This is a genomic window from Bradyrhizobium sp. Ai1a-2, assembly GCF_000426245.1.
Lineage (GTDB): Bacteria > Pseudomonadota > Alphaproteobacteria > Rhizobiales > Xanthobacteraceae > Bradyrhizobium.
The window spans coordinates 1-115,343 of record NZ_AUEZ01000021.1; the positions used below are offsets into that span (position 1 = coordinate 1).

Sequence of the window (115,343 nt, forward strand, 5' to 3'; positions counted from 1 at the left end):
CCGAACCGCTGTTCCAGGACCGACCAGTCGATCGTCCGCGAAAGCTTCACCAGTGCATGATCCATGTCGAGGATCGCGTCCAGCCGGGAGCGCAGAAGATCGGCCTGTCCGCTGTCGCGTCGTTCCTTTGGCTTCATCGTCCCCTCCGGTCAGACCGAGGGAATCACGACGCGCGATTCGGCGGTATCCTCAAATGCAGATTTGCAAGCTTTTGCGGCGTCAAACCCCGAAAGCTTGCAATCTCAAACCCCCTCACGACCGAAAAATCGACTCCACATCAATGGCTTGGGCGATTCTTCACGGACGACGATTTATCAATCGCTCGAAGCATGCCTTCGGATCTCTGCGCACCACCGCAGCTGATTATTTCTGTGAGTCTCGTTCAATGTCATGAAAGATCGAGCCAGCAGCCAGCGTATTGACCGTCTCGATCGAAACGTCCATCAGCAAACGGCTGCGCTCAGGTGCGATGTGAATGGTGAGATGTTGTACCGGGCGGCGATGCGCATCGTACAGCAGCCGTGTAATTCTGACCAATGGTGACGCCAACTCTGCGTTGAGCTGCTTGGCGTAAAACGGACTTGCCGCAACCGCGGTAATCTCCTGCACGACACGTCCGAAGTGGATGCCTTGAGCAATCAGGATTTCGTATAGAGCCCGCTTTTGCAGTTCGCGTCGCGTGACGCCCCGCGCGAACGCTTCCGGAACCCATGCCTCAGTCACCATGACGGGTGTCCGTCCCCGCCGGCGCAGGCGGACCGCATGGACGGCCGGAACGCCGGCAACGAGGTCAAGCTGTCGTGCGATGTCGGCTGGCGGCTCAGCGGTCTCGACACTGAGGACTTCGGCCTCGGTCTCGCTGGCAGACTTACGCAGCGAGTCGAGCAGCCCCAGCGTGGCTGACGGGCGCGCTGGCGGCAACTCGTCGCTAACGAAGGTGCCGCGGCCGTGACGTTTGATCAGAAGGCCACTGCTCTCGAGATCGGCGACCGCGCGGCGGACGGTGATGCGAGAGACCCCGAATTCCGCACAGAGTGCTTCTTCGTTCGGAATTGATGTGCCTGGCTGATAGAGCCCCCGCAAAATTTGGTCCCGCATGATCACAAACAACTGACGATGCAACGATGTGCCCGGGGTCCGGGCGATTAGATTGTCCGTTTTGTCCTGCCGCATCATCCACGTGCCACTAGAGGGTTCGAAGTGATGCAACATAGCGCGATTGCGCTTGCATTTCTAACGTAATAACATTATGACGTCATTATATAAGCCAACTGCAAAATGGCGGCCGGGAAGGAGCGAACATGGAAGCGACAGCTATAGGGCTTCGATCTCTAGTGCGGCTGCCGCGCCATCCTTGCCTATTGACCGCTTCGATATTCGCCTTGTGCCGTCGCTACGGCACAGCAGCCCCCTCTCTTTCTGCGCGAGCCCGTCCTGTCGCGGGTCGGGCATCATCTCAAGCAGATTATTTCGTCGGCAGTGCGCGCGGGCAGTGCGTACGTTCGCGCCGATGGAAGGCGCATGACGATAGGGGGGTTGAATGACCAGTTTGCGGCAGCTTCTGAACACGGAGCAGCTTGTGGTGGCGCCGGGCGTTTATGACGGGCTGACTGTGCGGCTTGTCGAACAGGCAGGCTTCCAGGCGGCGTACATGACCGGCGCGGGGACGGCCGCCGCGCACGGCTTTCCGGACTACGGGATCGTGACCGCCACCGAGATGGTGGAGACGGCTGGAATCATCGCTTGCGCGACGAAGCTGCCGGTCATCGCCGACGCAGACACCGGTTACGGCAACGAACTCAACGTCACACGCACGGTGCGTGATTTCGAGATGCGTGGCGTTTCGGCGATCCACATCGAAGACCAGGTTGCGCCCAAGCGCTGCGGACATCTCGATGGCAAGCAGGTGATCTCGGCAGAAGAGTTTGTCTCCAAGATTGGAGCGGCCGTTCGCGCTCGCCGAAATCCCGACTTCATGATTATCGCCCGCACAGATTCTCGTGCCGTGGCCGACCTCGACGAGGCAATCAGTCGCGCCAATGCGGCACTCGCCGTCGGCGCTGACATGGCGTTCGTCGAGGCGGTGCGCAGCAAAGAAGAACTTGCAGCCGTCACTGCACGGGTGGATGGCCCATGTATTCTGAATGTCGTCCCAGGAGGCAAGACGCCGCCGGTGACCTTCGTGGAGGCGAAGGCCATGGGCTATCGCTTAGCCATCCTGCCCGGCGCACTCCTGCAGGCGATCGTGCCGGCGATCGATGCCGCCTTGCGGAGGCTCGTGCAGACTGGTCTGCCCGAGCCATTCGCGCCCACCATCGAAATCGCGCAAGCCTTCCGACGCTTCGGCGCCTCCGAATGGGACGCGCTCCGCTCGAGCTTTGCAGGGAAATCAGTATGACCCCGCCGCGGACTATCCTCGACAAGATCTGGGAGAGCCATGTCGTAAAGCATCTCGGCGATGGCTGGGCGATTCTGCACATTGATCGCCACGTCCTGCACGACCTCTCGGGTCCGCCGGCTCTCCTTGGGTTGATCCAGCGCAAGCTCCACACCCGCAACCCGGAGCTGACCTTCGCGACGCCAGACCACGCCGTTTCGTCAATGCCTGGCCGCACCGGCCAGACCTTTGCAGGCGGCGCGCGGCTGTGGATGGGGCTTAAGATGCTCACCGCCCAGCAAAAGATCCGCATGTTCGACATCGGCGAGCAGGGCCAGGGTATCGTCCACGTGATGGCGCCGGAGCTGGGCATTGCGCTGCCCGGCACGACGCTGATCTGCGGCGATAGCCACAGCTGCACCAATGGCGGCGTCGGCGCCATGGCGTTCGGCGTGGGCACATCGGAAAGCACGCATGCGCTCGCGACACAGACGCTGCGCCTGCGCAAGCCCAAGAGCATGCGCGTCAATGTAGAAGGCAAGCTGGCACGAGGCGTCGCCCCCAAAGATTTGGCACTGCACCTGATGCGTGTGCTCGGACCGACGGTCGGTGTGGAGCACTTCATCGAATTCGCCGGCTCGGCGATCCGCGATCTTCCGGTCGAGGGGCGGCTGACGTTGTGCAACCTCTCCGTCGAGATGGGCGGGCGCTCAGGCTTGGTTGCGCCCGACGACAAGACTTTTGCCTGGTTAGAAGGTCGCCGCTTCGCGCCGAAGGGTGCGGACTTCGAGCGCGCAGTCGCCTATTGGCGCACGCTCGTCACAGACAAAGACGCCATATTCGATAAGGAAGTCAGTGTCGATGCGGCTGATGTTGCGCCGGTCGTCACATGGGGCACTAGCCCAGACATGGGCATCCCGGTGGATGGCATGATCCCCGACCCGGAAAAAGCCCCCGAGCGAGAGACACGCCAGGCGATCACCGCCGCACTCCACTATATGGGGCTCGAAGCTGGCAAGCCTCTCATCGACACAAAAGTCGACTGGGTCTTCATCGGCTCCTGCTCGAATTCGCGTATCACCGACCTACGCGAGGCCGCCAGGATCGTTGAGGGCAAGCATGTTGCCGAGGGCGTGACCGCCTGGGTCGTCCCGGGTTCCGTCGCCGTCAAGCAGCAGGCTGAAGCCGAAGGGCTTGACCGCATCTTCATCGATGCCGGCTTCTTTTGGCGGGAGCCGGGTTGTTCCATGTGCGTGGCGGCGAATGGGGAGCAGGTCCCGCCGCTGGCGCGCGCCGTTTCAACCTCCAACCGCAACTTCGTCGGCCGCCAGGGGCCTCGCGCCCGCACCCATCTCGCCAGCCCCGCGAGCGCGGCCGCAGCAGCGATCGCCGGCAAGATCGTTGATGTGAGGAGCATCTGATGTTCGAACCGTTTACCGTCGTGCGCGGGCGTGCCTGTCCACTGCCGAATACCAATATCGACACAGACATCATTATCCGAATCGAGCGGCTGATCGGCGGCGACTTTGCCAAGCTCGGCCAGTACGCTTTCGAGGCACTCCGCTATCTGCCCAATGGCGCGGAGAATCCCGATTTTCCGCTCAACCAGGCGCGCTGGCGCGGTGCGCCGATTCTAATCGCCGGAGCAAATTTCGGCTGCGGTTCTTCGCGAGAGGGGGCCGTAAATGCGCTGATGGGCTTGGGCATCCGTTCTGTCATCGCCTCAAGTTTCGGGGACATCTTCTATTCCAACTGCTTCCAGAACGGTCTGCTTCCCATCCGCCTACCCGAGGAGGAAGTACAGACGCTGATGCAAGAAGCGCGCGAGGACGAGGGCATATTTGGAGTCTCGCTCATCGACAATGAGATCACCTCCGCGACGGGACGCAAGATTGGCTTGGCTATCGACGAGTTGCGCCGGACGGCGATGATCGATGGTCTGGATGACATCGATCTCACCATGCGGCACGAGTCCGAAATTGCCGCATGGCAGGAGGCCGACCGCGTAGCCCGCCCCTGGATCTGGGCCTTTGCAATGGAAGGAACTGCACTATGAGCTTCCATTACGCAGGCCCCGCCCAACCCCCAACTGATCCGAACGGTCCAACTGGCAAGTTGGCCGTGTGGCTTGCGGGGTTTCAGCTCGAACAGGCACCCTACGACGCCCGTGAACGTGCCAAGGATCTCATTCTCGATGGCTTGGGTTGCGCCATCGTCGGTGCGCGGTTGCCTTGGTCGCGCATCGCGGTCGAAGCTGTGTCAAGGTTCGAGGGCAGTGGCAATGCGCCTGTTATCGGCTGGGACCTTAGCCTCGCCCCTCCAGCGGCGGCGCTGTTGAACGGTACGCTGATCCAGGGATTTGAACTTGACGACTTTCACCCTCTGGCGCCGCTGCATAGCGCCTCGCTCGTGCTACCGGCTTTGCTCGCACTGCTCCCGTCGCTGGGAAGAGTAAGCGGCAAGGAGTTCCTCACGGCCGCCTTGGCCGGCTTCGAGGTCGGGCCGCGCGTTGGCATGGCTCTCCATGGATCCGAGATGCTGTCACGCGGTTGGCATTCCGGTCCAGTGTTCGGCACGCATGCTGCCGCTGCTGCTGCCGGTACCCTGCTTAAGCTTGACGCCGCTCGCTTCGAGGATGCGCTCGGGCTCGCCGGTACGCAGTCGGGGGGACTGATGGCGGCGCAGTATGAGGCGATGTGCAAGCGCATGCATCATGGGTTTGCGTCCCGCGCCGGGCTTACCGCGGCTTTGCTCGCGGCGTCGGGTTACACCGGAATCAAGCGCGTCTTCGAGCGCGACTATGGCGGCTTCCTCTCCGTCTTCGGCGAAGCTCATAATCCGGACGCCTCCCAAATCGCTCGTGGGCTCGGGAAGAATTGGGAAGTGCTGGTGATCGCGATCAAACCTTATGCAGCAATGGGGGCGCTGCATGGACCGCTCGACGCAATCTTCGAGATCGCCGCGCGGCGGCCACTGCATGCGGACGAGATCGAGCGAATCGAGGTCGGCATGTCGCACGTCGGGTACCATCATGGATGGTGGGAGCCGGAACGTCCTTTGACTCCGATCGGCGCGCAAATGCATGTCGGTTACGCGCTGGCAGCGGCGATCGCAGACGGTGCAGCCATGATCCGTCAATTCGCGCCCGGTCGCATCAACCAGGACGATGTGTGGAAATTGATCCCACGCATCCGCGCCTATCACGAACCGTCCTTCGACCGTGACAAGTTCAAACGTGCATCCACCCACTTGACCGTCACCTTCGTGGACGGCTCCCAGGAGCGCGCCGAGGTAGCCATTCCGAAGACCATCATGGCACCGCTAACGCGCCAAGGAGTCGTCGCCAAGTTCGATACATTGACCGATGGCATCCTGCCACGTGATCGGCGCGATCGCATTGTCGAGACGGTGCTCGCCATTGAAACCATGGACGACCTCTCGGAACTCGTGACGGCGCTGGCCGGCGACGTTGGGGACGCATTCGCCCTCTCGAATGGTCCGGCGTTCCCGCAATGACGCGCGGCTGTCTGCTGATCGGCCAAGATCCCGACGTGGCGGACCATCGTCTACGGGTGACTGACCGAGCCATTCGAGCAGTACCAGCTCGCGAGACCACCAAGCCTAAAGATACTCAACTCAAAGGAGTCTGATATGAATATCCACTCGATCGCGGAGAGGATGAACGACAAGGTCGCAAACGCCGGCTTCGATCGCTCCGTGAAATTCGATGCTGGAAGTGACGGCGTAATCGTCGTCCATGGTGCGGCCGTCTCGACAACAGACGCACCAACGGACTGCACGATAAAGCTGTCGCTCGACCACCTCGACCAGCTTGTGTCAGGCGAGCTCAATCCGACCATGGCCTACATGACCGGTAAGCTGACGATCGACGGCGACCTGTCGGTCGCCGTGGCACTCAGTCGAATTCTGTAGATGGAGGCAAGAAAAAGGGGGCTCACGGGTCGGATCGGAGGGAGATCATGACAGACACGGCAATTGCGACCCGCGAAACGAATGCGGAATTTGCCAGGCAGGCGACGGTCGTCTTAGTTTTACTTTATCTCGGCTATCTGCTCAGCTTCGCCGACCGGGTGATCTTCAGCATGGCGCTGAAGCCAATCAAGGCAAGCCTCGGCTTTACGGATACACAGCTTGGACTTCTATCCGGTCTGGCATTCGCCGCGAGCTACGCGCTGTTCGCGCCGCTCGGTGGCTGGCTAGTCGACCGAAATTCGCGCAGACGGGTCTTCGCTGGCGCAGTCGTCTTCTGGAGTTCCGCGACCTTCGCAACTGCCCTTGCCAGCAATTTTCTCACGATGGCCTTAGCGCGGTCGCTGGTCGGCGTTGGCGAATCCGTGCTTCATCCGCTCTCCCTCTCTCTTCTATCGGACACGGTGCCCGCAGAGCGACGCCCAAGAGCCTTCTCGATCTATCTGAGTTCTGGCGCGGCAGGCTCGCTCCTGGCGCTCGTCATTGGTGCGCTGCTGGTACGCTGGCTGCAAACATCTGGCGAACTCGTGCTGCCCGGCGTCGGCGCGATCGAACCTTGGCAGGGCCTCTTCTTCGGCGCCGCGCTGCCCGGCTTTATCCTTGCGGCGATCGTATTGTTGATCCTGAAAGAACCGGCTCGCGTCGCGGACAATCAGTCTCACGTGAACAAGCTCGGCCAAACCGGGCGCGCTTACTTGCGCCGCAATCCCGTTTTCTGTCTGGCCATCTTCGTCGGTATCTCAGTTCTCCAGATGGGCTCATATACCTTCTCCACTTGGAGCATCGTCTTTTTCGAGCGCGCTCACCATTGGACAGGCGTGCAGGCGGCTATATGGCTTGGCTGCACGAGTGGTGTTGTCACATTGATTGGCTGCTTGGTGGCAGGACGCCTCATCGAAGCCTTGCGTGCCCGGGGGCTTTCCGATGCACCGCTAATTGTCGGTCTCTCCGGTGGGCTGATGTTCGCGATATTTGGCATCATCGGCCTGCTGTCTTCCTCTCCATGGGTAGCGATCGCGGTATTCCCGTTCGCCGCCTTCTGGGGTTATGTGCCCTCGATCGCCGGTTTCGTTGCAATGGCCGAAGCGTTTCCTGCAAGCGTGAAGGCGCGCTTGGCAGGACTGCATACGCTTTGCAACGGCATTGTCTCCAATTCGGTTGGGCCGTTCCTCGTCGGTCTATTCAACGATCACCTGTTCCGCGACGAAGCTGGCGTTCGCTACTCGCTTGTTGTTACGATCTTCATCGCCTGCAGCATCGGCACCCTCCTGCTATGGCTCGGCCGCGCGCCATATTGGAGATTGCTTAGCGAGCGCCATTGACGCCGTGCTCCGCGCGTGAACGCCTGGCTTCCACTCTGGAATCGCTTCGGCGTCGCGTGACGCGTTTCGATGCAGTCTTACCCGCAGCAGCTAATTTCGAGGCGCCGGGAACCCGCTGATCCGGTCGTTATGATCAGCAACGACTTGCCGGACTGCTTCTGCTGCGGTGCGCGCCTTTTTGCGTCCGATCTTCCGGACGACCGTGTAAAACGCGGGCGTGAACAAGAGGCCGAAGGCGGTCACCCCCAGCATTCCCGCGAACACCGCAGTGCCGAGGGATTGACGCATTTCCGAACCTGCGCCGGTTGCGACCACGAGAGGTGCGACACCGAAGATGAACGCCAGCGACGTCATCAAGATCGGCCGCAGCCGCGTACGCGCGGCGGTGACGGCGGCCTCGCCGGGCGTGGCGCCGGCTTCCTCGGTCTGGCGTGCGAACTCCACGATCAGGATCGCGTTCTTGGCAGCGAGTCCGACCAGCACGACGAAGCCGATCTGCGCGAGAACGTCGATCGCCATGCCGCGCATCAACAGCCCCGTCACGGAGGCAAGCAGGCACATCGGAACGATCATCACCACCGCGAGCGGCAGGTTCCAGCTTTCGTACTGCGCGGCGAGCACCAGGAACACGAACAAGGCGGCGGCGCCGAACACCAGCAAAGATGAGGTCCCCGGCTGTTGCTGCTGGAACGCAAGCTCGGTCCATTCGAAGCCGATGCCTGGCGGCAGCACCTCATGCGCGAGCTCCTCCATGCGGTGCAGCGCCGTGCCGGTCGCAACACCGGGCGCCGCGACGCCCATCACTTCAGCGGCGGGGAAGAGATCATAACGCGGCACGCGATAGGGCGCGTTCTCGGATTTCAGCCGCGCCACAGTGCCCACCGGCACCATCTCGCCGGAGGTGTTGCGCGCCTTCAGCCGCGCGATGTCGTGCGGATCCTGGCGGAACGAGCCATCGGCCTGCGCGATGACCTGATAGGTGCGGCCGAGATAGTTGAAGTCGTTGACATACTGCGAGCCGAGATAGACCTGCAGGGTGTTGAAGACATCGGTGGGCGTCAGTCCGACCTTCTCGGCCTTCTCCCGATCGATGTCGGCGTAGACCGCCGGCGAGCGCGTCCCGAACAGCGTGAAGACGCCGGCAAAGCTCGGATCCTTGTTGGCGGCGGCCACCAGCGCCTGCGCGGCCTTCGACAGTGCCTCCGAACCGAGGCCCGCGCGATCCTGCAGCATCATCTTGAAACCGCCAGCATTGCCGATGCCCTGCACCGGCGGCGGCGGAATCGTCAGCACATAGGCCTCCTGGATCACCGAGAGGCGCTTGCGCAGTTCGGCGAGCACGCTCGGTGCGGTGAGGCCGGGTACGTCGTGGTTATAGAGCGATGGCAGGCCGGAAAAGATCGTGCCGGCGTTCGAGGCGATGGTGAAGGTGGTTGCATCCAGTCCCGCAAACGGCGCGACATGCTCGACACCGGGCGTGGACATGATGATGTCGATCGCCTTCTTGACGACCGCCTCCGTGCGCTCGAGCGAAGCGCCGGGCGGCAGCTGCACGACGGTGATGAGATAGCCCTGATCCTGCTCAGGGATGAAGCCGGTGGGCGCGCGGGCGAACTGGAAGCCGGCGACGCCGATCAGCGCGGCATAGACCACGAGCACGACGCCGGTGATCTGCACCAGCCGCCGCGTCAGCCGTCCATAGCTCGTCGACAGCCATTCGAAGCCGAAATTGAAACGCGCAAATCCGGCCTGCACCAGGCGGACGATCCATGGGCCGCGCGGCTTCTGGCCGTGCTCGTGGGCCTTGAACAGCACCGCGCACAGGGCAGGGCTCAGGGTCAGCGAGACGAAGCACGAGATCAGGGTCGAAACGGCGATGGTGACCGCGAACTGGCGAAAGAACTGCCCGGCAATGCCCGACAGGAAGGCCGAGGGCACGAACACGGCGCATAGCGTCAGCGCAATCGCGATCAGCGCGCCGCCGACCTCGTCCATGGTGACATGGGCGGCCTGGGCCGGGGTCATGCCGCGTTCGAGATTGCGCTCGACATTCTCCACCACGACGATGGCGTCATCGACGACAATGCCGACCGCCAGCACGAGGCCGAACAGCGACAGGTTGTTCAAGGATATTCCGAGCACGTAGAGGAAGACGAAGGTGCCGACCAGCGATACCGGGATTGCGATCACCGGAATGATCGCGGCGCGCCAGCTTTGCAGGAACAGGAACACGACGCCGACCACCAGGAGGATCGCGACGAAGATGGTCTTGATCACCTCGTCGACCGATTTGCCGACGAAGATGGTGGGATCGTAGATGACCTTGTACTGAAGGCCGGGCGGGAAGTCCTTGCCCAGCTTTTCCATCGCGTCGAGCACTTCATGCTCAACGGCGAGGGAATTCGCGCCCGGCTGGGCGAAGATCAGGAGCGGCAGACCCGGCTGCCGGTCCATGAAGGCGGTCGATCCGTAGTCGGAGGCGCCGATCTCGACGCGGCCCACATCGCGCAGCCGCGTCACGCGGCCCTCGTTGTCGGACTTGAGGACGATGGCGGCGAATTGTTCTGGTGTCGACAGGCGGCCAAGCGTCTGCACGTTGATCTGATAGGCCTGCTTCGAGGCGACCGGCGGCTGGTTCAGCACGCCCGCCGACACCTGGACATTCTGGGCGCGCAGCGCCGCAAGCACTTCGCTCGCGTTCAGATTGTGCGCGGCGACCTTGTCGGGATCGAGCCAGATACGCATGGCGTATTCGCGTCCGCCCTGCATCTGCACGTCGCCGACGCCCGGCAGCCGCGCCAGGACGTCCTTCACGTGCAACGTCGCGTAGTTCGAGGTGTAGAGCAGGTCGCGCGTGGAGTCGGGCGAATAAAGATGCACCGCGAGCAGGATGTTCGGTGTCGACTTGCGCACCTGCACGCCGAGTCGCTGGACGTCCTCCGGCAGCCGAGGAAGCGCATCCTGGACCCGGTTCTGCGTGAGCATCTGCGCGACGTTGAGGTCGGTCCCGATGCGAAATGTCACGGTGACGGTGAGCTTGCCGTCGCCGGTGGACTGGCTGCTCATGTAGATCATGTTCTCGACGCCGTTGATCTCCTGCTCGAGCGGCGTCGCTACCGTGCGCGATACCGTCTCGGCGGACGCACCGGGATAGGTGGTGGTGATCTGGACCGTCGGCGGCACGATCTCCGGATATTGCGAGATAGGCAGGATGGCGAGCGCGCCGAGCCCGATCAGCGTCAGGAAGACGGAGAGGACGGTCGCAAAAATCGGCCGGTCGATGAAGCTGTGGGTCACGGGGAAGCTCCTGTCTTCTCGGTCCTGGTTCTTAGCCTTGGCGTCAACTTTGGCCGTCAACCTTGGCGGTCAGCGGCGGCGTCGTAATGGATGACGCCGTCCTGCGGCGCGACCTTGGCGCCGGGAACGGCGCGCACCAGGCCGTCGATGACGACGCGGTCGCTTGCCTCGAGCCCCGACTGGATCACGCGCAATCCACCGCGAAGATCGCCGGTGGTCACGATCTTTGGCTTCACGGTCGCATCAGCGCCGACGGTCATCACCAGGCGCTGCGACTGGTCGAGCATGACGGCGGCGTCCGGCAGGAGATAAACCGGCGTCGGCGGGGCGATCGCAACCCGCAGCCGCGCGAACTGGCCTGGGGCCAGGAACAGATCCGGGTTCGGCACGGTGGCGCGCGCATGAATGGTGCCGCTGGAGCGATCGAGCGCATTGTCGATGAAGTCCAGCGTGCCCTCGCGGATGAAACTGTTCTCGTCGCTGAGGCTGATCGCGACCTTGTTGGCGAGCGGACCGCCGACGCGGGCGCGCTCGCGTGAGAACGTCAGGAAATCGGATTCGCTCATGTCGAAATCGAGATAGAGAGGATCGAGCGAGACCAGCGTCGTGAGCAGAGTGGTCGGACTTGTTGCCGCACGGCTGCCCGCGACCAGGCTCCCGATCGAAACCTGGCGCGCGCCGATGCGCCCGGTGAACGGCGCCCGTACGCGGCAGTATTCAAGGTCGAGTTCCGCGTCACGCACCCGCGCCCTGGCGTCTTCGACCGCGGCGCGCGACGCATCCTGGTCGTTGGTGCGCTGGTCGACCGTCTCCTGCGTTGCGAACTCGTTGCGCTTGAGCGATTGCGCCCGCGTAAGCTGGTTGTTGGCGAGCGCCACGCGGGCCGTTGCAGTCTCAAGCGCAGCTTTCGCCTGCGCCAACCTGATCTCGTAGGGCCGCGGGTCGATCACGAACAAAAGGTCGCCTTTGTGGACGATCTGGCCATCCTTGAAATGAATCTCAGTCAGGGTGCCGCCGACCTGGGCCCGCAATTCGACGCGGTCGATGGCGGAGAACTGTCCGAGGAAACCGACCCTGGTATCGACCTCGCGCTGCAAGGGCTGGCTCACCGTCACCTGCAGGGGTGGCGCTGACGCGGCCGCCTGGTCTCCGTTGCGAGGTGCAAAGCCGAGGTAGACGAGGACCGCGGCAAGCACCGCCACTGCAGCGATTGCGGCCGTTCTCCACGTCCGCCGGCGCGGCGCCGGCGGCCTCAGCGGTTCTCGTTCAATGTTCGAATGATCGCTGATCTGATCCATGAGGCTACCATCAGTCCTTGCCATGCCGGCAGTTCGGCCGAAGCCCTGCCGGCCTGCCGAACCACAACGGCCAGTCCAGGTTTCGGGGTATCGCAGGCAGTTGTTTCGGAAGCGGATAATTTGTGTTCGGGGTTGATATTTGGAGGGGGAACTCCAATATACTTTGTGCGATATAAACTCAGGGAGGCGCTGTTCAAGGATTTTTGGAGTGATGACACCAAAAATAAATCAGCGGAAGAAAATCGAGGCAAAGAACACCCAGGACGAGAGGCGTGGCCGGGGCCGGCCGGCCGTATTCGACCGCGCCACTGCGCTGCAGGAGGCGATGAAGCTGTTCTGGGAGCGCGGCTATGAGGGGACGTCGTTCAACGACCTGATCGCCGCGATGGGAATCAGCGCGTCGAGCTTCTACAACTCGTTCGGCAGCAAGGAAGAGCTCTATTGCGAAGCCACGCATTCCTTTCTGGAATGGTCGGGCCAGTGGTTCTTCGCCATTCTCAATGATCCTTCGATCGATACCAGGACAGCCTTTGCGCGCCTGTTCGAGGCGACCGCAGAGGAGTTCACCCGCGGCGATCACCCGCTCGGCTGCATGATCTCGCTTGCAGGCACGCATTGCCCACCGGGAATGAAGAACATTCGTGACATGATGGCCGAGCATCGCGCTTTTTCGGAGAGCGCCATGGCTGCGCGCATCCGGAAAGGCGTGATGGACGGCGACGTCGCCCCGGATGTCGATTGCGAAATGCTGGCCGCCTATTACAGCGCCGTGGCGCGGGGGCTTGCGGTGCAGGCGCGCGACGGCGCCGCCCGCGAGAAGTTGTCCGAAATCGGCCGGCTGGCCATGCGTGCCTGGCCGATGGCCAAGAGTGACGTTAGAGAGTGACTTTCAAGGCTAGGCCGCGGTTGCCGCGGATCGGTCGAGTGAAGCCTGATCCATCGCGCGGATTCGACACAAGCCTCTTTGTGCCGGAGGCGTCGAAAGCCTGTGATGTCCGGATTTGGGCCTTGAGTTCGATGACCGAAGACGAGCCGCCTCAGCCAGCCGCCGCCTCATTGCAAGATGGTTTAACAATCCGATTGTGTCAGCGATCTTCGGGGCTTATGCACTGAACGGGCCGACCGCGATCAATCTCGTATTCGGCCCGCCACGTCGCTACAGGGAACTTGGTCGTATCCTCTCGCATGGAATGCGCCCCGCACTTTGTCGATCAAAACAAGCCGTTCGCTTGGAAGGAAACTCGCCGTGACAGAATCGAAAGCCGTCATCATCGACCGGCATCCTGGCCGCTCCACCCAAACCATCGGGATTGCGCGAGAGCTTGGCACCGATCCGGATCTGATCCACGAGCCGTCGGTTGGCGTGGTCGGCACCAAAGGCGACAGCCAGTGCTATATGGGTGTGATGGCGAAGGTCGATGCCATCCACGGCAGTCTCAAGAGCCGCATTGGCAGCGGCGCGGGCCAGTTGAAGCTGCGCCTGGTCCAGCCGGAATACACGATCGCGACGTCGGACGGCATCCGCAACGGCACCCGCGAAATGCGCTATTCGCTGATCGGGCGGGAAGTCACTCACGATGCGCTCTGCGAGCATTTGAGCGCGACCGGTCTCCGCGGCACCATCGCCGTCGTAGCCTGTGACAAGCCGCCGGTCGGCACGCTGGCGGCCCTGCTCGAGCACAATCAGCCCGCGATCATCATGTCGGATGGGCCGATCCATCCCGGTACCGACCCGAACACCGGCGAGAAGCTCGACATCGTCAGCGCTTATCAGGTCGCCGGCAACCCGGACGCCGAGTTCCGCCATCACATCGCCTGTCATGCTTGTCCTGGATACGGTAGCTGCGGCGGGATGTTCACCTACAACACCATGCAGACATTCATTGGTGTCGTCGGCATGCAGCCGCTGCACATGGTGGCGCCACCGTCCGACGATCCCCGCCGCCTCAAGGAATTTCCGGACCAACTGGTCGACTACCTCGCGCAAATGATCGCGAAGGACCTGAAGCCGCGCGACATCGTGGTTCGCGATTCCATCCGAAACGCGGTCATTGTCGCAATGGCGGTCGGCGGTTCGACCAACGTCACCCTGCATGCGCCGGAGATCGCGCGCGCCGCAGGCTTTGCGGACTTCTGGAAAGAGGTGATGACACCGGCCGAGTTCAATCATCTGTCGCAGTATGTCGTTCCGGTCCTCACCGATGCCCGCCCGTATGGCAAGTATTCGATGGTCGACATCGACCAGGTTGGCGGCGTGCAGGTGATCGTGCGCGAACTGCTGGAGGCCGGGCTTCTCAATGGCGACGTGATGACCTGCACGGGCGAAACGCTGGCGCAGCAGGTCAAGCGCCTTGGCACCAAGGCCGTCGATGGCACGGTGATCTATCCCGTCGCCAAGCCTTATAAGCCGACCGGAGGCCTGCGGGTTCTCGGTGGCAATTTGTCGCCGGAATTCTCGGCGATCCTGAAGCTTGCCGGCGTCGAAGGCGGACTGGAAAACAATCTGTTTCGCGGCAAGGCGCGCGTGTTCGAAGGCGAGCAGGCTCTGCTTGACGCGCTCGACAAGACGCCCGAGCGATTCCAGAACAACGACATGATCATCGTGCGCTACGAGGGGCCGAGCGGCGCTCCGGGCATGCCGGAGATGCTTGACCCGACCTCGCGGATCACCACGCTGTGCCGCGAGCGGGGAATCGTGGTGGCGCTGATGACCGACGCGCGGTTCTCCGGCGGATCGGTTGGCCTTGTCATCGGCCATGTCGGCCCTGAAGCAGCCCTTGGCGGACCGATTGCCCTCGTTCAGGACGGTGACGAGATCGTCGCGGACTTGAACAAGAACGAGCTCAACTGCACGGAGCTGTCCGATCCTGCCGTTTTCAGGCAGCGCAAAGCTGCATGGGACAAGGTGGTCGCTGACAACGGCGGCATCCACCCAAATTGCGGCGACGCGGATACCCGCCTGTTGCACCGCGCGCGGCTCACGGCCGTTCCCGCCACCCGCGGCGGCGGCCTGCATCCGAATCGCGAGGTCTGGGTACGCCAGCCGCGCGACGCAAAGCCGTCGGGTTTCGTGCCGACAAACAAGCACCGGCCGGAGACGAAAAAGGCATTCTAGGAACTGCAGTTGGCGCCGATGATCGAAACGCCACCCGCGTTCAAATGTAGGGGGAGAGTTTGGGTTCTTACCCGCTGTCGCACGATGCCGTACTCGATATCGTCATCAAGGTAAGTGCCATCCGTCTTGCGGCGCGGCAGCCGTCGATGAACGTACAGGAGATATCAAATGCACACTGATCGCCGGACCATAATCCAGGCGGCGGCCGTACTTCCGCTGTCGGCGATTGGCGCCAGCACGGCCTTCGCGCAGGCGTCGACCACCACATCCGCAGCCGCACCGGCCAAGGACGTCACGCGTACACTCGCCCGTTATCTCGTCACCGCGAGTTATGACGATCTGCCGGCCAACGTACGCAAGGAAGGTACCAGAACGCTCTTGAACTGGGTCGGCGTCGCGATCGGCGGATCACGCCACGAGACGGTCGATATCGCAGTTAGTGCGCTATCGCCGTTTTCGGGCCCACAACAGGCTTCGCTGTTTGGGCGGCGCGAACGCTTCGACATCATGAACGCAGCCTTTATCAACGGCGTGTCGAGCCATATCTTCGATTACGACGATACCCATCTGAAGACGATCATCCATCCCGCCGGCCCCGTGGCATCGGCGATCCTCGCGTTTTCTGAGATGCAGCCGGTCTCGGGCAAGGAGTTTTTGAACGCCCTTGTGCTGGGCGTTGAGACCGAGTGCCGGATCGGAAACGCCGTCTATCCGAACCACTATGATGTCGGCTGGCACATTACGGGGACGGCCGGCGTGTTTGGTGCGGCGGCTGCAGTTGGCAAGTTGTTGAAGCTGAGCGAGCAGCAGATGACCTGGGCGCTCGGTCTTGCGGCCTCGCAACCAGTAGGTCTGCGGGAATCCTTCGGCTCGATGAATAAAAGCTTCAACCCGGGGAGGGCCGCCTCCAGCGGAATCTTCGCAGCGGTGCTGGCGTCGAAGAATTTCACCTCGTCCGAAGCGATGATCGAGGCCAAGCGCGGCTGGGCCAACACGATCAGCACCAAGCAAGACTACAATGAGATCCTGGGCGATCTCGGCAAGAGGTATGAGGCCGCGTTGAACACTTACAAGCCATTCGCTTGCGGGATAGTGATGCATCCGGCTATCGATGCCGCGATCCAGCTCCGCAACGAGAACAAGCTGACCGCCGACCAGGTCGAGCGTGTCGATCTGAAGGTTCATCCGCTCGTGCTGGAGCTGACGGGCAAGAAGACGCCGCAACAGGGGCTTGAAGGCAAGTTCAGCATCTATCATGCGGTCGCCGTGGCGATCGTCGAGGGCGCAGGCGGCGAGAAGCAGTTCAGCGATCGCGCTGTCACCGATCCGACCGTCGTCTCGTTGCGCAGCAAGGTGGTGCCAGTGGTCACGCCGGGGATTAAACCGGAGCAGGTCGACATGACGATCGTTCTCAAGGATGGGCGTCAGCTGCACCGCCACATCGAACATGCGATCGGCAGCCTCGAGGTGCCAATGACCGACAAGCAACTCGAGACCAAATTCTCTGATCTTGCGGACGGCATCATCCCTGCAGTCATGATCCGGCGCATCATGGACGCCTGCTGGAATGTCGAGAGCCTGCCAAGCGCAGCAGAAATCGCGAAAATGTCGGCCTCAGCCTGACGAGGTAGGATGTCCGATCGCGGCATAGGCCTGCCGCGATTGGTTCATCCGATAGGCTGGCCGCCGCGCAGCCAGCCCCAGCCTTTCCTTCTCCGAGGAGTACGCCAGCCGCGTCGTCTTCCGCCGCTGCGATGATGCGCGCGGCTTTGTGGATCAGCAAGTCCTGTGGTCGCGTGTCGCCGAGGAGGCTGGCCGCTGCAAAATTTTCTTGCATGGATCTATCTGTGGCTAAGCGGCGCCGCGAAAGAAGATCGAGGTTATGGCGTAACGCGACCTGAATACGCTTTTAGCGTGCGGTGTGAACTACCTCATAAAGGTCGTCTCGCTGCGGGCATAGCTTTAGCGCACCGTCCGGCTTCGAGCCGCGGATACGGTGGTTCGCGCAGAACGCGCTCGCTAGATTCTTGTACGCACGGAGGCACAGATGGCCAAGCATCCTCGCGCGGTTCCGTTGAAAACCAGGACATCCGGATCCACCAAGAAATCGACGGTCGTGGATCGCAAGGGCAAGCAAGAAGTCGCAGAATACAAGTCGGCTGCTGATGCGGGCGCCAGAACGCCGGAACGGAAAGGCGCCGAGCCCGAACGTGTGCGTAAGAGCGGAACCGCCAGGTCGCAGGACAAGGTTAGGCCGGACCGCCGGGCCGGCAAGCGCGAGGACAAGGCTCCAGCCTTCGCAAGGCCCGTGAGCAAGGCGCCATCACGTTCGTCGGAGGTGTTCAACCTCAACAAGATCGATCCTGCGATCAGAAAATCACCGACCAGGCTCAAGGACTGGCTCGATCTGCATATTCCGTGGCTTGTTGGTCCGCACATCTCGTCATTCGAGCCGGCGAACGGCCAGCGCGGCACGATCATGACGATCCGCGGCTCGAATTTCGCGCCCGCGCGCGCCGACAATCTGGTGACGATCGGCGGCACCAATGCGCCAGTGTTGGCGGCGAGCAATAACGAGCTCAAGGTCCTCGTGACAAAGGATGTCGATACCGGCCCGGTCGAGGTCAAGGTCGGGACGCACACCACGACTGGCGTCGGCAATTTCGAGATCATGGGCTATCCGGGCGGGAGTGACGAGGACGGCCCGCCGGTGTTCACCATGGGGGCGGGCGCGGGCGATGCCGGGGACGTCAACCCGATCGGCACGATCCGCGTGCTGGTGGTGGTGTGCCAGGCGGCCGACCTGGTGCCGGCGAACCTCGCGAATGTGCGCACCACACTGAACGACCGCTGGACCAATGCGCAGACGTTCTACAGCCAGGCAAGCTATACCCGCACCAACGTGCAGTTCGACATTGTCAATACCGCGGCAGCGCTCGACGGCAACTTCGCTGACTTCGTCGACCTCGCGGGCGCGCAGAACGTGATCTCCGGACAGAAGAACCGGATGGCGGCGATTGCGGCGCAGCATGCACAAGATGAGGGCTTCGACCTCAACACTTACCAGATGCTGTGCGTGGTGATCTTTACCAATAATGCTTTCATCCGCGCCTGGGGCGGAGTCGACACCCAGACTTTCTCCTACGACGACGGCAAGCCGGCGAGCGATCCCACTCACATCCACATCGACATCACGCTCGCTCAGAAGATCAACCTGCTCTGGATCAACGAGAACGCCAACTGGGGCCGGTTCGCACACGAATTCGGCCACAACATCGTCTCGGCGCCGACCGAGACGGGCGACGGTTCGGCCACCCTGGGCGAGGACGTCTACGGATCCGATTTGGTCGATTCCGGTGCGGCGACCGCGCAGGAGTTCGAGATGATGGGTGACCACGACAGCCATCCGATCTTCACCGGCTATCACCTGGAAAAGCTCGGCTATTACCAGGGGGTGAACATCAAGGAGCTGCAGTGGGACCGCAACCCGCACAGCGAGGACGTCGACCTAATCGCCCACGGGCTGGCGGAGGACAACAACGCCAACCGGTTCCACCTCCTCAAGATCAAGATTTCGAACGCGCTCACCTATTTCGTCGAGGTGCGCCAGCGGCCCGGGACCACGACGCAGATTTTCGACGACAGCATTCCAATCGGCGCGGCGCCCAATCAGGGCGGCGTGATCGTGACCCGGGTGATCGCCGACGAGATGCACAACAACCAGCAGACCCGGTTCATAACCCTGATGCATGACAACAGGGTGCAGATCGCGAACGAGATCATCGAGGATCCGGCGCGAGCCCTGCGCATAACGGTGCTCAACGACTCGGTGCAGGCGCGTCCGCTGGTGTGCCGTGTGCGCGTGGAATGGTCGCAGACGATCGCCGACGACCCCAACGGCTCGTTCGATCTCAATGTCGAGCCGTGGGACTCGAACTGGCAGTCGCCCGACATCTGGGTCGATCGCGATCCGTTCGGCTCCTTCGACAATGGCACGGACTCCCAGGGCCGTCCGCTCGGCAACGGCGACAAGCCATGGGTCAACCACATCAACCAGTTCACCGCACGCGTGCACGTCAGCGGCGCGATGGGGGCAAGCAACGTCAAGGTGACGTTCTACGCGATCACGCCGCCGGGCGTCGGTGACAACGGCAACTGGGCGCCGATCGCGGTGAAGACGATTGGCAACATTGCGCAGAATGGCGCCATCGACACGTTCTGCAACTGGGTGCCAGTGGTGGGCAAGCACACCTGCCTGAAGGTCTATGCTTCGCAGCAGTTCGGGGAGATTTCAGGTGGCAACAACGGCGCGCAGGAAAACGTATTCGAGTTCCAGGCGGCGGGCTCGAGTCCGGCGGACCCGCTGTTCATCAAGACGGCGGTCCGCAATCCGCTCGACGAACCGCGCGCCGTGCAGCTCTCGATGCGCGGTCTGCCGCTTGGCTGGGCAGCGCAGATTCCACACGCCTGGGTCTGGCTCGAGGGCAAGGCAGAGAAGGAGATCGACGTGATGGTGTGGCCGGTGGCCGACGTCAACGTTTACAAATTCGGCAAGAACAGGGAAGGGCGCTTCCCCGGCATGGCCCCCTTCCGCGTCGCCGGTTTCATCGAGCGCGGCTACAGCGTGGCGATGGATATTTCCAGCACAGTGCCAGGGTCGCGCTTTTATCCAATTGGCGGCACCTTCTACCGCGTAAACGTGCGCAAGAAGGCGACTATCCGCATGGAATTGGAGGGCAAGGGGCGCAAGGAGAACGTGACGGTGCACGGCGCGGTGTCGCCGGCGCGCGGTGACCAGCGCATCCTCGTCGATGTGCTGCTCCCGGACGGCAAGACGCACCGTAGCACCGAGACCAAGACCAAGCCAAACGGAGCCTTCGACGCCAAGGTGAGCTTACTGGACGAGAATAACAAGCTGCAGCAGGGCACTTACCGGGTGCAGAGCTTCATCTTCAACGCGGACGAACTCGCCGATGCGGAATCGAATGTACTGCAGGTGACAAGGTGACGGGCCGATTGCCTGATCACTTGTCGCGTCCAGGTTGACCGGGCCTCAGATAGGGAGAACAGTCCCGAGACGCCTGCGATGGGCGGCAGTGCCGAGAGAATTACCGCTATGCAGCAGAAGTCCGTCACGACTGATGTCCTTGAGATAGCCTATCGCGAATATGGCACGGCCGACGGCTGGCCCTGCATCATGGGCCACGGCTTTCCCTATGACGTACACGCCTACGCGGAGGCCGCGCCGCTCATTGCGCAGTCCGGTGCACGGGTGCTGGTGCCCTGGCTGCGCGGCTACGGGCCGACGCGATTTCTTTCCGACAAGACGCTGCGCTCTGGCCAGCAGGCGGCGCTCGGGGCCGATTTGCTTGCATTCATGGATGCGCTGAAAATCGAGCGCGCGGTGGTCGGCGGTTACGATTGGGGTGGGCGCGCAGCCTGTGTCGTCTCGGCGCTTTGTCCGGAACGCGTGGTGGGGCTCGTCTCCGGCAATTCCTACAACATTCAGGACATCGCTCGCAGCATGGAGCCGGCCTCGCCGCTGGAAGAGGCCGCGCTCTGGTATCAGTATTTCTTTCACAACGAGCGAGGCCGCCGCGCGCTCCAGCACGACCGGACTGGCTTCGCCCGGCAACTCTGGTCGATGTGGTCGCCCAAATGGGCTTTTGACGATGCGATCTTTGCACGGAGCGCGGCTGCCTTCGACAATCCGGATTTCGTCGACGTCGTGATCCACTCTTACCGGCACCGTTATGCGCTAGTCGCAGGCGACCCCGCCTATGCCGCGATCGAGCAGCGGCTTGCCGCCCAACCGCCGATCTCCGTGCCGACGATCGCGATTGACGGCGATTCCGACGGCGTCAACCGTGGCACCGCCCATCATGCGCGCAAGTTCGAGGGCTTTTTTGAGCGGCGCGTCTTCCGTGATGCCGGCCACAATTTGCCGCAGGAAAGCCCGGTCGAATGGGCGCGGGCTGTGCACGACGTTTGGAAGGCCGCAGCCGGTTAGGCGCCCTTCAGATATTCGGGATTGAACGTCAATGACTGCTAGGTGAAGCCTCAGAGTGAGCGGAGAAATTCCAGTAGATGCTCGAAATAGAAGGCCTGATCGTCCCACATGCAGAGGTGGCTGCCAGTCGGGCAAATGACCGCGCGCGCATTTGGCATCAATGCGGCCATCTTCTTCATGTCCTCCGGATCCATCTCATCCCACTGCGCACCGATCGTCAGCGTTTTGACCTTGATCCGATGCAACTCACCCCATCGATCCCAGTCCTTCTGATTGCCGGTGACAACGAACTCGTTGGGTCCGAACATCTGCGTGTAGATGGCCAGGTTAGCGTGCCTTAGCGAGCGCGTGAATGATTCGGGCCACGGAACCGTGCGGCAGAGCATCTTGCTGTAGAGCAAGGTCAGAATCCGCTGATATTCCGGATCGTCATAACGGCCAGCGGCTTCCAAGGCGAGCATCGTCGACAGATCGGCCGGCGTCAGAAGCTGTCGCCGCAATGCTGCTGTCCGCATCTCGAAGGCGCGCATGCTGGCCGCCATATTCGAGATCACCAGCCCGCGTAGATGTTGCTGGTGCGTCAGCGCGTAATCGATCGCCAACATCCCGCCCCAGGAGTGCCCGTATAGCACGAAATCATCGAGGCCCAGACCACGCCGGACTTCCTCTACCTCCTCGACATAGCGGCTAGTGTCCATAGCGATCGGTCATTCGGCTGATCCGAGTTGTTGCATCCGAGTTGATCGTAGTAGTGCATTTCGATGCCGGCCTGCGGCAGAAATGACTCCATCGACTCAAGGTATTCGTGACTAAAACCGGAGCCGCCATGCAGAAGAAGCACCTTAACGGCACCGCGTCCCATGCGTTTGGTCCAGACCTTGTACTTGCCATCGACAACAGGAACCATGCGGATGCCAGCGGTCCGAATGTTCGGGGGATTCAAGCCGTCCGGGCTGGTGATCTCAAAACTATCATCGGCATCGCGTGAGGTTGCCGGGTCGTCGTGGGGCGCTTCCGCCGCGACGACCATCAAATTGCTATCGGTTATGTTTACGATCGCGGAAGCGACGCCGGTCGTGAGAAGGTCGCGGCGATTCAATATTCTGCAGTCCTCATCCATGTGTAGTAACGCACAAACCGCCCTCGGTGACTGTGCTTCTTTTGCCGCTGGCAGTGCACGCTTCATAGATGTTCGGTGGAACCAGCAAAAGTAAATTTTGGGCGATCTGTGCAATCGCTTGTCGCGGTAACGCCAAGGCGATTTTGCAAGACGGCGACAAGTCTAAAGAAGCCGAACCGTCACTTTGGCCTTGCCGTTGTTGTTTGGATAGAAGCTGTCGTACACCCACGGCAGACCTATCACTGCATCGTTCACATACAGAAAGAGTTCACCGCCCCGGTCAGCCTTGAAGGTTGCCTTGTAAGCTTGAGGCGTCGTGTTGGGGACGGGAAGGGGATCGAGGAAGTATTCGTCCACGCCGGTCTCCCCGATGCGGGCGATCACGCGATACCAGGGCCGGAACATGATGCGGCGCAGGAAGATGCCGGAATAGAACTTCCATCGGTCGTGACGATCGACAGTCGACGTGCGATATCCGATCGGCGTGACTGGACGTCCGGCGTCCTCCCACGGTTCGGTCATGGTGATCAGAATTTCGTACTTGAATCCCGCGCGCACCGTCAGCCCCGTCGGCGCGCAAACCGTCGACGTCGCAAAATCCTTGGCCTCCTGAGCGATCCCCTTATCGACGGCGGCAAGATCGTTCTGAGGCGTGCCTGTGCAGAAGGCTCCCATCGAATCCGCTGCGTTGAACAGGAAATGGCTGGCCAACGTTGCGCCAAACCAAACCATGCCGACCGCCAGGACAAACGGCAGGACCTGTCTCTTCCCGACCTTGATAATGGTTTGATACAGAGCATTGGTTCGGAATGCATAAATCGCCTCGTGCACGATCCCTGATAGTGGCACTGGTGAGGCACGATCGCGCCAGATCACGCGCATCGCGTCGCTGATGCGAGCGCTCAGCGAAGTGCCGACGCTCACTAGGAGGAGAACGGCGATGATGCCGACCGTGAACCATTCAGGATTTCCGGCGTACCAGTCTGTCCACCAATGGAAAGATTTCGGGAGGAAAGACTCAACGAACCGTACGAACTCCGACACCATCCTGAAATTTGAATCGTATTCGTGCTCTTGATTGCGGTTGTGAAAGAGCCAAAACGCGGCCAAGTGAAGCGACGCCGCAAGCGTTGCAAAATAGGCGATCCGCCGGAGCCAGACGAAATTCCACAGCTTCTCTTGGGCGGCAAACCGCGCCTTCGCTCCCGCCGGCGTCTCAAATGTCTTTGAACCAAGCGGTGTGAGCTTTCCGTTGCGGGAGACGATCATGTATTCCGGCGGGAGGCCGATTGGCGCGTAGGCGTTGCAGCCACTGTCGATCCGGTCGAACACGCTCTCATGAATCTTCGGCAAGGGCACATGGACGCCGACTGAGGGATCGTTGCACAGGTCGGAGACCTTGCGCGGACCGTAGCGGTAGTAGGATCCCAGCCCGGAGCGCGAGTCATAGAGCCGGCCATCCTTATCCTGCGATGAGCTGATCCATTTCGTGGAATCCGGATCGGCGAAGGGCGCATTCTTGAAGATCAGGCCACGCTTGGTGGCCTCGTCCACCAGCCAGGACAGCGGCACGAAGGATACCGCGTCATCGGGATATCCGCCGCCCACGTTGGCATGCATGCCGACAAACCAGACCTGGACCAGGCGTTCATCGTCGATCGTGGTCGGCACGGGCGACTTGTCTTCGCCGTCTTCGGTCCAGAGCACGGGATGAAAGGTCGTCCTTTCATCGTCCAGCGCGAGCGCATGCCGGGCGCATCTTACGCGCTGGCTCAAGACACGATTCGGAAGCTCGAGCGGCCATACCCAGTTGCTGATGCCGCGCGTCATCTCGTCCATGGGTAACCCGTAGGCGGCGACCGTGTCCCAGACACCGATGAACTCGATGCCGGGAATGTCCTTCCGGACTATCTTCGCGTAAGGTCTGTTACCCCGGAGGCGGTCGAGGACCGGCACGAGGATGTAGTCGCGAAGCGCTCGAAACAGTTTTTCGATGCGCCAGATGGAGTGATATCCCTTGGCGCGATAGGCCCGGTAGGCCTTTACGGCGCCGTCGTGTAATTCGGCCTCGGTATCGGCGACGACCAGACCTTGCTCGAGCATGAGCGCGGCCAGGACACGGAGGGTGAACGCGCCGCGGCTGAAGCCGAAGAGATAGATCTTGGAGTGGTTCTGGTGGTCGTAGTTGCGGCAGATGAATTCGTAGGCGTCGAGGATATTGCGCTTGAGACCGTAGCCGAAGGCGCCGCCTAAAATCGCCAGGGGAACGAACGATGACGTGCCGACCCCATCGTCGTATTTCGCGGCTTGGGCATTGCCCTGGAGGTCCAGCGCCTGGAACATCCGCCAGACGTTCGTGCGCCAGACGCTGGAGGCAGCGTTACCGGTACCGTCAGAAAGAATGATGATCTTGGGGCTGGCCATTTCGAACGGCCCTTGCTGAAACAGAGCTTGATCAATCTCGATAGCGTAGCAGGCGTGCTGGGGAGATCAACTTCAGATAGTGACGCGGTCGGCTTGCGTGCGCCGCAAAACGACAAAAAACAGGCGTGCACCCCAACGGTTGCTTGCGAGGGCTGCTTCGTCGCTTTGGAAACTTGCGGAGGAAATGGCCCGTTGCCGGGCGAAATAATTCAGCGTGCTTGCGGTCGCGGCTTGGCGTGCGGACCTGTCGCTGCAGCAGTTGGAAAAGGAACGACCGATGCGATTGGCAGTGCCGCGATCATCGCCGAGGACCGCGACATGCCTGATCGATCGACGCCTGTATCGGCGCCATAGCGGAGCGTATCTGGCGATCAGGTCGTGACGTACATTGCCTTCCCTTGCGCCAGATACTGGAAGAGCTTGTAGCTCATCCAGATATAGCCGCCACTGCCGTTCCACTGGTGACCCCAGTCCGGGCCGAAGCTGTTCTGGATCAGGATGGCTTGCTGGTCGTCGTCGTAGCCGATGATAAGCATGCAGTGGCCGACGAGCTTGCCGTCCGGGCTCTTGTCCTTGTTGAAGGGGCCGGTCATCGGACTCGGCGAGGAACTGTTGTAACTCCCGAAGCCCTCGTTCAGCGCGGTGCCGTAGCAGAGCGCGCCACCATTGGCGATGACCGCCTTGATCGAATCGAGATCGGACGTATCCACCATCGCCCAGCCGGGAATCTTGAAACTCGCGTCGACCGTCGCGTTCGCATCGTAGCTCGACCAGAGCTCGGGGCAGCTCGGATAGTACGGCGCCGTTGCCCAGTTTGGCGTTCCTGCCTGGGTCAGAAGGTCGAGATAGGAGTCGAGCCGCGAACCATTGCAGCTGCTGACGCCGTAGCTCTTCATGACCTGGATATAAATGTGAGCCGGGCTCGCCTGCAGCGACGCGGTCGACGGCGATTGCTTCGACGCGGCAGCGGCGGTGAAGGTGGCAAGACCATAGGTCGAGGCCCATGCGGCGCAACTGCCGGGACTGCCTTGGTGCTGCGCCGTGCCCTGCGCCTGCGGTGGCGGCAGATAATCGGGATTGACGGTTGCGGATGTGGGGAGTGCTCCGGTGAACATCGGCCGGATCGACCGCCCGGTCTCGACCGTTGTCGGATCATAGCCCGGATTGAAGACGGCGTTGAGAGCAGCTTGCGGCGTCGACATGAAAACCTCCATTGCGGGTTGTGAGAACGATGAGGAAAACCGTGTCGGGTGCGATGGTACGATCTCCGGCGTCACGGGCATTGCGGGACTTTGTCCGGCGTCGGAAATGTCGACGGCATCGCCGGGATGCCGCGCAGCTCGCCGAGCAGGATGCGCCCGTTGGTCGTGATTGCGTCGCCCGCGCCGCCGCTGGTGTTGCCGAACACGAACACGCCGACCTTGTGCGTGGCATCGAAGGCCATGTAGGTCTCGTAGCCGTCGAAGCCGCCGTTCTTGTCGAAGTAGTCGTTGGACAGTTGCCAGCCGAGTCCCATGGACAGCACGTTGGACGGCGGGTGGACCTTCTGGGTCTGTCTCATCGCCAGGCCAAGATCTCCCTCCGGCGGACTGATTTCGGCCTCCAGGAACGTCAGCATGTCGCCGAGCGTCGATGACAGCGCGCCGGCGCCGAGCCCAGCCGAAGTCAGCACCCAGTCCGGCGGATCGACCGTCTTGTAGACCGGCGGCAGGTTCGTGGGCGGGACGTAATTGTAGCCCTGCGCGACCTTCGCCTTCACGGCGCTGTAATTGACTTGCGTCGACGTCATGCCGAGCGGCGCCGTTACGCGGTCGACCACAAGCGCCGGCCAGTTCTGGTACGTCGCGTCCCAATTGAACGCGCTGTTGCCGCCAGCATAGGCATGCGACAGCAGCACGCCGAGAAGCGCGAAGCCCGGATTGCTGTAGACCCAGTGCCTGCCGGGCCTATAAGGCGGCGTGAAATCGTTCAGGAATGCGCCCAACGACGAGAGCGGATAGTCGCCGAACGCGGGCCGCTGCCCGCATACCGGGGTCGGGAATCCGGCGCTGTGGGTGGCGAGGTGCCAGAGCAGGATGTCGCCGTGGGGCTGTTTCAGGATGATGTCGGACGGCAACAGATCGGTGACGCGAGTATCCTGCGTCGTGGAGGTCTGCGATGCCGCGAGTGCCAGAAGCGTTGCCGTGAACACCTTGGTGTTCGAGCCGATGAAGACCACGGTGTCCTCAATCGAACCAGTGCCGCCCTTATGCAGGTCGACCTGTCCGAACCGGAAATAGTAACGCTGGCCGGCGACTGTCGCGCCGACTAGGATCCCGACGGACTTCTTTGGCTCGGGGATCCCGAGAGGCGCGACCAGAGGTGAAATGAGGCGATGGACTATCGTGCTGATTCCGTTCGCGTTCTGCATCGCAATTCTCCGGTCGCATGCCAGCCTCAGACTGTTGCAATCCCTCTGTTCGACGACTTGCGTCGCCGGCAGGCGCAAAACTTCATAAGATCTTCGCGTTCGAGCGCTTCGGTTGGTGCTCGTACGATAACAACTTTAGATCACCGTAAACGAATAACCACTACCCCTTCGCGTAGTCGAGCGAACAATATGATTGCACAACTTATGGATGGTAAAGCGGGGAGGTGAGATTCAAAGAAAATATGTGCCGAATGCTTTCGTCGTGGCGCTCGCACGGCCTGTGGCGTGGCTAGTTGCAACGTTCGCTACCGATGCGCCTGCTTCGGGCGATCTGCCAACACGTCTTCAGTTTTGCGGATTGATAGGCCATTGTGCAGACGGAGTCAGTTTGCCCTGCAGCTTGGTTTGGCCGGTATTTCTTATTGTTCCGGCGGCGCGCTCCGGGCCGTCGACTGATTTTGTCAAGCTGCGCAAGCGCAGCCCTCCCTCCATGTCATGTTCGTCACTCCGGTCTGGCGGGTCGGGCCTCTGCATGATTTGATGCGCTCAAAGCAACGCCGCGCCAAGCGGCGATCAGCGGCGGGCGCTGCTGTTCAAGAAGCCAAAGGGAGGACTGTCTTGAAGAAGACAAGTCGTACGATGCTGGCCAAGATCTGGGACCAGCATGTTATTGCGCGCTTGAGCGAAGACACCGATCTCCTTCATATCGACCGTCATCTGCTGCACGATCTCGGCGGCTCGCGCGGCCTGCTCGACCTCAAGAGCAAGGGGCTGACGGTTCATAATCCCGAACTGACCTTTGCGACGCCGGACCATGCCATTTCCACCGCGCATGGCCGCGCCGGGACCAGCAAGATCGGGCAGGAACTTCTGGCTGCGCTGCGCGTCGAGACCGCGGCAAGCGGCATCACGATGTTCGATGTCGATCAGCCCGGCCAGGGCATCGTCCATGTGATCGGGCCCGAGCTTGGCTTGAGCCTGCCTGGATGCACCATCGTGTGCGGCGACAGCCATACGTGCACGCATGGCGGGCTGGGCGCGCTCGCCTTCGGGATCGGCTCGAGCGAACTCACGCATGTGCTGGCCACGCAGGCGCTGATCCAGCGCCGACCCAAGACATTGCGCGCGCGGTTCGAGGGCAAGCTGCCGCTCGGCGTCACCGCCAAGGACATGATCCTCGCGCTGATCGGGCATATCGGTGCTGCCGGCGGCACCGGTTATTCGGTCGAATATGCCGGCAGCGCCATCCGCGACCTGCCGATCGAGGGGCGGCTCACGATCTGTAATCTCTCGATCGAGCTCGGCGCCAAGATGGGCATGGTCGCGCCCGACGAAAGAACGTTCGAATTCCTGCGCGGCCGTCCCTATGCGCCGCAGGGCGCGATGTGGGAGCAGGCGGTCAAGGCGTGGCGCGAATTGCCGAGTGATCCGGACGCGGTGTTCGACCGCGAAGTCATGATCGATGTCGAGCAGATCATTCCGCAGGTGACGTGGGGCATCAGCCCGGAGCACGTCATCGGCGTGGACGGCCGGATACCCGATCCGAAAGCGGTCGAGGATCCGGCGCGCCGTGCCGCGATCGAAACCGCACTCGACTATATGGGGCTGCAGGCCGGCGCACCGATCGCGGGCACGCCGGTCGATTGGGTGTTCATCGGCTCCTGCACCAACAGCCGGCTGAGCGACTTGCGCGCGGCGGCAGACGTCGCGCGCGGCCGCAAGGTTGCGGCCGGCGTGCGCGCCTGGGTCGTGCCGGGCTCGGAAAACGTCAAGCGCGAGGCAGTCGCCGAAGGGCTCGACAAGATCTTCACCGAGGCCGGCTTCGAATGGCGTGAGCCGGGCTGCTCGATGTGCCTTGCCGCCAATGGCGAGGTGGTGGCCCCCGGCCAGCGCTCGGTCTCGACCTCGAACCGCAATTTTGTCGGGCGACAGGGTCCACGGGCGCGAACGCACCTGGCGAGCCCTGCGAGTGCTGCCGCGTCGGCCATCGCCGGCGCGATCGCCGACGTCAGGACGATGGGGCGCTGAGATGCCAAAACCGTTCAACAAGCTCACCGCGACAGCCGCGCCGATCATGCGCGGCAATATCGACACTGACGTGATCATCCGCATCGAGCGGCTGGTCGGAAACTCGGTGCGTGGCACGCTCGGCAAATGGGCGTTCGGCTCGCTGCGCTATCTGCCCGACGGTTCGGAGAACCCCGACTTCATTCTGAACCGCGAGCCGTACCGGCAGGCCGAGATCCTCGTCACCGGCCCGAATTTTGGCTGTGGCTCGTCGCGCGAGGGCGCGGTGTGGTCGCTGCAGGAGATGGGCATCCGCGCCATCATCGGCTCCGGCTTCGGCGACATCTTCTTCGCCAACTGTTTCCAGAACGGAATTCTGCCCGTTGTCGTCGACAAGGCCGTGGTTGATTCGCTCGCGGCCGACATTGAGGCGACGCAGGGGGCTGGCAAGGTCTCGATCGACCTCGAGGCGCAGACCATCATCTCGCCGTCGGGCCAGCGGCACAATTTCGAGATCGATCCGCGGCGGCGCGAAGGACTTCTGCAGGGGCTCGACGAGGTCGCCTTGACCCTCAAGCGCGATGACGAGATCCGCGCCTTCCAGGCTTCCGATCGCGCGGCGCGGCCCTGGATTCATTTTGCAAGGACATCGGCATGAGCACGCAATCCAACATGGTCAAGGTCGCCGTGGTCGGCGGCGAGGGCATCGGCCCCGAGGTCACCGCGCAGTCGCGCCGCGTCCTCGACTGGTTCGCCGCCAAACGCAGCGTGCCGATGACATTGCGCGAGGCGCAGTACGGGCTCATCCCCTACCTTGCGACCGGAAAGGTGCTGCCGGAGGACACTGCCGAGGCAATGGACGAGGCTGACGCGATCCTGTGGGGCGCAACCGGCGGGCCCGAGACCAAGGAGGTTCCGGCGGTCGCGCGGAAGGCGGGCAGCCTGCTGGGGCTGCGCAGCAAATACGATCTCTACGCCAATCTGCGGCCGATCGTGGCGAGCCCGGCGCTCACGGCCTCCGCGCCGCTGAAGGCCGAGGTGCTCGACGGCGTCGACTTTGTCATCATCCGCGAGCTCACCAGCGGTATCTATTTCGGCGAGCCGCGCGGCATCGAGACATTGCCCGACGGCCAGCGCCGCGGCTTCAATACCGAGCAGTACACCACCAACCAGATCCGCCGCGTGGCGCGGTCTGCGTTCGAGCTGGCGCGGACGCGGCGCAACAAGGTCTGCTCGGTCGACAAGGCCAATGTGCTGGAGACCAGCGTGGTCTGGCGCGAGGAGGTGATCGCGCTCCACAGAGAGGAGTTCTCCGACGTCGAGCTCACTCATCTTTATGTCGACAACGCTGCGATGCAGATCGTGCGCGAGCCAAGGCAGTTCGACGTGATGGTGACGGGCAATATCTTCGGCGACATCCTCTCCGATTGCGCGGCGATGGCCTCGGGCTCGCTCGGCATGCTGCCGTCGGCCTCGCTCGGGCCGGTGGACCGCTACGGCCGGCGCAAGGCGCTGTACGAGCCGGTGCACGGCAGCGCTCCTGACATTGCGGGCAAGGGCATCGCCAATCCGCTCGGCTCGATCCTGAGCGTTGCCATGATGCTACGACTGACGTTGAACCGGCCCGAGGACGCCGATCTGCTGGAGAAAGCGGTGCAGACCGCGCTCGCGTCAGGCGCGCGGACGGCCGATATCGCCGAGGCCAGCGCGAAAAAGCTCTCGACCGTCGAAATGGGCGATGCGGTGCTGAGCGCGCTCGACAAGATCTCGGCCAGGGAGCACGCTTGATGGCCTATATCTCAAGACGTTCGGCGCTTACGATCATCGCAGCCGGCGGCACTGCCGCGCTCGCCGGCCGGGGACGCGCGGCAGATATGTTAGGCCGCGTGATCTATCCGGTCGCGGTCCCCGTCTATCAGACGCAGTTTGTTGCCGACCGCATCGGCTTCTTCAAGGAGGCCGGGCTCGACTGCAAGCTGATCCAGGGCGGCAGCGGAGTGAAGACCCGCGAGATCGTCGCCTCATCGCAGGGCGATATCGGCATCGGCGATATCACGCATCCGATGCAGCTTTCCAATCGCGGCCGCAGCGGGCGCGTGCTGATGCCGGTCGACACGCGATCGAGCTCGGTGATGTTCATCATCCGCAAGGATCTGAAGGACCAGGGAATCAACACGCTGGAAGCCTTCACGCAGTGGAAGCGGCCCGATGGCCGCAAGCCGATCGTCTCGGTGTCGTCGCTTGGCGGTACCAATCATGTGTGGGCGTCCTATTATATGGAAACCATGGGGCTCGACGACAAGGTGACCTGGATCGGCACCGGCAATGTCGACACCATGCTCGGTACGTTGAAGTCGAAGCAGGCCGACATCCTCGTCAGCTCGCTGTCCCTCCTGAACGAATCGCGAGAGCAGGGCTGGGGCGAATTGCTGTTCGACGGCACGGATGAGGCGATCTGGAACAAGTATATCGGCGGCAAGGTGCCGGTGACGTCGCATTTCTCGACGCAGGCGACCATCGACAAGGATCCGGCCAAAATGCAGGCCTTCGTCACCGCGATCTGGCGCGCGACGCTATGGATCAAGACGCACACGCCGGAGCAGATCTACGACGCCATCGAGCCCTATGTCGGCAGCACCTCGCGCAAGGCCAATTTGCTCGAGATCACCACGCTGCAGAAGGTCGCCGACTATGAGGCCACGATCGACGCCGCCGAGTTCGCGCGCGGCGAAAAGGTCTGGTTCCGCGAGATGACCGGCATCAAGCCGTTGACGATCGCCGATGTCATCGTTCCGACCTTTATCGACACGGCGCGAAAGGCCTATCCGGGTTGAGCGCGCTGGAGACAAGGGCAGCGCCAGTACCGCGATCGCTGGATGCCCGGCGGATCGAGGTCAAGGGCTTGAGCAAGTCGTTCCATCTTGCCAACACCGCGATCGAGGCCGTACGCGACGTCTCGTTCGGAGTCCGCCGCGGCGAGTTCGTCGCGCTGCTCGGACCATCGGGATCCGGCAAGAGCACCGTCCTCAACATGATCGCGTCCTTGATCAGGCCGAGCGGCGGCGAAATCCTGATCGACGGCAAGCGCGTCGTCGCCGGCAAGGCGACGGCGGACGTCGGCTACGTCTTCCAGCGCGACACGCTGTTCCCCTGGCGGACCGTCGCCGACAATATCGGCTACGGGCTGGAGCTCGCCGGCGTGCCGGCGCAGGAGCGGAAAGCGCGAATTGCGGAATGTGTCGCGCAAGCGGGCCTCAAGGGATTCGAGAACGCCTATCCGTCGGCACTGTCGGGCGGTATGCGGCAGCGCGCGGCGCTGATGCGGACCCTGATCGTCGAGCCGCAGATACTCCTGATGGATGAGCCGTTCGGCGCGCTCGACACCCATACCAAGATCGACATGCACGAGGTGCTGTTGCGGATCTGGGAGCGCGAGCAGCAAACCGTGCTGTTCGTCACCCACGATCTCGGCGAGGCGCTGACGCTTGCCGACCGCATCATCCTGTTCTCGGCCCGGCCGGGCCGGATCAAGGACATGTTCGAGGTCGATTTCGCGCGTCCACGCGACGCGGTGAAGGTACGCGAGACGCCGCGCTATGCCGAACTGTTCCAGCATATCTGGCACTCGCTCGGCGAGGAATTCGTCAAGGGCCGCAGCGCATGAAGAGATACAGCCGGCTGAACACGGTCGCCTGGCAGGCGCTGATCTGCGTCGTCGTGCTGTCAATCTGGCAGTGGGGTTATGATCTGCGCACACGATTGCCGTGGCTGGTGCCTGATTTGCTTGATCCCTACTTCATCTCGAAGCCGTCGCAGATCTTCGAGGACTTCCTGATCCAGAGCTGCCTCACCTCGAAGCTCGGCGCCTGGAATGGCTGGCTGAACGGCGACTTCGCGAAATGCCTGGCGCGCAATCAGAACAATCTCTGGGTCGCAACCGGCGTGACGTTGCAGAACACCTTCTTCGGTTTCGTCACCGGCGTGATCAGCGGCTTCGTCGCCGGCTTGATCCTGGGGCGTTCCGATCGCCTCAGCGCGATATTCCAGCCGTTCATCACGGCGGTGAATTCGATCCCGCGCATCGCGCTCGCACCGATCATCGTGCTCGCGTTCGGGATCGGCGACATGTCCAAGATCGTGACGTCATGGATCGTCGTCGTGTTCCTGGTGTTCTTCAACACCTTCGAAGGCGCGCGCTCGATCGACGATGGCTTTACCAACGCCGCGCGCCTGCTCGGTGCCAGCGAGTGGCAGATCACGCGCACGGTCGTGATTCCCTCGACAATGGCCTGGGTGTTCGCTTCGCTGACGCCGGCAATCTCCTTCGCGCTCATCGGCGTGATCGTCGGCGAGTTCATCGGCGCCGAACGCGGCATCGGCCGGCTGATCATCGAATCCGAGGCGCGCGGCGAATACCCGCGGCTGAATCCGGCCAACGTCTTGCAGAGCACGAGACCCATGAGCCAGTCCTATACGAAGCCACTTCCCGTCTGCAATGAACTGAACCGTCCGTTCTGGGAGCGGGCACGCGAGGGCCGCCTTGCGCTGCAAGCCTGCCGGCGTTGCGACCATCTCCACTTCCCGCCGTCGCCGGTTTGTCCGCGCTGTCTCTCCAACGAGCAGACCTGGCGCGATGTGAGCGGAGGAGGGACGCTCGAATCCTGGGTCGATGTGCATCGCGCCTATTGGCCTGGCTTCGCGCAGGAGCTTCCCTATCGGGTGTGTCTGGTCCGGCTTGATGAAGGCGTGCTGCTGGTCAGCAATCTCGTGGGCGACAGCGCGGGCGCAGCGCTGGGTGCCCGGCTTCGCGTCGTGTTCGAGCGGGCCACCGACGAGATTGATCTGCCGAAATTCCGGCTATCGCCGGACTGATCCGCGACATGTCTGCGGCAGTGCGACGCTACAGCATTGCGATGGAGCGACCGCGGCCTTTTTCACCTTGACGAAGCGGGTCCGGCATGATTGCTTGCTGCAATAACAAATACGCTATTTGCATAGCGAATTGGGAGGATGCCTTGATTTCCGAAATGACATCAACGCCTCGCGTTCCCGCATTCGGTGGGGGCGTCTGATGGCTGTCACGGCACCACACTCCGCCACGACCGACGCGGGTCCCGTGTTCGAGGATGTTCAGGTCGGCCAGGATATCGGCCCGCTCTTCAAGGGCCCGCTCACGACCGCACACCTGATGCGCTGGTCGGCTGCGATGGAGAATTGGCACAAGATTCACTACGACCTGCCGTTCGCCACCGGCCATGACAAGCTGCCAGGCCTCTTGGTCAATGGCTCGCTGAAGCAGCAATTCATCGCGCAGCTCTTGAAGGATTGGGCCGGACCGACCGGATGGCTGTGGAAGCTTCGCTTCCAGTTTCGGGCCATGGACCTTGTCGGCGAACGCCTGTCGGTCTGGGGCAAGGTCACCGGCACCCGAGGCGTGGACACGCCGCAGGGCTCTTATGGGCTGGTCGAGATCGAACTCGGAATCTGCAATGAGGCAGGCGTCGAGTCGACTCCTGGTGCTGCGACGGTGGCGCTTCCGCTGCGTGGTGGCACTCGCCTGCCTTATCCGTTCGTTGCTCCGGCAAACTGAAGCCTGACGTCCACATCGCAGTCGGCCATTCGGCTCGTTCGTTTTCGAGGGGACCTTAACAATGTCATTGACCCGCGCGCTCGGTCAGTTCGTCTCCGACTTGTCGCCCAACCGTGTGCCGGCGCAGGCAGCCGCCATCGCCCGCACCGGCTTCATCGACTGTGTCGGCGTCATGATTGCAGGACGTGAAGAAGAACCGACGCGCATCCTTCGCGAGGTTCTCGATCCTGCGAGCGGCGATGCCACGCTGTATTTCAGCGACCGCAAGGCGGACGCAGCGCAGGCCGCGTGGATCAACGGCACCGCCGCCCACGCACTCGACTTCGACGACGTGGCGCTACGCGGCCATCCCAGCACGGTTCTCGTTCCGGCCATCCTGGCAGAAGCGGAAACGCTCGACGTCTCCGGCCGGGACATGGTGACGGCCTATGTCGCGGGTTACGAGACCTGGGCGGAACTGGTGCGCCGCGAACCGGGATTCCATCACGGCAAGGGATGGCACCCCACCGGCATCTTCGGTGCAATCGGCGCGGCGGCGGCATGCGCCTCGTTGCGCCGCCTCGACCCGGCCAAGGCGACCCAAGCGATTGCGCTCGGTGCGTCGCAAAGTGCCGGCCTGATGGCCAATTTCGGCACGATGACGAAGCCGTTTCACGCCGGCCGCTCCGCTCATAGCGGGGTGATGGCGGCGCGTCTTGCCGCGGCCGGCTTCACGGCCTCGGAGGATGCGCTCGAGCATCCGCAAGGTTTTCTCGCCGCCGCTCGCCTGCCGGCGAGGTCGATCGCGAAAGCCCAGCCGCACTCGGCGAAGCCTGGCACATCATCGACAGCGGACTGAACATCAAGAAGTATCCCGCCTGCTACTGCACCCATCGCGCCATCGATGGCATGCTGGATCTGCTTAAGACACATCCGCTGCGACCGGACGAGATCGAAGGCATCACGGTGCGGCTCAGCGAAAATTACGCGACGATCCTGCGCAATCATCTCCCGCAGACCGGGCTTGCGGCAAAGTTCAGCATCGAGTTCGCGATGGCGAGTTCGGTGGTGGCAAACCGCGTCGGATTGACCGAACTGACGGACTCCTTCGTGCAGCGCCGGGAGGTCCAGGACCTGATGGGCCGGGTCAAGGTCGAGACCAACACCGACTACGATCCGCAGCAGGCGGGCGCATCCGTCGCAGATCAGGCGATCGTGCGCCTGCGCGCGGGCGGCGAACTGGAAAGCGAACGCGTGGCCCGCGCGCGCGGGCACGCCGAGAAGCCGCTGCGCGAGGATGAGCTCTTCGCCAAATTTGAAAATTGTCTGCTGGCTGGCCGGTCGACCGTGGACCCCGCTGTGCTGTTCAAGCGCTTGCAGGCCATGGAAGACAGTTCCGCCCGAAGCCTCACGTCGCTGCACTGAGCGGCCAGCATCTGTCCTCAACCGGCCTTGGAACATGACCGCAACGCCAACGACTTCTCAGCCGCGCAGCTGCCTTCCGCCTGAAGATGTAAGCGGCCCGGCCACCTTCGTGCCACCCCGTGGGGCGTGTGACGCGCATGTCCATGTTTTCGGCGATCCCGCCCGCCATCCCTATGAAGAAGAGCGGAGCTTCACTCCGCCGCCGGGCCTCTCGCCCGCCGAGCTGGACAAGCTGCATCGTTTGCTCGGCTTCGACAGGTCGGTCATTGTGCAGACCGGAATCCAAAGTCCGGACGTGATGCTCGAAGCGCTGCGTGCGGAGCCCAATCGCTTGCGCGGAGTCGCGGTGCTGAAAGGCGACACGACCGATCGCCGCCTTGCGGAGCTTCACGAGGCGGGCGTGCGCGGAATCCGGATCAACCTGTTTCAGCGCGCTGGTGTTCATGTCTATCGCGGCGGTGCTCGCTTCGAGGATCTCGAAGCGCTTGCGCCGCGCATCAAGCGCTACGGCTGGCATGTGCAGGCCTGGCTCGACGCCAGTGACCTGCCGTACTGGGCGCCGAAGCTGCTGGCGTTCGGGCTCGACATTGTGGTTGACCACATGGGCCGCATCACCACGGATCGCGGCGTTGATAGTCCTGGCTTTGCTCGCCTTTGCGAACTGCTTCGCGATGGCCGGGTGTGGTGCAAGCTGTCGGGAGCCGACCGCATTTCAGTCGCTGGCGCCCCGTTCACCGATGCTGTCCCCTACGCGCGGGCGCTGTTGAGCGCCAACGCTCACCGCGTCGTCTGGGGGACCGACTGGCCGCATGTGAACTATTTTGACTCGCCCGTTCCAAAAGACTCGGTGCTCGTCGATCTCATTCCGGCGTTTGCTTCTGATCCGCAGGATCAGCAGCGTCTGTTGGTCGCCAACCCAGCCGAACTCTACGGATTTGACAAGAGATGACTGTAACCTGTCCGAGGTATGATTGATGCTGTCTTTCAAGCGATATTTGTTGGCGGGCGCCGCCGCCGTCACGGTTCTGGCGGCGGCTTCACCCTCGCGCGCCGCGTGCGAGTTGAAGCTCGGCGTGGTGGGTGGATTGTCGGGTGCGACCGCACAATGGGGCAACGCGCTCAAGGCTGCCGTTGATTTCGTCGTCAAGAAGACCAATGACGCGGGCGGGCTGCAGGTCGGTTCGGAGCGCTGCCAGATCACGACGTCCGTTCTCGACACCAAGGCGACCGCGGAAGGAGCGGCGGCTGCCGCGAACCAGCTCGTCAGCCAGGGCGTCAAGTTCGTGGTCGGACCGGTGGTGTCGCCCGAAGCGACCGGCATCAAGCCGATCGCGGTGCGCAATAACATGCTGGTGTTTCTCAACAGCTACGCGAAGAACGCGATCGGTCCGCAATGGCCGATGGTGTTTCATGAGGGCCCCGGGCCAAGCGTCTGGGCCGATGCCATCGTCAAGGCAGCGAAGGCGAAATTCAATATCAAGTCGGTCGTGGTGGTCGCTCCGAACGATCAGGGCGGAACAGATATCGCGAGCGTCGACGTCGATGTGTACAAGCGCAACGGCATCGAGGCGACGGACGAATACTATCAGCGCGGCACGACGAATTTCGCCGCGATCATCACCCGCATCCTGGCCAAGAATCCCGACGCGGTCGACACCGCTTCGTCGGCTCCCTCCGATGCGGGCATCATGGTCAAGCAGCTTCGCCAAGCGGGCTTCAAGGGCCCGATCGGGCGGCTCGGCGGCGCAGCGACGGATGAGATCGTGCGCATCGTCGGAAGTGTCGAGGGCGTCGGCGACTTCTACTGGTACGAAAACGTCGCGACCTCCGACCCGAAGGTGCAGGCCATCTACGACGATTTCAAGCAGGTGATGGGTGCGCCCGCTCCGGAAAACACCACGATGATCCTGTGGGTCGCGGCCAGTCAGGTTTTGCTGAACGGGATCTCCAAGGCCGGCACCATCACCGATACCAAAAAAGTCGCTGAAGTGCTGCGGACGCTTCCAGTCGACGACAAATATCTCGGGAAAGGATTCTGGACCGGCAAGTCCTTCTTCGGGATCAAGCAGGAGATCGCGTTTCCGTTCGGCATCGGCATGATCATCGGCGGCAAGATGCTGCCTGTCCAACGCGTGGAGGCCGTTGATCAGGACTGATTTTTCTGACGCTCAACTAAAAAAATAACGAGGGAGGGAAAAATGAAAGGTACGTCGCAGCACTTCAGGAAGAGCGCAATCGGCGGATTGGTACTGGGCCTCACCGGCTTTTTGGCCGGCTATGCCCAGGCCGCCTGTGAACTAAAGCTTGGCGTCGTCGGCACCCTCTCGGGGCCGGCCGCTCAATGGGGCCTTGCGCTCAAAGGAGCCGTTGATCTCGTGGCGGCTGAATACAACGCCGAAGGCGGGGTGCCGGTTGGGAGCGAGAAATGCCGCGTCGCGGTGTCGGCATTCGATGGAAAGTACACGGCGGAGGGTGCCGCTGCCGGCGCCAACGCGCTGGTCAGCCAGGGCGTGAAATTCATCATCGGCCCGATCGGATCACCGGAGATGACGGGTCTGAAGCCGATCGCGGCCCGCAACAACCTCTTGGTGATGGGTAACGGCTACGCCAAGAATGCGATCGGCCCGCAATGGCCGCTGGTGTTTCACAACGGACCTGGCCCAAGTGGCTGGGCCGATCCAATCGTCAAGGTCGCAAAGGCGAAATTCGGCATCAAGAAAGTGGTCGTGGTGGCGCCGAACGACCAAGGCGGAACCGACATCGCAAGCGTCGACGCGGTCGCCTACAAGAACAACGGCATCGAGGCGATCGAGGAATATTACCAGCGCGGGACCTCGAACTTCCAGCCGATCGTCACGCGCATCATTAATATGCAGCCCGATGCGGTGGACACTGCATCATCGCCGCCCGGCGACACCGGCACGATGGCCAAGCAATTGCGGCAGGCCGGCTTCCAGGGACCGATCGGCCATCTCGGCGGACCCGGCACGGAAGAGATCGCGCGCATCGCCGGCGGCATCGACGTCCTGAAGACCTTCTATTGGTACGAGCCAATCGTCGTCGACGAGAAGATTCAGGAGCTCGCGGCCGCCTACAAGAAAGCGTTCAATACGGATCGGCCGGAAAGCAACCTGTTCTTCCAGTGGGTGGGCGCGGCGCGGATGGTTGTCAAGGCGATCTCCAAGGCCGGGACCATCACCGATACGCAGAAGGTGGCGGAGGCACTGCGCAGCCTTCCGGTGGAAGATCCCAATCTCGGGAAGGGGCTGTGGATCGGTCAGGAGTTCTTCGGCATCAACCAGGAGCTCTCCTTCCCGTTCGGGATCGGCACCATCATCGACGGCAAGATGCAGCCGATCGTCAAGCAACCCGCTGCAACCGGCAAATAGGCAGCATCCATCGGGGATGCCGGAGAGGACAGCCAGATGAATGAGTTTATCTCCGCAGGTCTCATCGGAGTCAGTCTGGGAGCGCAATATGCGCTCCTGGCGCTCGGCTTCACGTTGATCTTCGGCATCCTTGGTGTCGTGAACTTCGCCCATGGCGGCTTTTACGTCGCGGGCGGATATATCGCTTACGGCTTCGTCAGCCATCTCGGCGTGCCCTATGTCATCGCCGTCCTATTGGCCACGCTGGCAACGGGCGCGATCGGCTATCTGTTCGAGTTGTTCCTGGTCGAACGGATTGTCGAGGACCATCTCGCGACGCTGATGCTGACGCTTGGCCTCTATCTCACGATGTCGACTGGCGTGCTGGTCGCGTTCGGCCCGGAGTCTCCCCAATTCCAGTTTCCGATCAGCGGCTCACTGCAGATCGGGAAATTCCATTTGCCGATCGAGAACATCGTTGTTCTCTCGATCTGCCTTCTCGCGATCGCGACGGTCTATCTCTTGATGTACAAGACCGATTTCGGTCGCGCCCTGCGTGCGCTCGCCGATGACCGCCAGGTCGCCGCCGCGCAAGGCCTGCGTCCGCGATTGTTGTTTCCTCTCGCGTTCGGCGTCGCCTGCGGCCTTGCCGGGCTGACAGGAGCGCTGGTGACGCCGATCCTGTCACTTGCGCCGCATGTCGGCGACCCTGTGCTGGCGACGTCGTTTCTGATCGTGATTTTGGGTGGGCTGGGCAGCATCGGCGGCGCGACGATCGCGGCGTTCCTGGTCGGGCTCGTTGAAGCCTATTCGAGCGTCTATCTGGGCGGATCGAAGGGAGCGTTGGCGCTCTTCGTCCTGGTTCTGATCGTTCTCGTCGTGCGTCCCTCCGGGCTGTTCGGCCGCGAAGTCAGGGGGGCCTGAACCGTGAATGTCATCAAGAGAAATGCCGGCGAGATCGCCACGGTCGTGGTCCTGTTGGCCGCTTTTGCGGTTCCATTCCTGACCGAGGATCCATTCGTCTATTCGGTCGCCAACCAGATCTTCATCGCGGTCACGGCTGCGTTCAGTGTCTATCTCATGCTCAGGATGGACCTGCTGACATTCGCGGTGCCGGTGTTCATGGCGGTCGGCGGCTATACCGTTGCGATTGCCGGCCTGAAAGGAGGGGTGACGGACAGCTTCGCGCTGACCGCCCTCAGCTTCGTGGTCCCCGCGCTGATCGCATTGCCCCTCGGTATCCTCGTGCTGCGGCTGAAGGGCGTTTATTTCGTGCTTGTCACCTTCGTTCTGACCGAGATCACGCAGCTCGTCCTGTTCGAGACGCCGAACCTGACCGGCGGATCGAACGGGCTGGTCGGGATGCCGCCGACGACGTTGTTCGGGCTGGAGCTCGCCGACAACCGCGCGGTCCTGCTCCTGGCCATCGGCGTCACCGTCGCCGCCGCGATCATCACCGCGCTGGTGACGAGCTATCATCGCCAGAACTTCGCGGCGATCGAGGAGAACGAGACTCTGGCGCAGAGTCTTGGCCTCGTGGTGTGGCGCTACAAGGTCCTGGGTTTCGTGGTAGCGGCCGGCCTTGCCGGCATGGCCGGGTTCTCGCTGGTCAACATGCTGCTGACCGCTCATCCGACCTCGTTCAGCTCATCGTCCTCGGTGAATTATATCGCCTACACGATCGTGGGCGGCCGCGTCTCGATGCTCGGCCCGGTCGTCGGCAGCGTTCTCCTCGTCTGGATGTCGAACCTGTTCAGCAATCAGGGGCAGTATTCGCAGGGCCTGTTCGGCCTGCTCATCATCATCGTCGTGCTGGTTGCGCGGGGCGGCATCGTAGGCACGCTGGCCAATCTCGTTGCGTTCCTGAAGCAATGGCTTCGGCAAGACGACAATATCACGGCGGCTGCGCCGCCATCCGCTCTGAGCGAGCACACGTGACCACGCGCGGCAGAACTCTGGAGGTGGCGAACCATGCAAGGTGGTGAACTGCGCGTCGAGAATATCTCGAAACGGTTTGGAGGATTGCGGGTCTTTACCGACCTCAGCTTCAAGATCGCGCCCGCCGAGATTCTGGGGGTGATCGGTCCGAACGGAGCCGGGAAGACCACGCTGATCAACGTCATCTGCGGCAAGCTCGCCCCGAGCAGCGGACAGATCCTGCTCGACGGCAGGCCGGTCACGGGCAAGCCGGTCCATGAGTTGAGCCGCCGCGGGCTGGTCCGCAGCTTTCAGCAGACCAACACCTTCAAGAGCGCAACCGTGCGCGAGAACCTGTCCCGCGCGATCCGCTTCAGTGGCAGCCCCATCTCGATCTGGGATCGGCTGACCGATCTATTGAAGCAGTTCGATCTTGCGCCGCGGCTGGACGAGCCGAGCGACAAGCTGCCCTACGGCATGCAGAAGATGCTCGGATTGCTCCTCGCCTACACGACGCGACCGAAAGTCCTGCTGCTGGACGAGCCGGCCGCGGGGCTCGAACGGCGCGAGCGGACGCAGGTCGATGTTTTCGTCAAAGCGGCGCAGGCCGATTTCGGCTGCTCCGTCCTGATCGTCGAGCACGACATGGATCTGATCCGGAGGCTATGTCCCCAGATCCTCGTCCTCGATGCCGGCCATCTGCTGGCGGCAGGAACTCCCGAAGATGTGCTGTCAAGGCGTGATGTGATCGATGCCTATATGGGCGTCGGCGATGATGAAGAGGCGGCTGCCTGATGCTGTCGATCGAAAGTCTCGAGGTCCGCTATGGCGGAATCACCGCGCTGCGCGGCGTCTCCATCGATGTGAAGGAGGGCGAGACCGTCCTTCTCGTCGGCGCCAACGGTGCGGGCAAGTCCAGCCTGATCAACGCGATCATCGGGGTTGTGCCGACCTGCGGCGGAACGATTCGATTCAAGGGCCAGGACATCGGTGCGCTCTCCTGCGACCGCCGCGCCAAGGCGGGTGTGGGATATTCTCCGGAAGGACGCCGTGTCTTTCCCCGCATGTCGGTTGCCGACAATGTGCTGTCAGGTGCTTTCGGACTGGGCCGCAAGCGGCAGCAGGAAGCCTTCGACTGGCTTTGCGAGGCCTTCCCGATCCTGGCGACCCGCGCCCATCAGCCCGCGGGGCAGTTGAGCGGCGGCGAGCAGCAGATCGTCGCCTTTGCGAGGGCCATGAGTTCCTATCCTCCCTTCCTGCTGTTGGACGAACCATTCCTGGGGCTGGCGCCGGTCTGGATCCAGCGCATCAGCGATGCGATCCGACAGGTTCAGAAGCGCGGTACGACGATCCTGATGACCGAGCAGATGGCGAGGCCGGCACTGAAGCTCGCGACGCGCGGCTATGTCATGCGCGGCGGCGAAGTGCGCCGCAGCGGCAGCGTCGCCGAAATCCGCGATATCGCACTGGCGGAGGAATACCTTTGAGCGGGATGAACGCCACCGCGCGTCTCGGCGCCTTCGTGCGCCGCTGCGCCGCCGAACCCATGGCGCCGGAAATATTGGAGAAGGCCGCTATCTGCCTGCTCGACACGCTCGGCCTTGCTCATCTTGCGCGCGACGAAGCGACGGCGGTCGCGACCCGCTCGCTGGCGCTGCGCGTTCCGGACGGGCCCGGGACCGCGCGCATCTGGGCGGACCACAGCCGGGTATCTTTGTCCGAAGCCGTGACGGCCAATGCTGTTGCGGTCCATGCGCAGTTCCATGATGATTCCGATCATAGCTCCTGGTCGCATCCGGGATCACTGGTGGTGCCGGCTGCGGCCTCGTTGGGCGAGGCTGCGCGGCTGCCGTTGCAGCGAGTCTTGCGCGCGATCGTGGCAGGCTATGCCACGCTTGAATGGCTCGGCGCGAAGGAGGAGCTTGCACGCGCGCTCATTGCTCGCGGGGTGCGGACAAGTCCGACACTGGGGACGATCGGCGCCGCCGCGGCTGCCGCTGTTGGTCTCGATCTCGACGAGGCCGGAGCCCGCAATGCGGTTGCCATCGCGACCAGCATCACCGGCGGCGTGCTCGAGCCGGTGCGATGCGGCTCCGATGAATGGCGGGTGCAGAACGCCCAGGCCGCGCGCGGCGGCCTTCTGGCGGCACAGCTTGCCGGCCGCGGCGTCATCGGCGCTCCAGACGGTCTCGAAGGTCCCAAGGGCCTGATGCGGGCGCTCGCCGGTCTCGAGTCCGCGCCGGCACGCTGGCGCACCGATCCGAAAGCGGAGGCCATTCTCGATGCCATGGCAAAGCCGTTCGCCTCGCTCGGCGACAACATGCCGCCGATCGTAGCGGCGAAACTGATTCACGATATGGGTATCGATCGCAAGCGCATTCGTGCGATCAATGTCACGCTGTGGCGGCCTTACACCGAATATCCGGGAACGAATTTCAAGGGGCCTTACGAGCGTACGGTCCAGACGCTCGCCAGCACGGCCTTCGCCGTCTCGGCGATGCTGGCCTACGGCGAACTGGAATATGACATCGCGCTCGACCACCGAGAGGATCCTGAGATATTGAACCTCGTCGGACTGACCACGATCGAACCGCATGACGGCTCGTTCCTGGATGCGACCGTTACGGTAACGCTTGAGGACGGCACGCGCATCGTGCGCGAATCCTCACAATCGCCGCGAACCATGATCTTCCAGGACCGGCATACGGCGACCGATCAATTCGCGCGCAGGCTCGCAAAATGCGGCTTTGGGCCAAAGCTCGCCCCAGCCATCGCCGATATTGTCTTCGCGGCCGCGGAAGGCCGCGCGTCAGCCGACATGCGGCAGGTGCTGGATCAGTTCGCCGGTTCGTCGGCGGCGTAGCGCGCACTCAAAGCAAGGCTGCGTCAGGCGAACCAGGACATGAGGCTGGCGTTCACCTCGCCGGATGCCTCGTATTGCACCCAGTGGCCAGCTCCTTCGATCACGACAAAGGGGCAGCCAGGGTCGAGTGCCCTGAGAAGTTCGCGCCGTGTCTCGACATAACGGCCGGTCATCGGGTCCCGCTCGCCCCAGATGCCCGCGAGCGGCAGCCGAACCTGATCGAGCTTTCGGCGCAGCGCATCGGTGAGCGAGATGGACCGGCTCCGCAGCCGTGCCCGCTGTGTATTCTGTTCCTGGATATAGATGGCGAGATCGTCAACTTTTGCCGGATTGGCGATCATCACGGCCTCGAGATTGGCGCGATGCGCGGCACGGCGATCCGCGTCCGATGTCGCCTTTTGCCATTTGACCAGGCCGGGCGGTGGCGGGCGGGGCAGGGCCAGCCCGCCGGCGCCGAGCAGAACCAGCCGGCGGACCCGCGGAGCCATGCAGGCCGCAATATGTCCAGCCATCACGCCGCCAAAGGAGAATCCGGCGAAGGCGATCGCCTCGGATTCGTTCAGCAATTGCTGCAGGCCGGCAGCCACGATTTCAGCGAGACGCTCCGCATCGATCTCGCCCGGTGGCGCATCGGACCAGCCGTAACCCGGCAAGTCCGGCACCAGCACTTTGAAGTGTCGCGCCAGCGGCAGGATGTTGCGGGTCCAATGCATCCATGATCCGTGGCCGCCGTGGACCAGGACCAGCGGGGGACCATCGCCCCAGATGCGCCACGCCATCGTTCCGCCGTCGAAGGGGGTACGCACGAGGCGTGCCTGTGTCTCAATCGATGCGATGATGGCTTGCGGCGACGCCACTTCCGACATGCCTGCAACCGTCTTCAATAGGAGCGCGGCAGCCCCAGCACATGCTGCGCCACGAAGGCCAGCACCATGTTCGTCGAGATCGGCGCAACACGGTAGAGGCGGCATTCCCGCCACTTGCGTTCGATATCGTATTCGCGCGCGAAGGCAAACCCTCCATGGGTCTGGATTGCGGCTTCGGCCGCCCTCCATGTCGCCTCTGACGCCAGCAGCTTTGCGATGTTCGCATCAGCGCCGCAGTCCCTGCCGGCCTCGAACAACGCGGCGGCGCGCCGGGCCATCATGTCGGCCGCTTCGAGTTCGCCATAAGCGCGGGCGAGCGGAAACTGCACGCCCTGATTCTGCCCGATCGCGCGATCGAAGACATGTCGCTGGTTGGCATAATCGACACCTTTCGACAGCAGCCAGCGGCCGTCGCCGATGCACTCCGATGCGACCAGGATCCGTTCCGCATTCATGCCATCCAGGATGTAGCGGAAGCCCCTGCCTTCCTCGCCGATCAGATTCTCTGCCGGAACCTCAAGGCTATCCATGAAGATCTCGGTGGTGTTGTGGTTGATCATCGCCTTGATCGGCCTGATCTCCAGCCGCTCCCGCGGCTGGTTGCGCAAGTCCACCAGGAAGACTGACAGGCCTTCGGTTTTCCTCTTTACCTCGCCGACCGGCGTCGTGCGCGCCAGCAACAACATCAGGTCGGAATGGAGTGCGCGCGAGGTCCATACCTTCTGGCCCGTGATCACGTATTTGTCGCCGCGGCGCTCGGCGCGGGTCTTGAGCTTGGTGGTGTCGGAGCCGGTGGTCGGCTCGGTCACGCCGAATGCCTGCAGGCGCAGGGCACCGGATGCAATGCCCGGCAGATATTTGCGTTTCTGCGCCTCGTTGCCATGTCGAAGCAGCGTGCCCATGATGTACATCTGGGCGTGGGCTGGCGAGGCGGTGCAGCCGCTGGCATTGATGGTCTCGAGAATGACGGCGGCTGCGCGCAGCGGCAGGCCGGTGCCGCCCCATTCCTCCGGGATCAGGGCGCCGAGAAATCCGGCGTCCGTCAACGCCTTGACGAATTCGCTGGGATAGGCGGAGCGCTCGTCCAGGTCGCGCCAATACTCGCCGGGGAAGTTCGCACAGACCTTGCGCACGGCCTCCCTCAATTCTGGATAGTCTTCGCCAAGCTCCACCGTAACCGCCGCGTCGCTCTGCACATGCTGGTCCATCGTCGAAATCCTTTCTTGCGGCAGGCGCGTCAGCGGCCCGTGAAGACCGGTTTGCGCTTCTCGTTGAATGCCGTGACGCCCTCACGGCGGTCCTCGGTCGGGACCATCCGGTTGTAGGCCTCGATCTCGAACAGCATGCCGTCCGCGAGGCTGAGCGACAGGCCATGATGCATCGAGCGCTTCGCCTGCCGGATGGAGATCGGAGCGTTGTCCGCGATCGTCCGTGCGATCGCGAGTGCTTCGGGCAGCAGGTTCGTCGCATCGCAGAGCCGGTTGACCATGCCCCAGGCGGCGGCATCTTCTGCCGACCAGGGCTTGCCGCTCAGCAGCAATTCCTTCGCGCGCCGCTCTCCGACCGCGCGGGCCAGGGTCTGCGTGCCGCCGGCGCCCGGCATGATGCCGAGTGTGACTTCCGGAAGGGCAAAGCGCACCTGCCGGGCGGCATAGATGAAGTCGCAGGCGAGCGCCATTTCGCATCCGCCGCCATAGGCCACGCCGTTCACCGCCGCGATCACCGGCATCGGGCAGTCGATCAGGGCGCGCACCTGCCGTTCGAAAATATGGTGCTGCGCCTGCCATGCGGCGTCTGTCATGCCATGCCGCTGCTTGAGATCGCCGCCGGCGCAGAATGCCTTGTCGCCGGCGCCGGTGAGCACCACGGCGCGGCAGAAATCAGGGTCGGCGCCGAGGTCCGTGAAGATCTCGAGAAGGTCGAGCCCCATCTGGGTGTTCATGGCATTGGCCGAACCGGGTCGGTTCAGCGTGATCTGCAGGACGTCGGGGGAGGGGCGTTCGACTTTAATGGTCTCGAATTGATCGCGCATGGTGTCCGTCAGCCGTTTTTCTTCAGGAGGGATGTGTGTTCGCCGAGCGACGGCGTCGGCCATTCGAAGGCGGGCCGCTCGCCGTCGAAACTGATCGGCAGGCCGACCACGGGCAGGCTTCCTTCGGGACCGCTGCTGATGATCTTCAGCGCTTCCGTCTGCGGATGGGCGGCAACCGCATCGACAGTCTGCAGCGGCGCGTTCGGAATGCCGACAGCTTCCAGCCGGGCCATCAGGGCTTTCAGCGGTTCGTCGCGGAGTGCCTGCTCCAGCATCGGGATCAGGATATCACGGTTCGCGACGCGATCGCCATTCTTGCGGAAACGATCGTCCTCCGCCCATTCCGGGTGGTCCAGCACATTGCAGAGCTTGCGGAAGAGGCCGTCATTTCCTGCCGCGATCATCAGCCAGCCGTCGCGGGTCATGAAGCACTGATAGGGCACGATCTCGGCGATGCCGGATCCATAGGCCCGGGGCACGTTCTGCGACGCCTGATAGCCGGCCATCGGGATCGACATCCATGTCAGCGCCGTCTCGTAGAGAGAGGTCGAGACGACCGTGCCGCGTTTGGTCCTGGCCCGCTCGATCAGGCTTGCGAGAATGCCGATCGTCGACCACATGCCGGCACCCATATCGACGAGCGAGATGCCTGCCCGCACGGGAGTTCGCCCCGAGCCCTCGCCGGTAACGCTCATCAGGCCGGCGAAAGCCTGCATCAGCGGATCGTAGCCGGGCTTTTGCGCCAGAGGACCGGTTTCGCCGAAGGCACTAAGATTGCAATAGATCAGGTCTGGCCGATCCTTGCGCAGGCTTTCTGCTCCGAGCCCGTAGCGCTCCACCACGCCGGAGCGCATGTTCTGGATCACGACGTCCGCGCGCGCCACGATCGCCGCGCGCAGTTCGGCGACGCTGGCCGCATCGGCGAAATCGACCGCCAGATCCTTCTTGCCGCGATTGAGCGTATGGAAAGCCGCCGCGGCTCCCTGCCAGAACGGCGGACCCCAGCCGCGCGCGTGATCCCCGGTCTTGGGATTCTCGACCTTGAGGACCTCCGCTCCGAGATCGGAAAAGATCAGCCCGGCGAAAGGCGCGGCAACGCTCTGCCCGATCTCGAAAACGGTGATTCCCTTGAGCGGTTTGGCCTGCGTCATGAAGTCTCTCGAGGTTGGGGCATGCGTGGGTAGCCGTGTCTGCATAAATCCGGGTCTACTGGCGCCCGTAGACGAGGTCGGGGAGCCAAAGCGAGAGTTGCGGCACATAGGTGATGATGCCGAGGCACAGCAGCAGCAGCACCAGAAATGGCCAGATCCCGCGGACCACCTCGACCACCGGGGCTTTCGAGATGGTGGCAAGAACGTAAAGGTTGAGGCCGACCGGCGGATGCACCAGCGCGATCTCCATGTTGTGCGTGAACACGATCGCGAAATGGACGGGGTCGACGCCAAGCGGCTTCAGCGCCGGCGCGAGGATCGGCATGACGACCAGGAGTGTCGCTGCGACTTCGAGGAAGCAGCCGAGGATCAGCAGCAGGATGTTGATCGCCAGCAGGAACTGCCAGGCGTGCAATTGATGGTCGACGGTGAAGCGCACCAGCGAGGCTGGAATGCCCGAGTCGGTCATCCAATGCCCGAAGGCCAATGCGGAAGCCACGATGATCATGATGGTGGCCGCGCTCTTGATCGCATCGGCGATCACATCGAGGGTTTCGGTGGGGCTGAAGCCCTTGTAGACGAACAGGCTGACCATCAGTGCCACGACCGCCGCGATCGCCGCCGATTCCGTCACGGTCGCGAGGCCGCCGTAGATGCCAACCATGACGACCACGGGAACGCTGAGCGCCGGAAGGGCGCGCAAGGTCAGGCGGGGCAACTCGCCGCTGGGTACGGCGGGTTCGCGCGGCAGCTTGTGTTTGTGGGAGTAGTAGAAGACCCAGCCGAAGAACATGGCCGCCTGGAGCAGGCCCGGCAGGATGCCCGCCAGGAACAGGCGCGGCACCGATTGCTCCGCGATCAGGCCATAGAGAATAAGCGACAGGCTTGGCGGGATCACGATTCCGATCGTGCCGGAGGCCCCGACGACGCCGAGTGCGAAATGGCGCGGATAGCCGCGTTCCAGCATTGCCGGCACGAGGATGGTGCCCATCGCAAGCGCTGTGGCGACCGATGAACCGCAAATGGCGGCAAACAGCGTGCAGGAGACGACCGTGACCAGGCCCAGCGCTCCACGCAGCCGCCCGAACCACGCGATGGCGACGTCGACCAGCGCCTTCGCCACGCCGCCCCGGCGCATGAAGGCCGCCGCCATCACGAACAGTGGCAACGCCATCAGCGTGCTCGAATTCAGTTCGTCGGCGATTTTCTGCGCAATCGCGACCAGCGGCTGACCGGTTGAGGCATAGAGCACGCCTGCGCTGAGGCCGAGCACGAGGAAAATCGGAGTACCGGCGGCGAGCAGGCCGAAGAACAGAAGCAGGAAGAGAATGGTCCACATCGCCTTATGGCTTCCTCGCGCGCGCGCAGATCGCCCTTCGAACTGCAAAAGCAGCGACGAGGGATCGAGCACGGGTTCTGCCCGCCCGGCTTGAAGCGGATGCCTTCGGAGGGGGCATTAGTGTTCCTGAGCTGCGATCGTCATCGAGGCCGCATCGAACCGGAACAGATACCGGTAGAGGCGAATGACATAGCGGATGAGCATCAACAGGCCGCCGGCGCCTACCGACGCGTAGTAGATCCACATCGGGAATTCGAGACCGGTGATGCTCCGCTCGTCGAGTGAATGCGACATGCTCGAGATTTCGAACCCGCAATAGGTGAGGGCGATACAGAACACGATCGCCGCACAGCAATTGAAGATTTCCACTGCCCTTTGCGCTCGCGGCCGCAAAAGGCGCAGCACGATATCGGGCCGCACATGCCCGTCGGTGCGGACGAGCTGGCTGGAGGCCAGGAAGACCGCCCACACGGTAACGTAGACGATCATTTCCTCGCCGTAGATGAAGGCAAAACGCTGGTCGACATAGCGCCCGATCACCTGCAGGGTGCCGAGCACCAATGCCGCCGCGCCGAGAGCACCGATCAGCAGGCGCTCAATACGATTCCAAATTTCCATCGGACGGGCGGCACTCAACGTAGTGCTTCGGCTTTGAACTCGGTCTTGACCAACTCCTGCATCGCGCTGGAGATTCTCAGTTCAGCGGCGACGGCGTTCTGAGTCAGCATCATCTTCTGCCGGATTTCGACCAGCTTGCCTTCCGCCGGCGCGAAGAACTTCATGCCGTTCTGCTCCAGCGTGCGCCGTGCGTCGAGCTGAGCGTCTTCCATCTGCTTGCGGTACGTCGCGATATTCTCCTTCCAGAGGTCGACGACCAGCGCCTGCAGGTCGGGTGGCAGCTTGTTGTAAAATACATTGCTGATCATCGGCACGTAGAAGCCGATGAATTCGTGATCTTCGAAGCCGTATTTCGCGCCTGATTCCCACAATTTCGCGCTTGCCAGGCTTTCGTCCGTCGAACTCAGGCCATCGAAGGTGCCCTGCGAGAGCGCGAGGGGCACGTCCGGCCATGCAGTCATGTTCGGCTGGGCATTAAAGAACCTCGCCCGGATCGCCTGCCCGGCGCCGCCAGAGTTGCGGATCTTCATGCCGGCCAGATCGTCGAACGAGCGGATCGGCTTGGAGGTGGTGTAGGTGTTCTGGTAGCCCAGCGGCAGCCACGAGCCGAGCATCTTGACCTGCAGGCTTTTCTCGAAGCTCGTATTGATCAAGCCGCCGATCTTGCCGTCGACGGCCGAGTAGACGACCGGTAACGGCTGACCGAAGAAGCACGGCAACTGGAATACGTCGGCATCCGGCACGAATCCCGTCAGCACCCATGTGCCTGGCATCGCCATCTCGACCGCGCCCTGGCGCAGGGCCTTCACAACATCCCGGTCGCGGAATAGCTGGCCGCTGTGAAACAGTTCGGTCTCGATCCGGCCGCCGGATCTGTCGTGAAGCTTTTTCAAATAGTCGGTGAGAGCGATCGTGCGGCCATGCGTCATCGACGTATCCACCGAGGCGCGCAACTTGAACTTGTCTTCTGCGGAGGCGCCGCAGGTCGTCAAAACGGCGAGCAGGGCCGACACCGCCAGCGCTATCTTGCGCATGCCTGTATTTCCTCCGAGTTCGGTTGCCCGCCCGTTACCGTCGGGCGGTGCTTTTCCCGTGCAATGCGGCAGCTTGGGTAGGCCGGGCACCTCGCACGGTGCAATTGCGAATAGATTATTCACAACGAGTTAGGTGCGTCAACCATCCTATTTGGCGTGTGTTCAGGTGAAAAATTCGAGTGCGGGGGGCCATCCAATGTGGCGGCTCGGCCGCACAAACGGCGGCCTTGCCAGCGCCATCGCGGCGGCGAGCAGCCTTCGATCATCATGTATGAGTCGGCGCTTCGGACTTGATCCGCGGCCCGCTTCGGTGTCTCGAAGGTATCTCCTTGTTGTATGAACATGGAGACGCGGCGAGCCTCAGCGCTCTTGCGGCCGAGCGTGGTAATCTTCACGGATGACCTCGGGGCAACGAAGGTATTTGTCGTGAAACTGTAATGTTGACTTACTAGCGTCCCGCCGGCGCCCGCAAGTTTGGGTGTCATTTCTTGGGTTCACTGTCGGCAGACTAGGTTCACTCAGCATTCTTTCATTAGGGGCGACACCTGAGCCGAACGGTCGGGTGTGAAGATGCGTAGCGTTGCCGAGAACATCAATTCCTCGGGCGGGATGGGCATTCGCCAGACGGCGCGGAGCTGGGCCTGGGGGATTCTGGTTGCGGCTTTGAGTTTGTTTGATTCGCATCACGTAGGGCGTGCGCAAAGTGCTGGCGCGACGGCACAGATCCAGTTCGATATTCCGCCGCAGCCTCTTGCTTCGTCGCTCAAGGCTTTTGGCGATCTCGCAAAAGTGGAGCTGTACTACGAGAGCGGCATCGTTGGCGGATATCGCTCGCGCCAGGTTCGCGGCATGTTTTCCGCCGACAGGGCACTCCAGCTCCTGCTGGAGGGGACAGGGCTCTCTGTCGCGTCATTCGAGCCGGGCACCATCACAATCCTTGCTCCAAGCCGGCAGGATCGTGAGCACGAGCTTGCCTTGCTCAAGAACAGATCTGCTGAGTTTCTGCCGTATTTCGCACTGATCCAAGCCAGCCTCCGATCGGTCTTTTGTCAATCGTCCTTGAATCAAACCGACAACGACGAAATCATCGTACGTCTCTGGATTGCACCGTCGGGTTCGGTCAGGCGGGCGGAACTGGCGTCTCCGACAGGTTCGCAAGAGCGCGATCGGGCCTATATCGCTGCTGTGCGGGAGCTTGTTATCGCCAGCGCGCCGCCGCCGAACATGCCGCAGCCGGTTACGCTGCTGGTGTTGCCACGCTCCAGTCAATATGCATCCGAATGCCCGCAGCCAGGCGGATCGGCTCCTGCTCGGGCAGCCAGCCATGAGTGACGCAGGCCATGTCTCTGTGCTTCGCGAGATGCTTGTCGGTCAGTATGAAGAGCTGAAGCGTGTTCTGGCGCGACGCCTTGGCTCGGAAGATCTGGCGGGCGAGGTACTGCAGGAGACTTACCTGCGCTTGACGCAACCTGCCGGTATCGGCATCGTGTCAAGCCCTCGGCAATATCTCCTGACGATAGCCACAAATATCGCGCGGATGAGCTTTCGCCGCGAACGGCGCTCGGAGAATCTGTCGGACCTTGACGATCTGCTCGGCTTCGTTGACGATTCACCAGATCCTCTGCAAAACATTGAAGCGCGGCAGGAAATTGAGGCGCTGCAGCGGGCCTTTGACGAGCTGACACCACGGCGCCGCCAGATCGTTTTTGCCGCAAGGATTGAAGGGATGCGGCTGTCGGAGATCGCCGAGCGATTGGGGGTCTCCCAGAGATTTGTCGAAAAGGAGTTGAAGGTCGCGCTGATGCTGTGCGGGGCCCGTCTGAACCGCGATGTGGTCCAACGGTTCGGTCCCGGCGCACTTCAAGCATCTAAGGGGAAGACGGCCGCAACTGCTACGAACCAAGGATGTGATGACGACGAGACCCGGTGAGCCGGAGCCGATGGCTATTCAGGCAACAGGCAGCGACGAGCTGGCCCCCGAGGGCCTCGATCCGATTCAGCGCGACGCGTACGAATGGATCGTGCGCTTTATGCGCGGCGGTATGTCGTCTGCCGAAATCGAGTCGATGCGCGCCTGGTATCGCCAGAGCCCGGCGCACGCCAAGGCCTATGCCGACGTGCGGCGGGTGTGGAATGCGCTCGGTCCAGTCGCTCGCGCGAGCATGCGGGACAATCCAGATGCGGCGTCTAAGGTCTACAGCGAGAAATCAGCGCGTCCGGTCGTGTCGGCGCGCCTGGGACGCCGTGCATTGATCGGAGGCGCGCTGGCCGCTTCGGCCGCTTATGCTCTCGCCAAGCCGCCCCTCGATCTGTGGCCGTCCTACTCCGAAATGATGGCGGACTATCGCACCGGCGCGGGTGAGCGACGGATCCTGACGCTGGCGGACACGGTGACGCTCGATCTCAACACCAGAACGAGCGTTACTGTGCTGTCGCAAACTGCTGAAATGATACAACTCGAACTGCTGGCGGGAGAGGCCGCCTTTTCCAAGAGCGATCCTTCATCTGCGCTGACGGTGGTCGCGGGTTCGGCGCGCATGGTTGCCATGCGCACGAACTTCAATCTCCGTTGCGACGGCTCGAGGGTCTCGGTCGCGTGTCTCGATGGCGATTTGCTCGTGCAGCGTGGCAGCGCGAAAGCGCAGCTTCGCCCGCGGGAAGAGGTGATCTATGATGATCGCGCTATCAGTGATGTGCGGGGCTTCGATCCCGACAGAGTCTCGGCGTGGCAGCAGGGCAAGCTGATCTTTGATGGGACGCCAGTTGCTCAGGTGATTGCGGAAATCAACCGCTACAGACCAAACCGCATCATCCTGATGAACGATCAGATTGGTCGCCGCTTGCTGACGGCGCGTGTCGCCACCGCGGAAACCGACAAGATCGTCGTCCAGATCGTTCATATCTTCGGGGCGAATGCACGCACGCTGCCTGGAGGCATCGTGGTCTTGACCTGATCGCGCACGCAGTGATCGGACGGGCATAGAAATAATTTTTTTTCGTTAACCTCGAAAATTTCGTTCGGTCTTCGCAGGCCGCATTCATCTCATCGGTGACGATCGCTGCTCCAAGGGCAGTTGGTCCGAAGACAGGTTGCCGAGAGAGCTTGCGAATGTTGCACCGACCCGCCGTTTTTTCCTCGACCACTGTTCGCCGGCACGCTCGTCGCACGATGCTCACCGGGGTCAGCGTGGCGGCGCTCTTGATGGGACATTCGCCCGTCCTCGCGCGTCCACTGGGAGCGGCATCACCATCGCCATCGGCCGCAGCAATAGCCGCGGCTCAATCGGCGCAGCAGCAAGCCGAGCGCCAGGCGCGGGAGGCGAGCGATGCGTTGAGGCGTGCGACGCTTGCGATTCAAGCGCTGCGCGCAAGCCAACAAGCCGCGCGCGACGCGGCACAGGTCTCCCTCCAGGCCACGCCGGATATCGTTCCCAACGGCCTGCGCGCGGGTGGATTGCGGATTGGCCGTGGCGTGGTCGATCCGGGTGGCAACGTCAATGCCGATCTCTGGCAAGGAGCCAATCTGCCAACCGAGTCTGTCGACGGCGGCGGGCGGACAAAAGTCAATGTCGACCAGACGCGGCCGCAGGCGATTTTGAGCTGGGACACGTTCAATGTCGGCAGCAGGACCGATCTGAATTTCAATCAGCAGGGCAACAGGGATTGGGTTGCGCTCAACCGCGTGCTCGGCGTTGATGGTCGGCCAAGCCAGATCCTTGGCAGCATCAAGGCCGATGGTTCTGTCTACATCATCAACCAGAACGGCATCATCTTCGGCGGCGCGAGCCAGGTGAACGTCGGTTCACTGATCGCCTCGACCGCGAAAATTTCCAACGATCAGTTCCTGGCTGGTCTCTACTCAACCCAGACCGGGACGCGTTGGAATCCAAGCTTCACCGATGCGGCGGCGCTGCTTGGCAACGGCAAAGGCGGCGGCGAGATCAAGGTCGAGGCCGACGCGCAAATCGAGACATACACGCCCGCGTCGGTGACATCCGGCGGCGGCTTCATATTGTTGATGGGCGGCAAAGTCATCAATGCAGGCTCGATCAACACGCCGCTTGGCCAGACGGTGCTCTCGTCGGGCGACGATTTCGTGCTGCGGCGCGGTTACAGCACGGAGGCCAATAATTCATCTACCACCCGCGGCATCGAGATCGCCCCGGTGTTCGATAACGGCAGCGTAGCCGGTCTCGTCCGCAACGACGGCGTCGTCACCAGCGCACAGGGCGACATCACGCTCGCGGGGCGCACCATCGAGCAGAACGGCATTCTCGTTGCCTCGACATCGGTCAATACGCGCGGCACGATCCATCTGTTGAATTCGGCCACGGACGGTCTCGGCAGCGTGACGCTGAATGCCGGCAGCGTGACGATGATCATCCCGGATCTGGAGAGCGAGGAAACCGCGCTCAACAGCCAGCGTGATGCGCTGATCGCAGCGTCAGCCCAGGCCGATGGGTTGCGTTTCGACGCTGCCTCGGGTCCGTTCAACAACCGGTCGATCCTGCAGGACCGTCTCGACCAATCGCGCATCGAGATCGTCACCGGCGGTAACGTCGTCTTCAGGGGCGGCGCAGAAAAGGGCTCGCTGACGATCGCGCAAGGCGGTCAGGTTGCGGTATCCGCCGCCGGCCGGGTTTTCGCCGAGACGGGAGCGACCATCGACGTCTCCGGTGTCCGCGATGTTTCGCTGGCGATGTCCAGCAACAATATCGTGGTCAATATCCAGGGCAACGAACTCCGCGACAGCCCTGACAATCGCGACAACAACTATCTGAAGAACCAGAACGTCTGGGTCGATATCCGTAACCTGGTCTATGTACCGAGCGGCACCGGCGGCTATGAGGGCGACCGCTACTACACGCCCGGCGGCCTGCTCGAAGTCGGCGGCTATCTCGCGAATACTGCGCATACGATCGGAGAATGGAGCGCGGTCGGTGGAACGATCACGCTGTCAGGCCGAGATATCGTCGCGCAGCAGGGATCGGTATTCGATATCTCCGGCGGTTCGATCAGTTACCAGGGAGGATATATCCGCACCACCAATTTCCTTGGCGGCGACGGGCGCCTCTACAGCATCGACAATGCGCGCGGCGACATGACCTTCTACGGCGTAGGTCAGGGATTTTCGCGTGACCACGAGCGCTGGGGTGTCACCGAAGTCTGGAGCAGTCCGTTCGGCCGCGGCCGGGAAAATGTTCGCTGGGAAGACGGTTACACCATCGGCCGGGATGCCGGCCGTCTCAATCTCTCGACGCCGGCGGCGATCTTCGAGGGCGAGATCGTCAACGACGTTGTGCAGGGATCGCGCCAGAACAGCGCGCGGCCTGATGGCGTCACCGATGGCTACAAGGTCGGGCAGAATGTAGTCGCGCAGAACGGAACCTTGTCGGTCGGGCACTACACACACTTTGGTCTGGTCGACGCCTACAGTTCGGATGTGCGGATTGGCGCAATCGATCAGGTCGCCGCAGCACTCGATGCCGACAAAGCCTTGCCGGATGGCCGCAGCGGGACCGTCTGGTTCGACGCCAAGCATCTCAGCGACCAGAACCTCGGCGGCCTGTCGGTCGCGACGCGCGGCAGCGTTACAGTCGAGCAGGACTTCGCTGTCGCAAATGGCGGGCGGGTCGCGCTCTACTCGCCCGAAGTCAACGTCAATGCCAACATCGTCGCGCGGGGTGGCAGTGTCAGGATCAGCGACGGGCTGGTGACCGACGCCGACCAACTCGTCTACCTGATGGCGGACGGACAACAGTCGCATGTGACGGTCGCGGCTGGTGCGACCATCGATACGCGCGGTCTCTGGGTCAATGGCATTTCCAACCCGAACGATCAGTCGGGTCTTGCCTATCTCAATGGCGGCAGCGTCGCGATCGATTCCACCTATGGTGTGACGCTGGAACGCGGTAGCACGATCGATGTCTCGTCCGGCGGCGCAATAACGTCCAATGGCAAGATCAAGGGCGGCAAAGGCGGCAGCGTCACGCTTCTGGCGGTCGATCAACGCGAGGTTCCGTCAAAGGGACACGGCGCGCTGACCATCGATGGCGATATTCGCGGCTATGGATTCAACGGCGGGGGCACGCTCTCGATCGACGCGCCATCGATCGTGATCGGCAACGCCGGAACGGAGCATGCGGCGAACGCGCTACTGCTGACGCCGGATCTGTTCCGTCGAGGCTTCTCGAAATACGACGTCAACGGACATGGCCACCTGGTCGTTGCCGATGGCACGAGGCTTGATGTCGAGGTGCCGGTCTATCGTGCTCTCGCAGAAGGCTTCGTTCAGTCGACGGCGGACCGTCCGCCTTTCGAACTGTGGATGCCGCCGACCTATCTTGAAGATCCGACCAACGGCGTAATGATCCAGCGCGCGGGCGCCGACCTCGTTCTCGAGTCGCAGCAGATGGGCCTTGGCGGCGAGATCTCGGTCGGTGGCGGTTCCGCCATCAGGGTCGATCCGGGCCGCAGCATCACCGTGCAGAGCGGCGGGCAGGTCACGGTCGATGGCCTGCTGCGTGCGCCGGGCGGTGCGATCAATGTCATACAGCTCAATGCGGCATCGAAGGATCGCGCCGTGGCGGATCCGCTGCCGGGGCAGCGTTCGGTGTGGATCGGCGACCACGCGGTGCTCGATGTTTCGGCCAAAGCCGTCACCGGCATCGATGGTCGCGGACGGCGTTATGGCGTCGCGCCGGATGGCGGCGTCATCACCATCGGCGCGCCCACCGATCGCGACACCGGTTCGGGCGAGATCGCAAACGGCGCGGAAGCTTTCGTGGTCGTTCGCCCTGGAGCGGTGCTGGATGCCTCCGGCACCAGCGCGGTTATCGACCTGCCGGCACGCACCGGCCTCGGAGTTGGCAGCACACCCCTTACGCTCGCAAGCAATGGCGGTACCATCGCGCTCAATTCTTTGAACGGCCTGTACATCGACGGCACGATGCGGGCGTTTTCGGGCGGTGCTGGTGCCTCGGGCGGCACGTTGATCCTGACGCTTGATACGGCGCGGTACCGGCAAGCTTTCGGCGGCTCGCCGATCCCGGACGATGTGCGCTTCATCCGCGAACTCTCGATTGGCATGGACTACCAGGCGAGCGGCTCGGACGGACCGCTCCAGATCGGCAAAGGGCGCATCAGCGTCGAGCAGATCAAGAACGGCGGCTTCGACACGTTCTCGGCGCTATCAGACGTGATCCGCTTCGAGGGCAATGTTGATCTGTCGATGGGCCGCGCGCTCGAAATCTACAATGGCACCTTCGCGAGCGTTGGATCTGACGGCAGCGTGCATCTCGCCGCGCCCTACGTCGCGCTCAAGGCGACGCAAGTTTGGTCGCTCGAAGGCAATCCCGTCTATCCGCGCGCCACTGACTCTCTCATGGATCGGGGCTGGATCAGCACGTCGCGCGCGACGCTGACCATTGATGCGGCTCTGATCGACATCAACAAGCTGCAGTCGAGCGGCGCCAAGGGCACCATCCCGCTGCTCAACGGCAGCCGTCCGTATCAATATGCGGGCTTCGATACCGTGACGCTGAACAGCCGCGGCGACATCCGGATGTCCGGACTCGTCACCGGCAGCCGTGTGCTCGAGGTGAATGGCGCGCAGGTCTATCCGGTCATGGCTGGCGGCGGCAGCTTCGCGGCGCGGGATCTCGTCCGCTTTGGTCGTACCACCGCCGACATTCCCGAAATGCCGTACTCGGTGTTCGGCAAGCTCAGCGTTGCCAGCAAGACGATCGAACAGGGCGGAATCCTGCGCGCGCCGCTTGGTGCGATCACCCTGGGAACGCAGTTCAGCGGCAATGACCCGACGATTCCTGGAACGGAAAGCGTGACGCTGCTCGATGGCGGCATCACGTCGGTGAGCGCACGCGGGCTGGTCATTCCCTATGGCGGCACGGTCGACGACATCACTTATACCTACAATGGCAACGAGGTGACGGCGCCAATCGACTTCATCGACAGCGTCAACCAGGGTATCAATCTCAGGGGCAAATCATTCAAGGTCGCGAGCGGCGCGCTGCTCGATCTGTCGGGCGGCGGCGACCTGCAGGGCGCGGGCTTCATCAGCGGCCGCGGCGGTTCAGTCGATGTGCTGACCACGCCCCTGGTCAATGCCAATCCCGGCTATTCCTATAGCTCAAAGAACAATCAGGTCTATGCGATCGTGCCGGGCGTTCAGCCGGGCGCGGCGGCGATTGATGCCACTGCGGGACGTGCTCCCGCAATCGGCCAGCAAATCACCATTCCGGGCGGCATTCCCGGCCTTCCGGCCGGCACCTATACGCTGATGCCGGCACGTTACGCCCTGCAGCCCGGCGCCTATCGGGTGGAGGTCGGGGGCACGATGCGGTCCCCGTTGCCGAACGCGGTTTCGGTCGGCAACGGCACCTGGACCGTCAGCGGCTATCAAAGTGTCGCAAACACCGGAGTCCAGAACGCATCGCCGACGCAACTGCTGGTAACGCCCGGCACGTCGGTCCGCCATTTCTCCTCATACAAGGAAACTGGTTATGCCGATTTCCTTCTCGCCGAGGCGGCTCGCCTGGGGGCGCCGCGGCCGATCTTGCCGATGGACGGCAAGATGCTGGCGCTCACTTATCCCGGCGAAACGCCGGCCAACACATCCGCGCTGATCTTCAGGGGCAAGGCGCTGTTCGACCCTGGCGGAGAGGGGGCGTTCGGCGGTACCGTGCGTGTCGGCGGCGAAGGTGCTTTCACGCCGGATATCGAGATCATTCCTGACGGTGGGCCGCATACCGCAGGCTTCGTCTCGATCGAAGCCGACGAGCTCAATGCGATCGGCGCGACGCGCATGTCGCTTGGTGGCTTCCAGTATTTCAACGCCCAGCAGAACTACGTCCTCGCTGGTTCCAGGGCTCGTTCCCTCGTCGTGCGCACGGGCGCCGTGCTCGAGGCGCCGGATATTCTCTTGAGCGCCGGGCAAGGCGGCGTGACGATCGAGGATGGCGTGACGATCTCGACCATCGGCAAGGGCGGGAGCGTGCCGTTCTCCGCTGCCGATGGTTACAGCTACGTCCTCTATGACAGCACCACGAACGTCCTTGCGCTGTCGAACGGGCTCCTGGATTTCCGGTCTCTGCGCAGCGGCAGCGGAGCGCAGGGAGGCATCACCGTCGGCAAGGCGGGCCTCTACACCGAAGGCACGCTGCTGTTTGCGACCAGCAGTGCAGGCAAGCTGGTGCTCGATCGGGACGCGCGGTATGGCGCGCGGTATCTTTCGTTGGCGGTCCCGACCATCAATATCGGCGAGAATAGCAATCGATGCGGCGGTCGCTGCAGGCGTCCTGCCGGACGGCCTGGTGTTCAACCAGCAAATTCTCGCTTCGCTGCTGCAGGGCAACCAGGGTGCCGGCATCCCGAAGATCGAGACGCTTATTCTCTCTGCCGGTGGGTCGGTGAATTTCTTCGGCTCCGTCAACCTCGACACGATCGATCCCGCAACAGGAAAGTCGAGCCTGTCTGAATTCGTGTTGAACACGCCGGCGATCTACGGTCTCGGCGGTGCCTCGGATGTCGCGAAGATCACCACCGGCACGCTGATCTGGAATGGTCTTGGCAATGGCGTGTTCCGCAACAGCAATACTGCGCCTGCCAGCATGCCTCCGCCGCCTGTCGTGCCCGGTGGTCCCGGCACCGGCAGTGGAACGCTCGAGGTGATCGCGGACGAAATCGTCTTCGGCTATCAGAAGTTCACGGTTGCCGATACCCAGCTTACGCTGGACCATCTCGCGCTCGGCTTCTCCACCGTCAACATGACCGCGAGCCAGCGCATCACCGCGAACAACCGGAACACTTTCTCGGTCTATCAAAGCGGCACAAGCGCATCCACCTACGCCGGTGGCAATCTCAATCTCATCACGCCGCTGCTGACAGGCGAGGGGTCCTCGATCAACCGCATCGCCGCCGGCGGTGCGCTTTCCCTCACGGCTCCCGCCGGATCGACCGCGGCCAGGACGGATGTGATCGGTGCCGAAATCGGCCTCAAGGGGCAGACCGTCTCGATCGCCAGTACCATCGCGCTGCCGAGCGGCAAGCTGACCGTCGAGGCCGACGGCAATCTGATGCTCACGGACAATGCGCGCATCGACGTTGCAGGCCGTGAGATCACGATGATCGACGTCAAGAAATATAGCTGGGGTGGTGACGTCACGCTCACCAGCAACCATGGCGACGTGACGCAGGCGTCGGGTGCGGTGATCGATCTCTCGGCGACCAACAACAACGCCGGCACGCTCACGGTTTCGGCCGTCGATGCGACGGCTGGCAGCGTCACGCTGTCCGGCTCGATCTTTGGTTCCGCCACCGGCACATATGATGCGGGCGGCACCATCGTTCCGTATCTTGGTGGGGAAATCGATATCCATGCCCAGGCGATCGCGGACTTCGTTGGCCTCAACCATCGTCTGAGCGACAGCGGCGTGTTCGGCGCGCGCAGCTTCCAGATCAAGAAGGAAGGCACCAATCTCGTCATCGGCAACGAGCTGAAGGCGAACAGCATCGACGTCTCGGTCGATGGCGGCAGCCTCACAGTGGTAGGCCTGGTCGATGCCAGCGGACCGCAGGTGGGCTCGATCCGTCTCTCCGCGCGTGACGGGCTGACGCTCGCTTCCAACGCAGTGCTGGATGCGCATGGCACCGACTTGCGTGTCGACAGCTATGGCCAGCCGATTGATGCGGCGAACCGGGCAGTCGTAGACCTCACCAGCGGGATCGGCGACCTCGTGCTGTCACCAGGCGCCACCATCGATCTGCGTTCGGCGGACAATGTCGCGCGCGGCACGCTGACCTTGAACGCGCCCCGCCGTGGCGGCGTCGGCGGCACCGGCGATGGCGCCAACGACATCGGCATCAGCGCGGGCGGGCCGCTCGGCATCCGCGGCGCGAAGAGCATCGCCGTCAATGGCATGCGCACTTATACGGATGCGCCTTCGCGCGATCCCGGCGCCGACGGCAAGCCGCTCCAGGCTATCACGCAGGCCTATCTCGATGGCATCCACGCCCAGAGCACGGCGTTCGTCGATGCGGCGATCGCGAACGGCAATCTTCAAGGCCGCCTTGCGGGCCTGAAGGCCTATACCAGCGCATTCCATCTGCGTCCGGGTGTCGAGATCGCCACCGCAACGGCTGATGGCAATCTCGTGGTGGAGGGCGACCTCGATCTTTCCGGATACCGCTATGCGAGCCTCAATCCGAACACGCAGAAGACGGCGGTCTACGGCTCCGGCGAGGTGGGCACGCTGGCGGTGCGCGCCGGCGGCGATATTCTGGTCAATGGCAGCATCACCGACGGCTTCGCGCCGCCGCCGAAGACGAACACGCCGGACGACAATGGCTGGCGCGTCACAGGTATCCTGACATCGGACGTGGTGGCCTATTCGGGGACGCTGCAGGGAGGAGTATCCGGGACGACGACCATCATTCCGGCCAATCCGAACAGCACCTTTGTCACCAACTTCGATTTCACGGTGCGCCAAGGCACGCAACTGCGGCGCGGCGTCCAGGTTCCTTTCGCGTTTGAAGCGGCCGTCGGAGTTGTCGTACCGGCGTGGGCCGCTGCGGCAGGCGGATGGACCGCGACAGCCAACATCTACGATGCGTCCGGAGCCGTTCTGTTCAGCGTCGGCCAGCGGGTCAATATCACATTGCCTGCAGGAACGCGGTTCGCGGCCGGCACGGTTTTGCCATCCACCGACCAGGCGACCATTGCTGGCAGCCTGACGATCCGCGCGACGGTCGTGACCAAAGGCTCGCCGCTGAATGTCTTCGTCTCAAACCTCTCGCTTGGCGCGCCGGTCGTCCTGAACCCCGGCGATGTGTTGCCGGTCGGGACCAACCTGAACGGCGCAACCGTGCAATTGCGTCCCACTGGTCCCGATGGTGCGCAGGGCAAGATCTACGCGATCGCCCCCATGCTCGCGGCCGGTTCTCAGTCGTGGTCGATGCGGATCGTGAGCGGCGCCGACACTACGGCGGCAGACAACCGGATGCTGAATCTGGTGGGCACCGGCGACATGGTGCTCAACGATCTGCATTTCAGCAACCCGACGCTTTCGGCGCTCGGGATCAGCGTCATCCGCACCGGTACCGGCGACCTCGACCTGCGCGCCGGCGGCGATTTCCAGATGAAGTCGCTCTACGGCATCTATACGGCCGGCACGCAATCGGCGGATGTTGGCCCGAACGGCAGCGATCCGTTCAACCTGCAACGCGGGTTCATGGTCAACAATTCGCGGGTTGGCACTTCGGTGTTCGACTCGGCCAGCGCTGCCTATGAGTGGCTGGTGCGCGGACCGTCGAGCGTCTATCAGGCCTGGTATCCGATCAATGGCGGCGATCTGGCGCTGACGGTGGAGGGCAGCGCCACCGGATTTGCGATGCGTAACACCAACGATGTCGGCAACTGGCTGTGGCGCCAGGGGGGCGATATTGCCGGTCAGCCCACCGCCTGGTGGATCAACTTCGGTACCTATACCGCCCCGTTCAGCACATCCACCGGCACAGCCGTCGCGGGCGGCGTGAAAGGCTTCACCGGCCTCGGAACGCTGGGAGGCGGCAATATCGATGTCGCCATTGGTAGTGACGGCGGCATCGTGGCGCCGATCGGCTCGTCCACCAGTCCGGTCAGCCAGGCCTTGAACATTGCCATCGGCGGCACTGGCAGGGTGACGAGCAATGGACTGGTGCAGACCGGCGGCGGCGATCTCCGGCTCAGGGTAGGCGGCGGGCTCAACCCGTTCGATCCCAATATCAATTCTTCCGGAAGTGCCTTCCCGAACTGGAGCAACAGTGGCGGCGTGATCGCCAACCTCCGCGGTTCTATCGATGTCGATGCCGGGGCGATCGGCCGGATTGATCTGAGCTACGGCTTCGTCAACGGCATCAACGTTGACCCGCGTCCGGTGGACCCGGATGTTGCGACCTATGGGCGCTCGTCCGGCGGCGTGGTGCTCGCGCTCGGCGATGCGACGACGACGCTTTCATCGCGCGGCGACTTGGTCCTGGCGCAGGCCGATGACGCCGGCCGTGCAGAGATACCAAACACGACGCCTTACAGCGTCACGACTGCTGGTGTGACGACCTCCTATCAGGGCGGCGGCAAAACCTCGTTCTCGCTTTGGACGGATCGCACGACGGTCGATCTGTTCGCGGCGGGCGGCAATCTCACGCCTGTCACGGCACGGTCCACTGACTATCCCGCCACCCTGCGGGCGGTGGCGGCGGAAGGCAGCATCTATTACGGCGGTCCGCGCGACAACATCAATCCGGCGGTGACGTCGCTGGTCCTTGCACCGTCGGCTCGCGGGCAACTGGAGATCCTGGCTGGCCAGTCGATCTACGCCGCGGGCATGCCGATCAGCATGTCAGGAGCGGACCCTTCGGTGATGCCGACGCCGTTCCATCCCGCGTTCTACGGCTACACGACATCCAATACCCGAACCAACAGCAACCTCAGTCCTGACGGCGACGGCATCGCGAGCCTGTACACCTTCGGCGGCAACACCATCACCACCGACCTCCATGCCGGAGACGATGTTCCGCAACGCTTCTACGCGGTCGAGGGCGATATCGTCGGGCTTCGCACCGGCGAGATCATCGATTTCTGGCGCAACACAAACACCAGTTCGCGGAAGTCGTTCAATAGCGGGTATATCGCGGCGAAGCCCGTGCGCATTATTGCGGGCCGCGACATTGTCGGCGCGGGCGAGAGACCGTACACGATCAGCAATGGAGACCCGTACTACGCGAGCAGCAGTCGCTATGGCGTCTTCTCGCGCGGCAATATCGTTTATCATGCCAATGAGACCGATGTGTCGATCGTGCAGGCGGGACGCGACATCGTCTACGCCAATTTCCAGGCCGCAGGCCCGGGCACACTCGAACTTACGGCTGGCCGCAATATCTATCAGGCCGACCAGGGATCAATCACCTCGAGGCGCGCTGGCGCCCGGCGATACGCGCCTCGGCGCCAGCATCTTCATGCAGGCCGGCATGGGCGCGAGCGCGCCCGACTATGCGGCGCTCGCCAGGCTCTATCTCAACCCAGCCAATCTTGCCACGGCCGGCGTGCCGCTGGCGGACCAGTCCGGCAAGGTCGTCAAGACCTACGAGAACGAGCTTGCAGCCTGGCTGAAGGAGCGTTTTGGCTTCGCCGGAACTGTGGCCGAAGCGGCCAAGTACTTCGAGGGATTGCCGTCGGAGCAGCAGCGCGTGTTCCTGCGGACCGTGTACTTCTCCGAACTGCGCGAGGGTAGCCGCGAGTACAACGATCCGAACAGCTCGCGTTTCAACTCTTACCTGCGCGGCCGCAACGCCATCGCAACGCTGTTCTCCGAACCGCCTGCCGATGGCGGCACGCCGAGACCGGCGGGCGACATCATCATGTTCGGCGGCGCCGGCGTGCGCACGCAGTTCGGCGGAGCGATCCAGATGTTCGCGCCGAACGGCCAGGTCATCGTCGGCCTCGAGGGCCAGGTGCCGCCTGCGACGGCGGGCGTCGTCACGCAGGGTACGGGCAATATAGAGATGTATTCGCGCGGCTCGGTCCTGCTCGGGCTGTCGCGCATCATGACTACCTTCGGCGGCGACATTCTGGTCTGGTCGGCGGAAGGCGACATCAACGCCGGCCGCGGCTCCAAGACGACGATCGTCTACACGCCGCCGAAGCTCGTCTATGACAACTACGGCAGCATCACGATCTCGCCGAACGTGCCGTCCACCGGCGCCGGCATCGCCTCGCTCAATCCGATCCGAGGTCTGAAATCGGGCAGTATCGACCTGATCGCGCCGCTCGGCACGATCGACGCGGGCGAGGCCGGCATCCGCAGTGACGCCAACGTCAACGTCGCCGCGCTCCAGATCGTCAACGCCGCCAATATCTCGGCGCGTGGCTCGACCACCGGCGTGCCGACCGTTCAGGCGCCCAACATCGGTGCCTTGAGTGAAGCCTCGAATGTGGCGGGCGCGGCGGCACAACAGGTAGCCGTTCCGCAGCCGACGAATGCGAGTGAGCAGCCGTCGATCATCATCGTAGAGCTGCTCGGCTTTGGTGGCGGCGATGGCGAACCACCGGCCAATGGTGGACAGGATCGCCGCCGGACTCCCGACCGCCAGAGCTACGACCTCAACAGTCCGTTCCAGGTTCTCGCGGTGGGCCAGGTGACGAGCGATCAGTTGGCGGAACTGGCGGCTGAGAAGCGACGGCTCGCGGGGCAGCGATAGCAACACATGCGACGTCAACAATTCATGCGGTTGGCTGGATCAGGGAGGAAGCGGCGGCAGCGCAGCTGGTGAGGCCCGAAGGTCTCCTGCAACACGCAATCTGCGGGGACACGAAGGCGGCCGCCAACGCAGTGCTGGGGGATGTCTATCGATCGTGAGGGGCTCGCTTGAGGCGAGCTGTAACGCTGTCGCATGCGCGGCGGCGAACGGTACCCGGCGGCGCCAATTCGCCGGGTGGAGCTTTAACGTGCCGGCGCGTCCGGACAAGGTGAAGAGAAGAGAGTAGACGATGTTCGAGACGAAGGTCACAGGAACCAAGAGCAGAGTCCTGTCGCGACTCTGGTTGGCGTTGCAGGGATCGACTGCATTGGTTGCGATGTTGGCGACGGTGTCCATCTCCAGTGAGGCGCAAGCGCAATCGGCGTGGATCGGCGGCAATGGTGACTGGAGCGAGGCAGCCAAGTGGAGCGCCGGTGTGCCGGATGCGACCACCAATCCTGCGGTGATCGGAACGGGCGCCGCCGGCACTGTGACCATCAGCGATACCCGCGACGCGCGGAACATTCAGGTCGGTGGCGGCAGCACGCTGCAGATCACAGGCGGGGGCGTGCTGAATACCACGCCGTCGGACACCACCAACTCGATCAACACCATCGGCCTCAGTGGCATCGGCAGCGGCACAGGCACCCTGCTGATCGACGGCACAGGGTCGGCATGGAATGCCGGCAGCGCCGGTGTCCGCGCGGGCAATGGCGCGACCGGCACCATCACGGTGTCGAACCACGCGCAATTGAACATGACCAATGGGCTGATCTCGATCGGCCTGAATGCAGGCGGCTCCGGCACGCTGAACATCGACAATGCCACCGTCATCAACAATGTCGGCGCGCTACGGCTCGGCTACAGTGGCGCGACCGGCACCCTGAACATCACCAATGGCGGTTCGCTCACCACCTCCAACCTGAACAGCGTCGGCGTGAGCAACGCGGGTAATGCCGGCACCGGCATAGCAAACATCTCCGGTACGGGCTCGATCTGGACGATCACCGCCGGCACCCCTGGCGCTGAAGGCAATCTCGACATCGGCAATGGCGCGGGCGCGCACGGCACGGTCACCGTTTCCAACGGCGGCAAGCTCGACATGCAGAGCGGATATCTGACCGTTGGCCTGAATGCAGGCGGCACAGGCTTGCTTATCATCGACAATGGCACGGTCGCCAATCAGGGTGGAGCGCTGCGCCTCGGCTACAATGGTGCGACGGGCACGATGCAGCTCCTCAACGGAGGCAAGCTGACGACGACGGGTCTCAACACGATCGGTCTGACGGCCGGTGCAGGCGCCGGCAATGGCACCGCGACCATCACCGGTACGAATTCGCTCTGGACCATCACGGGCGCCGGAAGCGATCTCGAGATCGGAACGGGTGCAGGCAGTGCCGGAACGCTGACGATCGATGGCGGCAAGGTGGACGACCAGGCCGGAGCGGTTCGCCTCGGCTATAATGGCGGCGCCGGCACGCTGAACATCCGCAATGGTGGCACGCTCTCCACCGCAACGCTCAACGCGGTTGGTCTCAGCGGCGGCGGTGCAGGGACGGGCACCGTCAACATCGGCGGCGCGGGTTCGAACTGGACCATCAAGGCAGGCGACCCCGCCAATCCGAACGACGACGGCAACCTCAACATCGGCAGCGGCGCCGGTGCGCGCGGCACAATCGCGATCACCGATGGAGGCAGGCTCGCGCTACTCGACCTGACGGCGATCCGCATCGGTTACAATGGTGGTACCGGCACCGTGACGGCTGCGGGCATGGGCTCGCTGGTGGAGAGCGCGGGTGGTCTTGTTGCCGGTCAGGGCGCAGGTTCGACCGGAACGATAGGACTGTCCAATGGCGCAGCGTTGAAGGTTCACGCCAACGACCTCATCGTCGGCTTCGAATCGGGCACCGGTACGCTCACCGTTGCCAGCGGTAGCTCGGTGGTGACTGATCGGAAGACCATCATCGGCAACGAAGGCGGCAAGGGCACCGCCACCATCGACGGCCAGGGGACAACGCTGCGGGCCAACGGCATCATCGTCGGTTCGCTGAGCCCAGCCAATATCGGCGTGCTAAGTGGCACGAGCGGAGCGCTCGTCATCAGCAACGGCGCAGCGGTGGCGTCCTCTGCGGAAATCGGCGTCGGCGTCAACAGCGGCAAGGGGACTATCGAGATCGCGAGCGGCGGCCAACTCAATGGCACCTATCTGTTCCTCGGCGTCGATCATGCGGACTCGAAGGGCGCGCTGACCATGTCGGGCGGGGCGCAGGCAGGCTTCACCAATGACGTCGAGGTCGGGTGGAACGGCGGTACCGGTGAGGCGACAATCACCGGCCAGGGTACCAGGCTGGTCGCGGCTGGCAGGATCGTGCTTGGCGACTTCATGAACGGCAACAACACGACCGGCACCATGACGGTGGCCGATGGTGCAGCCGTCAAGGCCAGCGGGATCTATGTCGGCGGCTTCTACAACGGCGTTGCTGTGCTCAACATTGGCGCGGGCGGAGCGGCCGGTACGATCGATGCACCGATCTACATGAGCGGCGCGGCTGCAAAGCTCAACTTCAATCACAACGATACAAACTATGTCTTCGCCAACGCCATCAACGATACGCCCTATGGCTATCCGAGCGCGGCGAGTTCGGTGAATTTCATCGGCTCGGGCAGGACGACGCTGACGGCCGTCAGCAACTACACGGCGGCAACGAACGTCGCTGCCGGCGAACTCGTCATCGCATCCGGCGCGACGATCGCGAACTCGGTGCTGACCACGGTCAATGCGGGCGCCACGCTGAGCGGCGCCGGCTCGGTTGGTAACGTGAATATCGCGAGCGGCGCGACGATCGCTCCCACAGGCATGAGCACGCTGACGGTGAAGGACATCACTTTCGCCAGCGGCTCCATCTATCGGGTCGGCATCAATGCCGCGGGGCAGAGTGGACGTATCGCTGCCGGCACCGCTACTCTGAGCGGCGGTACCGTTCAGGTCAATGCGGGGGCAGCCGACTATGCGCCGGGCCGCTACACGATCCTCTCGACCGCCGGCGGCGTGACAGGTCAGTTCAACGGCGTTGTGACGTCGGATCTGGCGTTCCTCAATACGGCGCTCGACTATTCTGACTCCAAGAAGGTCGATCTTGCGTTGACGCGCAACAGCACGTCTTTCGTCTCGGTTGCGCAAACAGCAAACCAGCGCGCCGCTGCGGGAGGGATCAACAGCCTCGGCGGCGGTAACCCAGTCTACAATGCCGTGGTGGGACAGAGCGCTTCCGGCGCGCGGATGGCCTTCGATGCATTGTCGGGTGAGGCGCACGCCAGCAATCAGGCCGCGCTGATCGAGAATTCGCTCACGGTGAGCGGCATCATAGGCAATCGCCTGTCGCAGCCGTTCGACGGCGCGAATGCGCTGTCGCCCGTATCCGGCATGAACAGTTATGCCGCGATCGAAACTGAAGCCCTGGGCTATGCTGCTGGCAAGAAGCGCGATCCGAGCGATCCTCAGTGGCCGATGGCGCGCAAGGCACCGGTCATGCCGTCGCCGGTCGTGTATACGAATTGGGCGCAGGGCTTTGGCAGCTGGATCGATCGTGATGCGGACGGCAACGCGGCTGCGTCCACAAGCAGAACCGGCGGCGTGCTGTCGGGTATCGACGCGACGATCAACGGCACGTGGCGTATCGGTCTCGCCGCCGGCTACAGCCAGACGGAGGTGCGCGTCGGCGATCGCGGATCGTCGCTCGAGACGGACAGTTATCATATCTCCGGATATGCGGGTGCCCGGCAGGGGGATTTCGGTGCGAGCTTTGGCGCCGTATACAGCTGGAATCAAATCTCCTCGACGCGCAACGTGGCGTTCCCGGGTTTTGCCGAAACGCTCAAGGCTGGCTACGACGCTGGCTCAGCACAAGTGTTCGGCGAGGTGAACTATCGCTTCTTGGCTGGACCCGCCGCGCTCGAATCGTTCGCTGGACTGAACTACATCAATCACCATACCGACCGGTTCGGTGAGACCGGTGGCAATGCGGCGCTCGCCTTCGCCGCGCAGGATCGGGACGTGACCTTCTCGACGCTGGGCCTGCGGACGTCGGCCTACCTCGGAGAGAGCGATGGCAACACGTTCATTGCACGCGGTACCGTCGGCTGGCGTCATGCCTTTGGCGACATCGGCACTGACCTGTCGGCGTCATTTGCCGGCGGGTCTCCATTCACCGTTACCGGCGTACCGATCGCCATCGACGCTTTGCTGGCGGAGACGGGCTTGGACATGAATATCCGGGAAGACGTGACGCTGGGCCTTTCCTGGTCAGGACAGTTCGGCGACGGCGCCAGCGAGAACCGACTGAAAGGTCAGCTGGTCTATCGTTGGTGATCGGACTGGCGGTTGGGTTGGCACCGCACGGCAAAGGCCCCCTTGCAGGGGCCTTTGACTGCTGGAGGTTGAGGGCAATACCGTCAGGGTCAATCCTGACATCCGGACAACGATCGTCCGTCGATCATTATTGTCGAGTTCTTGGGTTATGGCGGCGGCGACAAATCGACGCCTGCGCCCGCCGGACGAAGCCGCAGCCGGGCCGGCGAAATGTCGGAGTCGGTGGTCGCGCCTTCCGCAACCACATCGATGCCGTGCGCAGGATTGAGCCCGTCTGACACAGACGACTGACGAACGCCAAACCTGCAATAAAAAATAGAAAAAATTCGATTGTCGTTCGATCTCGCCGACCATTATTGTTCAACCAAGGGATGTGGGGGCTTTCCGGCGTATCGGCATATCCGAAAGCGCCAGGAGTCGTGGTGAGCCGACTTCGATCGGGCATTTGCTGGGTGGTGTGATGGAAGGCCCGCACGAGATGCGCTTTACGCAACTCATTGGATGAAGCAAGGACAGTGATGTCGAAGCAAGACTCCATCGCTATTTCCAGGCCTGTCGGCCGGGATAGAACGCGCCAGGGCGAGCAGGGGTTCACTCTTGTCGAAATGCTGGTCGTCATCGCCATTATCGGCTTGATCATGGGACTGGTCGGTCCGCGCGTGTTGAGCTATCTGAGCGAGTCGAAGGTCAAAGCGGCGAAGATCCAGATGCAGAGCTTCGCGAGCGCGCTCGACCTCTTCAGTCTCGATACCGGCCGTTACCCATCGACGGCGGAGGGCCTGACAGCCCTCGTGCAGCGGACGCCGGGCGTCGCCAGTTGGAATGGTCCTTACCTCAAGAGCGGTGTCGTTCCCAATGACCCGTGGAGCCATCCCTATGTCTATCGTACGCCCGGCGAGCGCAACGCATACGATATCATCTCCTATGGTTCGGACGGTCAGGAGGGTGGCAGCGGGCTCGCCGGAGACATCTCCCTGAACAAACTGACGAGCGCCAGCAACGAGTGATGTGGAGCAGCCTGCATTCGTTGTCGTTCTCTCTTCGGACTGAATGTCGAGCCCGGCAAGCTACCGATCGCCGGGCGACGCCGGCGCGGCGCGACGTCCCGGTCGATCGGTCATGATCGCACCCATGGCGCGCAGGTCGTCGGGCGTCAGCCACGCGATGTCGTGAGCGTGCGTCGTCACCATCTGCCCGATGACGCGTGGCGACACGCCGAACCCGCTCGCGATGCGTGCCATTGCCATGGTCGCCTCCTTGGTCTGTACGGTTTCGTGGCCGAACTTGTCGGACACGCCGTGGACGCCGATCGCGGCGTCGTAGCTCGCGAATTTCTCTATTCCCGCCGCGAACACGATGAAGCAGGCCGAGGTGCAGCGCGACCCGGCCGCGACAATCGTCGGCAGTTTCGCCCTGCGGATCAAATTGGCGAGCTTGACTGCCTCGGCGAGGCCGCCGCCCGGTGAATCAAGCCGCACGGCCGAGATCAGGCGGTTGCTGTCGTTGGCGGTCTTGATCAGCGCTTCGGCAGCCTCCGTGTCGCCCTCCGCCATGTCGCCGCTGAGCGCGATGATGGTGACGTCATCCTTCAGTGTTACGCTGTTCAGCTCGGCGGAGGAAGCCGCCGTGCCGACGACGGCCGCCCCCAGGAGTCCCAGCATGGATGTCCGCATCGCCATGGCGGCTTCAGCCCTCGTTTCACTTGCGTGCGATCGGCGTCGGCGCCGCAGCCGGCGCGTCGAAGGTCGTCGGTGCGCGCCGCATGCTGTCGAGGCGCTCGCGGAACTCCTCGGCGACCACCTGGGCGTCGTGGCTGTTGCGCACGAGCTTGGTGGTGACGAAAACGATGATCTCCGAGCGGTTCCTGGTGTCGCTCTTCTGGCCGAGCAGGTCGCCGAGATATTTGATCTGGTTGAGGCCGGGCAGTCCCGACACCGTGCGCTCGTCGTCTTCCTTGATCAGGCCCCCAAGCAGCACGGTCTGGCCGTTGCTGGTGCCGACGGTGGAGCGGATGCGCCGCTGCGAGATGGTCGGCGTCAGGTTCTGAGCGTTGAAGCCGCCGGGATTGACGACATTGGAGACTTCCTGCTCGATCTCGAGCTCGATCGATCCGTTCGGATGCACATGCGGCAGCACTTTCAGGATGATGCCGGTGTTCTGCCGGCTGATGCTGTTCGTCACGTTCAGTCCGGTGATGGTGCTGCCGGTCGAGATCGGCACCTGGTCGCCGACCTCGAGGATCGCCGGCTCGTTGTCGGCTACCACCAGCGACGGCGCTGACAGCACCTTGATGGTGGTCAGGGTGGAGAGTGCGTTGAGGATCAGCTTGGGGTTGGCTTCGGCACCGAGCAGCAGGTTGAAGCCAGGCAGCACGCGTGCGAGCAGAGCCGTCTGCGCCGCCGATTGCGCGGCGTTGAACAGGCCGACCGACCCTCTGTCCTGGCCGAGGTTTGCGTTGCCGCTGGTCAGATAGGCCTGCACGCCATACTGCAACTGGTCGGTCAGCGTGACCTCAGCGACCATGGCATCGACAGCGACCTGCAGCCGCGGCCGGTCGAGCGACTCCAGCGCCCGCTCGATCACGAGATAATCTTCCTGGTTGGAATAGACCATGATCGCGTTGGTCGACCGATCGGCGGTGATGCGGACATTCTGAAATACGCCCCGCGGCATGGCGCCGGGCCCTGACGCGCCGAGCCCCGCGGCATCCTGGTCGTCGTCCTTGCGATCCGAGAGGCCGGCTTGGGTCGCACCGCTGCGGCTCGCGTTGTTCGAATTGTCGGTGCCGCCCTGGGTGGTCGTGCCCTGATTGTTGCTGTTGCTGAGCGTGCCGGTGCCGAGCGAGTCGAGCCGCGATGTCGTTCCGCTCTGTCCGGGTGCGGTCGTACTCGTCTGACTGTCCAGGCTGCCAGACTGCGAGGAGCGGCCGACGAACATCTCGTTGAGGATGCGGGCGATGCTGCGCGCGCTGCCGTAGCGCAGGCTGTAGACCCGCACCGTGGTGCCGGTCGGGTCGGAACGGTCAAGCCGGCGGACCCATTGCGTCGCGCGCTCGAGCACCTTGCTGTTCTTGCTCACCGCCAGCACCGCGTTCATGCGCGACACCGGCTGGAACTTGATCACGCCCTGTCCATTGCCGCCTTCGGCGGTGTCGAAGACCTTTTCGAGCTCGCGGATCATGGTTTCGGGCGCGGTCGACTTCAGCGGATAGAGCCCGACCGATTGATTGCGCAGCCACTCCACGTCGAGGGTCGCGATGACGCCGAGCGCGGCCTGGCGCTCGGAGGTCGTGCCCTGGACCAGGAGAAGATTGCGCGTCTGATCGGCGCGCACGGCGCCTGGACGCGACAGGAAATTCTCCGCGGTCTTGGCGATCGCCGCAGCTGAGACGTAACGCAGCGGCACGATCGAGACGCCGTAGCCCGGCTGTCCGCCGCCGAAGCTCGCCGCGCCCGCGCCGGCGGCTTCCGGCAGCGGTACGACCCTGATCAGCTTGTCTTCGCGCAGCACCGCGACATTCGACATCCGCAGCACGCTTTCGAAGATCGGCAGCACATCCTTGCGCGCGATCTTTTGCGACGACGCCAGAGTGATCACGCCCTGCACGCGCGGATCGAGCACGTAGTTCAGTCCGAGGCCGTCGCCGAGCACCGATTTCACGGCCGTCGGGAGGTCCGCGTTGTCGAAATTTATCTCGACGCCGCCGCCTTCGGCCGCGAGATCGCCGTCCGCGACCGAGGCGACACGCGCCGACGCGTTCACTTCGCGAGAGGACGGCGCCGGCGTGAGATCCTGCTCGACGCCGGGAAACACCATTGGCTGCATCGAACGGCCGGGCGCACTGCCGCCCGACGACGATCCGCCGACCGGACCGGTCCAGCGCGCGCGCAGATCAGCGTCGCGGATCGGATCGGTCACGGGATCGCGACCCGGCAGATCGATGCTCTTGTCGATCATGCAGCCGCCCAGAAGGCCGCCGATTGCGAGCCACACGCCGGCCATGGCGCCAAGCGACGCCGCGCGCGAGAGACGGGACCGTTCGATCAACTGCACGATGGCTCTCCCTTGTACTCTCCGGCTGTGTCCGCCGCGCTCGTGTCAATGCGCATCGCTCGCCGCATTCCACGGACGATCGGCGGGTGCGACGCTGCTACCGGCGAGCTCCTCGACCTCGTTGAGCAGCACCCCGGCGCTGTCGATCAGCGGGCGGGCCGTGGCCGGGTTGACCGGCCGGCGCGCGAACGATGCGGCGTCGAGCACGGCCTTCATCTCGCCCGCCAGCGCATCGCGGGTGGCGGTGATGGCGCCGATCGCACGGAGATAGCGTTGATAGCTCGTGTCGCTGCCCTTGATCGCCTGGGTTGCGAGCGCGAGGCCATTGCGGCCGAGCTGTCCGAGCGGATCGTTGAGGCTCTTGTAGGCGCGGGCGAGTGCTGCATATGTCTCGCGGCCGCCTGCGAGCCCCGGCGGCAGTGCATGGGCCTCCAGCAGGTCCACCAGCACGACGCCGTCGTGGACGTAGCTGTCCGCAAGGCCGAGCAGGGCGAGCATTGTGGGCCGCAGGTCGGCGTGATGAGAGCGGATGTCAGCCGTCTGCCCAAGATGAGCGACGCCGGGGCCGGCGATGGCGAACCAACTCGTGCCTGCGATCTGCGCCATGTCGCCGCCGACCCAGGCCACGTCCGGATCGATCGCGACGCAGGCCGGCGGGGCGGCGCAATCGGCGCGGCTCGTTGCGGTGCGGTTATTGTAGTCGGGATCGCCGAACATGATGAAGTGCGGCGTGCGCGCCGGGCTTGCGGTGACCATGTGCATCAGCTGCAACTGCGCGCGATCGGCGAGCATCGCCGCGAGCCGGTCGGTCTTGCCCGTGATGGGATTGAGCGCGGTGAGCTTGCTTGCGTCCTGTGCCAGCGTGCGCGTCAGCGGATCGGTGGCAACCGGATTGCCGTGAATGTAGAAGGCCGGCGCGCTTCTGGCGCGCAGGTCGAATGCCGTGACGTTGCGGCGCTGAGTGACGAGCAGCCGGTCGATGAACGCGTCGATCGCGCCGTTCGCTCCATAGCTGCACGGCAGGCTGACGCCGTCGCACTCCGGCGGATTCGGCGGCCCGCCGACAAAACGGTTGTTGCCATCAGGCACCACGATGAACAGCGTGTTGTGCGCGGTCATGCCGCCAGCCGCCAGCCGGTCGATGAACGCCTTGAACGCGGCATCGAAGGCGGCGAGCCTTGCGACGTAGTCACGTTCGCCGGGACCGAAGCCGCGCCGGCGTACGGCATTCGCTGCCGGCCTGTGCGCATCGCCGATCGCGACATAGACCACCGGCACGCCGGCCTCCAGCATCGTCGCGGCGTAGCCAAGAGACTGCGCCGCCGTTGTCTCCGATGCGCCCGGAAAACCCGGATGGCCGGCGTCGTCGGCGATCACGTCGCCATGGATGTCGGTGACCGCGCCATTCGGCGAGATCACGGGCTGCACATGGCGATGGCCGAACAGCGCGCTAAAACCGGAGTAGCCGCCTGGCTCGTCGGGCAGAAGATCGGGCCGTGCATGGGCGTTGCTACACAACATGCTGCCGCGCGCGCAATGAATGGCGACGCCGATGAGTTCTGCGCGCGCCTTGGCGGGATCGCCGGCCGCGGCGCGCGCCTCCGACGCCCCGAGCACGGTCGTGACATCGGCGATGTCCTGCAGCGTCAGCCCCGTGGTCGCGAACGCGCCGACGTCGCAGCCCGCGCGGGTGAAAGGCACCCACGGCGCCGGCACCGTCTTGCCGGTGTCGGCGAGCATCAGCGGCTTGCCGTCGCCGCCGCCCGCGGTCCAGTAAGCGAATGCACTGGCGAAGCCGACGCGGCCGTCGCTGCGGAACGTTCCGAAGTCGTCGCCGATCGGCACGCCCATACGGTCGCCGTGCAGGCCGGTCAGAACGGTGAGAGTGTCGGTCGCCGTCTGCGCCAGCGGCGTGGTGTGATGGTTGCTGCCGATGGTGCCGTTGCTGACGAGGAAGTCGCGCAGATGCGGCATCTGCTCGAGATCAGACGGAACGTTCGGGTTGTCGCGGCGCAGGTGTACGTTGTCGAGTTCGATTTGCACCACGCGCGCGATCGTGCCGCCGCGCGCCTGCAGCGCGCATGCCGCCTGTGCCTGCCCGAAGCCGCATTCCACGATGAAGCCCGAGGCCATGAGCACGGCGCCGAGTGCGAGCGGCGCAAGGCCGGCAGGAATGCGACTCGTACGCATGACGCCACGTCTCTACTGTCGGTCTCTTCGGTATCGAAGTCTTCGGTTTTGGAATCTTCGGAGTCGATTGAAGCCTCAAGCGACGGCAAGATGCCGTCCGCTTTGACGCGCGGAGTGTGTGCGGCTTCGATGACGCGGTTGTAACGGGGCGTCCATATCCCGCGCATGGCGAGAATGCCGCGTTGTGATTCGTGTTCACGGATTTGACGCAAACACTTTACGCAGACACGCAACGCACGACGCGTTCATCGATGACTTGCAACACGCCTTCGCGTGATGCACCTTGATTGTCGCACGCGCTGATGACGGTATGTCGAAGGCCACGCGGGGATCGCACATGAAGAGACGCAGGGATGGCAGACGCAGGAGCGTCTCGCGCCGAGTATCGATCGCGCTTGTGCTTTGCCTGTGCGCGTCGCTTGCACGCGCGGCGGAATCGCCTGCAAACGGCGACGTTGCCGTCAGCAATCCGGTCGAGCTGCAGCCGTTGCCCGAGCTCGCCGTGACGCGCGACAAGCCGCTGTTCTCGCCGACGCGGCGGCCGCCGCCCAAGCCCGTCGCGCCGGTGGCGCGGCAGGAGCCGCCACCGCCACCTCCGCCGCCGCCGAGTGTGGTGGTGTTAGGCATCATCAGCGAGAACGGCGATGGCCGCGCCGCCATCCGCGCCGGCGGTAACGGCGACAAGGTGACGCGGGTGCGCGCCGGCGATGACGTCCGCGGCTGGAAGGTGGAGCGGATCGAGCCGCGCCGGCTGGTGCTGACCCAGGGCGAGCGCTCGGTCGATTTCGCGCTGTTCACCGGTGCGGCCAAGGCCGCGAAGACTCCGGAACGGCGCGTCCGTCAGACCAAAGCTGCCTCTCCAAGTGACTGAATTGATGCCGATTTTCAGGCAGGCCGCAGCTGGCGGTTGCGGCTCTCCCCATGGCCAAAAATTTCTTTCGCAATTTCTTACCGAATAGCTTCGCGTTAGCTCGTCTCAACCTGTCTTGGAGATGAGGAGAGGCGTCACCGGGCGGTGGGGTGTGCCCGCTTGGAAAGCGGGCCACGCTGGCGGTTGCGTGCGCTGATCATTGACCTGTCGGCATCGCCAGGCTGGTTCCAGGCTGGCCGATGCATTGTCGTATTCGTTTCGCATCACCTGCTGCTTTGGAAGGCCCCGCATGCATTCGCTTCTCCGCTCCCGGTTGAATTCACGCCGCGCTTTGCTTCTTGTCGGCGCAAGCACCGTCGCGATTGCAGTGAGTTCGGGGGCCCATGCCCGCCCGTTCGGCTCGTGGGGATCGACGACCGCAGCGACGCAAGCGGCGGCCAATGCGGCGCAGGCCGCAGCCCAGCAAGCGGCACAGGCAGCGCAGAACACGCAAGCGTCGATGGCGCGCGCGGCGCAGGCGGTCCAGGCCTTGCGGGCGGCGCAGAGCGCGGCGCGCAATCTCGCGGCCAACGCGCCGAGCGCCATCCCGAACGGGCTCAACGTCGGCGGACTGGTGCCGGACAGCGGGCTGAGGGCGCCCGGCGTTGCCAACGACGTCACCAGCTGGGTCGGCGCCAACACGCCGACGCAGACCACGAGCAACGGCCAGACCACGGTCAACATCGAGCAGACCCAACAGAGCGCGCTGCTGAACTGGCAGAACTTCAACGTCGGCAGGGACACCACGGTCAATTTTGATCAGAAGGGCAACGCCACCTGGTCGGCGCTCAACCGGGTCGCATCGAATGTCTCGCCGAGCCAGATCATGGGTGCCATCAAGGCCGACGGCGCGGTCTACGTGATCAATCAGAACGGCATCATCTTCGGCGGCACCAGCCAGATCAACGTCCACACGCTGATCGCCTCGACGCTCGATCTCGGCACGACCCTGAGCAACAACAACTATCAGATCTACCTGCAGAACGGGCTGTTCCAGAGCCCCATCCCCACCTCACCGGGCGGCCTCACCGGCACGGGCGCCGCGATCTTCAATCAAGGCAACGGTGGCAAAGTCACCGTCCAGCCCGGCGCGGTCATCGACACCACCGGCAAGTTGAGCACGAATAGCGACGGTGGCTATGTCGCGCTGCTCGGCGACGGCGGCGTCAGCAATGCCGGCAGCATCACCACCAGGAACGGGCAGATCATCCTGGCCGCGGATAGCTCCGTCACGTTGATCACGCCGACGTCGACCGCCGTCGGGGTCAAGACGGCGCTGCAGGTCCTGGCTGCCGGCGGCGCGGTGAGCAACGAGTCCGGCGGACTGCTCGTCTCCAACTCCGGCGCGGTCACGCTGGCGGGCGGCACCATCAACCAACTCGGTGGCATCGTCGCCACCACCGCCACGACGCGCACCGGCTCGATCAGCATGAGCACGGTCTGCCTGCAAACCTGTGCGAGCGGCGCCGACGGCAACATCGTACTGGGATCGGCGAGCCTGACGGCGATCCTGCCGGACGAGACCAGCGGCACGTTGCCGACCTCGACGGCGAATTCCACTGTTACGATCAACAACACCACGATGCCGTATTTCCAGGCTGTGTTGCAGCCGCAGATCAATATCCAGGCCGCGGGCAGCGTCGATGTGCAGGGCAGCGGAGGCGGCCTCGACGGCGCGCTGATCAAGGCGCCGAGCGCCGCACTGACCATCACCGCGGGCGGCGCACCCGCAGATGGCACCGCCGGCACGGTCCTGCTCGAGCAAGGCAGCACTATCGATCTCTCCGGCATCGCCGGCGTGACGCTGCCGATGTCGATCAATCAGCTGAGCATCACAATCACGGCGGCCGAGGTGGCCGACACTCCGCTCGCCCGGAGCCTGATCGGCAAGACCGTGACCATTGATGCGCGCCTCAGCGGCACCCGCGCCGATGGTTTCCACTGGGTCGGCTCGCCGCTGCTCAACGCCGACGGCTATGTCGGGCTGATCCCCCAAAGCATCGACCAGCTCCTCACCACCGGCGGCAGCTTCACGACGTCGGCCAGGAATTTCGTCCAGCAGCCGGGCTCGGTGATAAACGTCTCGGCCGGCTATGTGCAGTACACTGGCGGCACCATCAGCACCACCCGCCTGCTCGGCACCAACGGACGTGTTTACGACATCGGCAGCGCCGATCCCAACATCGCCTATGTCGGCGTCGGCAACGGCTTCACGGTCCTGCACAAGGTCAACGGCACCGTCGACCCGAGGCTGACCGAGATCTACCTCAATCCGCTGGGCGGCAGCAACTCGCGCTACGAGGCGGGCTACATCGCCGGCGCGGATGCCGGCTCCGTCACCGTGGCCGCCGTCAACCCGATCGTCAATGACATCATCGGCAAGGTGGTGGCCGGCAACCGCCAGCGCGCGCTGGCGGGATCGTCGAGTGTCGCGGCCGCCGACCAGATGCCGACCGGCGCATCGCTGAGCATCACTTTCGTGGGCACTCTGAGCAACGTGGTGCTCGCGCCGCAGGTGGACGTCGGGCCGGATCCGTATGGCCTCAGCAGCTTGAGCTTCGCGAATGCATCCAGTTGGACGCCGGTGCTCGCCAACGGCGTCTTCCCGATCTTCAGCGATGCGCTCTCAAATGCATCGCTTGGCAGTGTGACGATCAAGGGCGCGCACCAACTCGACCTGGCAACGAACGCCACCCTCTCTGTGCGCCCCGGCGGCAGCATTACGCTGGACGGTGTCGCTACCATCGACGGCACGCTGAGCGCGCCCGCCGGCAAGATCAGCCTGACCGGCTTCACCTATGCGAGCCGCAAACCGGAGCAGCCGCCGGCCCCGGCACTGGTGATCGGATCGAACGCGGTGCTCGATGTGCGCGGCCGCTGGGTCAACGACACCCGCCTTCTGCCGGATCAACTCGAGGGTCGCGCCTTCGTCAATGGCGGCAGCGTGAGCATCAGCACGATCGCCGCCAGCGATGGGCCATTGCAGGGTCCAGGCCCCTTCGTCGACGTCACCCAGAGCATCGTGCTGGCACCGGGCAGCATCATCGACGTGTCCGGCGGCGGCTATGTCGACACCACCGGCAAGCTCAAGACCGGGTCCGACGGCCTGCCGGTCGGCAAGGGTGGCAGCCTGACGCTGACGACCTATGCTGGCGGCTTCAACGGTACCCCCGGAAACTCGACGTTCAAGGACGCTGACTATAACGTTTCTCCGCGCGGCACCAACGCCGATGGCACGGTCAACCACCCCGATCAGGCCAATGTAGTGCTGGGCGGCACGATCTATGCGGGAGGCTTCGACGGCGGCGGCACGCTGACGCTGCAGGTGCCGACCATCGTTATCGACGGCGCAGCAGCGGAGGTCACGTCATACGTGTCCAGCGCGACGGCCGACGCGATCGCTGGATACAGCGGATTGCCGGTCACGAGCTTCACCAAGTCGGATGCCAATGCCGGCCGACTGGTTCTGCCATCCTCGTTTTTCACCAGCGGCGGTTTCTCCCAATACACCCTGACCGACAGCTATGGCGGCACCACGGTCACCGCCGGCACGCAAGTGCTGTTGCAGCAGCCGACGGCCTTGCCCACCGGCCGCGAAATTGAAATCCCGACCGGCACGCCGGTGCACAGCTTCGCGCCCACAGGGCTTCTGCCCGATGGCATCCGCAAGCCGGTCAGCCTGACGCTGAGCTCCCTCGGCGCGGACATCCTGCTCGACCGCGGCGCCGGCATCGTGGCCGAGCCGCAGGCCAGCGTCAGCCTGATCGGGAACGCCACTGTTCTCGGCAGTATCGTGGCTCACGCCGGCGCCATCAATGTGGTGGGCGGCTTGGTTTCGATCGGCTCGACCGCCGTGCTTGACGTCAGCGGCGTGTTCGTGCCCGATCCGCTGGTGACAGCCTATTCCACTGGCACGGTGCTCGACGCCGGCACCATCACGCTAGCGGGCCAGATGACTGGCACCACCGTGGTGGTGCAGCCGGGGGCGCAGTTGAATCTGCAGGGCGCCAACCGCCTGATCCAGGTGCCGCAGGGAGGCTTCGGGCCGCGCCTGCCGAGCCAGGAGATGTGGAGCGATGGCGGCACACTACAACTCGCCGCCAGCAACATCTATTTTGCCGGCACCGTCAATGCGGCCGGCGGCGCGCCGCTGGCGACCGGCGGCACCTTGACCATCGGCGATATCGCAACGCCGAGCGCCATCGCCGGCAACTCGGCCCTGCCTTCGCCCAACGTAATCGTCATCGAGCCGGCCGGCCTCGTCGCGGCGAACCTGCCGGCGCCGGGCGCCTCCGCCCCGGCGGGCGCCTTCATCGGCGCCGATACGCTCAGCAACAGTGGCTTCGATTCCGTGAACTTGAACGCCGGCATCATCGCGTTCGGCGGCTCGGTGACTGTGGCGATCCCCGGCGCCCTCACCCTGCGCGCCGACAGCGGGAATTTCGTGCTTCTGCCGCCCAGCACCGGCCTGTTGCCGTCAGGCGTCAATCTCGGCGATCCCGCCAACAATTTTGGACTCGGCGTCTGCGGGGCGGATTGCATCCTGAGCATCGGCGGCGCGACAGTGAACCTGGATGCCGGCTATGTCCGGATCGTCGGCAGACATGACCCTGGCAACATGGCCCTGCCGAAGGTCGCAGACGGGACGCTGAACGTCACCGCCCGGTGGATCGATCTCCAGGGCGCAATCGCCCTGCACAACGTTGTCAACGCGAATGTTACCAGCGCTGCCGCCATCCGGTTGCTGCCGGACAATTACGGCTTTATCCCCGGCGGCGCCGGTGCCGGGCGGACGACCTTCGGCGGGGCGCTGATTACGCCGGGCAATCTGACGCTGCGGGCGGCCGAGGTCTATCCGGTCAGCAACACCGACTTTCTGCTGATGTCGACCGGCACGCTTCCCTCCGCCAGCACCATCGCCGTCGCGCAGAACGGCGTCCCGACGGCGCCGCTCTCGGCCGGCGGTAGTATTCTCCTTAGTGCGCAGACCATCGAGCAAAACGGGACGCTCTGGGCCCCTCTCGGTAGCATCGTCCTCGGCATACGGGACACCGACGATTTTCCGACCGATCTAAAGGATGCGGTGGGCAAGCTGATTGTCGATAACATTTTTGCTTCAGGGATGTTCAGGCCGACCCAGAACGTGATCTTGGGCGCGGGCAGCCTGACCTCGGTGTCAGCGTCCGGCCTCGTCATTCCCGACGGCTTCACCATCGACGGCACCACCTGGTATCAAGGCAACCCCAAAGGCGACGAGGCGCGGACTCCGCAGGTGCTCGCTGCGCCGCCGAGCAAATCGATCAGGCTGTTCGGCGCCAACGTGGCGACCCGGCCGGGCGCGGTGCTGGACCTGAACGGCGGCGGCGACATCTATGCCACCGAATATGTGGCCGGCACCGGCGGCACGCGCAACGTGCTGACGACCTACCAGACCGACCCCGCGACCGGGAACGTTGCGCCGCAGTATGCCGATGGACGGCAGGTCTATGCCCTGGTGCCGAGCTATCAGGCCGGCGTTGCCGCCTACGATCCCAACTTCGCCGATCTCCCCTATTATTCCGGTGCGAAGGTCGCCGGCAGCGGCGCCAGCGCAGCGTATGCCAATGCGATCATGCCGGGCCAGTCGGTGACCATCGCGCCCGGCAGCGATATTCCAGCCGGCACCTACACACTGCTGCCCGGCATGTACGCGACGCTGCCCGGTGCCTATCGGGTGGTGCAGGTGGCTGGCAACTTAAACCGGAACGCTGCCGTCAGCGCCACCACCGCCGACGGCTCGCAATATGTCGCCGGCACGCTCGGCAATGCGCTCACCGGTGCGCGGTCCTCGCAGTCAGTCATCCTCCAGCTCCAGTCGCAGGCGGTCTGGTCGCAATATTCGCGGATCGACATCACCTCGGGCACGAGCTTCTTCCGCAACGTGGCGCTGGCCGCGGGCAAGGCCCCGCGGCCATTGCCGATCGACGGCGGCGTGTTGGTGCTCGGCGCCATCAACTCCCTCAATCTTGCCGGCACCAACCGGTTCGCGCCCGGGATCAGCGACCTAGCGCCCGGCCTTGTTGGCGGCGGCGGCCAGGTCCAGATCAGCGCGACCAATATCTTGATTGCCGCACCCGCAGTCGATGGGACGCTGCCCTCGGCGCCCGCCGGCTATCTTGTGCTCGATGCCGACCAGATCAGCAATCTTGGGGCTTCATCCGTGCTGATCGGCGGCACTGCGAAGGTCGTCGATGGTGTCCAGAACATCACCGCCACTGCACTCAACCTCGAGATTGCTACGGACGCGGCGCATCCGCTCACCGGGCCGGAACTGCTGCTTGTTTCGCTCGCCGGCGACGGGGGCCTCGTGGTTGACGCCGGCAGCGTCGTCCGGGCTGTCGGGACAGTGCCCGCCGGCACCAGCCGCGACATCACCATCGGTGCGCTACCGGTCAAACGGCCTGATGGCTCCTATTCCGGACAGGTCAGCGGTGACGGTTCGCTGCTGCGCGTCTCCAACGGCACGGCTGTGAACGTGAGCCGGATTTATGTGCCGGGCCAATACACGGGTGACGGGCCGCCGCCCAGCAGCCCCACGCCGCAGGGAGCGTTCTCGATCGGCGCCGGCGCGATCGTCGACGGCGGCAACACCTTGACGCTCGATACCAGCGGCAGCGGCACGCTTGCCTCCGACGCTATCCTGAAAGCGCGGAACTACGACATCGCCGGCTCGGTCATCAATGTCGGCGGCGGCAACTCCGGCATCGTGCTGAACCCGGCCGTGCTATCGAACTTCAACGACGCGGTGTCGGTCCGCCTGCGCAGCGCGTCAGTGATCAATCTCTACGACGCCGGTGGGCTGCGTATCGGCGATCCCGCGCATCGCATCGGCACGCTGACCTTCGACAGCGCCGGGCTCTACGGTCAGGGCGGCAGCACGATGGTCAACGCGTCCAACATCAACCTCGCCAACAGCCGCGGCGTGACCGGCACGGGTATTGCCGGGGCCGGCGGCACGCTGACGCTGAATGCCAGCGAGATTGTCACCGAGGACCTCGGCGCCAAGAGCCTGCGCGGCTTCGGCCAGGTCACCTTCAACGGCGGCCGGGCCGTTGCGTTCAGCGGCGGCGGCAGCCTCGACGCCGGAACGGCGAACGTGCTGTTCTCGGCTCCCGTAACCATGGTCAATGCCGGCGCGACGCAATCGGTCGAGACCTCCGGCAACGTCACGCTTGTAACCGGCGCGGGGACGAGGCCCGCGAGCGTTGCGACCAACATCGGCGGCGAGCTTTCCATCAAGGCCGCGTCGATCCTGGACAACGCCATCATCCAGGCCCTGTCGGGCAACGTCAGCCTCACCGCGACCACGGGCGACGTCGTGCTCGGCGCCGGGGCTTTGATCGACGCCTCCGGTTCGGAGATCACGATTCTCGATATCGTCAAGGATGCGCCGGGCGGCAAGGTGAAGCTTGTGTCGAACACCGGCAACGTGATCATCGGTCCGCAGGCGAAGGTGAGTGTCGCGTCCGCGGGCATCGGCTTTGCCGGCTCGCTGTCGATCCAGGCCGCAGGCAGCGTCACGCTTGACGGCACGCTGGACGGCCGTGCCGCGTTCAAGGATCTCGGCGGCAATTTCATGCTTGCTGCCGGCAACCTCGCTGCCGGCAGCAAGCTGCCGACGAGTTTCACCGGCAGCATCGCGGTGGCCTTGAAGCAGGGCGACATCGTGATCGGCACCGCCGCCAATGCGCTCGCGACGGCCCTGAGCGCGGGACAGATCACGCTCACGGCCGACAATGGCGCGGTGCTGATCTACGGCACCGGCGATACGAGCAATCCCGCCAATCAGGTGACTGTGCTTGATGCCAGCGGCCTCAACGGACAGATCGCGCTCTACGGCGCAAGCGGCGTGACCATCGGGGCCGGTGCCCGGCTCACGGCGGCGTGGGTCGCGGATGATCCCAGCAATCCGAACTACGCCAACGGTACCTCCCTCCTGGTGCAGGATGGCGGCACCATCAAGCTCGGCACCACCGGCGCGTCGGACGGCACGCTGAATGCGACCTACGGCTACCAGAACGTTGCGACGTCGGGTCTGATTTCGGTTGCGTCCAACACCACATTCGATGTCAGCGGCGGACCCGGCGGTGCCAACATCTCCAACACGGGCGGGGAAGTCATCCTGCGCGCGCCGATCCTGAGCGGCGGCGGCTTCAATGCGCAATTCCACGGCACCATCGTCACCAGCGCGGATTCCGCCGGCAAGCCGAGCGGCGGCGGGCTTGTGCTCGATGCCTACGCCGTGTGGAGCACCATCGATGGATGCTCGCTGATTCCTGCAGGCTGCAGCTCCATCACCACGGTCGCGCAGTACAACGCACTGAGCGCTGCGCAGAAAGCGCAGATGGACCAGCATTTCGACGGCATCATCGATCCGGCCGGATTCTTCAATGGGACGGGGCAGCGGATCGTCAATCCCACGGCCGTCGCCGGATCCACCGGGATCTACCCCACGTCGACCTATGCCGCGCCGGCGGCCGGCGCCTACTTGGCGCATGTGAACTTCTACCAGAACACTCTGGTCAATTTCGTCCAGCAGACCAGCCTCGGCGGCTATGATCTTTCGGGCGCGCAGATCAAGACCAATGCTCCGGGCGCGGCGGCGCAGAGCCTGACGCCGGGCTCGACGCTGCATATGCGCCCCGAGATCGCCCTCGTCAGCCCCAGCACGGGTGCCGGCAACAACGGGGGTAATATCACAGTTGCCAGTAACTGGAATCTCGGCGGTGTGCTGACGGTGCAGACCTCGAGCCGCAATTCGCCATTGACGAGCTACACACCGGCCTATCGCTCGACCGTGAGCGGCTTTGCCGGCGACCCCGGCATCCTGACGCTGCGCGCCGCCAACAATATCGCCATCAACGCCACGATCAGCGACGGATTCTACGAAACCGTCGATGCGTTCAACAGGGCGGCGGCAACCAGCTACAGGCTGGTCGCCAACCTCATCGCCAACAACCCGGCGCAGGCGTCGGTTTCGGGAGCGGTCGTCAACGATCTGAACACGACGTCGGCAGCCAGCCTCATGCGGATCGTTCCGGGGGTCAACAACGGCTCGTTCTCCTATGATTTCGTCGCCGGCGCGGCGCTCGGCAATGGCGCGCCCTCGGCCAATCCCAATGCCGTCGTGGCGATTTCCGATCCGGCTTCGGCCAGTAACGCGAACGGCAGCGTCATCATCGACGGGCATACGAGTTACCGGGATGTTTTGGCCCCGACACTGACCATCAACATCCCGACGCTGGTGCGAACCGGTACCGGCTCGATCGATATCGTGGCGGCCGGCAATGTCGCGTTCGTCGATCAGGTCGCGCCGGGGGCCGTCTACACCGCGGGCGCTCTTGTGACCCCTCCGGCCGGCTTCAGGGCGGCCGCAGCCAGCACCGGTTATTTGGGGAACCCGAATGGCGTCGTGGGATTGCCGAACTGGTCCACCGGCGGTGGTGCGGTGGCCGTCACGGCCGGAGGCTCGATCATCGGCATCGAGACGCCGGTGGATTCTGACGGTAGCCAGACCGGCATCGTGGGTGGCCCCACCGGCCAATTCTGGAGCTCCTGGTACATGCATTACGGGCGGTCGAACGGCACGGCGACGCCATTCTCCGGCTGCGTGGTTGCCAGCACCTCGGCCTGCCAGACCGCGTCCTGGGTGAATTTCAACACCTTCTTCCAGGGCTTCGGCGCCCTCGGCGGCGGCAATATCACGCTCACTGCCGGGGCTGACATCATCGATGTCGGAGCCTCGTTGCCGGAAACCATGGTCGTGAGCGGGGGGACCGGCGTCCGCGACGCGAACGGCAATCCGATCGGGCCCGTGGCCACCTATTATGGCGGCGGCAACCTCATCGTGAAGGCCGACGGTGATCTCCTGAGCAGTAATTTCCTGGTGGGCCGCGGCACCGGCCTGATCCAGGTCGGCGGCGCGGTCCAGGCCAACCCATCGACCGTCCTGACGCAGATCGGCAGTAGCGCCGTCACCGGTCGAATCCCGTTGCCACTGCTGCTCGCGGTGCAGGACGGGTTCATCACCGTCGCCGCCCGCGGCGCCATCACCCTCGGCAATGTCTACGATCCGGCCTCGGTGCCGACCGATGCATATGTGAGAACTCCGGTCGGTGGTCTGCCCGGCGGCAGTGGTGCCAGCAACAATCCCGCGTGGAACAACTTCTTTACGTCCTTCGGCCCCGGCAGCGGCGTCTCGCTGACCAGCACCGCCGGCGATGTGACGGCCCTGACCATATCCTCTAGCGATAACTCCACCGGCAACATCGCTGGACTATTCCTTCACAACGATCAGGGTGTTGGTGCCTTGACGCAAGTTGGGTTGTTACTGCCGGCCAGGTTTGATCTGGCCTCGCTCAGCGGGAATGTGGTGCTCGCCGGCAACCCGACTGTCGACAACGCCAACCTCGTACCCTATCCCACGCGGGACGGAAACAACACCGGCACATTCAATATCGTCGCGGCGCAGTCGATCAACCTCGGCGGCGGAATTGCGATGCCCGATCTCAACACCACGGCGGCGCAATATATCGGCAATGACGTCGTATCGCGCCGCAACTACATCAGCCCGCTCGGGATGCCGCTCGCGACCCTGACCCAGGCGCTGCATGCCAACGACCCCGCGCCGGCCGTGATCGCGGCCGGACAGGACATCACGGTCACCCTCTCTGACGGCGCCAGCCTGACGCTGATCAAGCCGGTGAAGATCGAGGCCGGGAACGATGTCAGGTTGGCCGGCGCCTCCGCCACGACCAGCAGCGGTCCGCAGGCGAGTGGCGTCACTTTCATCGGCCAGAACAACAACGCTGACGACATCACCAGCATCGTTGCCGGCAACGACCTGATCGGCGGCTCCTATGTGCTGTACGGCCCCGGCACCCTGGTGCTGCAGGCCGGACATGACATGGGGCCGTTCTGGGAATCGAGCACGACGAATCGCCGGACCTTCGGCATCGCCACGATCGGCAACGGCAGCGCCGTCGGCAATTCGTTTTCAGGATCGCTTCTGCTCCCGATCAAGCCTTACCTGCCGTCGCAGGGCGCCGGGATCGACCTGCTGTTCGGCGTCAAGCCGGGCATCGACTATGCCGCCGCGATCAGCCAGTACGTCGATCCGGCCCGCGCCGGCGCCGGCGGCATCGACTTCCTCACCGGCATCGCCGAGATTCTCGGCCAGCCGCGCGGCCAGGCCTGGGCCACCTTCCAGGGCCTGTCGCCGGCGCGGCAGCGCCTCCTGGTCAACCGCGCCTTCCTCGATTTCCTCACGGAGGTGGCGCACGACTACCAGACGCCGTCGAGCCCGTATTACGCACAATACGGCCGCGCCTATGCGGCGATCTCCACGTTGTTCCCGGCCGGCTACGGCTACACCGACAACAGCGCGGGCAGCGGCAACGGCGCCGCCGTAACGGTCCCGACCGGCAAACTCAACATCGCCGGCTCCGTGCTCGAGACACAGATGGGCGGCGACATCAACATCCTGGGCCCGGGCGGCGGCATCATCGTCGGCCACGCCTCGCTCGACACGCTGAAGCCGAACCAGGAGGGCATCCTGACGCTTGCCGGCGGCAGCATTCGCGCTTTCACCGACGCCTCGATCCTGGTCAACCAGAGCCGCATCATGACCCAGCAGGGCGGCGACATCAGCCTATTCAGCGCCAATGGCGACATCAGCGCCGGCGAAGGGCCCAAGACCTATGTCTCCAGTCCCGCCGTCAGCCAGCTCTGCACCGTCGACGGCTACTGCTACGTCAATCCGCAGGGGCTCGTGACCGGCGCCGGCATCGCTGCCCTGGTCACGCTGCCCGGTCAGGACCCGACCAAGAGCAACGTCACGCTGGCGGCGCCCCATGGCACTATCGATGTCGGCGCTGCGGGCATTCGCGGCAATGACATCACGCTGGTGGCGCAGGTCGTGCTCAACGCCTTCAACATCCAGGCCACCGGCAACGTGACGGGCGTTGCGTTCACGCCGCCGCCCAACATCGCGCTGGCAACCACCGTCTCCAACGCCACGGCCGCCACCCAGCAGGCCGGCTTGCCGGCACAGACCAGAAACAACGAGCAGCCTTCCATCGTCATCGTTGAAGTGCTGGGCTATGGCGGCAACGGCGGCGACGGCACCTCGAACAGTGACGACGAGCGCCGCCGCCGCGAAGGAGGGCAACCGTAGCGGGTAGCCCGGATGTGCGCAGCGACGTTCGGGGCGACGTCAAAATGAATCCCGGATGTCGCGGAGCCTGTCATCGGACCGCGCTTCGCGCGGATCCGTTGGCTCGTCCAGGCTACACACTGCCGTTGCGCCTCGAGAAGCGCGTTGTGGCCGTGTCTTGAGGATGAGTCCACTCGCCGCGGGCGCTTCGGCCGTATGGCTCGCGTCTCGAGAGATGCGGAGCCTGTTGTCGCGCCGTGCTCCGCACGGACCCGTTGGCGTTCTCACAAAAAGAGGCTCGAATGACATCAGGTCAGCCAACGCAGCCCACACTACCAGCCGCTGCGGCAGATGCCGACCCGCTGTGGGCACTGCTCGCGCCCGAACGCCTCTCCGCCGTGGCTGACATCGGCGCCAACCCGGTCGGCGGCGATCCGCCGTACAAGCCCATGCTGCAGAGGCGCCTGTGCCGCGTCTTCGGCTTCGAGCCGCAGGACGAGGCGCTGGCCGCGCTGAATGCCCGCAAGAGCGATCTCGAAACCTATCTGCCCTATGTCGTCGGCAACGGTGAGCAGGGACGCCTTCGCGTTTGCGCTTCGTCCGGGATGACCAGTCTGCTGGAGCCCGACCCGCACATGCTCAGCCACTTTGCGCTGTTCAGCGAGTGGGGGCGTGTCGTTGCCGAAACCAGAGTCGCCACCCGCAGGCTCGACGATGTCAACGAAATCGACGCGTTGGATTTTCTCAAGATCGACGTGCAGGGCTCGGAGCTTGCGGTCTTCCGGAGCGGGCGACGGCGCCTTGCGGAGGCGGTGATGATCCAGACAGAGGTTTCGTTCCTCCCGCTCTACAAGCAGCAGCCGGTGTTCAGCGAGATCGATCTGGAGCTGCGCGGCCAGGGCTTCATTCCTCACGCTCTGACCGCGATCGACCGGCGCATGATCCTGCCGATGGCCGGACCCCATGTCTACTCTGCGATCCATCAACTGCTCGAAGCCGACGCGGTCTATGTCCGTGATTTCACCAGGCCCGATGCCATCAGCACCGAGCAGCTCAAACATCTCGCTTTGATGGCACATCACTGCTACGGGTCATACGATCTCGCAGGCATCTGCATCCATCATCTGCTCAACCGACAAGCGATCGTCCCCGAAGCGCCCGGCCGCTATCTCGATCTGGCCGCAGCGCATCGTGCTGCCGCTGTCGCGGCGCGCGACGCCGCTTCGTAGTTCGAGATGCAGGCATTATGCGCCGCCGTTCGCCAACGACCGTGAAGCTCCGAGTATTCGATCCCACCGGCGTTTATCGCTCGTCCCAAGAACCGCAAAAAAAGCCGGGCCCCTCGATCGAAGGGCCCGGCCGCTGTTATTGGTCAGAGCGTGATCCGGCTCGAGCATGATCCGAAAAGTGGAGACCGGTTTTCCGAAAAAGATCATGCTCAACCAAAGAACGAGAGCGGGATGACGATTCGAAGAAAAGTCATCACGCTCTGGATACCGGATCACGCTCTCATGTTTGCCTCACTTCGCGCCGCCGGTGGCGCCCTGGCAACCGTCGATCTGGTTGCCGGATGCATTGTAGGCGGCAATGGCGGTCGGGCGGCCGCCGTCGATGCCGGGCAGGATATACTGGTTTTGGATCGACGCCGCCCACGCCGGATCCAGCTCATGGAGGCCGTTGTTGCGGATGATCGCAGCAACGTTCGGATCGTATCCAGGGGCGCCCGCATCGGAGGTTGCCGGATCGTAGGGCGGCAGGCCGGTCTGCGATCCCCCGAAGAACCAGGCGAGCCAGTTCTTCAGCGCAGGCACGCGCGCTCCGGAGGCGTCGCTATAGCAGCTATAGACGTTAATGAACGTCGCACCGGTGATGGGATAGGCGCCGACGCGTTGCGGATTCGCGATGATGGAGAGGCCGCCATACGGCACGCCGCCGAAGATGGTGCCCGGCCCGTACACCTGGGCGTAGATGTTCCAGTCGTTGTAGGTGACCGCAGGTGCCGGGAAGTTCAGGCTGCGGAACGCGGCCTGTGCGCCGGTCGGGGTCGGCGGGATGAAGTTCTGCGCGCGGCCGCTCACCACCTGGCCGGGATGGTAGACGCCGACGACGCGCTGGTTCTGGTTCTGGATGCTGGCGGACAGCGGCGCCGGCGCCGTGATGGTCTGCCCCAGGATTTCTTCGCTCACCGTGGTGGCGTAGGGCTGGGTATAATCGGCGCTCAGGTAGCCGATCCGGCCCGCGAGCAGGCGGCTCGTTCCGATCTTGAGCGCTTCATGGTTGCTGCCTTCGGCGCTGATCCAGCGCGGATCGGGCCGCTCCGAATCGTCCTCGACCGCGAGCGAGTCGCGATGATCGTGTTCCGCATCGCCTTTCACCGCGCGGATGTTCTCAAGGAGATTGTCGAAGTCGCTCGACGGCAGGTTGGCGGTCGTGGTCACCGTTCCGCCCTTGGCGATCCCGACGCCGGTGAAGATCGCCTTGTAGTTATAGGTTCCGGTGGGGTCGAGCAGCGGGCAGTAGTTGGCCAGATAGTTGGTGAGGATGAAGCTCGTGCCGGACTCGTCGGAACGATAGACGACGCGGATGGGCAGACGGCCGCTGGTATAGGCGACGGGCGTGACGGTGCCGTTGGTGTTGTCGTCGTAGAAGTGCTGGAGCTGCTGGGCTCCGGTCTTGTCGAGATAGGGGATGAGAGTGGAGGTGTCGTGCCAGTCGGTCACCGTGGCCGAGAAGATGGCGCACAGTTGCGCGGCCGAGAGCTGGATGGCGCCGCCGGCCTGGGTGTTGGGCGTCAGGGCGGACTGGTTGTTCCAGGTCACGCCGGAGAGTGGATTGGAGGTGTTGACGGCGATGGCGACCGGCACTTCCAGAATCGGAAGCTGGATCGGAGCGCCGGCGCTTGCGGTGTTGAAGCTGACCGTCTTCCGGGTTGCTGCCGCAATCAGCGGAGTGTTCTGCCAGTTGGTCGATGGGAGGAAGTTGCCGAACGACACGGTGGTCAGGTTGGTGCTGGCAAGCGGCGCGTCGCTGGCGGTGAAATCGAGCTGCGGATACGGATATTTCGAGAAGTTGGGGTTCGCGGTGTCCCGGAATGGCGGGTTGAGCGACGGCCGCTTCACCAGCGCCGGCGTCGACTTCGGATTGCCGCGGAACAGCTGGCGCGGATCGTTGGCGATGTAGGCGCGCTGGCCGTTGCCGCTGCCGACGCCGGCGAACAAGCCTTCGACCGCGGTGGAGAACTGCGTGCAGCTCGCGGGCAGGAGATCCGGGCTCGGCGTCGCGGTGGTGAAGCTCGGCGAGAACGTCTGGCCGTCATTGGCGACAGTGGTGCCCGCATAGCAGTCGAAGATCTGTCGCAGCGTCAGCGATGACAGCATGCTGCCGCCGCCATAGATTCCAGTCGAGATCGTGCTCTGGGCCGCAGCCGGTTGCTGGGCTCCGAGCATGGCGGCAGCCGACAGCACGACCAGCGAGGTCGTGCCCAGCAGGCGCCCGGCGAAGGATTTCGTCTTCATGTCCTTAGACTCCCTGTTTGACAATGTGATGCGGCGTCGCGCGACCCGCCTCAGGGTCTCGGGACCGGAAAGGTCTTGTTCGATGACAATGAATGGGATGACGATGAAGAAGACCTTGGAAGTCCGTAAGACGATGGGACAGCACGACGCGCAGAACCAAGCGGCCCTCCGCGCCGTATCGAACGACGCCAGTGCAGTGCTCACACCCCTAAGACAATTTGAACGAGCCCGACGCGCAGCAAGTCTTGCCTTATTTTTGTGAGCGCGAGACATCTCGTCTGGCGCGCGCAGTCGTCTTCTGTAAATGACTGCGCTTCTTTCTTCGTCACAGCCGGGTTTGCTGCAACGAGGCGCATCATCATCGCCACCGACGTCATCGCCGGCTGAAGGACCGGGCGATCCATCAGCCCGGAGCGTTGATGATGGATGTCGCGGTGGACCGGACAACACTGTCGCGCGTTGCTCCGCTTCATAGCGCTCACTGACGTCGACGTGGACTGATTCGTACGGCCAAGTCGGATGACGACACCGAGCTTTCGAAAGTCCCTCTTTGCGCAAGCAGGTATGCGGTTTGCCGCAACATGCGCGGCCGCAACATCGCCGCCAGCACGAAAAAACCGGGCGCCTCGGTTGAGGCGCCCGGTGATTGTCGCGGAGGGATGTGCGGTCTGGGATCAAGCGTGAGTGCGGCTTGACCCAAGGCCATCATGCATCAGGGGTTGGCGCCGCCGGTGACGCCGTTGCAACCATCGTTGTTCACGCTGCCGCCCGAGGCGAGGGCGATGGCGACGCCCGAGCCGGGAGACAGAGGTCCGTTCTGAACGCGAGGCAGCCACAGGGCATTCAACGGAGAGAAGCCGTTGTTCCTGATGATGGCTGGGACGTTCGGATCTGGGGGCAGAGTATTTTGGTAGAACCAGTTCAGGAAGTCGATCAGGTTCTGTCCGTTGGTGTCGTTTCCTTGGCAGCTATAGATCGCGAGGTAGGCCGTGCCCGACAGCGGGTAGGCGCCGGCGCGGTTGGTCAGCGGGAGAACGGGTTTACCCGCCACCGCTATGCCACCGTGGTTCGGCTCGGTCGCCGCGAAGTTGATGCCGTACACGTTCCAGTCGGCCCAGGTCGAATTCGTTGCCGGAGGTGTCAGGGCTGCATCGCTCCACGCGCTATCCGCACTGGTCGGTGTCGGCGGGATGAACGTCAGGCTTGACCCGGTTGTGGCGGGACGGGAGATGGTGTTGATGCGCTGGTTCTCGTTCTGCACGGAACCCGCATAAGGCGCGTCGGGGTTGATGGCGTAGGGTTTGACGAAGTCGGCGCTGAGATATCCGATGCGGCCCGGCATGGTGCCGGCGCTGGTGGTGCCGACCGCAGTTTGAACTCCGCCGCTTGCCGTTGCGGGGACCCAGGCACTTGTTGTTACGGTCGTGGTCGTTGACCAAGGCCCAGGACCTCGGAAGTTGCCGATGTTGGTGATCAGATTGGCAAAGCTGTTGTTCGGCAGGTTCGTGGTGTTGAAGATCGACTGGTAGCCGTAGGTGTTGGCGGTATCGATCAGCGGACAGACAGCCTTCAGATAGTTGGTTATGATGAAGCTGGTGCCGCTGCCGTCCTGGCGGTACACCACCTTGATCGGCAGGGAGTTGGGGCTCGCCACGTAGGGTTGGGACGTGCCGACGCCGTTACCGACATTGGTATAGTGGAACGGCGCGGTCTGGAGATTGCCCTGGTCGTCGCGGTAGGGGATGCTGGCCGTGCTGTTCCAGTCGGTCACGAGACCCGAGAAGATCGCGCAGAGCTGCGCCCCCGAGAGCTGGATGGCGCCGCCGGTGGTGGGATTGCCGCTGAACGGGATCTTCGAGTTGATCACGAACAAGCTGCTGTTGATGTTGATCGGGATCGCGACGTTGACCGCGAAGGCCGGGAGCTGGACCGGGTTGCCCCAAGATCCCGCGCTGTAGGTATTCACCTGGGTGGCGGCGTTCAGCGTGATCTGGGCCAACGCGCCGGCAGCGGTCGACCAGTTGGTGGTTGGAGTGAAGCTGAATGCCACCGTCGTGAGGGCCGCGAGGGTTCCGGGCAGCGGCGAGTCGGACAGGCCGACGTCCACGCGCGGATACGGATAGTTGCCGAAATTGGTCGAATTGGCGCTGTCGACGAATGGCGGCGATGCCGGGGGGAACGGCGTGTTGATCAGCGTATTGGCCGCGACGGTGGTGACCTGGCTGCCGCTGAACCACTGGTAAGGTTTGTTGCTGATGAAGCCACGGAAACCGTTGCCGCTGCCGACGCCGGCATACATGCCCTGCAGCCACGGAGCCACCGGCCCAGCTGTCGTGCAGGTGGTCGGCAATTTGCCCGGTCCCGGGAAGGTGGCATCAAACGTGTAGCCGTCGCCGCCGACGGTGGCGCCCGTGTAGCAGTCGAAGATCTGCCGGAAGGCTTCCGAGGCGAGCGAGCTGCCGCCGAAGTAGAGGCCGTCGGTGGCTTGCGCGTTCGCGGGCGTGGCGGCCGACGACGCGAGTAGTGCGAGCACCGAAGCGGTGCCGAGCAGGTATTTGGACGTTTGCATTTTCATCTCACTGGGTCCTGTGGGTTGGATCACCGGCGTGCGTCGTCATCCCGTCGTCACGAGAGTGTAGAGTAATGTTCAAGATGTAATGGAGTAATTTTTAAGTCTTCTTCTCAGACTCATGGAATAATTCTAAGAAGAAAACGAGTCACTCACGCGCCGAAGTCATGCCTCCGTCGTCGATGATTGGCTAACGTCTATTAGACAACATGAACTTCGGGTACACGCAGAAAATTTTTGAGACCGTGAACCGAAAAATAACTTGGCAATACTCTGCGAGATGATTTATGGACTCCCGACCTGATGGTGTCTGTTGGCGACACCACCTTGGCGGGAATTCGTCTCAAACGGAGCCTCCCCACATGAAAGACAATTCGAGCGGGCGACTTGCGATTCACGTGGAGCATGGCGGCCATGCAATCTTGGTGCGACCAGCGCAGCAGCCATTTGCAAACGGAGGCGGTGAGCGTCTTTCAGGCAATCTTCCTTCAGCCAACCTGAAGCGGGCGCAGGAGTTGCATCAGCAGGGCGTCGCGCATGCGCAGCAGGACCGCTGGCGCCAGGCGCTGCGTGCGTTCAACGACGCGGTGAGGCTTGCGCCCGATCAGGCCGGCTTCAACTACTGCAAGGGCGTCGCGCTGTGCCGCTTCGATCGCTTCGACGATGCGCGCGAAGCGTTCATGGCGGAGCTTCGCGTGACGCCGACCCATGCGCCCGCACTCACCGAGCTCGGCACGTGCCTTGCGCGCACCGGACGCACGCGGGATGGCATTCCCTATCTTCAGGAGGGGCTGCGTTTGATGCCCAGCATGCCGCTCGCCCAATACAGCCTTGGTCTCGCTCTCCTGACTGAGAACCGGCGCAACGAAGCGCTTGCGGCGCTCGACAAGTCGATCATGCTCGACGCCGGCTATGCGGATGCCTATCGCACCCGCGGCCTTGCTCATGTGATGGATGGTCAGTTCGACAAGGCCGTCGACGATCTCCGCGCCGCCTCCACCATCGACAGCCAGAACTACAAGGCGATCCTCGAGCTCGGGATGAATTTCGGGCTGGCGGAGCGCGAGCAGCAGGCGGAGCGGCTGTTCAAGCTCGCCGCCGACAGCGCGCCGACTGTCGCGCTGCCGCAATATCTCTACGGTCACTTCCTGATCAATCATCGCCAGTTCGAACGCGGGCTCGTCTATGTCGACCGCGCGCTGGCGCTCGAGCCGCTGCAGGCCGAGCATCATGTGGCCCGCGGCTTCGGGTTGCTCGGCCAGGGGCGTATCGAGGAGGCGGTCACAACCTATCGGCGCGCCGGCGAACTCGATCCCGGTAACGCTGCGGTTGCCGGAACCCTGCTGTTCGCGCTTCAGCACAAGCCGGGCGTGACGCGTGACGAACTGTTGCGCGAGCACAGGCGGTGGGCGCTGCTCTATCGGCCGCATGCGCCGATCGATCGTCTTGCATTTCCGAACGCGCCGGATCCGGCGCGCAGGCTGCGGCTTGGCCTCGTGTCGGCGGACCTGCATCGTCACGCGGTGTCGTTCCTCGTCCTGCGAGCGTTTGAAGAGTTGGCGAAGCTCGGCTACGAGATCGTCTGTTACAAGACCGACAGCAAGCAGCAGGACGACGATTTCAGCGAGCGCTACAAGGCGGTCGCGGTCACCTGGCGCGACATTTCGGGGATCGACGACGCGGCGCTGGCGCGGCAGATCGCCGAGGATCGTGTCGACGTCCTGTTCGATCTCGCGGGCCACACCGCCGGCAACCGCCTGTCGCTGTTCGCCATGCGCGCGGCGCCGATTCAGCTCGGCTGGGCCGGCTATGTCGGCACCGTCGGGCTCGACACCTATGATGGCCTCATCGCCGATCCGGTGGAAATTCCGCCAGAGCATGACGCGAGCTATGTCGAGCGTCCGATCCGCCTGCCGGATTGCTACGTCTGTTATCAGCCGCCCGCCAACGCGCCCGAGGTGCCGCCGCTGCCGGGCGCGAACGGCGATCGCTTTACCTTCGGGTGCTTCAACCGGCCCGCCAAGCTCAACGCCGAAGTTGGCAAGGCCTGGGCGCGCATTCTCGCGCAGGTGCCGGATTCTCGCATCCTGATGGTCTATGGCGGTCTCGGCGAGGCGAGCACGCGCGACGCCATCTACAACTTGCTCGGCCAGGGTGGCGTGCCGCGCGAACGTGTCGAGCTCGTCGGCGAAGGCGAGCAGTTGAAGCTGCTGCAGGCGTATGGCGAAGTCGATCTGGCGCTCGATCCGTTTCCCTATTCGGCTGGTGTCACCACGCTGGAGGCGATGTGGATGGGGGTTCCAACCGTGACCTTCGTCGGCGAGACCTTCGCCGGCCGTCACTCGGCGGCGCATCTCACCGCCGCGGGCCTCAGCAGCTTCTGCACGTATAGCATCGACGATTATGTCGCCATGGCGGTCGACTGGACGCACCGGCGCGACGAGCTCGCTGAGCTGCGCTGCGGGTTGCGCGCGCGCGTCGCCGCTTCTCCGCTGTGTGATGCTCCACGCTTCGCCGACAACCTGTCACGCGAACTGACGCGACTGTGGACCGAGTGGTGCGAGGCACGCACCGCGAGGGATGCAGCGTAGGTTTTGATCTTGAGAGACGCCCGGTCTCTCATTTCGTCGTCGCAGGGCTCGTCCCGGTGACCACGAATAGGGATGCATTGCTCTAACTGTCGTTATGGCCGGGACAAGCCCCGCCATGACGAAGAAAAAGAGCCCGTAGGGTGGATTGGCCTAAGGCGTAGTCCGCCGCCCCACGTCGCAAGTGAAACGTGGACTATGCTTCGCTAACCCGCTCTGCACTAGGAAGGGACCGCACCGATGTCGAAAGCAGCGATCAGCGAGGCGCAGGCGTTGCGTGCAGGCTCCATGCTGGACCAGGCGCCGTCCGAGCGGCGGATGGAATTCGTCCAAACCGTCATGAACCGCGCGCTTGAACTCTATCGCGGCGGTCAGTTCGACAGCGCGGAGGTGCTGTTCGAGACCGTGGCGTCGGAGCCTGCGGTGCGGCCACGGATCCAGCACATCCGCGGCTTGATCGCGCTGCAAAGCGGCGAGGACGAGCGGGCGCTGGACTTGCTGGAGGAGGTTATCCAGCTAGATCCCTCTGACGGCGAGGCCCATGCCAATCTCGGCGTCCTCCTGCTCAAGGCCCGCCAGAACCCGCAGGCGCTGGCCGCCTTTGCGGCCGCGTTGACGCTGCAGCCGGACAATGCGGCGGCGCTGTTGGGCTTGGCGCGCGCTCTGGCAGCGCTGGACCTCAGCGATCTCGCCCATGACGCGATCCGCGACGTGCTTGCGCATGCGCCTGACTACGTCGAGGCGATCCTCGAATTCGGGTGGCTGCTCAGCGACACTGGGCGGCATGACGAGGGTGTCACGATGTTGCGCGATGCGCTGCAGCGGCATCCCAAGCAGGACCAACTGCGCACGGTGCTCGCCGTCTGCCTGTTCGGGGTCGGCGACTGGCCGGCAGCCTGGGCCGAATACGAGGGGCGGCTATCAGACCCGAGGGTCAGCAAACACCTGTTGCGCACCGATCGCCCGCGCTGGCTGGGCGAAGAACTCGCCGGCAAGACCATCCTGCTACAATCCGAGCAGGGATTCGGCGACACGCTCCAATTCGTGCGCTATGCGCCGATGGTCAAGGCGCGCGGCGGCCGCGTGATTCTGCGCACGCCGCGGGTTCTGCTGCCGCTCATGCGCACGGTCGCGGGCATCGATGACGTCGTCGATGATCAGACGACGGCCCTTGCGTTCGACGTGCATGCGCCACTGTTATCGCTGCCGCTGGTCTCGGATACGCGGATCGACACGGTTCCGGCCGTCATTCCCTATATTGCGCCTGATGCACAACTGGCAGCTCGATGGCGCGAGCGCCTTAGCGATCATTTTGGTGGTCAGTCCGGCGTCTCCGTCGGCCTGGTGTGGCAGGGCAATCCGGCCCATCTCAACGACCAGCGCCGGTCGATTCGGTTCGATGCGCTGCGTCCCCTCCTTGACTGTCCGAATGCGCGCTTCATCAGCCTGCAGGTCGGAGCCGGACGAGAGCAACTGACGGAGTTCGACGATTGCATCATCGATCCCGGTGCCGAGATCGACATCGGCTCCTTCGCCGACACGGCGGCGATCGTCGCCAATCTTGATCTCGTGATCTCCATCGATAATGCGATCGTGCATCTAGCCGGCGCGATGGGCAAGCCGGTCTGGGTCCTGCTCGCCAAAAGCAGCGACTGGCGTTGGCTCAGAGATCGCGACGATACACCCTGGTATCCGCAGGCGCGATTGTTCCGGCAAACAAGGCCGGGCGATTGGGCCGGGGTGGTCGGTCGGCTGCGCACGGAGCTGTGGTCCTTCGCGGGGGCCGAGGTGCCGTTGCCGGCGGACAGGACCCTGGATCCAATCACGGCTTCGGCGCTGCACATGACCTCGCTGCCGCGTGCGGCCGACCCGGTTCTCTGCGATGCACTGTTCGTCGAGGCCTGTCGCCATCATCATGCCGGGAATTTCGATCGCGCGAGAAAGCTGTATGTGCAAGTTCTTATTTTCGAGCCGGAGCATATCAACACGCTGTGCAATCTCGGTGCGTTGGAGCTCGTCACGGGTCATGGCGAACGTGCGATCATGCTGTTGCAGACGGCTATGATGCACGCGCCCGATCTTGCGCCGGCCCGCATCGCGCTGGGCGATGCGCTGCTGGATGCAAAGCAGAACGAGCAAGCACTTGCCCAATATCGCAAGGCGATCGAACTCGCGCCGACCAGCGTGGCGGCGCATGTGGCCTATGCGTCGGCGTTGCGTAAGCTAGGTGAGGCAGGGGCCGCGACCGGCATCGAGCCGGATGTGGTGAAGCGCATGATCCATCAACATTACCGCAAGGCGCTGGAGCTCGCGCCCAACGATGACACGGTGCACGCCCAATACGCCCTTGCACTGTGCGAGCTCGGCGACCTCGACAACGCCATGATGCATTTCCTGGCGGCGACCAAGATCAATCAGCAACAATCGGCGGAGTTCTATGAGGCGCTCGGGTGCGCCTGCGCTGCGCGCGGCAACTCGCAGGGCGCGGAAATCAGCCTCAAACATGCGCTTGCGCTCGATCCGCAGCGCGTTACCGCTCGCTGCGCGCTCGGCGATCTTTATCTCGCGACCGCTCGTCCCGACGATGCACAGACCAGTTTCCGCGAAGCGCTGACCATCGATGCGGAAAATGCCGTGGCCTTGCGTGGAATCGAACGTGTGCACGCGTCGCACTCAACCATGGCCATCCACGGAATGGCGTGACATGCGCTTCGTTGTGAACGATCGCAGTCGCACTTGCGCAGAACCTTGCATCGCTGACGGTATCTGCGGATGTACGATCGTCGTCTCAACCAGCGACACATTGTTGCCGCTCGTTTATTGCGAACGAAATCAAACGTCTGTCGTTGACACTGGCGCGCGCCGTCACGAAGCGACCACGCGTTGTGGTTTCATTTCGATGTCATCAACCTTGGCTAGAAACAGCGCGACCGAATTGAAGCGTGTCAAATGCCGCGGTTGGGGATGGGGCCCCTGCAATGAGCGACACCAATCGAACGGCGTTGCTCACTCTTCTCGTCGCAAGTTACGACGATCTCAAACAACGTTTGACGCGACGGACCGGATCTGCGGATCTCGCCAACGAGGCTTTGCAGGATACATTTCTGCGCCTGAGCAAAGCGGACGGCATCGGGCCCGTGCGCGATCTGCATGCATATCTGTTCCGGGTGGCGATGAGTGCCATCAGCAATCGGCGTGTTGCGGAGCGCCGCCGCCGTACCGTTTCGGAAACCGATGCGCTGTTCGATCTGGCCGACGAAAGTCCCGGCCCGGAAAGGATTATCGAAGCCCGCTCCGAGATCAACGCGCTCAAGCAGGTGATCCAGGAGCTACCCGCCCGCCGTCGGGAGATTCTCATGGCGATATGTGTTGACGAGGTGCCGTTACGGCAGGTGGCGGAGCGGTTCGGCGTCAGCGTGCGCACGATACAGGTCGAGCTCAAGCAGGCGGTGGTGCATTGCGCGGTTTGTCTGGATCGCGGTGCGCGGATGCCGGGGGCGTTCCGGCGCCGAAGTCCGTTCGGCCAGCTGGATCACTCATCGCGAATTGCTGCGAGCGATAACGATACGCTTGCTCGCCGATTGCCATTCGGCGGTGGCAGGTGACATGCAATGGCAATGCAGGCTCATACCGTGCGTTGTGCCGAGGTGGCGGCGCCACGCCTGGCGCTAGAGCTGCGAAGCTTTCGCCACCCGCATCTGATACGCTCAAATCCAGGCTTAAACAGCCTGCAGCCGCACGGCGTAGTCGACCAGCCAAAGGGCAGGGCACAGGAAGGCGCCGAACGGCAGTTTCGCCGTGCGCGCGACGGAACGGTCACGCAGCCATGCCAGCAGCACGGCGATCAACGCGGCACTGGTTGCCAACGCAAAGCACAGGGGCACCGTGTCGAGCGGAAGCCACGCCCCGACGGCGGCCGCGAGCTTGACGTCGCCGAGACCCAGCCCTTCGCGCTTCCGCAACCATTGGTAGAGTTGACGCATCAGCCAGAGCGCCGCGCCAACCAGGATGGCGCCGCCCAGTGCGGTGGTCAGCGCACTCCAGCGATCGAACGGATCGAGCACAGTCGTGGCGACAAGTCCGGCGAACAGGGCGCTTCCAGTGATGATATCGGGAAGCAGGAAATTGCGCGCGTCGATATCGGCGCCGGCAACCATCAGCGTGCCGAGAATGGTCGACGCCAGCGCATGCGGCCATGGCAGCGTTGCCATCGAGATCAGCGCGACTGCGGCAAATCCGCAAACCAGCACGGTGCGGTCGGGTTGCAGGGCCTCCGCAGTCACATCGTCATCGGCGTGGTCGTCGATCGTCATCGTCGTCTCGTGTCGCTTCGCGTTGTGAGAAAACCTGCCGGGCGGGCCAGGCATGTCGGAGCTGTGCAATGCTAGCGCACGAAAATAATGCGACTGCGACACCAGCCGCGCCGCCGATCGATTTCATGACCTATCTCGCCGGCAGGGGAGCGTTGCGCGACGGCAAGGAAGGCGGCGCCCGTCGGGTCCGTAACGGTGACGGATTGGCCGGCCATACCGATTGGAGCGCCGTCACCAAGCTCACGCCCTCCGCGCTGGCCGACGAACTGGCCAGTTTCTATCAATGCGACCGCGTCCGGCGAGACGATCTGGTCGAGGGACGGTTCGCCGGCGCCGAGATGTCGACCCGCTTCCTCAAGGAGGAGCGTCTCTTCCCGTGCGAGAGCGCGGCCGGAACGTTGCGTCTCGCAGTAGCTGCTCCGATCGACGACGAGACGTTGCGGGCGATCGAACTCGCGCTGCGCAGGCCGATCGCGCTCGCCGTGGCCACTGCCGATGATCTGGAAGCCGCGCTTTCGTTGCGGCTCGAGCCCGATCAGCCGAGCGACGCCCCGCAAGTCGGCCCGGGCGCGGGCGAGGATGATCTCGACAATCTGCGCGACCTCGCGCGGGGTGCGCCGGTGGTACGGGCGCTCGATGACCTGTTGCGCCTGGCGGTCGAGCAGCGGGCGACCGATCTGCACATCGAGCCGGCTGGCAATGCGCTGCAAGTCCGGCTTCGCATCGATGGCATGCTGAAGAACGTGCCGGCGCCGCCGATGAGCATGGCCAAGGGCATCCTGTCGCGCCTCAAGATTCTGGCCGGTCTTAACATCACCGAGCGCCGCCTGGCGCAGGACGGGCGCGCGCACATCGCCGTCAGTGGCAGCGAGATCGATCTGCGGGTCGCCACCATGCCGACGATGCATGGAGAATGCGCCGTCATTCGCCTGCTGCGCAAAGGAGCGGGCCTGGTATCGCTCGACCAGATCGGCCTCAGTGCGCGCGACGAGGCGACCCTGCGCAAGGCGTTGCTGGCACCCTACGGAATGGTCATCGTCACCGGACCGACCGGTTCGGGCAAGACCACCACGCTTGCGGCATCGCTTGCGGTGATCAATGAGCCCACCCGCAAGATCCTCACCATCGAAGATCCGGTTGAGTACCAGATTCCGGGCATCAACCAGACCCAGGTGCATCCGGGCATCGGGCTCACTTTCGCATCGGCGCTGCGCTCGTTCATGCGGCTCGACCCGGATGTGATCATGGTCGGCGAGATGCGCGATTCAGAGACGGCCCATATCGGTGTCCACGCTGCGCTGACGGGCCATCTGGTGCTGACGACGCTGCACACCAACACCGCGGCTGGCGCCATCACCCGGCTGATCGACATGGGGATCGAGAGCTTTCTGCTGGCATCCTGCGCGCGGGTGATCGTGGCGCAGCGGCTGGTGCGGATCCTGTGCGATCACTGCAAGGAAGGTCACTCCTTGTCACCGGCTGAAATCGCCGCTGACGAACGCTATGCAGCGCTCGGCATCGAGGCGGGCGAGGTGGTCTGCCGGCCCAAGGGCTGCGACTGGTGTGGCCACACAGGATTTCGGGGACGCAAGGGCGTGTTCGAGATCATGGAGATCGGCACGGCATTGCGACGGTCGATCGGCCCGAAAACCGACTCCACCGACCTCGAAACCGCGGCGCGGCGCGAGGGCATGACCACCATGACCGAGGACGGCATCAACAAGCTACGCGCCGGGCAGACCACGCTCGATGAAATCTTCCGCCTGACCACGAGCTTGTAGGGCGATCATGCCACACTACCGCTACCGCGCGTTGACCAAGGCCGGCGAGATCATTCTCGGCGATGTCGACGCGCCCTCGCGCGAGGAGGTGTTGCGGCGCATCGAGTATCTCGGTCACCTGCCGGTTGAGGCGGAGATCGCGGGCGGCGGCGCGCGGCGCAGCGGCATCTCGAGCGGCGGATTGCCGCGCCCGCGCGAACTGACCACCTTCATGCGTCTGCTGGCGCTCTTGCTGCGGTCCGGGCTGACGCTGGAAGCCGCGCTGCAGACGCTGGAGGACGATACCAACAAAGCCGTGGCGCGCTTCGCCGGCGGCCTGCGCTCGGCCGTCTCGGGTGGCGATGGCTTTGCGGAAGCGCTGGAGCGCCACGACTCCATCATCGAGCCGATCTACATCGCCATGGTGCGGGCGGGCGAAGCGTCCGGCAAGCTCGAGGTAGTGCTGCGCGCGATCGTCGAAGACCGCACGCGGCGCGAACAGCTGTCGCAGCGGATCAGCGCAGCGGTCCGCTATCCGATGTTCCTGGTCGGATCGGCGCTGGTGATCCTGTTCTTCTTTCTGCTTTATGTGGTGCCGCAGTTCGAGTCTGTCTTCACGGAGCTGCGCGGAAAGCTCAACGCGGGCGCGGCTTTCGCGCTGACCATGTCGGCTTGGCTGCGCGCCAATCTCGACACGTTCCTCGGCGCCTGTGCTGCCATCCTGCTGGTCGGCTGGCTGATGCTGCGGCAACAGGCGGCGCGGGCGCGGCTCGTGGGCGTGCTCGCCTCCATTCCCGGCGTGGCCGGGGTGATGAACGACCGTCGCACCGCCCGCTTCATCAGCACCCTTGGACTATTGGTCGAGAACGGCGTGTCGCTGCCCACCGCGCTGAAGATCCTGCGCGACATCATCACCGAGCCGCGCTACGCGGCAGCGGTCGACCAGGTGCACGACCAGGTCCGCAACGGCCGCCGTTTCATCGACGCGCTTGCCGAAAGCGAACTCGTGCCGCCGCTTGCGGTCCGCATGCTGCGGGTCGGCGACGAGACCGGTGACCTCTCGGCGATCGCGCAACACGCCGCACAATTCTACGAGCAGCGGCTCGCCATCGGTCTCGACCGGCTGATGGGCGCGATCGGGCCGATCACCATCATTGCGGTCAGCATCGGTGTCGGCACGCTGATCGTGTCGATCATGAGCGCGCTGCTCAGCATCACCGAGCTTGCGATGTAGGGGCGGCTGATGGCGCGAGCAGGCATCAACGATCCACGCACGGGCTCGACCCTGATCGAGGTGATGGCGGTGATGCTGATCATCTCTATCCTCGCCACGCTGGTGGTGACGATGGTGCCGGGCACCGGGCGGGCGAACCTGAAGGCACTGACGTTACAGACCGCGGCGCTGCTGCGGCGTGAACGGCTCGCGGCGGTTCTCACCGGGCAGAGCCGCAGCGTTTCGCTCGACGCAAGGGATCGGCAGCTTGTTGGGGAGAGCGGGGTCATCGCGATTCCCCGCGATGTGGTGGTCGATGTGGTCGGTGTCGACGCGCAATGGTCGGGACGGCAGGCGGTGGTCCGGTTCGAGCCGGACGGCGCCTCGACCGGCGCGGTGCTGAAATTCTCGTGGCAGGGAGTGCGCTATGAGGTCGATGTCAACTGGTACAACGGCCGCGTTGCAGTCGATCTGCCGTGACCACGCCGCCGCGCGCGGAGGGTTCACGCTGATCGAGGCGCTGGTCGCGATGGCCCTGCTTTTGGCGTTCGTGTCGGTGCTCGGTCCGCATCTGTTTTACGCGCGCCGGATCGCCGACAGGATCGACGGCCGCATTGCCGCGCAGACGCTGTTGCGCGCGATCCTCGACGCGCCCGTCGATCGCATGGCGCTCGTGAAGGGGCCACGCGACGGCGAGACGGCGGGCCTGCGCTGGACGGTCACGGCTGAGCCGATGTTCGTTGACGCCATGGTGCCGCAGGAGGGGAGCCTGATGCAGACCGTGGTGGAGAAATCCCAGGAGAAACCGAACGAGCCCGCCGCGAAGCGCCGGAGCTGGATCGCCTACCGCGTGAGCGCGAAAGTGTCGTGGGGGCCCGGGCAGGTGGTCAGCGCCGAGACGCTGCGGCTGGCAGAGAAAGCCGACGAATGATCGTGATCGCAAAACCAGGTCTGCCGAAATCAACGCTGCGCGGCGTGCAGGGTTTCACCCTGATCGAGGTGCTCGCCGCACTGGCGATCGGGTCCGTGGTGATTGTCGCGACCGCGGCCCTCATCCACAACGTAGCGCTCAACTTCGATCGCCGGACCGGCGTCGTGGGCCGGGCGGACCAGATGCTGCTTGCGATCGAGCGCCTGGCGGCGGATTTCGCCGCGGCGCGTCTGGTGTCGCAGTCTCTCGCTCCGCAGTCCGGGGGCGGCGGCAATCGGATGGCTGCCTTCACCGGTGGGCCCACGGAAGTCAAGTTCGTGGCGGCCGGCGGCACGGTGGCCGGACCGCAGGGCGAGGAGGTGGTTAGCCTGACTGTCGAGGAGCGGGATGACAGGAGCCAGCTGGTACGCCGCCGCGCGCCATGGCGCGGGCCGCGCACGCCGTTCGAGACTATCGCGCTGCGCGACCCCGTTCAGATGCTCGAGGGCAAGGTCGAGATCGCGTTCGCCTTCGGCAGCCTTGCGGCGGACGGCACCGTGACCTGGAGCGATACCTGGAGTGGGCAGCCGCTGCCGCCGCGCCTGGTGCGGCTCTCGATCCGCGACCGTGCGAGCGGCGCCGAGCTCGTGCCCGCCGTGCAATTTGCGCTCCGTGCCGATGCGCCGATCAGTTGTGCGCGGCCAGGCGCCAAAGCGACCTGTCTGACCGGTCGCGGGTCCAAGTCGGTAAAGGAGCAGCCCGCGAAAGAGGCCGAGCCGGCGAAGGACCAGCAGGCGGGAGGGCGCGGATGAGCCGCCGAACCAACCAGCGCGGCATGGTGCTGCTCACGGTGCTGTGGGCGATCGCGCTCTGCTCGGCGCTGGTAATGGCGACGTCGACCACGTTTCGCAGCCTCGCGGGGATTGTCGGCATCGACCGCGAGCGGGTGCAGGCCGATGCGCTGCTCACGGCGGGACTTGAGGCCGCAGCCGGCATGGTGGCCGCCATGCGCGATGCGCCACTGGTCGCACGTGGCACCACGATTACGCTCTCGACCGGATCGGTGCGCGTCAATGTGAGCGACGAGGGCGGCCGAATCGACATCGGAAAAGCTCCGGTCGCGCTGCTGGCGTCGCTGTTTCGCTATGTCGGAGCCGAGGATGACGACGCGAACGCTTTGGCCAAAAGGATCGTCGATCTGCGCGGTCCGGATCAGCAGGCGCGGCGGCCCAGCGCGGCGCTGAAACAGCCGGCGTCGGCCGCCAAGCCCGATCAGGAGCTGGCCGAGCCCGATGAGGTGGAAGCCGGGCCCGATCAGCCGGCGGCATCAGCTCCCGCACCGCTCACCGATGTGCGGCAGCTTGCGAGCATTCCCGGCATGAGAGCGGACTGGATGGCGGCGATGGCGCCGCTGATCACCGTGTACGGGAGCGATGGCGTGAATCCGCTCACCGCACCGGTCGCGGTACTGCGGGCGCTGCCGTTTGTCGACGAGGCGCGGCTTGACACTTTCCTCGAAATGCGGCGCGCGCCGCTGGTCGATCCCGAGCGACTCGGTTTCCTGCTCGGGCAGGCGCAGAAATATCTGAAGGCTCAGCGGCGACAGGTCGTCGCGGTGGATCTCGTCGCCGGAACTGTGGGCGGATACACGGCCAGGGCCAAGGCCTTCATCGTGCTGCTGCCCGACGACAAGCAGCCGTACCGTGTTCTCGCCTGGAATCCGTCGTCGCCGGGGGCGGGAACGGACAGTGTCATGCGGATGGGGGCGCGCTGATGCGTATCGACATTATCATGAAGCGCTGGATCGACATCCTGGCCCGCCTGTGGCTCGGCTGGCAGGAGCGCCGCCGTGCCCGCAACTGGCTGAAACTCGCCCAGGACGACGACAAGTGGGTCGTTTCTGACGCGAAGAGAGCGGCGCCAGCGATCGTCTCCACCAGTGCGCCGCTGCCGGACGACATTGCTCGCACCGCGCAAAACCGTTTCGTAATCCTGGAGCTGCCGGCCGACGAATTCGTCGCGCGTCGGATGAGCGTTCCCGCCCAGGCCCGCGACCTGCTGCCCGGCATCGTCCGCAACCAGATCGAACGTCTGTGCCCCTGGCGCGCGAACCAGGCCGCCTATGGTTTCGATGTCCGACCGAGCGAGGATGCGACGAGCCTCGACGTGCGCGTTCTCATCACCTCGCGCGCGGTGCTCGACGAGGCCTGCCAGCGCCTGGGTGGGATGGGGTTGCGGGTCGACCGCGTCGTGGCGGGCGAGCATCTTGCCGACGCCGCTATCCCGGTTGTTCTGTGGTCGCGGCTTGCCGATGCGACCGACAAAAGCCTCGCGCGTATCCGCCAGACCATTGGCAGCTTGATGGCCGCCGCCGTCTGCATCACCCTCATCGTGAACGTCTGGGCCTTTATGACTGCGACGTCCGCGGACAGCGAAAGCGAAGATGTCGGGACGCGCATCGCGGCGCTGCAGCGCCAGGTCAAGGGCGCTCTCCCCCGGCAATCGATCCCTTCTCTCGCGCCTCCCGAGCGCGCGTGGGCCTTGAAGGAAACCTCGCCCGTGGCCGTGATCGTTGTCGAGGCGCTTTCCCGTGCGCTTCCGGACAATTCTCATCTCACCGAGCTGAATCTCGACGGCGCGACGCTGCGCATCGTGGGCTTCGCCGATGACGCGCCGTCGCTGATTGCTCTGCTCGAGCAATCAGGACATCTCAGGGATGTGCATTTCTTCGCTCCTACAACGCGCGGCGCCGACGGCACGCGCTTCATGTTTCACATCGAGGCGCGCGTCGAGGCGCACCCCAGGATCGACGGAGGCTAGGCCATGCTGAAGCCGAATCTGAAGCTGAAGCTCGATGTCAGCCGCGAGCAGGTCTTCGCGGTGGGAGGCTTTTGTGCATTGCTGATCGTCTGTGTCGTTGCGCTCGCGGGTGCGTTGCAGACGCGCGTCGAGGCCTTGCAGACGCTCGCCGACCGACGCGATCAGCTTGCGGACCTGCAGGCGCGCTCACGGTCGGTGGCCAATCGAAGTCGGCAGAATCAGCCCTCGGCAGCTCCTGCCCTCGCATTCCTGGACGCGCCCACCAGCGGGCTCGCCGCTGCGCAGTTTCAGGCCTATCTGTCGCAGCTTGTGACGGATCAGCAGGCCGTTTTGGTCTCGTCCGGGGTTCCGCCTGCGGATCGCGATGACAAAAGCGATGCTGTTCGGCTGCAGATTACCTTGAATGCCACGCTTTCCAATCTGCAATCCCTGCTCTATCGCCTTGAGAGCGGCGCGCCCTATGTTTTCGTCGATGCCCTGTTGGTGCAGCCGAGCGGTTCCGGCGAGCGCGCAACTGCCGACCCTGTCTTGAAGGTCAATCTGAGCGTGCATGCCTTCTGGCGTCGGAAAACTGCTTGAACGATGACGTGATCGGCGGCCGCAAGAGAGCGGCGGGCGGACGAGCTATTCTGCGGCAGCTCTCATCTCGCCGCGGAAATAGGCAATCGTCTTCTCAAGCCCGCTTCGAAGCTCGATCCGCGGCGTCCAGTCGAGCACGGTGCGGGCAAGCGAAATATCCGGCTGGCGCTGCCGAGGGTCATCGGAGGGCAGCGGCATGAACACCAATCTGCTCCGTGATCCCGTAAGCGCGATCACCTCCTCGGCCAGCTCACGAATTGTGAACTCACGCGGATTGCCGATGTTGATCGGGCCCGCGAAATCGTCCGGCGTGTTCATCGTCCGGATCATGGCCTCGATGAGGTCGTCCACGTAGCAAAAGCTGCGGGTCTGGCTGCCGTCTCCGTAGATGGTGATGTCGTCGCCCCTGAGCGCCTGAACGATGAAGTTCGACACGACACGGCCGTCGTTAGGGTGCATTCGCGGGCCATAGGTATTGAAGATCCGCACGACCTTGATCCGAAGGCCATGCTGGCGCCGATAGTCGAAGAAGAGGGTCTCGGCGCAGCGCTTGCCCTCATCGTAGCAGGAGCGCAGTCCGATGGGATTGACGCGGCCCCAATAGGCCTCAGGCTGCGGATGAATCTCGGGGTCGCCGTAGACTTCGGATGTCGACGCCTGAAGGATCTTCGCTTTCACGCGCTTGGCGAGCCCCAGCATGTTGATCGCGCCGTGGACACTGGTCTTGGTCGTCTGCACCGGATCGAACTGGTAGTGGATCGGAGAGGCAGGGCAGGCCAGATTGTAGATCGTGTCCACCTCGACATAGAGTGGGAAGGTCACATCGTGGCGCATCATCTCGAAGCGCGGGTTGCCGATGAGATGTGCGATATTGGCCCTGCCGCCGGTGAAATAGTTGTCGACGCAAAGCACATCGTTGCCTTGCTCGACGAGCCGCTCGCACAGATGCGAACCAAGAAATCCTGCGCCGCCGGTCACCAACACCTTTGCCACGTCACTCTCTCTTCATGTCCGAAGCCGATGTGGGTTACCAGATCCACGGCTGGCGCCTTACGGGAACGTAGCCGGCGATATGAGAGCAATCGCCACTCTGTGACCCGAACACAGTCCACTGTGTCACCTTCCAGACTTCACTGCGGCGCAGCGATGCGCCCGCGATGACGCAGGTGTTCCAGGGCGCAACCACGAACTGGATATCGTAGCAGCCCGGTGTGATGCTGGAGACGGTGAAAAGTCTCGACGGCGGCAGCGCTTCGGTAAGCTGGTCTGGCCCCCACTGCCGTGCCCCGCATGGCGATACATACAGGTGCTGCAATGGAGTGTTCGAAGCATTGACGATGGTGAATTCGGCTGCATGCGCAGCAGAAGAGAGTAGCGCCGCGATCACAGTTACAATGAGCTGTCGATAACGCATGTGATGCATATGAGGTGACGCACTGCGGCCATTCATTGCAGTTTCTGCCACGTGAGCGGATGCTGAAGCATAGCGTTCGTACCATTGCAGATTTGTGGCGTTTCGCGTTGTAATTGTCTCGTGCTCTGGATGCACAAGCGAATAAATAAGTGCGATGAGTGTTCGCGAGATGATGATGGTGAAGGCGTAGGGGTGATTGAAGCGATGTACCGACGAGCCAATCGCGCAAGGAGCTGCAACCGCTCGGCGGGCTAGAGCTTCGGTTCTGATTGAATCAGAACCGAAGCTCTAGATTCTTGTTTTGACGCGTTTTCTTCACGCGAACCGTTGTCCACTTCGCTTGAAAACGCTCCGGCGAAAGCAAGGCATCGATGCGGGAAACGTTGGCCGCCCGCCCGGTCGATCGAGCGCCAGTTAGACGGCCGTCATATCTTCGGATATAAAAAGTGCTCGCATATCGCCTACGCCGCGCTGAGCAGCGACTAGTCGGAAGGCTCAGAACAAGACACTGACCAGACCCTGGGGCAACGCGAAGTGGGGCTATGACGGCAATTCGATCATATGTCGCAAATGCTTGTGCTGTGACCGATGCGAAGACGGTTGAACGCTCTTGGAGGCAACGGCATCTCGCCTGGATTTGCGCCCTTGTAATCGCCGGCATGTGTGCGGCCGTTGCCGAAGAACGCCGGGCCGTTACTGTGTCGGAGCCGATCGGGTTTCATATTCCCGCACAACCGCTTGCCATTGCACTGCAGGCTTACGGCGAGAGAACCGGTGTTCAGGTGCTTTATGAGAGCAATTCGGCGACCGGGCGAAAGTCTGCGGCGGTCGTGGGCAACTTTACGGCCGAACAGGCGCTGAACCTGCTGCTGGCCGGAACGGACCTGAAAGTCCAGTATACCCGTCCGGACGCGATTACCCTTGCTCTGCCATCGGCGGCAGTTGACGGGCCTCCCGCCGGCCCACTTGGCACTGCGGATTTGTCATTGGGGATGTTGCGGGTGCGGGCCTCGAATGACGTCGAGGATGTCGGCCGGCTTCACGACTATACTGAAAGCTTGCAGACCGACATTCAAAAGGCCCTGCAAAAGAATGTCAGGACGCGGGGCGGCAACTATCGGGCTGTCCTTGATCTCTGGATCGATCGGTCCCGCACGGTTCAGCGCACCGAAGTGTTCAGATCAACGGGTGATGCGGAGCGGGACACCGCCGTGGCGACGGTATTGCGCGGTCTCACCATCAGCCGGCAGGCGCCGGCGAACACGCCTCAGCCGGTGCGCATCGTGGTTGTTGTGAAGTCGTTGTAAAAAGCGTGGATGGCCCGCGGACGAGGCGGTGTGCTCTGGGGAAGATTCTACCGTCGTCATAAATGTGTTATGCGCCGCCGCTACGAGAAGCCTACGGGAATAGTCCGGTCTGCATATCGAGCTGGCGTCTGGGGGGCGCGAAGTGTGGCTGGTGTCAATCGAGTACGGCTGCGGGGGCAGTTCGTCGAGAGCTACGACGATCTCGTCAAAAAGCTGACACGCCGCCTGGGGTCTTCAGACTTCGCTTATGAAGCCTTGCATGAGGCGTTCTTGCGGCTGGAGCGGGTAACCGATGCCGTCCCCGTGCGAAGTCCGTCCGACTATATTTTCCGCACAGCCATCAACATCGCCAAGGATACCAAGAAGGCCCTGAACCATCGTGTCAGCGCATCCGAAGTTGAGGCGTTGCTCGACGTCTGCGACGATGAGCCGGATCCCGCCCGAGTGGTGGAAGCACGTTCCGATATCGATGCCTTCAAGCGTGCGCTGGCCGAATTGCCCGCCAGGCCCCGCCGCGTGCTGCTCAGCATCGGCATCGAGGGGCGGCCTGCACACGAGGTTGCAGTCAGTCTGGGCGTTAGCGTGCGAACGGTCGAAAGTGATTTGAAGCTGGCCTTGAGTCACTGTGCGAATTGTCTCGATTACACATTAATCCGTCGTCTCGGTGGTCCGCGCCCCCGTTCGTATTGAATTTGCTATCGAAAAACGGTGACGGCCGAAACCGCACTTGTCGATCACCGCTGTTTGCTGCAGAACGGTGCCTTCAGGCCCCGTCTCATTCCGGCGCCCGCGTCGAAAGCTATGCCTGATTTTCAATTTTCGCGGTTTTTTTCTGCGGGATAGCAGAGTTTCGATCGTCTATCGAATAGAGAGAGTCGTTGCTTGGATCCGGCGAATATGCGCGCAAGAGGTTCGCGGGGAATGCTGAGCCGGTCAAAGTACACGTTTAGGTAGAGACAGCAGGCAGCGCCATTGCCGCAACATTCTCGACTGTGCCATGCCAAGTAATAGGATGCTGGTGTTCCCGATTGTTTCTCCTGATGATTTGCGTAAAGCTCCATTGCAGCATCCGGATGCTGGATGGAATCATCTATATTGCCTCTCATGCGCGTCCAATACTGTCAGCAGGTCTGGATTTGGGGAGTAGGGCAGTGAGCGAGTCATCGTGACCGTGCCGAACCGCACATCCAAATCCGATCCGCTACTGGACGAGGCCCTTGATTGGGTCGTTCGCCTGAAAACTGACGAGCCGACGCGGGCGGAAGTGGACGCATTGCACCGTTGGCGCGAACAAAGCCCGGCACATGATGCCGCATTCAAGAAAGCGGTGCAGCTGTTTCGGATGGCGAGCGTCGCCGCCCGGGAACTCGCCGACGAACACCAGGCCCCCGATGCCGTCGTGACGGTTTCGCCGCCGCCCCAGCGGTTCACGCGCCGTTTCGTGTTGGGAGGGGCAATTGCAGCCGCTGCCGCCGGCACCATGATCGTTCGTCCACCACTCGGTCTATGGCCCTCGCTCGAAGAACTCTCGGCCGACTACAGGACCGGAAAGGGCGAACACCGCACGGTAGCTGTCACGCCTGATGTTTCGCTTGAGCTGAACACTCAGACCAGCGTCGCCCTGCGCTCTACGCCGGACGAGACCAGGATCGAACTGATTTCCGGTGAGGCTTCGGTCGCGGCCAAGCTGCCGCCATCCAAGCCGCTGGTGATGCTGGCCGGAAATGGACGCATCAGCGCCTCGGAGGCGGATTTCAATGCACGCTGTCTCGACGGGGTTGTCTCCGTGACCTGCCT

77 protein-coding genes and 1 pseudogene (1 of these 78 running past the window's edge) are annotated in these 115,343 nt (G+C 63.6%); 53 read left to right on the plus strand and 25 right to left on the minus strand.

The window, feature by feature from the left end; all coding sequences use genetic code 11:
• Both K288_RS54720 and K288_RS0116245 read right to left on the minus strand, forming a co-directional pair.
• Nucleotides 1–137: pseudogene (locus K288_RS54720) on the minus strand (IS5/IS1182 family transposase); the annotation flags it as partial.
• 226 nt (nt 138–363) lie between these two features.
• Nucleotides 364–1,176: a GntR family transcriptional regulator gene (locus K288_RS0116245; RefSeq protein WP_152535550.1), complete on the minus strand. Its 813-nt coding sequence runs from the start codon at nt 1,174–1,176 to the stop codon at nt 364–366.
• Between the two features lie 364 nt (nt 1,177–1,540).
• Between K288_RS0116245 and K288_RS0116250 the strand changes: the two genes are divergently transcribed.
• The 6 genes from K288_RS0116250 (at nt 1,541) to K288_RS0116275 (ending at nt 7,689) form a co-directional block, all read left to right on the plus strand.
• A complete protein-coding gene (locus K288_RS0116250; RefSeq protein WP_027580515.1) occupies nt 1,541–2,398 on the plus strand; it encodes an isocitrate lyase/PEP mutase family protein in 858 nt (285 codons plus the stop codon).
• Nucleotides 2,395–3,798 (plus strand): 3-isopropylmalate dehydratase large subunit, encoded by a 1,404-nt coding sequence (leuC, locus tag K288_RS0116255; RefSeq protein ID WP_043159997.1) that lies wholly within the window; start codon nt 2,395–2,397, stop codon nt 3,796–3,798. Before K288_RS0116250 ends, leuC (K288_RS0116255) begins: the two co-directional genes overlap by 4 nt.
• Nucleotides 3,798–4,433 (plus strand): 3-isopropylmalate dehydratase small subunit, encoded by a 636-nt coding sequence (gene leuD, locus K288_RS0116260; RefSeq protein WP_027580517.1) that lies wholly within the window; start codon nt 3,798–3,800, stop codon nt 4,431–4,433. Before leuC (K288_RS0116255) ends, leuD (K288_RS0116260) begins: the two co-directional genes overlap by 1 nt.
• On the plus strand, nt 4,430–5,893 hold the full coding sequence (locus K288_RS45650) for an MmgE/PrpD family protein (RefSeq protein ID WP_051334558.1): 1,464 nt from the start codon (nt 4,430–4,432) through the stop codon (nt 5,891–5,893). The genes leuD (K288_RS0116260) and K288_RS45650 overlap by 4 nt, the downstream gene beginning before the upstream one ends.
• Nucleotides 5,894–6,028: 135 nt before the next feature.
• Nucleotides 6,029–6,310 (plus strand): SCP2 sterol-binding domain-containing protein, encoded by a 282-nt coding sequence (locus tag K288_RS0116270; RefSeq protein WP_027580518.1) that lies wholly within the window; start codon nt 6,029–6,031, stop codon nt 6,308–6,310.
• A gap of 47 nt (nt 6,311–6,357) precedes the next feature.
• A complete protein-coding gene (locus K288_RS0116275; protein WP_027580519.1) occupies nt 6,358–7,689 on the plus strand; it encodes an MFS transporter in 1,332 nt (443 codons plus the stop codon).
• Nucleotides 7,690–7,779: 90 nt separating this feature from the next.
• Here the strand turns inward: K288_RS0116275 and K288_RS45655 are convergent, their stop codons facing one another.
• Entirely contained in the window at nt 7,780–10,986 is a 3,207-nt protein-coding gene (locus K288_RS45655; RefSeq protein WP_084799616.1) for a multidrug efflux RND transporter permease subunit, read from the minus strand.
• Between the two features lie 56 nt (nt 10,987–11,042).
• Entirely contained in the window at nt 11,043–12,284 is a 1,242-nt protein-coding gene (locus K288_RS0116285) for an efflux RND transporter periplasmic adaptor subunit (RefSeq protein ID WP_051334559.1), read from the minus strand.
• A gap of 211 nt (nt 12,285–12,495) precedes the next feature.
• Between K288_RS0116285 and K288_RS0116290 the strand changes: the two genes are divergently transcribed.
• From K288_RS0116290 to K288_RS0116310, 5 genes are all read left to right on the plus strand, one after another.
• The gene (locus tag K288_RS0116290; protein ID WP_201449686.1) at nt 12,496–13,170 is read left to right on the plus strand and encodes a TetR/AcrR family transcriptional regulator; all 675 of its coding nucleotides are present in this window, start codon (nt 12,496–12,498) and stop codon (nt 13,168–13,170) included.
• 360 nt (nt 13,171–13,530) lie between these two features.
• Nucleotides 13,531–15,399 (plus strand): dihydroxy-acid dehydratase, encoded by a 1,869-nt coding sequence (locus K288_RS0116295; protein WP_043160027.1) that lies wholly within the window; start codon nt 13,531–13,533, stop codon nt 15,397–15,399.
• A 168-nt stretch (nt 15,400–15,567) separates the two neighbouring features.
• Entirely contained in the window at nt 15,568–17,022 is a 1,455-nt protein-coding gene (locus K288_RS0116300; RefSeq protein WP_027580523.1) for an MmgE/PrpD family protein, read from the plus strand.
• Between the two features lie 424 nt (nt 17,023–17,446).
• Nucleotides 17,447–20,407 carry an IPT/TIG domain-containing protein gene (locus K288_RS0116305; protein WP_027580524.1) on the plus strand — a complete coding sequence of 987 codons (2,961 nt, stop codon included), beginning with the start codon at nt 17,447–17,449 and terminating at the stop codon, nt 20,405–20,407.
• A 108-nt stretch (nt 20,408–20,515) separates the two neighbouring features.
• Nucleotides 20,516–21,409, plus strand: a complete 894-nt coding sequence (locus K288_RS0116310; RefSeq protein WP_027580525.1) for an alpha/beta hydrolase — start codon at nt 20,516–20,518, stop codon at nt 21,407–21,409.
• Between the two features lie 50 nt (nt 21,410–21,459).
• On the opposite strand, the gene K288_RS45660 is transcribed toward K288_RS0116310, so the two are convergent.
• From K288_RS45660 to K288_RS0116320, 3 genes are all read right to left on the minus strand, one after another.
• Nucleotides 21,460–22,107, minus strand: a complete 648-nt coding sequence (locus tag K288_RS45660; RefSeq protein ID WP_201449687.1) for a proline iminopeptidase-family hydrolase — start codon at nt 22,105–22,107, stop codon at nt 21,460–21,462.
• Nucleotides 22,077–22,595: a hypothetical protein gene (locus K288_RS54125; RefSeq protein WP_201449688.1), complete on the minus strand. Its 519-nt coding sequence runs from the start codon at nt 22,593–22,595 to the stop codon at nt 22,077–22,079. The genes K288_RS45660 and K288_RS54125 overlap by 31 nt, the downstream gene beginning before the upstream one ends.
• A gap of 96 nt (nt 22,596–22,691) precedes the next feature.
• Nucleotides 22,692–24,953 carry a DUF2235 domain-containing protein gene (locus K288_RS0116320; RefSeq protein ID WP_027580526.1) on the minus strand — a complete coding sequence of 754 codons (2,262 nt, stop codon included), beginning with the start codon at nt 24,951–24,953 and terminating at the stop codon, nt 22,692–22,694.
• A gap of 12 nt (nt 24,954–24,965) precedes the next feature.
• Between K288_RS0116320 and K288_RS52400 the strand changes: the two genes are divergently transcribed.
• Entirely contained in the window at nt 24,966–25,307 is a 342-nt protein-coding gene (locus K288_RS52400) for a hypothetical protein (RefSeq protein WP_152535551.1), read from the plus strand.
• A 17-nt stretch (nt 25,308–25,324) separates the two neighbouring features.
• On the opposite strand, the gene K288_RS0116325 is transcribed toward K288_RS52400, so the two are convergent.
• Both K288_RS0116325 and K288_RS0116330 read right to left on the minus strand, forming a co-directional pair.
• Nucleotides 25,325–26,155 carry a C1 family peptidase gene (locus K288_RS0116325; protein ID WP_160168975.1) on the minus strand — a complete coding sequence of 277 codons (831 nt, stop codon included), beginning with the start codon at nt 26,153–26,155 and terminating at the stop codon, nt 25,325–25,327.
• A 71-nt stretch (nt 26,156–26,226) separates the two neighbouring features.
• Entirely contained in the window at nt 26,227–27,363 is a 1,137-nt protein-coding gene (locus tag K288_RS0116330; protein WP_027580528.1) for a serine hydrolase domain-containing protein, read from the minus strand.
• 639 nt (nt 27,364–28,002) lie between these two features.
• On the opposite strand from K288_RS0116330, the gene leuC (K288_RS0116335) reads away from it, so the two are divergent.
• From leuC (K288_RS0116335) to K288_RS0116410, 17 genes are all read left to right on the plus strand, one after another.
• The gene (leuC, locus tag K288_RS0116335) at nt 28,003–29,391 is read left to right on the plus strand and encodes a 3-isopropylmalate dehydratase large subunit (RefSeq protein ID WP_043160000.1); all 1,389 of its coding nucleotides are present in this window, start codon (nt 28,003–28,005) and stop codon (nt 29,389–29,391) included.
• A gap of 1 nt (nt 29,392) precedes the next feature.
• Complete coding sequence (gene leuD, locus K288_RS0116340; RefSeq protein ID WP_027580530.1) at nt 29,393–30,028, plus strand: 3-isopropylmalate dehydratase small subunit; 636 nt, start codon at nt 29,393–29,395, stop codon at nt 30,026–30,028.
• Nucleotides 30,025–31,158, plus strand: a complete 1,134-nt coding sequence (gene leuB / locus K288_RS0116345; RefSeq protein WP_027580531.1) for a 3-isopropylmalate dehydrogenase — start codon at nt 30,025–30,027, stop codon at nt 31,156–31,158. The genes leuD (K288_RS0116340) and leuB overlap by 4 nt, the downstream gene beginning before the upstream one ends.
• Nucleotides 31,158–32,204, plus strand: coding sequence for an ABC transporter substrate-binding protein (locus K288_RS0116350; RefSeq protein ID WP_043160002.1), 1,047 nt, complete (start codon nt 31,158–31,160; stop codon nt 32,202–32,204). Before leuB ends, K288_RS0116350 begins: the two co-directional genes overlap by 1 nt.
• A 68-nt stretch (nt 32,205–32,272) precedes the next feature.
• Nucleotides 32,273–33,034, plus strand: a complete 762-nt coding sequence (locus tag K288_RS0116355; RefSeq protein ID WP_244443157.1) for an ABC transporter ATP-binding protein — start codon at nt 32,273–32,275, stop codon at nt 33,032–33,034.
• A complete protein-coding gene (locus tag K288_RS50615) occupies nt 33,031–34,242 on the plus strand; it encodes an ABC transporter permease subunit (RefSeq protein ID WP_084799618.1) in 1,212 nt (403 codons plus the stop codon). The genes K288_RS0116355 and K288_RS50615 overlap by 4 nt, the downstream gene beginning before the upstream one ends.
• Before the next feature lie 199 nt (nt 34,243–34,441).
• Complete coding sequence (locus K288_RS0116365) at nt 34,442–34,960, plus strand: acyl dehydratase (protein WP_051334560.1); 519 nt, start codon at nt 34,442–34,444, stop codon at nt 34,958–34,960.
• 61 nt (nt 34,961–35,021) lie between these two features.
• Entirely contained in the window at nt 35,022–35,798 is a 777-nt protein-coding gene (locus K288_RS54130; protein ID WP_051334561.1) for an MmgE/PrpD family protein, read from the plus strand.
• 2 nt (nt 35,799–35,800) lie between these two features.
• The gene (locus K288_RS54135) at nt 35,801–36,364 is read left to right on the plus strand and encodes an MmgE/PrpD family protein (protein ID WP_256378828.1); all 564 of its coding nucleotides are present in this window, start codon (nt 35,801–35,803) and stop codon (nt 36,362–36,364) included.
• Nucleotides 36,365–36,473: 109 nt separating this feature from the next.
• Nucleotides 36,474–37,313 (plus strand): amidohydrolase family protein, encoded by an 840-nt coding sequence (locus tag K288_RS0116375; protein ID WP_244443158.1) that lies wholly within the window; start codon nt 36,474–36,476, stop codon nt 37,311–37,313.
• 25 nt (nt 37,314–37,338) lie between these two features.
• Nucleotides 37,339–38,520, plus strand: coding sequence for an ABC transporter substrate-binding protein (locus K288_RS0116380; RefSeq protein WP_152535554.1), 1,182 nt, complete (start codon nt 37,339–37,341; stop codon nt 38,518–38,520).
• A gap of 42 nt (nt 38,521–38,562) precedes the next feature.
• Entirely contained in the window at nt 38,563–39,753 is a 1,191-nt protein-coding gene (locus K288_RS45675) for an ABC transporter substrate-binding protein (protein WP_043160004.1), read from the plus strand.
• 36 nt (nt 39,754–39,789) lie between these two features.
• Complete coding sequence (locus K288_RS0116390; RefSeq protein WP_027580537.1) at nt 39,790–40,656, plus strand: branched-chain amino acid ABC transporter permease; 867 nt, start codon at nt 39,790–39,792, stop codon at nt 40,654–40,656.
• A gap of 3 nt (nt 40,657–40,659) precedes the next feature.
• On the plus strand, nt 40,660–41,670 hold the full coding sequence (locus tag K288_RS45680) for a branched-chain amino acid ABC transporter permease (RefSeq protein WP_051334563.1): 1,011 nt from the start codon (nt 40,660–40,662) through the stop codon (nt 41,668–41,670).
• Nucleotides 41,671–41,703: 33 nt separating this feature from the next.
• Entirely contained in the window at nt 41,704–42,444 is a 741-nt protein-coding gene (locus K288_RS0116400; protein ID WP_027580538.1) for an ABC transporter ATP-binding protein, read from the plus strand.
• Nucleotides 42,444–43,136, plus strand: a complete 693-nt coding sequence (locus K288_RS0116405) for an ABC transporter ATP-binding protein (RefSeq protein WP_027580539.1) — start codon at nt 42,444–42,446, stop codon at nt 43,134–43,136. Before K288_RS0116400 ends, K288_RS0116405 begins: the two co-directional genes overlap by 1 nt.
• A 5-nt stretch (nt 43,137–43,141) precedes the next feature.
• The gene (locus K288_RS0116410; protein WP_043160007.1) at nt 43,142–44,512 is read left to right on the plus strand and encodes an MmgE/PrpD family protein; all 1,371 of its coding nucleotides are present in this window, start codon (nt 43,142–43,144) and stop codon (nt 44,510–44,512) included.
• A 23-nt stretch (nt 44,513–44,535) separates the two neighbouring features.
• On the opposite strand, the gene K288_RS0116415 is transcribed toward K288_RS0116410, so the two are convergent.
• From K288_RS0116415 to dctP, 7 genes are all read right to left on the minus strand, one after another.
• On the minus strand, nt 44,536–45,396 hold the full coding sequence (locus tag K288_RS0116415; protein ID WP_210164432.1) for an alpha/beta hydrolase: 861 nt from the start codon (nt 45,394–45,396) through the stop codon (nt 44,536–44,538).
• Complete coding sequence (locus K288_RS0116420) at nt 45,393–46,586, minus strand: acyl-CoA dehydrogenase family protein (RefSeq protein WP_027580541.1); 1,194 nt, start codon at nt 46,584–46,586, stop codon at nt 45,393–45,395. The genes K288_RS0116415 and K288_RS0116420 overlap by 4 nt, the downstream gene beginning before the upstream one ends.
• Nucleotides 46,587–46,615: 29 nt before the next feature.
• Nucleotides 46,616–47,473 (minus strand): enoyl-CoA hydratase-related protein, encoded by an 858-nt coding sequence (locus tag K288_RS0116425; protein WP_244443159.1) that lies wholly within the window; start codon nt 47,471–47,473, stop codon nt 46,616–46,618.
• Entirely contained in the window at nt 47,419–48,561 is a 1,143-nt protein-coding gene (locus K288_RS0116430) for a CoA transferase (protein WP_027580543.1), read from the minus strand. The genes K288_RS0116425 and K288_RS0116430 overlap by 55 nt, the downstream gene beginning before the upstream one ends.
• A 55-nt stretch (nt 48,562–48,616) precedes the next feature.
• A complete protein-coding gene (locus K288_RS0116435) occupies nt 48,617–49,900 on the minus strand; it encodes a TRAP transporter large permease (protein WP_027580544.1) in 1,284 nt (427 codons plus the stop codon).
• A gap of 117 nt (nt 49,901–50,017) precedes the next feature.
• Entirely contained in the window at nt 50,018–50,518 is a 501-nt protein-coding gene (locus K288_RS0116440) for a TRAP transporter small permease (protein WP_027580545.1), read from the minus strand.
• Between the two features lie 14 nt (nt 50,519–50,532).
• Nucleotides 50,533–51,552: a TRAP transporter substrate-binding protein DctP gene (dctP, locus tag K288_RS45685; RefSeq protein WP_051334564.1), complete on the minus strand. Its 1,020-nt coding sequence runs from the start codon at nt 51,550–51,552 to the stop codon at nt 50,533–50,535.
• Nucleotides 51,553–52,122: 570 nt separating this feature from the next.
• On the opposite strand from dctP, the gene K288_RS52405 reads away from it, so the two are divergent.
• The 7 genes from K288_RS52405 (at nt 52,123) to gspG (ending at nt 72,219) form a co-directional block, all read left to right on the plus strand.
• Nucleotides 52,123–52,884 carry a TonB C-terminal domain-containing protein gene (locus tag K288_RS52405; RefSeq protein ID WP_152535555.1) on the plus strand — a complete coding sequence of 254 codons (762 nt, stop codon included), beginning with the start codon at nt 52,123–52,125 and terminating at the stop codon, nt 52,882–52,884.
• The gene (locus tag K288_RS0116455) at nt 52,877–53,482 is read left to right on the plus strand and encodes a sigma-70 family RNA polymerase sigma factor (RefSeq protein WP_027580547.1); all 606 of its coding nucleotides are present in this window, start codon (nt 52,877–52,879) and stop codon (nt 53,480–53,482) included. The genes K288_RS52405 and K288_RS0116455 overlap by 8 nt, the downstream gene beginning before the upstream one ends.
• Before the next feature lie 10 nt (nt 53,483–53,492).
• Complete coding sequence (locus K288_RS45690) at nt 53,493–54,506, plus strand: FecR domain-containing protein (protein ID WP_064737329.1); 1,014 nt, start codon at nt 53,493–53,495, stop codon at nt 54,504–54,506.
• Nucleotides 54,507–54,754: 248 nt separating this feature from the next.
• The gene (locus K288_RS52410; RefSeq protein ID WP_160168976.1) at nt 54,755–61,048 is read left to right on the plus strand and encodes a filamentous hemagglutinin N-terminal domain-containing protein; all 6,294 of its coding nucleotides are present in this window, start codon (nt 54,755–54,757) and stop codon (nt 61,046–61,048) included.
• Nucleotides 61,049–65,574: 4,526 nt separating this feature from the next.
• The gene (locus K288_RS54140) at nt 65,575–66,804 is read left to right on the plus strand and encodes a filamentous haemagglutinin family protein (protein WP_201449689.1); all 1,230 of its coding nucleotides are present in this window, start codon (nt 65,575–65,577) and stop codon (nt 66,802–66,804) included.
• Nucleotides 66,805–67,093: 289 nt separating this feature from the next.
• A complete protein-coding gene (locus K288_RS0116470; protein ID WP_084799622.1) occupies nt 67,094–71,212 on the plus strand; it encodes an autotransporter domain-containing protein in 4,119 nt (1,372 codons plus the stop codon).
• Nucleotides 71,213–71,730: 518 nt separating this feature from the next.
• Nucleotides 71,731–72,219: a type II secretion system major pseudopilin GspG gene (gene gspG / locus K288_RS0116480; protein ID WP_051334569.1), complete on the plus strand. Its 489-nt coding sequence runs from the start codon at nt 71,731–71,733 to the stop codon at nt 72,217–72,219.
• A 60-nt stretch (nt 72,220–72,279) separates the two neighbouring features.
• Here the strand turns inward: gspG and K288_RS49605 are convergent, their stop codons facing one another.
• The 3 genes from K288_RS49605 to K288_RS45705 are packed head-to-tail and all read right to left on the minus strand — an operon-like array spanning nt 72,280 to nt 77,455.
• Nucleotides 72,280–72,891 (minus strand): hypothetical protein, encoded by a 612-nt coding sequence (locus K288_RS49605; protein ID WP_027580550.1) that lies wholly within the window; start codon nt 72,889–72,891, stop codon nt 72,280–72,282.
• A gap of 19 nt (nt 72,892–72,910) precedes the next feature.
• Nucleotides 72,911–75,265, minus strand: a complete 2,355-nt coding sequence (gspD, locus tag K288_RS0116490) for a type II secretion system secretin GspD (protein ID WP_152535557.1) — start codon at nt 75,263–75,265, stop codon at nt 72,911–72,913.
• 45 nt (nt 75,266–75,310) lie between these two features.
• The gene (locus tag K288_RS45705) at nt 75,311–77,455 is read right to left on the minus strand and encodes a hypothetical protein (RefSeq protein ID WP_064737327.1); all 2,145 of its coding nucleotides are present in this window, start codon (nt 77,453–77,455) and stop codon (nt 75,311–75,313) included.
• Between the two features lie 337 nt (nt 77,456–77,792).
• Here K288_RS45705 and K288_RS49610 point away from each other — a divergent pair, with 337 nt between their 5' ends.
• From K288_RS49610 to K288_RS0116510, 3 genes are all read left to right on the plus strand, one after another.
• Entirely contained in the window at nt 77,793–78,326 is a 534-nt protein-coding gene (locus K288_RS49610; protein WP_152535558.1) for a hypothetical protein, read from the plus strand.
• Between the two features lie 289 nt (nt 78,327–78,615).
• Entirely contained in the window at nt 78,616–90,579 is an 11,964-nt protein-coding gene (locus K288_RS0116505) for a filamentous haemagglutinin family protein (RefSeq protein ID WP_027580552.1), read from the plus strand.
• Nucleotides 90,580–90,860: 281 nt separating this feature from the next.
• The gene (locus K288_RS0116510; RefSeq protein ID WP_084799623.1) at nt 90,861–91,787 is read left to right on the plus strand and encodes an FkbM family methyltransferase; all 927 of its coding nucleotides are present in this window, start codon (nt 90,861–90,863) and stop codon (nt 91,785–91,787) included.
• Nucleotides 91,788–92,078: 291 nt separating this feature from the next.
• Here K288_RS0116510 and K288_RS0116515 read toward each other — a convergent pair whose 3' ends face one another.
• The 3 genes from K288_RS0116515 to K288_RS0116525 form a co-directional block, all read right to left on the minus strand.
• The gene (locus K288_RS0116515; protein ID WP_027580554.1) at nt 92,079–94,073 is read right to left on the minus strand and encodes a substrate-binding domain-containing protein; all 1,995 of its coding nucleotides are present in this window, start codon (nt 94,071–94,073) and stop codon (nt 92,079–92,081) included.
• A 200-nt stretch (nt 94,074–94,273) separates the two neighbouring features.
• A complete protein-coding gene (locus K288_RS53645; protein ID WP_160168977.1) occupies nt 94,274–94,546 on the minus strand; it encodes a hypothetical protein in 273 nt (90 codons plus the stop codon).
• Between the two features lie 239 nt (nt 94,547–94,785).
• Entirely contained in the window at nt 94,786–96,642 is a 1,857-nt protein-coding gene (locus K288_RS0116525; RefSeq protein ID WP_160168978.1) for a substrate-binding domain-containing protein, read from the minus strand.
• Nucleotides 96,643–97,004: 362 nt separating this feature from the next.
• Between K288_RS0116525 and K288_RS45715 the strand changes: the two genes are divergently transcribed.
• The 3 genes from K288_RS45715 to K288_RS45725 all read left to right on the plus strand — a co-directional run bounded on the left by K288_RS45715 (nt 97,005) and on the right by K288_RS45725 (nt 102,835).
• Entirely contained in the window at nt 97,005–99,233 is a 2,229-nt protein-coding gene (locus tag K288_RS45715) for a tetratricopeptide repeat protein (RefSeq protein ID WP_201449690.1), read from the plus strand.
• Between the two features lie 237 nt (nt 99,234–99,470).
• Nucleotides 99,471–101,933, plus strand: a complete 2,463-nt coding sequence (locus tag K288_RS49615) for a tetratricopeptide repeat protein (protein ID WP_051334571.1) — start codon at nt 99,471–99,473, stop codon at nt 101,931–101,933.
• 275 nt (nt 101,934–102,208) lie between these two features.
• Entirely contained in the window at nt 102,209–102,835 is a 627-nt protein-coding gene (locus tag K288_RS45725) for a sigma-70 family RNA polymerase sigma factor (RefSeq protein ID WP_051334572.1), read from the plus strand.
• A 114-nt stretch (nt 102,836–102,949) separates the two neighbouring features.
• On the opposite strand, the gene K288_RS45730 is transcribed toward K288_RS45725, so the two are convergent.
• Nucleotides 102,950–103,543: an A24 family peptidase gene (locus K288_RS45730; RefSeq protein ID WP_051334573.1), complete on the minus strand. Its 594-nt coding sequence runs from the start codon at nt 103,541–103,543 to the stop codon at nt 102,950–102,952.
• A 68-nt stretch (nt 103,544–103,611) separates the two neighbouring features.
• Between K288_RS45730 and K288_RS0116550 the strand changes: the two genes are divergently transcribed.
• Genes K288_RS0116550 through gspM form a run of 8 tightly spaced genes read left to right on the plus strand, consistent with a single transcriptional unit; the run spans nt 103,612 to nt 110,825 of the window.
• Nucleotides 103,612–105,324, plus strand: coding sequence for a GspE/PulE family protein (locus K288_RS0116550; protein ID WP_027580557.1), 1,713 nt, complete (start codon nt 103,612–103,614; stop codon nt 105,322–105,324).
• 7 nt (nt 105,325–105,331) lie between these two features.
• Nucleotides 105,332–106,537, plus strand: coding sequence for a type II secretion system F family protein (locus K288_RS0116555; protein ID WP_027580558.1), 1,206 nt, complete (start codon nt 105,332–105,334; stop codon nt 106,535–106,537).
• A gap of 9 nt (nt 106,538–106,546) precedes the next feature.
• Nucleotides 106,547–106,996, plus strand: coding sequence for a prepilin-type N-terminal cleavage/methylation domain-containing protein (locus tag K288_RS0116560; RefSeq protein ID WP_027580559.1), 450 nt, complete (start codon nt 106,547–106,549; stop codon nt 106,994–106,996).
• Entirely contained in the window at nt 106,977–107,447 is a 471-nt protein-coding gene (locus tag K288_RS45735; protein WP_043160017.1) for a prepilin-type N-terminal cleavage/methylation domain-containing protein, read from the plus strand. The genes K288_RS0116560 and K288_RS45735 overlap by 20 nt, the downstream gene beginning before the upstream one ends.
• Nucleotides 107,444–108,238 carry a prepilin-type N-terminal cleavage/methylation domain-containing protein gene (locus K288_RS0116570; RefSeq protein ID WP_027580560.1) on the plus strand — a complete coding sequence of 265 codons (795 nt, stop codon included), beginning with the start codon at nt 107,444–107,446 and terminating at the stop codon, nt 108,236–108,238. The genes K288_RS45735 and K288_RS0116570 overlap by 4 nt, the downstream gene beginning before the upstream one ends.
• Complete coding sequence (locus tag K288_RS0116575) at nt 108,235–109,200, plus strand: type II secretion system protein GspK (protein ID WP_043160019.1); 966 nt, start codon at nt 108,235–108,237, stop codon at nt 109,198–109,200. Before K288_RS0116570 ends, K288_RS0116575 begins: the two co-directional genes overlap by 4 nt.
• A 17-nt stretch (nt 109,201–109,217) precedes the next feature.
• Nucleotides 109,218–110,246 carry a PilN domain-containing protein gene (locus K288_RS0116580; RefSeq protein ID WP_160168979.1) on the plus strand — a complete coding sequence of 343 codons (1,029 nt, stop codon included), beginning with the start codon at nt 109,218–109,220 and terminating at the stop codon, nt 110,244–110,246.
• Between the two features lie 3 nt (nt 110,247–110,249).
• A complete protein-coding gene (gene gspM / locus K288_RS0116585) occupies nt 110,250–110,825 on the plus strand; it encodes a type II secretion system protein GspM (protein WP_027580563.1) in 576 nt (191 codons plus the stop codon).
• Nucleotides 110,826–110,870: 45 nt separating this feature from the next.
• On the opposite strand, the gene K288_RS0116590 is transcribed toward gspM, so the two are convergent.
• Nucleotides 110,871–111,818 carry a UDP-glucuronic acid decarboxylase family protein gene (locus K288_RS0116590; protein ID WP_027580564.1) on the minus strand — a complete coding sequence of 316 codons (948 nt, stop codon included), beginning with the start codon at nt 111,816–111,818 and terminating at the stop codon, nt 110,871–110,873.
• Nucleotides 111,819–111,852: 34 nt separating this feature from the next.
• Nucleotides 111,853–112,275, minus strand: coding sequence for a hypothetical protein (locus K288_RS45740; protein ID WP_152535560.1), 423 nt, complete (start codon nt 112,273–112,275; stop codon nt 111,853–111,855).
• 545 nt (nt 112,276–112,820) lie between these two features.
• Between K288_RS45740 and K288_RS0116595 the strand changes: the two genes are divergently transcribed.
• From K288_RS0116595 to K288_RS0116605, 3 genes are all read left to right on the plus strand, one after another.
• Nucleotides 112,821–113,546 carry an STN domain-containing protein gene (locus K288_RS0116595; RefSeq protein ID WP_244443160.1) on the plus strand — a complete coding sequence of 242 codons (726 nt, stop codon included), beginning with the start codon at nt 112,821–112,823 and terminating at the stop codon, nt 113,544–113,546.
• A gap of 144 nt (nt 113,547–113,690) precedes the next feature.
• Nucleotides 113,691–114,236, plus strand: a complete 546-nt coding sequence (locus K288_RS50635) for an RNA polymerase sigma factor (protein ID WP_084799627.1) — start codon at nt 113,691–113,693, stop codon at nt 114,234–114,236.
• A 475-nt stretch (nt 114,237–114,711) separates the two neighbouring features.
• Nucleotides 114,712–115,343 carry the 5' portion of a FecR domain-containing protein gene (locus K288_RS0116605; protein ID WP_027580567.1) on the plus strand. Its footprint extends 352 nt past the window's final position, so the window shows 632 of its 984 coding nt (coding positions 1–632); it begins with the start codon at nt 114,712–114,714; its stop codon lies beyond the right edge, outside the window.

Excerpts from the sequence above, each read along its gene's own strand:
- K288_RS0116245 (WP_152535550.1), bottom strand. The coding sequence starts at position 1,176 with ATGATGCGGCAGGACAAAACGGACAATCTAATCGCCCGGACCCCGGGC.
- K288_RS0116250 (WP_027580515.1), top strand. The coding sequence starts at position 1,541 with ATGACCAGTTTGCGGCAGCTTCTGAACACGGAGCAGCTTGTGGTGGCG.
- leuC (WP_043159997.1), top strand. The coding sequence starts at position 2,395 with ATGACCCCGCCGCGGACTATCCTCGACAAGATCTGGGAGAGCCATGTC.
- leuD (WP_027580517.1), top strand. The coding sequence starts at position 3,798 with ATGTTCGAACCGTTTACCGTCGTGCGCGGGCGTGCCTGTCCACTGCCG.
- K288_RS45650 (WP_051334558.1), top strand. The coding sequence starts at position 4,430 with ATGAGCTTCCATTACGCAGGCCCCGCCCAACCCCCAACTGATCCGAAC.
- K288_RS0116270 (WP_027580518.1), top strand. The coding sequence starts at position 6,029 with ATGAATATCCACTCGATCGCGGAGAGGATGAACGACAAGGTCGCAAAC.
- K288_RS0116275 (WP_027580519.1), top strand. The coding sequence starts at position 6,358 with ATGACAGACACGGCAATTGCGACCCGCGAAACGAATGCGGAATTTGCC.
- K288_RS0116285 (WP_051334559.1), bottom strand. The coding sequence starts at position 12,284 with ATGGATCAGATCAGCGATCATTCGAACATTGAACGAGAACCGCTGAGG.
- K288_RS0116290 (WP_201449686.1), top strand. The coding sequence starts at position 12,496 with ATGACACCAAAAATAAATCAGCGGAAGAAAATCGAGGCAAAGAACACC.
- K288_RS0116300 (WP_027580523.1), top strand. The coding sequence starts at position 15,568 with ATGCACACTGATCGCCGGACCATAATCCAGGCGGCGGCCGTACTTCCG.
- K288_RS0116305 (WP_027580524.1), top strand. The coding sequence starts at position 17,447 with ATGGCCAAGCATCCTCGCGCGGTTCCGTTGAAAACCAGGACATCCGGA.
- K288_RS0116310 (WP_027580525.1), top strand. The coding sequence starts at position 20,516 with ATGCAGCAGAAGTCCGTCACGACTGATGTCCTTGAGATAGCCTATCGC.
- K288_RS45660 (WP_201449687.1), bottom strand. The coding sequence starts at position 22,107 with ATGGACACTAGCCGCTATGTCGAGGAGGTAGAGGAAGTCCGGCGTGGT.
- K288_RS54125 (WP_201449688.1), bottom strand. The coding sequence starts at position 22,595 with ATGAAGCGTGCACTGCCAGCGGCAAAAGAAGCACAGTCACCGAGGGCG.
- K288_RS0116320 (WP_027580526.1), bottom strand. The coding sequence starts at position 24,953 with ATGGCCAGCCCCAAGATCATCATTCTTTCTGACGGTACCGGTAACGCT.
- K288_RS0116325 (WP_160168975.1), bottom strand. The coding sequence starts at position 26,155 with ATGTCGACGCCGCAAGCTGCTCTCAACGCCGTCTTCAATCCGGGCTAT.
- K288_RS0116330 (WP_027580528.1), bottom strand. The coding sequence starts at position 27,363 with ATGCAGAACGCGAACGGAATCAGCACGATAGTCCATCGCCTCATTTCA.
- leuC (WP_043160000.1), top strand. The coding sequence starts at position 28,003 with ATGCTGGCCAAGATCTGGGACCAGCATGTTATTGCGCGCTTGAGCGAA.
- leuD (WP_027580530.1), top strand. The coding sequence starts at position 29,393 with ATGCCAAAACCGTTCAACAAGCTCACCGCGACAGCCGCGCCGATCATG.
- leuB (WP_027580531.1), top strand. The coding sequence starts at position 30,025 with ATGAGCACGCAATCCAACATGGTCAAGGTCGCCGTGGTCGGCGGCGAG.
- K288_RS0116350 (WP_043160002.1), top strand. The coding sequence starts at position 31,158 with ATGGCCTATATCTCAAGACGTTCGGCGCTTACGATCATCGCAGCCGGC.
- K288_RS50615 (WP_084799618.1), top strand. The coding sequence starts at position 33,031 with ATGAAGAGATACAGCCGGCTGAACACGGTCGCCTGGCAGGCGCTGATC.
- K288_RS0116365 (WP_051334560.1), top strand. The coding sequence starts at position 34,442 with ATGGCTGTCACGGCACCACACTCCGCCACGACCGACGCGGGTCCCGTG.
- K288_RS54130 (WP_051334561.1), top strand. The coding sequence starts at position 35,022 with ATGTCATTGACCCGCGCGCTCGGTCAGTTCGTCTCCGACTTGTCGCCC.
- K288_RS0116380 (WP_152535554.1), top strand. The coding sequence starts at position 37,339 with ATGCTGTCTTTCAAGCGATATTTGTTGGCGGGCGCCGCCGCCGTCACG.
- K288_RS45675 (WP_043160004.1), top strand. The coding sequence starts at position 38,563 with ATGAAAGGTACGTCGCAGCACTTCAGGAAGAGCGCAATCGGCGGATTG.
- K288_RS0116390 (WP_027580537.1), top strand. The coding sequence starts at position 39,790 with ATGAATGAGTTTATCTCCGCAGGTCTCATCGGAGTCAGTCTGGGAGCG.
- K288_RS0116400 (WP_027580538.1), top strand. The coding sequence starts at position 41,704 with ATGCAAGGTGGTGAACTGCGCGTCGAGAATATCTCGAAACGGTTTGGA.
- K288_RS0116405 (WP_027580539.1), top strand. The coding sequence starts at position 42,444 with ATGCTGTCGATCGAAAGTCTCGAGGTCCGCTATGGCGGAATCACCGCG.
- K288_RS0116410 (WP_043160007.1), top strand. The coding sequence starts at position 43,142 with ATGAACGCCACCGCGCGTCTCGGCGCCTTCGTGCGCCGCTGCGCCGCC.
- K288_RS0116420 (WP_027580541.1), bottom strand. The coding sequence starts at position 46,586 with ATGGACCAGCATGTGCAGAGCGACGCGGCGGTTACGGTGGAGCTTGGC.
- K288_RS0116425 (WP_244443159.1), bottom strand. The coding sequence starts at position 47,473 with ATGGCCGACGCCGTCGCTCGGCGAACACACATCCCTCCTGAAGAAAAA.
- K288_RS0116430 (WP_027580543.1), bottom strand. The coding sequence starts at position 48,561 with ATGACGCAGGCCAAACCGCTCAAGGGAATCACCGTTTTCGAGATCGGG.
- K288_RS0116435 (WP_027580544.1), bottom strand. The coding sequence starts at position 49,900 with ATGTGGACCATTCTCTTCCTGCTTCTGTTCTTCGGCCTGCTCGCCGCC.
- K288_RS0116440 (WP_027580545.1), bottom strand. The coding sequence starts at position 50,518 with ATGGAAATTTGGAATCGTATTGAGCGCCTGCTGATCGGTGCTCTCGGC.
- dctP (WP_051334564.1), bottom strand. The coding sequence starts at position 51,552 with ATGCGCAAGATAGCGCTGGCGGTGTCGGCCCTGCTCGCCGTTTTGACG.
- K288_RS52405 (WP_152535555.1), top strand. The coding sequence starts at position 52,123 with ATGCGTAGCGTTGCCGAGAACATCAATTCCTCGGGCGGGATGGGCATT.
- K288_RS0116455 (WP_027580547.1), top strand. The coding sequence starts at position 52,877 with ATGAGTGACGCAGGCCATGTCTCTGTGCTTCGCGAGATGCTTGTCGGT.
- K288_RS45690 (WP_064737329.1), top strand. The coding sequence starts at position 53,493 with ATGGCTATTCAGGCAACAGGCAGCGACGAGCTGGCCCCCGAGGGCCTC.
- K288_RS52410 (WP_160168976.1), top strand. The coding sequence starts at position 54,755 with ATGGGACATTCGCCCGTCCTCGCGCGTCCACTGGGAGCGGCATCACCA.
- K288_RS54140 (WP_201449689.1), top strand. The coding sequence starts at position 65,575 with ATGGGCGCGAGCGCGCCCGACTATGCGGCGCTCGCCAGGCTCTATCTC.
- K288_RS0116470 (WP_084799622.1), top strand. The coding sequence starts at position 67,094 with ATGTTCGAGACGAAGGTCACAGGAACCAAGAGCAGAGTCCTGTCGCGA.
- gspG (WP_051334569.1), top strand. The coding sequence starts at position 71,731 with ATGTCGAAGCAAGACTCCATCGCTATTTCCAGGCCTGTCGGCCGGGAT.
- K288_RS49605 (WP_027580550.1), bottom strand. The coding sequence starts at position 72,891 with ATGGCGATGCGGACATCCATGCTGGGACTCCTGGGGGCGGCCGTCGTC.
- K288_RS45705 (WP_064737327.1), bottom strand. The coding sequence starts at position 77,455 with ATGCGTACGAGTCGCATTCCTGCCGGCCTTGCGCCGCTCGCACTCGGC.
- K288_RS49610 (WP_152535558.1), top strand. The coding sequence starts at position 77,793 with ATGAAGAGACGCAGGGATGGCAGACGCAGGAGCGTCTCGCGCCGAGTA.
- K288_RS0116505 (WP_027580552.1), top strand. The coding sequence starts at position 78,616 with ATGCATTCGCTTCTCCGCTCCCGGTTGAATTCACGCCGCGCTTTGCTT.
- K288_RS0116510 (WP_084799623.1), top strand. The coding sequence starts at position 90,861 with ATGACATCAGGTCAGCCAACGCAGCCCACACTACCAGCCGCTGCGGCA.
- K288_RS0116515 (WP_027580554.1), bottom strand. The coding sequence starts at position 94,073 with ATGAAGACGAAATCCTTCGCCGGGCGCCTGCTGGGCACGACCTCGCTG.
- K288_RS53645 (WP_160168977.1), bottom strand. The coding sequence starts at position 94,546 with ATGAAGCGGAGCAACGCGCGACAGTGTTGTCCGGTCCACCGCGACATC.
- K288_RS0116525 (WP_160168978.1), bottom strand. The coding sequence starts at position 96,642 with ATGCAAACGTCCAAATACCTGCTCGGCACCGCTTCGGTGCTCGCACTA.
- K288_RS45715 (WP_201449690.1), top strand. The coding sequence starts at position 97,005 with ATGAAAGACAATTCGAGCGGGCGACTTGCGATTCACGTGGAGCATGGC.
- K288_RS49615 (WP_051334571.1), top strand. The coding sequence starts at position 99,471 with ATGTCGAAAGCAGCGATCAGCGAGGCGCAGGCGTTGCGTGCAGGCTCC.
- K288_RS45725 (WP_051334572.1), top strand. The coding sequence starts at position 102,209 with ATGAGCGACACCAATCGAACGGCGTTGCTCACTCTTCTCGTCGCAAGT.
- K288_RS45730 (WP_051334573.1), bottom strand. The coding sequence starts at position 103,543 with ATGACGATCGACGACCACGCCGATGACGATGTGACTGCGGAGGCCCTG.
- K288_RS0116550 (WP_027580557.1), top strand. The coding sequence starts at position 103,612 with ATGCTAGCGCACGAAAATAATGCGACTGCGACACCAGCCGCGCCGCCG.
- K288_RS0116555 (WP_027580558.1), top strand. The coding sequence starts at position 105,332 with ATGCCACACTACCGCTACCGCGCGTTGACCAAGGCCGGCGAGATCATT.
- K288_RS0116560 (WP_027580559.1), top strand. The coding sequence starts at position 106,547 with ATGGCGCGAGCAGGCATCAACGATCCACGCACGGGCTCGACCCTGATC.
- K288_RS0116570 (WP_027580560.1), top strand. The coding sequence starts at position 107,444 with ATGATCGTGATCGCAAAACCAGGTCTGCCGAAATCAACGCTGCGCGGC.
- K288_RS0116575 (WP_043160019.1), top strand. The coding sequence starts at position 108,235 with ATGAGCCGCCGAACCAACCAGCGCGGCATGGTGCTGCTCACGGTGCTG.
- K288_RS0116580 (WP_160168979.1), top strand. The coding sequence starts at position 109,218 with ATGAAGCGCTGGATCGACATCCTGGCCCGCCTGTGGCTCGGCTGGCAG.
- gspM (WP_027580563.1), top strand. The coding sequence starts at position 110,250 with ATGCTGAAGCCGAATCTGAAGCTGAAGCTCGATGTCAGCCGCGAGCAG.
- K288_RS45740 (WP_152535560.1), bottom strand. The coding sequence starts at position 112,275 with ATGAATGGCCGCAGTGCGTCACCTCATATGCATCACATGCGTTATCGA.